Annotated in this window: 111 protein-coding genes and 2 tRNA genes (2 of these 113 only partly in view); 61 read left to right on the top strand and 52 right to left on the bottom strand. The window is 52.8% G+C overall.

All coding sequences use genetic code 11. The features are described 5' to 3' along the window. On the top strand, positions 1–428 hold the 3' end of the coding sequence (locus G5B47_RS10245; RefSeq protein ID WP_165097470.1) for a response regulator. 1,186 nt of this gene lie to the left of the window's left edge; 428 of the gene's 1,614 nt are visible here — the last part of the coding sequence; its start codon lies off the left edge, out of view; its stop codon occupies positions 426–428. 55 nt (positions 429–483) lie between these two features. Beyond that, on the top strand, positions 484–1,239 hold the full coding sequence (locus G5B47_RS10240; protein ID WP_165097468.1) for a class I SAM-dependent methyltransferase: 756 nt from the start codon (positions 484–486) through the stop codon (positions 1,237–1,239). 82 nt (positions 1,240–1,321) lie between these two features. Here G5B47_RS10240 and mgrA read toward each other — a convergent pair whose 3' ends face one another. From mgrA to G5B47_RS10205, 7 genes are all read right to left on the bottom strand, one after another. After that, positions 1,322–2,311, bottom strand: coding sequence for an L-glyceraldehyde 3-phosphate reductase (mgrA, locus tag G5B47_RS10235; RefSeq protein ID WP_206107310.1), 990 nt, complete (start codon positions 2,309–2,311; stop codon positions 1,322–1,324). 128 nt (positions 2,312–2,439) lie between these two features. After that, positions 2,440–3,276 (bottom strand): AraC family transcriptional regulator, encoded by an 837-nt coding sequence (locus G5B47_RS10230; RefSeq protein WP_165097466.1) that lies wholly within the window; start codon positions 3,274–3,276, stop codon positions 2,440–2,442. Positions 3,277–3,441: 165 nt separating this feature from the next. Further along, positions 3,442–3,753 carry a (2Fe-2S) ferredoxin domain-containing protein gene (locus tag G5B47_RS10225; RefSeq protein ID WP_165097464.1) on the bottom strand — a complete coding sequence of 104 codons (312 nt, stop codon included), beginning with the start codon at positions 3,751–3,753 and terminating at the stop codon, positions 3,442–3,444. 386 nt (positions 3,754–4,139) lie between these two features. Further along, complete coding sequence (glpX, locus tag G5B47_RS10220) at positions 4,140–5,132, bottom strand: class II fructose-bisphosphatase (RefSeq protein WP_025333539.1); 993 nt, start codon at positions 5,130–5,132, stop codon at positions 4,140–4,142. A 222-nt stretch (positions 5,133–5,354) separates the two neighbouring features. Next, complete coding sequence (locus G5B47_RS10215) at positions 5,355–6,155, bottom strand: pyruvate, water dikinase regulatory protein (protein WP_165097462.1); 801 nt, start codon at positions 6,153–6,155, stop codon at positions 5,355–5,357. Between the two features lie 19 nt (positions 6,156–6,174). Next, the gene (locus tag G5B47_RS10210; protein ID WP_165097460.1) at positions 6,175–6,831 is read right to left on the bottom strand and encodes a helix-turn-helix transcriptional regulator; all 657 of its coding nucleotides are present in this window, start codon (positions 6,829–6,831) and stop codon (positions 6,175–6,177) included. A gap of 190 nt (positions 6,832–7,021) precedes the next feature. Further along, complete coding sequence (locus G5B47_RS10205) at positions 7,022–8,008, bottom strand: DMT family transporter (RefSeq protein WP_165097458.1); 987 nt, start codon at positions 8,006–8,008, stop codon at positions 7,022–7,024. Between the two features lie 145 nt (positions 8,009–8,153). Between G5B47_RS10205 and G5B47_RS10200 the strand changes: the two genes are divergently transcribed. From G5B47_RS10200 to G5B47_RS10190, 3 genes are all read left to right on the top strand, one after another. After that, on the top strand, positions 8,154–9,581 hold the full coding sequence (locus tag G5B47_RS10200) for an aminotransferase-like domain-containing protein (protein ID WP_165097455.1): 1,428 nt from the start codon (positions 8,154–8,156) through the stop codon (positions 9,579–9,581). A 251-nt stretch (positions 9,582–9,832) separates the two neighbouring features. Then, positions 9,833–12,511: a pyruvate, phosphate dikinase gene (gene ppdK, locus G5B47_RS10195; RefSeq protein ID WP_165097452.1), complete on the top strand. Its 2,679-nt coding sequence runs from the start codon at positions 9,833–9,835 to the stop codon at positions 12,509–12,511. 59 nt (positions 12,512–12,570) lie between these two features. Further along, complete coding sequence (locus G5B47_RS10190; RefSeq protein ID WP_165097575.1) at positions 12,571–13,395, top strand: pyruvate, water dikinase regulatory protein; 825 nt, start codon at positions 12,571–12,573, stop codon at positions 13,393–13,395. Between the two features lie 87 nt (positions 13,396–13,482). On the opposite strand, the gene G5B47_RS10185 is transcribed toward G5B47_RS10190, so the two are convergent. The 14 genes from G5B47_RS10185 to G5B47_RS10120 all read right to left on the bottom strand — a co-directional run bounded on the left by G5B47_RS10185 (position 13,483) and on the right by G5B47_RS10120 (position 28,104). Further along, a complete protein-coding gene (locus tag G5B47_RS10185) occupies positions 13,483–14,889 on the bottom strand; it encodes a ferrous iron transporter B (RefSeq protein ID WP_165097449.1) in 1,407 nt (468 codons plus the stop codon). Beyond that, complete coding sequence (locus tag G5B47_RS10180) at positions 14,867–15,598, bottom strand: FeoB small GTPase domain-containing protein (protein WP_165097447.1); 732 nt, start codon at positions 15,596–15,598, stop codon at positions 14,867–14,869. Before G5B47_RS10180 ends, G5B47_RS10185 begins: the two co-directional genes overlap by 23 nt. Continuing rightward, entirely contained in the window at positions 15,595–15,849 is a 255-nt protein-coding gene (locus G5B47_RS10175) for a FeoA family protein (RefSeq protein WP_165097445.1), read from the bottom strand. Before G5B47_RS10175 ends, G5B47_RS10180 begins: the two co-directional genes overlap by 4 nt. 171 nt (positions 15,850–16,020) lie before the next feature. After that, the gene (locus G5B47_RS10170) at positions 16,021–17,967 is read right to left on the bottom strand and encodes an FtsX-like permease family protein (protein WP_165097444.1); all 1,947 of its coding nucleotides are present in this window, start codon (positions 17,965–17,967) and stop codon (positions 16,021–16,023) included. Further along, positions 17,942–18,712, bottom strand: a complete 771-nt coding sequence (locus G5B47_RS10165) for an ABC transporter ATP-binding protein (RefSeq protein WP_165097443.1) — start codon at positions 18,710–18,712, stop codon at positions 17,942–17,944. Before G5B47_RS10165 ends, G5B47_RS10170 begins: the two co-directional genes overlap by 26 nt. A gap of 118 nt (positions 18,713–18,830) precedes the next feature. Then, positions 18,831–19,850 carry a sensor histidine kinase gene (locus tag G5B47_RS10160; RefSeq protein WP_165097442.1) on the bottom strand — a complete coding sequence of 340 codons (1,020 nt, stop codon included), beginning with the start codon at positions 19,848–19,850 and terminating at the stop codon, positions 18,831–18,833. Beyond that, entirely contained in the window at positions 19,847–20,542 is a 696-nt protein-coding gene (locus G5B47_RS10155) for a response regulator transcription factor (RefSeq protein ID WP_165097441.1), read from the bottom strand. The genes G5B47_RS10160 and G5B47_RS10155 overlap by 4 nt, the downstream gene beginning before the upstream one ends. A 95-nt stretch (positions 20,543–20,637) precedes the next feature. After that, complete coding sequence (locus G5B47_RS10150; RefSeq protein WP_235949798.1) at positions 20,638–21,738, bottom strand: GerAB/ArcD/ProY family transporter; 1,101 nt, start codon at positions 21,736–21,738, stop codon at positions 20,638–20,640. 4 nt (positions 21,739–21,742) lie between these two features. Next, positions 21,743–21,976 carry a hypothetical protein gene (locus G5B47_RS10145; RefSeq protein WP_165097440.1) on the bottom strand — a complete coding sequence of 78 codons (234 nt, stop codon included), beginning with the start codon at positions 21,974–21,976 and terminating at the stop codon, positions 21,743–21,745. 10 nt (positions 21,977–21,986) lie between these two features. Next, on the bottom strand, positions 21,987–23,243 hold the full coding sequence (locus tag G5B47_RS10140; RefSeq protein ID WP_165097439.1) for a Ger(x)C family spore germination protein: 1,257 nt from the start codon (positions 23,241–23,243) through the stop codon (positions 21,987–21,989). Next, the gene (locus G5B47_RS10135) at positions 23,240–24,343 is read right to left on the bottom strand and encodes a GerAB/ArcD/ProY family transporter (RefSeq protein WP_165097438.1); all 1,104 of its coding nucleotides are present in this window, start codon (positions 24,341–24,343) and stop codon (positions 23,240–23,242) included. The genes G5B47_RS10140 and G5B47_RS10135 overlap by 4 nt, the downstream gene beginning before the upstream one ends. Beyond that, a complete protein-coding gene (locus G5B47_RS10130) occupies positions 24,340–25,941 on the bottom strand; it encodes a spore germination protein (protein WP_165097437.1) in 1,602 nt (533 codons plus the stop codon). Before G5B47_RS10130 ends, G5B47_RS10135 begins: the two co-directional genes overlap by 4 nt. Positions 25,942–26,085: 144 nt before the next feature. Continuing rightward, positions 26,086–26,826 (bottom strand): glycerophosphodiester phosphodiesterase, encoded by a 741-nt coding sequence (locus G5B47_RS10125; protein ID WP_165097435.1) that lies wholly within the window; start codon positions 26,824–26,826, stop codon positions 26,086–26,088. A gap of 87 nt (positions 26,827–26,913) precedes the next feature. After that, the gene (locus G5B47_RS10120; protein WP_165097433.1) at positions 26,914–28,104 is read right to left on the bottom strand and encodes an amidohydrolase; all 1,191 of its coding nucleotides are present in this window, start codon (positions 28,102–28,104) and stop codon (positions 26,914–26,916) included. A 381-nt stretch (positions 28,105–28,485) separates the two neighbouring features. Here G5B47_RS10120 and G5B47_RS10115 point away from each other — a divergent pair, with 381 nt between their 5' ends. Beyond that, complete coding sequence (locus tag G5B47_RS10115; protein WP_165097431.1) at positions 28,486–29,316, top strand: MetQ/NlpA family ABC transporter substrate-binding protein; 831 nt, start codon at positions 28,486–28,488, stop codon at positions 29,314–29,316. A gap of 144 nt (positions 29,317–29,460) precedes the next feature. Here the strand turns inward: G5B47_RS10115 and G5B47_RS10110 are convergent, their stop codons facing one another. Both G5B47_RS10110 and G5B47_RS10105 read right to left on the bottom strand, forming a co-directional pair. Next, on the bottom strand, positions 29,461–31,149 hold the full coding sequence (locus G5B47_RS10110; protein WP_165097429.1) for a glycoside hydrolase family 13 protein: 1,689 nt from the start codon (positions 31,147–31,149) through the stop codon (positions 29,461–29,463). Between the two features lie 24 nt (positions 31,150–31,173). After that, the gene (locus tag G5B47_RS10105) at positions 31,174–32,178 is read right to left on the bottom strand and encodes a LacI family DNA-binding transcriptional regulator (protein WP_165097427.1); all 1,005 of its coding nucleotides are present in this window, start codon (positions 32,176–32,178) and stop codon (positions 31,174–31,176) included. Positions 32,179–32,698: 520 nt separating this feature from the next. Between G5B47_RS10105 and G5B47_RS10100 the strand changes: the two genes are divergently transcribed. Next, a complete protein-coding gene (locus G5B47_RS10100) occupies positions 32,699–38,653 on the top strand; it encodes a glycoside hydrolase family 66 protein (protein WP_165097425.1) in 5,955 nt (1,984 codons plus the stop codon). 199 nt (positions 38,654–38,852) lie between these two features. Next, entirely contained in the window at positions 38,853–41,141 is a 2,289-nt protein-coding gene (locus G5B47_RS10095) for a glycoside hydrolase family 66 protein (protein WP_165097423.1), read from the top strand. 51 nt (positions 41,142–41,192) lie between these two features. On the opposite strand, the gene G5B47_RS10090 is transcribed toward G5B47_RS10095, so the two are convergent. Continuing rightward, positions 41,193–42,197: a LacI family DNA-binding transcriptional regulator gene (locus tag G5B47_RS10090; RefSeq protein WP_165097421.1), complete on the bottom strand. Its 1,005-nt coding sequence runs from the start codon at positions 42,195–42,197 to the stop codon at positions 41,193–41,195. Between the two features lie 477 nt (positions 42,198–42,674). On the opposite strand from G5B47_RS10090, the gene G5B47_RS10085 reads away from it, so the two are divergent. The 6 genes from G5B47_RS10085 (at position 42,675) to G5B47_RS26015 (ending at position 51,259) form a co-directional block, all read left to right on the top strand. Then, on the top strand, positions 42,675–43,643 hold the full coding sequence (locus tag G5B47_RS10085; RefSeq protein ID WP_025333566.1) for a LacI family DNA-binding transcriptional regulator: 969 nt from the start codon (positions 42,675–42,677) through the stop codon (positions 43,641–43,643). Positions 43,644–43,697: 54 nt separating this feature from the next. Beyond that, entirely contained in the window at positions 43,698–44,717 is a 1,020-nt protein-coding gene (locus G5B47_RS10080) for an ABC transporter permease (RefSeq protein WP_328804505.1), read from the top strand. 16 nt (positions 44,718–44,733) lie between these two features. Then, a complete protein-coding gene (locus G5B47_RS10075; RefSeq protein WP_165097419.1) occupies positions 44,734–45,624 on the top strand; it encodes a carbohydrate ABC transporter permease in 891 nt (296 codons plus the stop codon). Between the two features lie 117 nt (positions 45,625–45,741). Further along, positions 45,742–47,400: an extracellular solute-binding protein gene (locus G5B47_RS10070; protein ID WP_165097417.1), complete on the top strand. Its 1,659-nt coding sequence runs from the start codon at positions 45,742–45,744 to the stop codon at positions 47,398–47,400. A 99-nt stretch (positions 47,401–47,499) separates the two neighbouring features. Then, positions 47,500–49,746, top strand: coding sequence for a GH32 C-terminal domain-containing protein (locus tag G5B47_RS10065; RefSeq protein WP_165097415.1), 2,247 nt, complete (start codon positions 47,500–47,502; stop codon positions 49,744–49,746). Positions 49,747–49,780: 34 nt separating this feature from the next. After that, on the top strand, positions 49,781–51,259 hold the full coding sequence (locus G5B47_RS26015) for a glycoside hydrolase family 32 protein (RefSeq protein WP_328804504.1): 1,479 nt from the start codon (positions 49,781–49,783) through the stop codon (positions 51,257–51,259). An 81-nt stretch (positions 51,260–51,340) separates the two neighbouring features. On the opposite strand, the gene G5B47_RS10055 is transcribed toward G5B47_RS26015, so the two are convergent. From G5B47_RS10055 to G5B47_RS10035, 5 genes are all read right to left on the bottom strand, one after another. Continuing rightward, complete coding sequence (locus G5B47_RS10055) at positions 51,341–51,589, bottom strand: glutaredoxin family protein (protein ID WP_165097413.1); 249 nt, start codon at positions 51,587–51,589, stop codon at positions 51,341–51,343. Continuing rightward, the gene (gene ytxJ / locus G5B47_RS10050; protein ID WP_165097411.1) at positions 51,586–51,912 is read right to left on the bottom strand and encodes a bacillithiol system redox-active protein YtxJ; all 327 of its coding nucleotides are present in this window, start codon (positions 51,910–51,912) and stop codon (positions 51,586–51,588) included. Before ytxJ ends, G5B47_RS10055 begins: the two co-directional genes overlap by 4 nt. Positions 51,913–52,004: 92 nt before the next feature. After that, on the bottom strand, positions 52,005–52,517 hold the full coding sequence (locus G5B47_RS10045; protein ID WP_165097409.1) for a GNAT family N-acetyltransferase: 513 nt from the start codon (positions 52,515–52,517) through the stop codon (positions 52,005–52,007). 182 nt (positions 52,518–52,699) lie between these two features. Continuing rightward, the gene (locus G5B47_RS26010; protein ID WP_206107309.1) at positions 52,700–53,200 is read right to left on the bottom strand and encodes a hypothetical protein; all 501 of its coding nucleotides are present in this window, start codon (positions 53,198–53,200) and stop codon (positions 52,700–52,702) included. 64 nt (positions 53,201–53,264) lie between these two features. Then, positions 53,265–53,966, bottom strand: coding sequence for a GntR family transcriptional regulator (locus tag G5B47_RS10035; RefSeq protein WP_165097406.1), 702 nt, complete (start codon positions 53,964–53,966; stop codon positions 53,265–53,267). 160 nt (positions 53,967–54,126) lie between these two features. Between G5B47_RS10035 and dpaL the strand changes: the two genes are divergently transcribed. The 5 genes from dpaL (at position 54,127) to G5B47_RS10010 (ending at position 59,118) form a co-directional block, all read left to right on the top strand. After that, positions 54,127–55,338: a diaminopropionate ammonia-lyase gene (gene dpaL, locus G5B47_RS10030; RefSeq protein ID WP_206107308.1), complete on the top strand. Its 1,212-nt coding sequence runs from the start codon at positions 54,127–54,129 to the stop codon at positions 55,336–55,338. A 20-nt stretch (positions 55,339–55,358) separates the two neighbouring features. Further along, the gene (locus G5B47_RS10025; protein WP_165097403.1) at positions 55,359–56,603 is read left to right on the top strand and encodes a Zn-dependent hydrolase; all 1,245 of its coding nucleotides are present in this window, start codon (positions 55,359–55,361) and stop codon (positions 56,601–56,603) included. 178 nt (positions 56,604–56,781) lie between these two features. Then, entirely contained in the window at positions 56,782–57,480 is a 699-nt protein-coding gene (locus G5B47_RS10020) for a class I SAM-dependent methyltransferase (RefSeq protein WP_165097401.1), read from the top strand. 152 nt (positions 57,481–57,632) lie between these two features. After that, positions 57,633–58,535 carry a L,D-transpeptidase family protein gene (locus G5B47_RS10015; RefSeq protein ID WP_328804503.1) on the top strand — a complete coding sequence of 301 codons (903 nt, stop codon included), beginning with the start codon at positions 57,633–57,635 and terminating at the stop codon, positions 58,533–58,535. Between the two features lie 160 nt (positions 58,536–58,695). Then, a complete protein-coding gene (locus tag G5B47_RS10010) occupies positions 58,696–59,118 on the top strand; it encodes an RDD family protein (RefSeq protein WP_165097399.1) in 423 nt (140 codons plus the stop codon). Between the two features lie 4 nt (positions 59,119–59,122). Here G5B47_RS10010 and G5B47_RS10005 read toward each other — a convergent pair whose 3' ends face one another. Further along, positions 59,123–59,950: an ATP-grasp domain-containing protein gene (locus G5B47_RS10005; RefSeq protein ID WP_165097397.1), complete on the bottom strand. Its 828-nt coding sequence runs from the start codon at positions 59,948–59,950 to the stop codon at positions 59,123–59,125. A 197-nt stretch (positions 59,951–60,147) separates the two neighbouring features. Here G5B47_RS10005 and G5B47_RS10000 point away from each other — a divergent pair, with 197 nt between their 5' ends. Both G5B47_RS10000 and abc-f read left to right on the top strand, forming a co-directional pair. After that, positions 60,148–61,209: a Gfo/Idh/MocA family protein gene (locus G5B47_RS10000; RefSeq protein ID WP_206107307.1), complete on the top strand. Its 1,062-nt coding sequence runs from the start codon at positions 60,148–60,150 to the stop codon at positions 61,207–61,209. 429 nt (positions 61,210–61,638) lie between these two features. Next, positions 61,639–63,474, top strand: coding sequence for a ribosomal protection-like ABC-F family protein (gene abc-f, locus G5B47_RS09995; RefSeq protein WP_025333583.1), 1,836 nt, complete (start codon positions 61,639–61,641; stop codon positions 63,472–63,474). A gap of 70 nt (positions 63,475–63,544) precedes the next feature. On the opposite strand, the gene G5B47_RS09990 is transcribed toward abc-f, so the two are convergent. From G5B47_RS09990 to G5B47_RS09980, 3 genes are read right to left on the bottom strand one after another with little or no spacing between them, the layout of a single operon-like run. Then, complete coding sequence (locus G5B47_RS09990) at positions 63,545–63,940, bottom strand: FMN-binding protein (RefSeq protein WP_165097394.1); 396 nt, start codon at positions 63,938–63,940, stop codon at positions 63,545–63,547. Positions 63,941–63,967: 27 nt separating this feature from the next. Next, positions 63,968–64,552 (bottom strand): flavodoxin family protein, encoded by a 585-nt coding sequence (locus G5B47_RS09985; RefSeq protein ID WP_165097391.1) that lies wholly within the window; start codon positions 64,550–64,552, stop codon positions 63,968–63,970. Next, complete coding sequence (locus G5B47_RS09980) at positions 64,524–65,195, bottom strand: TetR/AcrR family transcriptional regulator (RefSeq protein WP_165097389.1); 672 nt, start codon at positions 65,193–65,195, stop codon at positions 64,524–64,526. The genes G5B47_RS09985 and G5B47_RS09980 overlap by 29 nt, the downstream gene beginning before the upstream one ends. Positions 65,196–65,809: 614 nt before the next feature. On the opposite strand from G5B47_RS09980, the gene G5B47_RS09975 reads away from it, so the two are divergent. Further along, positions 65,810–66,397: a histidine phosphatase family protein gene (locus G5B47_RS09975; RefSeq protein WP_165097387.1), complete on the top strand. Its 588-nt coding sequence runs from the start codon at positions 65,810–65,812 to the stop codon at positions 66,395–66,397. A gap of 28 nt (positions 66,398–66,425) precedes the next feature. On the opposite strand, the gene G5B47_RS09970 is transcribed toward G5B47_RS09975, so the two are convergent. After that, positions 66,426–66,854 carry a PH domain-containing protein gene (locus G5B47_RS09970; RefSeq protein ID WP_025333588.1) on the bottom strand — a complete coding sequence of 143 codons (429 nt, stop codon included), beginning with the start codon at positions 66,852–66,854 and terminating at the stop codon, positions 66,426–66,428. 104 nt (positions 66,855–66,958) lie between these two features. Here G5B47_RS09970 and G5B47_RS09965 point away from each other — a divergent pair, with 104 nt between their 5' ends. From G5B47_RS09965 to G5B47_RS09915, 11 genes are all read left to right on the top strand, one after another. After that, positions 66,959–67,162: a hypothetical protein gene (locus G5B47_RS09965; protein ID WP_165097385.1), complete on the top strand. Its 204-nt coding sequence runs from the start codon at positions 66,959–66,961 to the stop codon at positions 67,160–67,162. 146 nt (positions 67,163–67,308) lie between these two features. Further along, on the top strand, positions 67,309–68,016 hold the full coding sequence (locus tag G5B47_RS09960; protein WP_165097383.1) for a YjgB family protein: 708 nt from the start codon (positions 67,309–67,311) through the stop codon (positions 68,014–68,016). 273 nt (positions 68,017–68,289) lie between these two features. Next, positions 68,290–68,742: a MarR family winged helix-turn-helix transcriptional regulator gene (locus G5B47_RS09955; protein ID WP_025333590.1), complete on the top strand. Its 453-nt coding sequence runs from the start codon at positions 68,290–68,292 to the stop codon at positions 68,740–68,742. Positions 68,743–68,784: 42 nt separating this feature from the next. Then, positions 68,785–69,567 (top strand): pirin family protein, encoded by a 783-nt coding sequence (locus tag G5B47_RS09950; protein ID WP_025333591.1) that lies wholly within the window; start codon positions 68,785–68,787, stop codon positions 69,565–69,567. A gap of 71 nt (positions 69,568–69,638) precedes the next feature. Next, the gene (locus tag G5B47_RS09945) at positions 69,639–70,040 is read left to right on the top strand and encodes a DoxX family protein (RefSeq protein WP_025333592.1); all 402 of its coding nucleotides are present in this window, start codon (positions 69,639–69,641) and stop codon (positions 70,038–70,040) included. Positions 70,041–70,097: 57 nt separating this feature from the next. Next, positions 70,098–71,063, top strand: a complete 966-nt coding sequence (locus tag G5B47_RS09940; RefSeq protein ID WP_165097381.1) for an NADP-dependent oxidoreductase — start codon at positions 70,098–70,100, stop codon at positions 71,061–71,063. Positions 71,064–71,086: 23 nt separating this feature from the next. Next, on the top strand, positions 71,087–71,848 hold the full coding sequence (locus G5B47_RS09935; RefSeq protein WP_165097379.1) for an SDR family NAD(P)-dependent oxidoreductase: 762 nt from the start codon (positions 71,087–71,089) through the stop codon (positions 71,846–71,848). A 31-nt stretch (positions 71,849–71,879) separates the two neighbouring features. Further along, the gene (locus G5B47_RS09930) at positions 71,880–73,040 is read left to right on the top strand and encodes an SGNH/GDSL hydrolase family protein (protein ID WP_165097377.1); all 1,161 of its coding nucleotides are present in this window, start codon (positions 71,880–71,882) and stop codon (positions 73,038–73,040) included. A 48-nt stretch (positions 73,041–73,088) separates the two neighbouring features. Continuing rightward, positions 73,089–73,628, top strand: a complete 540-nt coding sequence (locus tag G5B47_RS09925) for an NADPH-dependent FMN reductase (RefSeq protein WP_025333596.1) — start codon at positions 73,089–73,091, stop codon at positions 73,626–73,628. 224 nt (positions 73,629–73,852) lie between these two features. Then, the gene (locus G5B47_RS25855) at positions 73,853–75,022 is read left to right on the top strand and encodes a winged helix-turn-helix domain-containing protein (RefSeq protein WP_165097375.1); all 1,170 of its coding nucleotides are present in this window, start codon (positions 73,853–73,855) and stop codon (positions 75,020–75,022) included. A 132-nt stretch (positions 75,023–75,154) separates the two neighbouring features. Further along, complete coding sequence (locus G5B47_RS09915; protein ID WP_165097561.1) at positions 75,155–76,465, top strand: MFS transporter; 1,311 nt, start codon at positions 75,155–75,157, stop codon at positions 76,463–76,465. A 292-nt stretch (positions 76,466–76,757) separates the two neighbouring features. Here G5B47_RS09915 and G5B47_RS09910 read toward each other — a convergent pair whose 3' ends face one another. Continuing rightward, positions 76,758–77,168 carry a MerR family transcriptional regulator gene (locus G5B47_RS09910; protein ID WP_165097373.1) on the bottom strand — a complete coding sequence of 137 codons (411 nt, stop codon included), beginning with the start codon at positions 77,166–77,168 and terminating at the stop codon, positions 76,758–76,760. A gap of 154 nt (positions 77,169–77,322) precedes the next feature. Between G5B47_RS09910 and G5B47_RS09905 the strand changes: the two genes are divergently transcribed. After that, complete coding sequence (locus G5B47_RS09905; protein ID WP_165097371.1) at positions 77,323–78,258, top strand: oxidoreductase; 936 nt, start codon at positions 77,323–77,325, stop codon at positions 78,256–78,258. Positions 78,259–78,463: 205 nt separating this feature from the next. Then, entirely contained in the window at positions 78,464–78,667 is a 204-nt protein-coding gene (locus tag G5B47_RS09900) for a hypothetical protein (protein WP_165096738.1), read from the top strand. 89 nt (positions 78,668–78,756) lie between these two features. Here the strand turns inward: G5B47_RS09900 and G5B47_RS09895 are convergent, their stop codons facing one another. After that, a complete protein-coding gene (locus tag G5B47_RS09895; RefSeq protein ID WP_165097369.1) occupies positions 78,757–79,353 on the bottom strand; it encodes a TetR/AcrR family transcriptional regulator in 597 nt (198 codons plus the stop codon). 208 nt (positions 79,354–79,561) lie between these two features. On the opposite strand from G5B47_RS09895, the gene G5B47_RS09890 reads away from it, so the two are divergent. The 3 genes from G5B47_RS09890 (at position 79,562) to G5B47_RS09880 (ending at position 82,142) form a co-directional block, all read left to right on the top strand. Next, on the top strand, positions 79,562–80,272 hold the full coding sequence (locus G5B47_RS09890) for an SDR family oxidoreductase (RefSeq protein ID WP_025333605.1): 711 nt from the start codon (positions 79,562–79,564) through the stop codon (positions 80,270–80,272). Between the two features lie 312 nt (positions 80,273–80,584). After that, entirely contained in the window at positions 80,585–80,803 is a 219-nt protein-coding gene (locus G5B47_RS09885; RefSeq protein WP_165097367.1) for a hypothetical protein, read from the top strand. A 118-nt stretch (positions 80,804–80,921) separates the two neighbouring features. Then, positions 80,922–82,142: a glycosyltransferase family 8 protein gene (locus tag G5B47_RS09880; RefSeq protein ID WP_165097365.1), complete on the top strand. Its 1,221-nt coding sequence runs from the start codon at positions 80,922–80,924 to the stop codon at positions 82,140–82,142. 136 nt (positions 82,143–82,278) lie between these two features. Here the strand turns inward: G5B47_RS09880 and G5B47_RS09875 are convergent, their stop codons facing one another. From G5B47_RS09875 to G5B47_RS09850, 6 genes are all read right to left on the bottom strand, one after another. Next, positions 82,279–82,575 carry a spore coat protein gene (locus tag G5B47_RS09875; RefSeq protein ID WP_165097559.1) on the bottom strand — a complete coding sequence of 99 codons (297 nt, stop codon included), beginning with the start codon at positions 82,573–82,575 and terminating at the stop codon, positions 82,279–82,281. Positions 82,576–82,579: 4 nt separating this feature from the next. Beyond that, on the bottom strand, positions 82,580–82,786 hold the full coding sequence (locus tag G5B47_RS09870) for a hypothetical protein (protein WP_025333609.1): 207 nt from the start codon (positions 82,784–82,786) through the stop codon (positions 82,580–82,582). A 32-nt stretch (positions 82,787–82,818) separates the two neighbouring features. Continuing rightward, the gene (locus G5B47_RS09865; RefSeq protein WP_165097363.1) at positions 82,819–83,955 is read right to left on the bottom strand and encodes a zinc-dependent alcohol dehydrogenase; all 1,137 of its coding nucleotides are present in this window, start codon (positions 83,953–83,955) and stop codon (positions 82,819–82,821) included. After that, positions 83,952–84,338, bottom strand: coding sequence for a spore coat protein (locus G5B47_RS09860; protein WP_165097361.1), 387 nt, complete (start codon positions 84,336–84,338; stop codon positions 83,952–83,954). Before G5B47_RS09860 ends, G5B47_RS09865 begins: the two co-directional genes overlap by 4 nt. 13 nt (positions 84,339–84,351) lie before the next feature. Continuing rightward, on the bottom strand, positions 84,352–84,597 hold the full coding sequence (locus G5B47_RS09855; RefSeq protein WP_124695360.1) for a spore gernimation protein GerQ: 246 nt from the start codon (positions 84,595–84,597) through the stop codon (positions 84,352–84,354). A gap of 527 nt (positions 84,598–85,124) precedes the next feature. After that, positions 85,125–85,865, bottom strand: coding sequence for an SDR family NAD(P)-dependent oxidoreductase (locus G5B47_RS09850; RefSeq protein ID WP_165097359.1), 741 nt, complete (start codon positions 85,863–85,865; stop codon positions 85,125–85,127). 131 nt (positions 85,866–85,996) lie between these two features. Between G5B47_RS09850 and G5B47_RS09845 the strand changes: the two genes are divergently transcribed. Beyond that, a complete protein-coding gene (locus G5B47_RS09845) occupies positions 85,997–86,884 on the top strand; it encodes a LysR family transcriptional regulator (protein WP_165097357.1) in 888 nt (295 codons plus the stop codon). Here the strand turns inward: G5B47_RS09845 and G5B47_RS09840 are convergent. Then, positions 86,877–87,791 carry a phosphatidate cytidylyltransferase gene (locus G5B47_RS09840; protein WP_165097355.1) on the bottom strand — a complete coding sequence of 305 codons (915 nt, stop codon included), beginning with the start codon at positions 87,789–87,791 and terminating at the stop codon, positions 86,877–86,879. The genes G5B47_RS09845 and G5B47_RS09840 overlap by 8 nt on opposite strands. A gap of 98 nt (positions 87,792–87,889) precedes the next feature. Here G5B47_RS09840 and G5B47_RS09835 point away from each other — a divergent pair, with 98 nt between their 5' ends. From G5B47_RS09835 to G5B47_RS09815, 5 genes are all read left to right on the top strand, one after another. Beyond that, a complete protein-coding gene (locus tag G5B47_RS09835) occupies positions 87,890–88,432 on the top strand; it encodes a hypothetical protein (RefSeq protein ID WP_165097353.1) in 543 nt (180 codons plus the stop codon). 47 nt (positions 88,433–88,479) lie between these two features. Next, complete coding sequence (locus G5B47_RS09830) at positions 88,480–88,959, top strand: DinB family protein (protein WP_165097351.1); 480 nt, start codon at positions 88,480–88,482, stop codon at positions 88,957–88,959. A gap of 53 nt (positions 88,960–89,012) precedes the next feature. Next, a complete protein-coding gene (locus G5B47_RS09825; RefSeq protein ID WP_165097349.1) occupies positions 89,013–90,290 on the top strand; it encodes a B12-binding domain-containing radical SAM protein in 1,278 nt (425 codons plus the stop codon). A 357-nt stretch (positions 90,291–90,647) separates the two neighbouring features. Further along, positions 90,648–91,232 (top strand): sigma-70 family RNA polymerase sigma factor, encoded by a 585-nt coding sequence (locus tag G5B47_RS09820; RefSeq protein WP_165097347.1) that lies wholly within the window; start codon positions 90,648–90,650, stop codon positions 91,230–91,232. Continuing rightward, positions 91,222–91,977 (top strand): DUF3600 domain-containing protein, encoded by a 756-nt coding sequence (locus G5B47_RS09815; protein ID WP_165097345.1) that lies wholly within the window; start codon positions 91,222–91,224, stop codon positions 91,975–91,977. Before G5B47_RS09820 ends, G5B47_RS09815 begins: the two co-directional genes overlap by 11 nt. Before the next feature lie 93 nt (positions 91,978–92,070). Here G5B47_RS09815 and G5B47_RS09810 read toward each other — a convergent pair whose 3' ends face one another. Then, on the bottom strand, positions 92,071–92,649 hold the full coding sequence (locus G5B47_RS09810) for a TetR/AcrR family transcriptional regulator (RefSeq protein ID WP_165097343.1): 579 nt from the start codon (positions 92,647–92,649) through the stop codon (positions 92,071–92,073). A gap of 153 nt (positions 92,650–92,802) precedes the next feature. On the opposite strand from G5B47_RS09810, the gene G5B47_RS09805 reads away from it, so the two are divergent. The 6 genes from G5B47_RS09805 to G5B47_RS09780 all read left to right on the top strand — a co-directional run bounded on the left by G5B47_RS09805 (position 92,803) and on the right by G5B47_RS09780 (position 100,132). Beyond that, entirely contained in the window at positions 92,803–94,038 is a 1,236-nt protein-coding gene (locus tag G5B47_RS09805; RefSeq protein WP_165097341.1) for an MFS transporter, read from the top strand. 189 nt (positions 94,039–94,227) lie between these two features. Continuing rightward, positions 94,228–95,319 carry an outer membrane lipoprotein-sorting protein gene (locus G5B47_RS09800; RefSeq protein WP_165097339.1) on the top strand — a complete coding sequence of 364 codons (1,092 nt, stop codon included), beginning with the start codon at positions 94,228–94,230 and terminating at the stop codon, positions 95,317–95,319. A gap of 192 nt (positions 95,320–95,511) precedes the next feature. After that, positions 95,512–96,714 (top strand): alanine racemase, encoded by a 1,203-nt coding sequence (gene alr, locus G5B47_RS09795; protein ID WP_165097337.1) that lies wholly within the window; start codon positions 95,512–95,514, stop codon positions 96,712–96,714. 191 nt (positions 96,715–96,905) lie between these two features. Continuing rightward, positions 96,906–97,187: a CopG family ribbon-helix-helix protein gene (locus tag G5B47_RS09790; protein WP_025333624.1), complete on the top strand. Its 282-nt coding sequence runs from the start codon at positions 96,906–96,908 to the stop codon at positions 97,185–97,187. A gap of 3 nt (positions 97,188–97,190) precedes the next feature. Beyond that, the gene (locus G5B47_RS09785) at positions 97,191–97,541 is read left to right on the top strand and encodes a type II toxin-antitoxin system PemK/MazF family toxin (protein WP_025333625.1); all 351 of its coding nucleotides are present in this window, start codon (positions 97,191–97,193) and stop codon (positions 97,539–97,541) included. 446 nt (positions 97,542–97,987) lie between these two features. Continuing rightward, the gene (locus G5B47_RS09780) at positions 97,988–100,132 is read left to right on the top strand and encodes a Tex family protein (protein WP_165097557.1); all 2,145 of its coding nucleotides are present in this window, start codon (positions 97,988–97,990) and stop codon (positions 100,130–100,132) included. Between the two features lie 175 nt (positions 100,133–100,307). Here the strand turns inward: G5B47_RS09780 and G5B47_RS09775 are convergent, their stop codons facing one another. Then, positions 100,308–101,288 carry an S-layer homology domain-containing protein gene (locus G5B47_RS09775; protein ID WP_165097335.1) on the bottom strand — a complete coding sequence of 327 codons (981 nt, stop codon included), beginning with the start codon at positions 101,286–101,288 and terminating at the stop codon, positions 100,308–100,310. 96 nt (positions 101,289–101,384) lie between these two features. Beyond that, positions 101,385–101,942, bottom strand: coding sequence for a hypothetical protein (locus G5B47_RS09770; protein ID WP_165097333.1), 558 nt, complete (start codon positions 101,940–101,942; stop codon positions 101,385–101,387). 219 nt (positions 101,943–102,161) lie between these two features. Between G5B47_RS09770 and G5B47_RS09765 the strand changes: the two genes are divergently transcribed. Continuing rightward, positions 102,162–102,632 carry an RpiB/LacA/LacB family sugar-phosphate isomerase gene (locus tag G5B47_RS09765; protein ID WP_165097331.1) on the top strand — a complete coding sequence of 157 codons (471 nt, stop codon included), beginning with the start codon at positions 102,162–102,164 and terminating at the stop codon, positions 102,630–102,632. 231 nt (positions 102,633–102,863) lie between these two features. Here the strand turns inward: G5B47_RS09765 and G5B47_RS09760 are convergent, their stop codons facing one another. After that, a complete protein-coding gene (locus G5B47_RS09760) occupies positions 102,864–103,166 on the bottom strand; it encodes a hypothetical protein (RefSeq protein ID WP_165097329.1) in 303 nt (100 codons plus the stop codon). Between the two features lie 165 nt (positions 103,167–103,331). Between G5B47_RS09760 and G5B47_RS09755 the strand changes: the two genes are divergently transcribed. Further along, a complete protein-coding gene (locus tag G5B47_RS09755; protein WP_165097327.1) occupies positions 103,332–104,003 on the top strand; it encodes a DUF2642 domain-containing protein in 672 nt (223 codons plus the stop codon). 113 nt (positions 104,004–104,116) lie between these two features. Here the strand turns inward: G5B47_RS09755 and G5B47_RS09750 are convergent, their stop codons facing one another. Continuing rightward, a complete protein-coding gene (locus G5B47_RS09750) occupies positions 104,117–105,472 on the bottom strand; it encodes an arsenic transporter (RefSeq protein ID WP_165097325.1) in 1,356 nt (451 codons plus the stop codon). A gap of 306 nt (positions 105,473–105,778) precedes the next feature. On the opposite strand from G5B47_RS09750, the gene G5B47_RS09745 reads away from it, so the two are divergent. The 3 genes from G5B47_RS09745 to G5B47_RS09735 all read left to right on the top strand — a co-directional run bounded on the left by G5B47_RS09745 (position 105,779) and on the right by G5B47_RS09735 (position 109,491). Then, the gene (locus tag G5B47_RS09745; protein WP_165097323.1) at positions 105,779–106,525 is read left to right on the top strand and encodes a DeoR/GlpR family DNA-binding transcription regulator; all 747 of its coding nucleotides are present in this window, start codon (positions 105,779–105,781) and stop codon (positions 106,523–106,525) included. 3 nt (positions 106,526–106,528) lie between these two features. Beyond that, the gene (pfkB, locus tag G5B47_RS09740) at positions 106,529–107,443 is read left to right on the top strand and encodes a 1-phosphofructokinase (protein ID WP_165097321.1); all 915 of its coding nucleotides are present in this window, start codon (positions 106,529–106,531) and stop codon (positions 107,441–107,443) included. 68 nt (positions 107,444–107,511) lie between these two features. Beyond that, positions 107,512–109,491 (top strand): PTS fructose transporter subunit IIABC, encoded by a 1,980-nt coding sequence (locus G5B47_RS09735; protein WP_165097318.1) that lies wholly within the window; start codon positions 107,512–107,514, stop codon positions 109,489–109,491. Between the two features lie 145 nt (positions 109,492–109,636). On the opposite strand, the gene G5B47_RS09730 is transcribed toward G5B47_RS09735, so the two are convergent. Continuing rightward, positions 109,637–110,191: a CGNR zinc finger domain-containing protein gene (locus tag G5B47_RS09730; protein WP_328804502.1), complete on the bottom strand. Its 555-nt coding sequence runs from the start codon at positions 110,189–110,191 to the stop codon at positions 109,637–109,639. Between the two features lie 144 nt (positions 110,192–110,335). Between G5B47_RS09730 and G5B47_RS09725 the strand changes: the two genes are divergently transcribed. Then, positions 110,336–110,830 (top strand): DinB family protein, encoded by a 495-nt coding sequence (locus tag G5B47_RS09725; RefSeq protein WP_165097316.1) that lies wholly within the window; start codon positions 110,336–110,338, stop codon positions 110,828–110,830. 229 nt (positions 110,831–111,059) lie between these two features. On the opposite strand, the gene cmpA is transcribed toward G5B47_RS09725, so the two are convergent. Together cmpA and G5B47_RS09715 are read right to left on the bottom strand one after the other, a co-directional pair. After that, entirely contained in the window at positions 111,060–111,176 is a 117-nt protein-coding gene (gene cmpA / locus G5B47_RS09720) for a cortex morphogenetic protein CmpA (RefSeq protein WP_090834029.1), read from the bottom strand. 143 nt (positions 111,177–111,319) lie between these two features. Next, positions 111,320–111,679 carry a hydrolase/acyltransferase gene (locus G5B47_RS09715; RefSeq protein ID WP_165097314.1) on the bottom strand — a complete coding sequence of 120 codons (360 nt, stop codon included), beginning with the start codon at positions 111,677–111,679 and terminating at the stop codon, positions 111,320–111,322. A gap of 129 nt (positions 111,680–111,808) precedes the next feature. On the opposite strand from G5B47_RS09715, the gene G5B47_RS09710 reads away from it, so the two are divergent. After that, a complete protein-coding gene (locus tag G5B47_RS09710; protein ID WP_165097553.1) occupies positions 111,809–112,297 on the top strand; it encodes a SprT family protein in 489 nt (162 codons plus the stop codon). A gap of 44 nt (positions 112,298–112,341) precedes the next feature. Here the strand turns inward: G5B47_RS09710 and G5B47_RS09705 are convergent, their stop codons facing one another. Then, positions 112,342–112,770, bottom strand: coding sequence for an Lrp/AsnC family transcriptional regulator (locus tag G5B47_RS09705; RefSeq protein WP_165097312.1), 429 nt, complete (start codon positions 112,768–112,770; stop codon positions 112,342–112,344). Positions 112,771–112,900: 130 nt separating this feature from the next. On the opposite strand from G5B47_RS09705, the gene G5B47_RS09700 reads away from it, so the two are divergent. From G5B47_RS09700 to G5B47_RS09685, 4 genes are all read left to right on the top strand, one after another. Next, positions 112,901–113,662 carry an MBL fold metallo-hydrolase gene (locus tag G5B47_RS09700; protein ID WP_165097310.1) on the top strand — a complete coding sequence of 254 codons (762 nt, stop codon included), beginning with the start codon at positions 112,901–112,903 and terminating at the stop codon, positions 113,660–113,662. A 235-nt stretch (positions 113,663–113,897) separates the two neighbouring features. Next, positions 113,898–113,973, top strand: a tRNA-Asn gene (locus tag G5B47_RS09695). A gap of 7 nt (positions 113,974–113,980) precedes the next feature. Next, positions 113,981–114,072, top strand: a tRNA-Ser gene (locus G5B47_RS09690). A 536-nt stretch (positions 114,073–114,608) separates the two neighbouring features. Further along, on the top strand, positions 114,609–115,343 hold the 5' portion of the coding sequence (locus G5B47_RS09685) for a branched-chain amino acid ABC transporter permease (protein ID WP_042209145.1). Its footprint extends 171 nt past the window's final position; only the first 735 of its 906 coding nucleotides appear in the window; the start codon lies at positions 114,609–114,611; its stop codon lies beyond the right edge, outside the window.

Raw genomic sequence — 115,343 nt, 5'->3', positions numbered from 1 at the left:
CAATTGAGGCTGGCGGAGATTTCTCTTTTGAACGCTGGAAAGATGGTCTGAAATCCTATATTATGGAAATGTTTGGCGAAAGCAAGCTTTCTCGTTCCTCGGACAGCCGGATTGTGCGGGAAATCAGGGATTACCTGGACCGGAATTATCAGCAGGAGATTACGCTTCAGCACATTGCGGACCGCTTCTTTCTCAGCCGGGAGAACGTCTCGCGCAAGTTCAAGCAGGTTACGGGTGAGAATCTGTCCGATTATTTGACGAATTTGCGGATCGACAAAGCCAAGGAGCTGCTGCAAAATTCCGATATGCGTCTGTCGAGGATTTCCGAACTGATCGGTTACGAAGACGAGAAGTATTTCAGCCGCGTGTTCAAGAAAGCGACAGGACTGACGCCGCGGGAATACCGGAAGCGGGAAGAGGAAACGTGAAGCTGATCATTTGAGCCGGATTATGGAGCAATACATGGATGAAGGGAGGATTTTGATGAAAATAATTGAGGAAAAATACAACCGCTATGGTGAGAAGGATTACGATACCAGCTATATCGGCTGGGGATTTGATGATCTCGAAACCCAAATCAGGATGGCAGAGAAAATGCAGAAGCTGTTTCCTTCCGGCGCCAGGGCCATACTGGATATCGCTTGCGGAATCTCAAGATATCATCAATTCTGGCTGAAATCGGGTTATGCGGTGACGGGGACCGATCTGTCTGAAACCTTCATAGAATACTCCCGAAACTATAACGAGGCTTTTGAGAAGGCCAATTATTTTGTATGCGATTGCAATCATTTGGATTTGGATCATCAGTATGATATTGCGGTTTGGACCGATCCGGTTGAATTAACCGGGTTGTCGGCGAACAGGATTTTCAAAGCGCTGAAGCCCGGCGGTATATTCATCTATGAAATGTGGAATGACAACTATTACAAATACCACTCCGATGATCGTCATAATGATTGTCAAACCTGGACATGTAAAGATGGGGTTTATCGCCTGGTCCGGCACAAATATAATAGAGCAACCTGTGTTTCCGAACATGAAGAAATCATATTTGATGTTCCCAATGACACGATGATTCATAAAACGGGCTTGGCGGCCAAAAATATCAACAGCCATTGCAGTATTCAAATCCTTGAGGCGGCCGGATTTAAAAATATCCGATTTGTCGACTATGAGGGAGAGCCTTTTTCTACAGAGAGTCAGCAAGTCCAGCGATTTTTCATGATTGGTGAAAAATAATCTTACGGCCATGCACCTGCCGCCGCCCGAAGGCTGCCGCAGGTGCATGGCCGTTCTGCTACTGCCCGCTGCTTGGAGCAAGCTATCCGCGCAGGATATCCTCGATCTTCGCCAGCTCTTCCGGGCTGAGCTCAGGCGCTTGCACAGCGGCGACGGCGTCCTCAATCTGGCTGAGCTTGCTTGCGCCGATCAGCGCGGACGTTACCCTGCCGCCGCGCAGCACCCAGGACAGGGCGAGCTGGGACATCTTCTGTCCGCGCGCCGAGGCTACTTCGTTCAGGCGGCGGACCTTGCCAAGCACCTCTTCCGTCAGATCATTCTCGGACAGGAATGCGCTCGGTCCGGCTGCGCGGGAATCCGCAGCGATGCCGCTTAGGTAACGGTCCGTCAGGATGCCCTTCTGAAGCGGCGAGAAAGCGATCGTTCCCACACCTTCTTCTTCGAGCACATCCTGAAGCCCATCCTCGATCCAGCGGGACAGCATGGAGTAGTTCGGCTGGTGAATCAGGCAAGGGGTGCCGAGCTGCCGCAGAATACGGATCGCTTCCCGGGCCTCCTCGGCGCGGTAATTGGAAATGCCGACATAGAGCGCCTTGCCCTGGCGGACGATCAGATCCAGCGCGCTCATCGTTTCTTCAAGCGGCGTACCGGGATCGGGGCGGTGGTGATAGAAAATATCGACATAATCCAGACCCATCCGCTTCAGGCTCTGATCGAGACTTGCGACGAGATATTTCTTCGAGCCCCATTCTCCGTAAGGTCCCGGCCACATGTAGAATCCGGCCTTGCTTGAGATGATCAGTTCATCCCGGTAAGGGAGAAAATCCTTTTTCAAAATCGTTCCGAAGTTCTCCTCTGCGGAGCCTGGGGGCGGGCCGTAATTATTGGCCAGATCGAAATGCGTAATGCCCAGATCGAACGCTCTGCGGATCATGGCCCTGCCGTTCTCCAGCACGTTGATTCCCCCGAAATTATGCCAAAGGCCAAGCGAAATCGCCGGCAGGCGCAGGCCGCTGCGTCCGCAGCGATTGTAGACCATGCTGTCGTATCTGTCCGTTTGTGCGGTGTACATAATAATCGATCCTCCTGCAATGAAATTGGCGTCCGTCCCTAACGGACGAGCGAGTTGGCTGCGATTTCATTGTAGCGGAAAGAAAGGGCCGAACGAATGTCAGCAAGGGAGGAATTTATGTCATAATGTCAGATTGGCACATGTCTTTCCCGGTACGTACGGGGAGAGCAGCCATGAACCTTCTTGAACATCCGGGAGAACAGGAGCGCATCCTCATAACCGATGGAGCGGGCGATTTCTCCGATGGTGCAGCCGGTTCGGGAGAGCAGCTCGCAGGCTTTGGCCATGCGGTACCCGAGCAGATACTGGCTGGGAGGCATGCCGACCACCTGTTTGAAGAGTGCGGATACATATTTCCGGTTAAGCTGCAGCATTTCGGACAGCATTTCCATCGTAATATTCTCGCAGTAATGAGACTCTATAAAATGCAGGCACTTCTCGACATGCTCATTCTTGCGTCCTTGCAGAGCGGAATCCGGAGCAGCCTCAGGAACGGTACGAAGAAGAGCGGCCATGAATTCGTACAGGATCGCCGTTAGCGGCAGGTCGAGTGCGCCGCTGGCCGAAGCGGCTTCGGTCAGCCTGTCATAGAGTCCGTTCATTGCCTCGCCGACCATGGGAAAGACGGGATATTCGGGAGATAGTGTGGTTCTGGACAAAAGCGGCTTTACCCTTTCTCCCGTAAAAGCGATCCAGGAATAGTTCCAGGGATCATTCTCATCCGCGGCGTAGGAGACAACAACCCGGGGATAAGTCAAAAAGGCCTGTCCCGGGTGCAGGATATGGGATTGTCCGCCCACGATCACCTTGCCGGTGCCTTTATGGACGAAATGGATTTTATAGTAGTCCCGGAAGCCGGGACCGAAGGTATGTCCGGGAGCGCATTGCTCCCGGCCCCAAAAGAGGAGATGCAGGTCCGGTGAGACCCCGAATGGCGGCTCCGCGTTGTAATGAAAAACGGCCAAGTTCTTCGGCCCCCTTTTCCAAAGGTTGAAGAAATAGCGCCAAGCGCTTTTTCATTATACTTCAAGAGAACCCGCAGGTCTGTACACGCAAAAATAAAACCGGCATTCCAAAAGGAGCCGGCGAACCATTGATGAAGCCTATTCTTGTATTCGGGTGCGGGAAGCTTAGGCTTCCATTTTCAGCATAACCAGCTCGTCCACAGGATTGCCTTCAACCAGATGCTCTTTGACGATACGCTGAACATCATCAGTGGTCACGTTGTAGTACCATACTCCGTCCGGATAGACAATGAGGAACGGGCCGTTGCCGCAAAGGCCGAGACAGCTGGTCTTGTTGATCTTGACCGACTTATTGATCCCTTGTTCGACAAGCTCTTCCTTGAAAGCCTGCATAACTTCTTCTACATCCTGGTTATTACAGTGCTCGCTGCAGCAAAACAGCAAATGCTTCTTCAGAACCTTGAGCCGCATGTTCATGTTTGTACTTCCTCCTTGGTTTGCGTTGCTTTAATTAACATCTTTAGCATGAAGTATAGTCCTTTTGCTCGGGTTTGTAAGGAGAATGAGAGGAGTGTTCCGAAAGATTTAATAAATCGAAAATTATGTAACTTAATCTGTTAGATATACCGACATAACTATGACTTTCAGCTGATTTTGTGACAAAATTTCGCTCCGTCTGCCCGAAGGCTACGGCGGTCGCCTTTTTCGGGCGGAGAGCGATGCGGAAATATTGATGATTCTTTATGACGGGGAGTAACCGGTGGGGCTGGATATCGGATTGAGGGGGGCTTACGCGCAAAAAAACCACCAAGACTCAGACCCCCATGCTGGCGGGCACGGTCTTGGTGGATGCGGAAAAGCGTTTATAATGAAGCAACTTTTCTTCCCGGCGAAACTTGCGGAATATCCTTGCCCGGAAGAAAATGGATGCTGCGGATATAGCGGATTGTCCGGCTTTGCGCCCGCATGATGACGGAATGCGTCTCGGCGCGTTCTTTCCCGATTAAGCGGACGCCGTTCAAAAATTCGCCGGAGGTTACGCCGGTGGCGGCAAAAATAACGTCGCCCGTGCCGACCATATCGTCCATGTACAGCACACGCGTCGGATTGGCAATGCCCATCCGCATGCAGCGCTGCAGCTCGAACGGGCCTTGCGGCAGCAGTTGGCCCTGCATTTCGCCGCCGAGGCATTTCAGCGCCGCTGCAGCCAGTACGCCCTCCGGAGCGCCTCCGGAGCCGAGGTACAGGTCCACCTCGCTGTCCGGCAGAGCGGCCGCGATCGCTCCGGCCACGTCACCGTGGCTGAGCAGCTTGATGCGCACTCCCGCCTGGCGGAGGGTTTGGATCAGGTCCTTGTGCCGGTCGCGGTCCAGTACCATAACGGTCAACTCGGACAGCGGTTTGCCAAGATGGTGGGAAGCTTTGGTCAGCGTGATTTCAACCGGGTCCTCCAGGCTGAGCTTGCCGGCAAGCTCGGGACCGCAGGCGAGCTTCTGCATGTAGATGTCCGGCGCGTGCAGCAGGCTGCCTTTCTCGGCGATCGCAATGACCGATTGGGCGTTCTGCAGCCCGGCGGCGACGACCTCTGTTCCTTCCAGCGGATCGACAGCCACATCGACGAGCGGGCCGCTTTTGTTGCCGACTTTCTCGCCGATATACAGCATGGGGGCGTCGTCCATTTCGCCTTCGCCAATTACGACGGTCCCGTCGATGGAGACAGAATCGAACATGGAACGAATGGCTGTGGTCGCCGCATCATCCGCAGCGTCCTTATCACCCCGGCCGATCCAGCTGGCCGAAGCCAATGCACCTAATTCCGTCACCCGTACAATCTCAAGAGCCAATTCGCGTTCCATAGTTAATTCCCTCCAGTCCTTTTTTTGAATATCTGTATATCGGAATTTACATCGAAGCTTCCGCTTCACTTTGTGGGGCGTATAAGTTCCGGGGCCCCCATAAAGTACTCGGAATTGACACCGAAGCCTAAGCTTCACTTTATGGGGTTATCATTCTTTGGGGTCCCCATAAAGTACCAGGAATTCTCTCCAGAGCTTGGACTTCACTTTGTGGGGTAACTTTTAGATGTAGCCCATAATAAGTCCGGCTGTCTCTTCAATCGCCTTGTCGGTAATGTCGATCACCGGGCAGCCCAGCCGCTTGAACAGCGCTTCGGCGTACCGGATCTCTTCATTGATCCGTTCGAGGCTCGCATACTGGGAATCGACGGGCAGTCCCAGCACTTTCAGGCGCTCCGAACGGATCTTCAGCATATGCTCCGGCTCCATCGTGAGTCCGATCATCCGCTGGGGCGGCAGCTTAAACAGCTGGCCCGGCGGGCTGATCTCCGGCACGATCGGATAATTGACCACCTTCTTGCCGCGGTGGGCAAGAAAGATGCTGAGAGGCGTCTTCGACGTGCGCGACATGCCCAGCAGCACGATGTCCGCCTTCAGCATGGCCCCGAGATCTCGTCCATCGTCGCAGGCGACGGTGAATTCGATCGCCTCGATCCGCCGGAAATAATTCTCGTCCAGCTGATGCAGCAGGCCGGGTCTTTGCCGGGGCGCATCGTCAAACGTATCGATGAACGCCTGCATCATCGGACCCATAATGTCCACGATCCGCAAATCCAGCCGGACGGCTTCCTCGCGGATGGTCTCCCTCAGCTCGGGCTGCACCAGTGTATAGGCGACAAAGCCGTTATTCTTCGCGGCTTCCTCCATCACTTTGCGCAGCTCGTCCTCATGCCTTACATTGCCGTACCGTTTGATCGTGACACGCTGATTCTCGAATTGGTGTAAGACGGCCTGAACGACTGCTTCCGCCGTATCCCCTAAAGAATCCGAGCATATCGTAATGAAATGTGAAGGCTCATCCATGCTCTCTCGATTCCTCCCCTTATCCATTGGCTTCGGTATCGAGGAGAAGTTTTACGATGGAAGTTTTGGTCAGCCGCCCTACAACGTCCAGCTTTCCGACGGCCCCTTCTCCTTCGCAGGGGACAACCACCGGCAAACTGTCTACCTCGTGAAAAATCATTTTATGCGCGGCGTCAAGCACCGGGTCGTCAGGCCCGATCGTAATCACCTTGGGCTGGCGCGTCATGACCATGCTGACTGGCATGGATGCGGCACCAGGATTGCCAAGGGTGACTTTCAAGAAGTCTTTGCGCGAGGCGACTCCGGTCAGTTTGCCTTCCTCATCGCAAATGATGAGTGTGCCTACATCCTGAAGGAACAGCGTCACGACCGCATCGTGGATCGTCGTTGTCTCCCGGATAATGATGGGCACGCTTTGAATTTCCTTAACTTTCGTTTCTTGAAGCAGATAGCCGCTTCCAAGGCTCCGGGAGGATTTCCCGCCGGGGAAATATCCAACCTTCGGCTTGGCGTCGATATAGTCGAGCATGACCAGAAGCGAGAGGTCCGCTCGGATGGTCGGGCGGCTGAGCCGCAGGGCTTCGGCAATCATTTCGCCAGTGATTGGAGCGTTCTTTTTTACAATGTCGATAATTTGTAGTTGCCGGGACGTAAGTTCGATTGCAAATCCCTCCACTTTCCTGATGCAAGAAAGCGATCCTCCGTTAGAAAAGGGCCGCCGAATTTGACTCCCCCTTCCTTTAATGCGTCATGCTTGGAGGAATAATCCCTTTCGTTGCTTATATAATACGCAATATTCATCATTAATGCAACAATTAGTACGTACTATTTATAATTTTTTTGAAAAATGATTGATATAGCGCTCATTAATCCTCATTATTAGCCTTTTGGTGCAGCCGGAAACCTTCTCTCCAGGCGGAAGTCCAGGCAAAATGTCTCTCCGCTGCCTTACCGGCCGCGAGCTTCGCTAATAGCTGCTTCAAGGCTCCCGCATTGACCAGCATCGTTCCGAAGATAATCGTTATTACACCCAGCAGCGTCAGCCATGAAACCATCTCTCCGTAAAAAAGGATGCCCGCGCCAACCGCGATTGGCGGCGAAATGTAGAGCCAGGTAGACGGGAAGATCGGGTCCGTCTTGGCGACCAGCCAGTAATACAGGCTGTGGCCGATCATGGAGCCGACGACGGTGAGATAAAGAAAGGAGCCTGCAACCGGCCAGGAGAGCATGAAGCCGGCGCTCGGACGCTCCGTAAAGACGGAGAGAAGGAGCATCAGCGCTCCGCCGTAAATCATTTGCGCCGCATTCAGCGCGATGGGATGAACGTCCGGAAGGCGGGCGATTACGGTCCGGGTATACAGCGTGCCGGAGGCGTAGGCGCATTCCCCGATCAGTACGACGGCGCAGCCGGCGAACCAGAGCGGGGAAACATCAAGCGACAGACTGGGCAGGACCAGCAGCAGCACGCCCGTAAAGCCGATGAGACAGCCGGCCAGAGACAGGGAAGAGGCCTTTTGCCGAAGAAGGAACGTCTGCAGCAGCAGGATCATCATCGGTCCAGTTGCGGAGAGGACGGCGGCAAGACCCGAGGAAACGTACTGCTCCGCCCAATACAGCGCGGCGAATGTACCGAAGGTCAGCCCAAGTCCGGTAAGCATAGTCTCCTTGCGCAGCAGCAGAGAGAAGGAAGCTTTGCGTTTCAGGCACATCCACAGCAGCAGCAGCGCTCCCGCGGCAAAAAACCGGAGTCCGGCGGTGAAAAAGGGAGGGGCTCCGGCGTCAACGCCGATTTTAATCGCTAGAAAGGTGGTGCCGAAGATCAGACAGACGAGGCTATAGGCCAAAATAATCATGTTCATTGCTCCTTTGTTCATGTGCGTTTTCTTTTTCAATCCATCATATCCGCATCGGAACAGAACAGATGAAAATGAACAGAACAGATGGACGTAAAATAAGGTACAATAGATGGCAACAACGTGCGTAAAAAGGGGCTTCGCAATGAACGAGTTATCCGGCAACGGGCGGCATCCGCTGTTCCGGCAGGTATATGAATATTTGGCCGTCCGGATCGACAGGGGCGAGTGGCGGGCGCATGACAAGCTGCCGTCGGTCCGGCTGCTGGCGGAGGAGCTGCGGATTCACCGGCTGACTGTGTTTAAAGCCTACTGCAGGCTGAAAGAGGACGGCCGGGTATACGTGAAGGACAAGTCAGGCTATTATGTGGCGCCCGGGGCTGCGTCCGAAGAGGCGCCATTACTGGAGGCGAGCTTGAAAGCAGAGCCTGCAAGCGGCTGTCCGAGTCCTGCACCGGCTCTCTCGGACATTCAGCGCATGCCGGTCAAATACCAGTTCTCCCAGGCGCTGATCGATCCCAATCTGCTGCCGAATCTGTATTTGTCCGATTATGTCAAAGAGGTGTTCGATCGGTACCCGAAGGTAATGGGCACCTATTCCAGTGTGGAGGGCGATAACGAGCTGCGTGAGTTCTTAAGCGGACATTTCCGCGTGAGCAGAATGCTTCAGGCCGAACCGGAGGAACTGTTGATAACTTCGGGCGCCCAGCAGGCGATCAATCTGATCGCCACCATCATGCTCATGCCGATGGACTGCGTAATGGTGGAGCGGCCGACCTACGGTGCGGCGCTGGATATTTTTCGCCAGCGGGGCGCGCGTCTGCTCTCCGTCGACATTACGCCAGGAGGCTATGATCTGGACGAAATCCGGCGGCTGATGGAGCAGTACCGGCCCCGGCTGTTCTATATCAATCCCACGCATCATAATCCGACCGGGTATACCGTTCCGGTATGGCAGCGCAAGCGGCTTGTAGAGCTGGCCGAGCGTTACCGCTGCCTGATCGTCGAGGACGATCCTTTTCGCGATATGTATTTTGCCGCCGAACCGCCGCCGCCGATTTTTTCCTATGATACGGAGGGCTGGGTCGTTTATCTCGGCAGCTTCAGCAAATATGTGGCGCCGGGCCTGCGCATTTGCGCCGTCATCTGCCGGTATCCGCTCATGGATAAGCTGATCGCGGCGAAGTTCATGGCGGATAACGGAACGCCGCTGCTGAATCAGAAGATCTTCCTGCACTACTTTACGTCGCCGCGCCTGCAGGGACATCTGGCCAAGCTCCGCATCGCGCTGCAGGTGCACAAGGAAATCGCGGAACGGGAGCTCGCGGGAACCGGATGCGTCTGGACCCCTCCGGAGGGAGGGCTGAACCTGTGGGTGAGGCTGCCGGAGCATATACCGCCCGAAACGCTGTTCCGCAAAAGCAAGGAGCAGTCAATCGCGTTCGTGCCCGGTGAAATCTGCGATCCGCACGGAGTTATGAAGTCTTGGATTCGCCTCAGCTACTCATTCGCCGCCGAAGACGTCCTGCGGGAAGGGATGGGCAAGCTTTCGGAATTGATGCGGAGTCTTTAAGCAATCATAGGTCATACATGCAAGTCCTCGTATACGGCAGGCATTCCGGAGATATTTATCTCGCGGGATGCCTGTTTTTGTTTATTCACGCAGAATAAATGCGACATATATAAATATAATCATTAAATAGTACGTCATATATATTGCCAAATAGCGGTATTCATGCTACAACCTTAAGTAAGCGCTACTCCTATTTCACAGTCTGGCGGGCAGTTTTGTATCCTACTTTCAATTACGGAGGGATTGATCAAATGCTGAAACGCGTGTACCGGTTTGAAGAAGGAAATGCGGAGATGAAGAATCTGCTGGGTGGAAAAGGAGCGAATCTCGCGGAAATGACGGCTCTCGGCCTTCCGATTCCCCCGGGATTTACGGTAACTACGGAAGCTTGCCAGGCCTATTACGCGGCTGGAGGAATGATGCCGGAAGGGCTGATGCAGGAGATTCATGACGCGCTGCGTGGTCTGGAAACGGCAAAATCTGCCGAATTCGGAGGTGTGAACCGGCCGCTGCTCGTATCCGTGCGTTCAGGGTCAGTAACATCCATGCCGGGCATGATGGACACGATTCTGAACCTCGGCCTCAATGACGAAACGGTCAAGGGACTTGCGGAGCAGACGGGCAACGAAAGATTCGCCTATGATTGCTACCGGAGATTTATCCAGATGTTCGGAGATGTGGTGCTTGGCATTCACTCGATTTATTTCGAACGGCTGATCGAACAAGCCAGAAAGGAAAATGGGCGATCCTGCGATCAGGAGATCAGCGCGGGTGAGTGGAAGGAGCTTATCGGGAAATACAAATGGATTGTGGAGGACCGGACCGGGCAGCCGTTTCCGCAGGATGTGCGCGTTCAACTGAAGCTGGCGGTGGAAGCCGTCTTCCGAAGCTGGAACAACATGAGAGCCAAGGTATACCGGAAAGCGTACGGTATCCCGGATGAGCAGGGAACGGCGGTCAATATCCAGGCGATGGTATTCGGCAATCTCGGAACCGGCAGCGGAACCGGCGTGTTGTTTACCCGCAATCCCTCTACGGGAGAACGGGAACTGTACGGTGAATATTTGGCGGATGCCCAAGGCGAAGATGTGGTAGCCGGAGTGCGCACGCCGAGGCCTGTCAGCGAGCTGCGCGAGGAACTGCCGCTCGTCTATGAACAGCTCTCGGCTGCCGCCGGGCTTCTGGAAATTCATTACCGGGATATGCAGGATATCGAGTTCACTGCCGAGAACGGCAATCTGTACCTGCTGCAGACCCGGAGCGGCAAACGGACGGCTCAGGCCTCGATCAAGATCGCCGTGGATTTGACGAAGGAGGGTATCCTCTCGAAAGAGGAAGCTGTCAGCCGGATTGAACCGGGACATCTGGATCAGCTCCTGCACCGTTCCATCGCTATCCCGCCGGAACTTGCGCCAATTGCCAAAGGTCTGCCGGCCTCCCCGGGAGCGGCCGTCGGCTTGATTGCGCTGGATGCGGATACCGCCGAGCGGTGGGCCAAGGACGGCCGCAAGGTTGTACTGGTCAGCACGGAGACCTCTCCGGACGATATTCATGGCATTTTGGCCGCCGAAGGCGTGCTGACGAGCCGGGGCGGCATGACCAGCCATGCCGCGGTCGTGGCGAGAGGCATGGGCAAGCCGTGCGTGTGCGGCTGCGAAGCGCTGAGCATCGACCATGCAGGCCGAAGCGTACGCATTGGAGAGCTTACCCTGGCGGAAGGCGAGGAAATATCGCTGGACGCTTCCGGCGGGCTGGTCTTCCGGGGAGGTCTGTCGCTCAGCGATCCGGAAATTACGCCTGAGCTGCTTGCGCTCTTGGACTACGCGGACGAGATCCGCAAGCTTCGCATCTATGCGAACGCAGATACACCGAATGACGCCCGGAAGGCGCGGGAATTCGGCGCGGAGGGGATCGGGCTGTGCCGGACGGAGCATATGTTTTTCTCGGGCAGCCGCCTTCCCATCGTCCAGTCGATGATTCTCGCAGGCGGCAGAGAGGAACGGATGCTCTATCTGGACCGGCTGCTGCCGATGCAGCAGGCCGATTTTGAAGATATGTTCGGGGCGATGGACGGCCTCCCGGTGACGATCCGGCTGCTGGACCCGCCGCTGCATGAGTTCCTGCCGAACCCGGATCAGCTTCGGGAAGAGTGCCGCAAGCTTGAGGAGGCCGGGGAGAACGGTGAAGAAGTCCGGAAGCTGAAAGCTATGATCTCCAAAGTGAATGAACTGCGGGAGGTCAATCCGATGCTCGGCCTGAGGGGCGTTAGACTGGGCATTTTGTTTCCGGAAATTTACGAAATGCAGATCGAGGCGATCTTTAAGGCCGCTCAATCGGCGCTCCGCCGGGGAGTGGATGTGCACCCGGAAATAATGATTCCGCTTGTCGGGCATCCGGATGAGCTGAAACGCATGAGAGCGCTGGTCGACGACATCGGGGGCCAGGTGCTCAGCGAGGAGTTCAGAGGGCTCAAATACCGGGTAGGGACGATGATTGAAGTGCCCAGAGCCGCGCTTCTGGCGGATACCATTGCGCAGCATGCCGATTTCTTCTCCTTCGGCACGAACGATTTGACCCAGATGACCTTCGGATACAGCCGCGACGATGCGGAAGGGAAATTCCTGAACTCCTATCTGGACGGGAATATCCTCAAGGCCAATCCGTTCCAGGTTCTGGACCAGGACGGCGTCGGCCAACTGATAGAGTGGGCCGTTACCCGGGGCAAGGCGGTGAAGTCGTTCCTGAAGACGGGAATATGCGGCGAGCATGGCGGCGACCGGGAATCGATTTCTTTCTGCCACCGCACGGGGCTCGAATACGTCAGCTGCTCCCCGTACCGCATTCCGTTCGCCCGCATAGCGGCGGCGCAGGCCGCTCTCCTTGACAGAGCGGAGAACCCGCAGAGTCCGGCCGAGAAGCAGGTCGTCTAAGCGGGGCGAAGAGGCGTTCGTAGAGGGGGAGCACAATGGACAATCGAAGCAGCCGAAGCATGGCAGATACCGAATGGGAAGAGGCGGAACACGGCCGCTGGATCATCATCTGCTCGGACGCCGTAGGGGAAACGGCCGAAGCTGTTGTGAGCGCTGCCTTGCGGCAGTTTGAGGCACGGCCTGCCCGGATCAAACGCTTCAGTCATATTGCCGGCGGGAGGGAAATCCGCGAGGCGGTGCGGGAAGCTGCCGAGCGGCGGACGTTTGTTGCCTATACCTTTGCGCAGCCGGAGCTGACCGAAATGATGATCGGCGAAGCCGCCGCTCACGGTGTGAGTGCCGTGGACATCATGGGTCCCGTCATTTCGGCGATCTCGGGTACCTTCCACAACCCGCCCCTTGCGCGGTCCGGGCTGGAAGGCCGATTGAATGAAGCGTATTTCCGCCGGGTCGAGGCCATGGAGTTTGCCGTCAAATATGACGACGGCCGGGATTCGCGGGGAATCGGCCTGGCCGAGATCGTGCTGATCGGCGTCTCCCGCACCTCGAAGACCCCGCTTAGCATTTACTTGGCCCATAAGGGCTACAAGGTGGCGAACTATCCCTTGACGCCCGAGGTTCAGGCTCCGCTGGAGCTGTTTCAGATTCCGAGCCGCCGCATTTTCGGGCTGACGATGGAGCTTGAGTCCATTCTCAAGATCCGTACCGAACGGCTGAGATCGCTTGGGCTGCACGCGGACGCGGACTACGCTGCCGCCCACCGCGTAGTGGAGGAGTTCACTTACGCCGAGGAACTGATGAGGCGGATCGGCTGCAAGGTGATCGACGTGTCCGATAAATCCATCGAGGAGACCGCGGGTTTGATTATCGACTTCATACGATAGAACGAAAGCAAGGGCCGTTTCCGGCTGCGCAGGATGCGCAGGGGAGACGGCCCTTGGCGTATGAAGTCTTTAAGCTTCCTTCAAGTCCTATACCCAGCCGAAGGCATATGCCGCCTGCGCTACCAGGAAGGTAACGGCGATGGCGATGCCGAGCGGGATAACGGCCGACAGGACGGCCCATTTTACGCTTTTCGTTTCCTTGTAGATGTTGACCAGCGTCGTGCCGCACGGATAATGCAGCAGCGAGAACAGCATCATGTTCAGCGCCGTCAGCCACGTCCAGCCGTGCTGGAGAAAGATATCCTTGACATTCGCGAGGCTGTCGACATCGACCATCGCTCCCGATGACAGGTAGCCCATCATCAGGATCGGCAGCACAATCTCGTTCGCGGGCAGGCCGAGGATGAACGCCATGATGATGTAGCCGTCAAGTCCGATGAGATGCGCGAAAGGATCGAAGAAAGACGCCATATGGTTCAAAACGCTGTCTCCGCCGACGATGATATTGCCCAGTACCCAGGTGGCAATCCCGGCCGGGGCGGCGATGACGATGGCCCGCGTCAGCACATTCAGGGACTTCTCCTTGGAAGAAACCAGGATGGTCTTCCAGATCTGTGGTCTCCGGTACGGCGGCAGCTCCAAAGTATAATGCGTCGGCACGCCGCGCAGCGCCGTCTTGGACATGACCCAGGAGACGGTCAGGGTGACGACGATCCCCAGCAGCACGAGGCCCATCAGGATGCCTGCGGTGGTCAGCGATTTCAGCACTCCTGTCGTCGCGGCTCCCGCCATGAACAGGGAGGCCAGCAGGATGAGCGTCGGCCACCGGCCGTTGCAGGGGACGAAGTTATTCGTCAGAATCGCCAGCATCCGCTCGCGCGGCGACTCGATGATTCGCGTAGAGAGAATGGCGGCGGCGTTGCACCCGAAGCCCATCGACATGGTCAGGGCCTGCTTGCCGTGCCCGCCCGACTTCTTGAACAGGCGGTCCATGTTGAAGGCGACGCGCGGGAGATAGCCGAAGTTCTCGAGCAGGGCGAAGACGGGGAAGAAGATGGCCATTGGCGGCAGCATGACGCTGATGACCCAGGACGTCCCCCGGTATAAGCCGAGAACGAGCACGCCATGCAGCCATTCGGGAGCGTTCAGCGCCTGAAAGCCGGCGGTCAGATAGCCCTCGATGTAGCCGAATAGGGAGGCCAGCCAGCCCGAAGGGTAGTTCGCTCCGGCGATCGTAATCCAGAAGACGGCGCCAAGGATGGATAGCATGATCGGGAAGCCCCAGATTTTGGAGGTTACGATCCGGTCTAGCTTATGCGTGCTCTTCAGCTTGCCGCGGTCGCGGTAGGCGACCGCCTCGCGGCAGATGCTTGCGGAGACGCCATAGATGCCGCCGACAATATCGTCGCGGATGCCGCCGCTGGTCAGCTTCTCGGCGGAGGCAATCAGCGAATCCAGCGCGCTGCTTGCTTTAATGGCAGGCTGTTGCTCCATGGCCGGACACCTCCTTTGATATCGTGCTCTTGATCCCCAGGCTCTCCCTGCGCAGGGAGGCGAGCAGGCTTTCATCGCCGTCCAGCAGCCGCAGCGCGATCCAGCGGGCCGGGTAATCGGCTCCAAGGGACTGCTCCACGAGCGGGAGGAGCTCGGCGATGCCGCGCTCGATTTCCTCGCTGTACGGAATCCGCAGGGGCTCTGCGGCGAAGGTTCCGTCCGCAACCCGTTCCACCTGATCCAGCAGCTCCTTGATTCCGGTTCTGTTTCTGGCCGAGATGGCGATGACCGGTACGCCAAGGCGCTTCGACATGGCCTTTAGGTCGATATCGATGCCCAGCCTCCGCGCTTCGTCCATCAGATTGATGCAGATTACGGTCCGTCCGGTAATTTCCAGCACCTGCAGAGCGAGGTTCAGGTTCCGTTCCAACGAGGTTGCGTCCAGTACGACTAACGTCACATCCGGCTTCTCAAAAATGATATAATCGCGCGCCGCCTCTTCATCGGCCGAGTTGGAGTACAGGGAATAGGTGCCCGGAAGATCGACGGCGCGGTATTCCTTGCCGTTATGCGTAAACGTTCCTTCGGCGGTTATGACCGTCTTGCCTGCCCAGTTGCCGGTGTGCTGCCGCATGCCGGTCAGCAGATTGAACAGCGTGCTTTTTCCCGTATTCGGATTGCCCGCAAAGGCCACGGTGTAAGACTTCATCTCTCATTCCCTCCAATCGGATTACCAAAAATAAGAGAGCTTTCTTCCCTGCGCAGCGCAATTGTCGTATTGCTTACACGAAATGCGGTCGGGTCCCCGAGAGGGCTGCTCCGGAGCACTTCAACCGTATTGCCGGGAACAAAACCCAGATCCAGCAGTCTTCTTCTCATAACGCCCTGCACACTCATGCCGCTGATTTCAAGGACACTGCCTTTGGCGGCTTCGGATAACGGAATACCGGTTATGGCCATAACGGTCACCCTTTCTTTTATGTCAAAACATCCGACTGTTGAGCTGTTCCATGATATTAGTATACGCGAACAAATTTGTCCCAGCAACAAAAAAGTTTCCCTGAGGAAACTTAAATTTTAACAAAATCCCCCGCGATGAAGAAAAGCTTCTTCAGCACGGGGGTTCGAGTTCTAAACCATTGTTCTCTTCAGACTGTGAACATAACGTGATCTTACAACGGCGAAATACAGCGTCTGCACCGCCAGGAAAGCGCCGATCGTCATAAGAACCGGGACTGTGATTTCGTAGACCTGAATCTGGTTCAGAACGGGCCGTATGACAACAAGGGTCTGAACCCAGGCGACCAGAATGGGGATGTAAAAGAGCAACGCGATCTGCCTGGTTGCCGAGCCGGACATCTCGCCGGGACTGAGTCCGATCTTCGACAACGCGCGGTACATTCTTTGGTCGGCGGCCAGCTCGGAGTGCAGGCGGAAGTAGAGAAAGCTCGCTGAAGAGACGGAGAAGATCAGGGCGATGAAGATGCCGATAAAGCCAAGCATCGACATTCCCTGCTTCGTCCCGATATAATTTCTGGATCTTGCATCCATCATGGAATCCCAGTTGCCAGACTGCTTATTCCGTTCATTGATCGAGTCGACCAGTTCGGATGACAAGGCGACATTCCGGCTGTCTGCGGCCGGGAGCTGGCCATCCCATGCGGGTATTTTGTACAAATATCTTGTAAAATGCGCCGATTGGTTTCGCTCTTCGGAAGTCTTGGATAGAAGATTAAAGGTATCGTCTCCGACAACCAGAAGAGGGGAGGCGTACTGTCCGAAGGGAGGAATTACAGGCGTATACGTTTTTCTTACGGTAAATGTCCGGTCCGGGATATCTGTAATAGTCAAACGGTTATCCTTTACGTATTTCTCGTTGTCAAGCTGGCCTGAAATGACCAGAACAGCTTCGCTGCCACGCAGCGCGGCTTCGATCTCGCTTCCCATCTGCGGCGTCAATTCGTTGTACCGGCTCAAAGGCAGGATTTCAAGCATTTGAGATTTGCCGCCATCCCGAACGGAACCGCGCAGCAGATCTACTTTATTCTCCGTAAACTTCAGTCCTTCCACCTGAAGACGGCCGCGGATCATTTGAATATCCTCTTTCTCATTTGTCGAATGGTAAGCGGTGTAGTTCAAGGCGAACGGACTGCTCATATACGCACCCTCGTTTGCGTTGCTCAGCGAGAGCAGAAAGCTCGAAGCCATACAGGCGAGCGACGTAACCACAGTCACAAGGAACAGCATGCGGGCATTGTCCTTCAGCTTGTAAGCCATCTCCGAAACCCAGAGCAGGTTGGTTCCGCGCCACAGCCGTCTGCGGCTGAGCTTAAGCAGGCGGATCGTAAGTACGGACAACTGGGTATAGAAAAAGTAAGTGCCGGCAATACCTGTTACCGCCGCGACAAGCAGCCATTTAGGGTCCAGCGGCTGGCGGATCGCCCAATATCCGGCGGCAAGCAGCGCAATGCACAGCACGGACAGCAGCAGGGAGGTCTTGGGTTCCTTTTTCGGCTTGCTCGTGCCCTTCAGCAGCTCCAGCACCCGGTTCTTCCGGATAAACAGCAGGGTGAACGCCGAGATGACGATGAACAGGGCGAGGAATGCGGCTGCCGTTACCAATATTGCTTTTACCGGCCAATAAAACGGGAGATCGCTGATGCCGATCATCTTGGTGCTGAGCAGCAGGAACATCTTGGACAGCAGCAGGCCTCCTGCCATACCCGTCACGATGGAGAACAGCCCGATGAGCATATTTTCCATGAAAATGAGCTTGTTGATCTGTCCCGGCCGCGCCCCCAGAATCGTCAGGATGCCGAACTCGAGATTGCGGGATTTCAGAAATGCGCTTATGGAGTACAGCACGAAGAAGAAGGCGAAGATGAACACGATGTAAGAGGCGATCTTCATGCCCGCTGCGGAGTTCCTCCCGAGCTCAATTGAGGTCACGTCGGGATGGAACATGAATACGGCGTAAGCGAAGAAGACCATGACCATAAAGGCGCTGCTTAGAAAAAAAGCGACATAGGACCGGGCGTTCCGGCGGATGTTGTTAAACGCGAACTGAGGAAAGCTCATGGCTGTTCCCTCCCCAGAACGACAGCGTGTCGATGATTTTTTGGAAAAAAGCCTGGCGGCTCTCGCCCCGGCGGATCTCGGCCGCGAGCTTGCCGTCCTTGATAAAAATAATCCGGCTGCAGTAGCTGGCGGCCAGCGGATCATGCGTGACCAGCATCAATGTGGCTCCCGCACTGCGGTTGATGTTCTCCAGCGACTCCATCACGAGCCGCGAGGCATTGGAATCCAGGGAACCCGTCGGCTCGTCGGCCAGGATCAGGGAAGGCGACGAGATAATGGCCCGCGCAATCGCCGTCCGCTGGCGCTGTCCGCCGGAAATTTCGTAGATTCGCTTGTCTAGAATATCCGTGATTCCAAGACGGTCCGCAGCCTGCCCAAGCAGCGTCTTCATCTCGGAGAGCCTGCGCTTGTCCAGTGTCAGCGGAAGCACGATATTCTCGCCGACGGTGAGCGTTTCGAGCAGATTGAAATCCTGAAAGACGAAGCCGAGCTGCCTGCGGCGGAACAGAGCCAACTCCTTTTTGTTCATGAGAAAAGGGTTGCTGCCGTTGATCTTTACTTCGCCTGAGCTGGGCCTGTCAATCGTGGAGACCATGTTGAGCAGTGTCGTTTTGCCGCTGCCCGACGGGCCCATTATGCCGACAAATTCTCCGCTCTCGATGCCGAGATGGATATCGGTAAGGGCGCGGGTGCTGATTTTGCCCGGATAGATTTTGCTGAGGGCGGTGACTTCCAATACATTCATGAGAGACCTTCCTTTCCAGGGTTGGGGCGATTCTGCTATGCCCCGCTAAGTATCCTGTTACACTCCCAATGTACCGTACATCGCCCGATGGCTGCTATGGATTTACCTTACGGTTTCCTTACAGTCCGGTTAAGGTTATGTTCGTATCCGCAGGAACCCCCGAGTCAAAAAATAGGCGGACCGCCGTGCCTTTGCCGGGCTGCGAGGAAAGCTCCACCCGGTGTCCAAGCCGCTTGCATATTTCGCGGACAAGATGCAGACCCATACCGGTCGATTCGCGGTACTCCCGTCCTCGTTCGCCCGTGAAATAAGGATTAAAGACCCGTTTAAGATCCTCAGGGGCGATTCCGATGCCTTCGTCGTGAATTTCCAGGATGACCTCACGGCCTCGCTGGAAAGCTGCGGCGGTGACGGTCTTCCCGGAGCCGCCCGAATAATTCACGGCGTTGGTCAGAATCTGGGCCAGCATAAACCTCAGCCATTTGGCGTCGGTATAGACCTGGAGCTCCTCGCCAATCCGGATATCCGCCTGCACGCCCCGCCGGATAAAGAGCCGACGGTTCTCGGCCACCGTCTCGCTGACCGCCTTCCGCAGAGAGACGGGCACGATGCTGAAATCATCCTCGAACCGGTCCAGCCGGGAAGTATACAGCACCATTTCCAGCCCTTTGCGCAGCCGGTCGACTTCCTCGCGGATGCTGTCCGCCGCCGCATCGTCCAATTCGTCGGCGGTAAGCTGAATAATGGATAGGGGGGTCTTCATTTGATGGACCCAGCGGTTCATGAACGTGATCTGGCTGTCCACGCGGTGGGCCTCTTCGCCAAGGCGATCCCGGTAATGGCGGCCATACGATTCCAGAAGATTCTCGAAAGCTTCGGGAAGGGGAGCGTTACCTAGCGGCTCGAAGGCGTTATCGATGTAAGCTTCTGGCTCGGAAAGCTTGGCATAGAGGCGGCGGTGGCTGATGTAGCGGAATGCGAGATAAACGGCGAGCACCGATCCGCTGATCGCTGCGCCGTACAGCATAATGGAGAAGGGGCGCCCTTCGCCTGTGAGCCAATAGAGAAGCGGCACGAGCAGCATTTGAACCGTATAGAACAACAGCAGCGGAAGCTGTACCTTCAGGAACAGCTTCATGACGCCCCGGCGACATTCAGCCGGTATCCCGCTCCCCTAACCGTTTCCACAGCATTGTCCGCATTCAGTTCCTTGAGCTTCTTACGCACTCTCGTTATGTAGACATTCAGTGTGTTGTCATCTATAAAATGCTGGTCCTCCCACATGAGGTCGAGCAGCCGCTCGCGGCTGACGACGCGGCCTTCCTTCAGCATCAGGGCTTCCAGCAGGACAGACTCTTTCTGGGTCAGTTCCGATGTCAGCTCTCCATGCTGAATGGCAAAGCGTTCGGGATAGAGAGTCAGCTGGCCCGAGCGTACCGTCCGTTCTTCCGGCTGCTGCGCGTAAGAACCGTAGACCCGGCGGAGCTGACTGCGGATCTTGGCCAGCACCACCTCATAATGAAAAGGCTTCGTTATGTAATCGTCGGCTCCGTTCTCCAGCGCCATCACCTGATCCATTCCGCTGTCTCTGGCGGAGATGAAGAGGATCGGGCAGAGCGACCGGCTGCGAATTTGGCGGCACCAGTAATATCCGTCGTATTTCGGGAGGTTGACATCCAGCAGCACGAGATCTGCTCCGCTGTCCAGAAAGGCCTCCAGCACACTGTCAAAATCCTTGGCGGCAACCGTGCGGAAGCCGTATTTCGAGAGATAGGCTTCGAGCAGCCCAGCCAGCTTGGCATCATCCTCTATGATCAAAATGGTTTCCATGACATTCTCCTTCATCTGATCTGCTTGCGGGAGGTTCACCGCTTCTATCATAGCTCATCGATAAGGCGGTTTGTAGTCCTCTCGCGGGCCGGCGTCTAATCCGGGGCACTTCGAGACTGCCTCTTAACCGCGGCTGCCAAACCAAGGATCAGCGGAATGAATATTTGAAAGACGGTGTCGATCCGGGTGCTGGGCCCAAGGCCGATGGCCACGTGCTGGGTAAAGCTTCTTTCGATGAAGGATGCCCCATAAATAAGCGCTCCTACCGGGAAAATCAACCATTTTCGGGGTATTTTAGTTATACCGGACGCGGTCTCCACTGCACAGTAGTACCAAATCAGCATTTTAATGAACAACCCGATATAAATCATGATGGTGACGAGGATATCGAGCCGTTCGATAAACCGCAAGTTGCACAGCGTACGGACAGATTGGAGAAAAGGGAGATAGGAACTGCCGGCCAGATCCGGACCCAGAATGGCGATGTTCAGCGCATTCATAAATATCAGGAACACACTGATTCCGATATACGCCCAGACCGTTTGTTTTACAGGAACGCCGGGCTTCTCCCAAAGCGGCCACAACAGCAGAAAGACGAGCATCTGGCCGAAAGGAAAAGAGAGAATTTCGGGCAGCGCCGCCTGCAGAATCGGCCAGAGCCCATTCTCGGCGACAGGTGTCAGCCGCGTGAGATTGACATGCCGCATCAGAATGAACAGGACGATCAGCAGGAAGTAACAAAACAGCAGGCCCGGAAGCAAAATCTCCGGGAGCCGAAAAATGATCTCTATTCCCTTCCAAATCGCATATATTGCAACCAGAACGAACACCAGCATCGTGATGGACATAGGTGTTGATTGGAGCAAAGTCAGTGAGGTCAACTCGCCGAAGTCGCGCAAATTACGCATGGATTGGTAGGAAAAATAGCAGGCATATACTGCGCCGAAGAAGGTGCCGGCGATACGGCCAAAGCCGAAATGGAGCATTCCTGCAAGATCCAATTCCGGCATGAGCCGCTGAATCCACAGGAAGAGGAAAAGAAGCGCGAACCCGGCGGCCGCCCCGACGCTCATCGCCAGCCAGGAATCCTGTCTGGCGTCGGCTCCCAGAAGAAACAGGGGGGTACTGCCGATTTCAAACAGGATTACCATCAACGAGATTTGAAGACCTGTGATCCGTTTTTTTATCCGTGACAATGCTCTAACCTCCTAACCATCCGATAATCGCTTTTCCGACTGGCTGAAAAAACACAATGTAGGCGGAAGATATGCTGAGATGGGGAACCGTGGCTATACCCGCAAGGCTCACGTAAGCGGCCCATCCGAGTAAACCGCCAAGTATCACCCGGTGCAGACCGCTTCCTTTTCCCCTCAGCTGCCGCCATCCCCACAAGAAGACAGCGGCGTAGAACGCAATGACCACAGCCATTTGCATAATATCAGCCTCATTTCGGTTCGAGTGATTTATAAGAGCTGCCGGTAAGACCGATCCGCTCAATTTTCATTTTCACATGCGGCCGGATTTCAATATTCTGAAATACGGTATCCCAGCTGTCTTCCTGTTTAATCCGCTTCCACCGCTTCGGATGATTGCGGTGAATGGAGACGGCAAAGCCGGTCACATCGGCATTCAGTTTTTTGACTGCATGCCAGGAAGTATTTATGATTTCAACAATATTGTTTTCGATGGAATGCTCCATTTGGCGCATGGAGGATACTTTTTCCAGATCCAGTTCGCTTCCGAGTTCGTTCAATATACCGCCTGCTTTAATGTCGATATCCATGACGTAATGATCGTTCTCCCAGATCGGACGGACGGAGGTTGATGAATGCAGAAGCGTAACGGAAGCATCGTCCCGATCGCTTTTTCCGGGGATGGAGGGAAAAGAAATGTTCGCTCTCTTAACCTTGTCAGTCATGAACGACAATCCGAACGCCTCCCGCTGGGACAACCATCCGACGAAACGGTCTTCTTTCAGCACGCCCAATCTCCCGAAGGCGATCCGGGAAGGAAGATCGGTTTGGGCTGTGTCGTCCGTCCGGTCCATCACGCGATTGCCGGTCAGCTTGATTTCCGGCACCGTCGTGCTTTCCGAGTCGGAGGTCAACTGCATTGCCAGTTCGTACATCCGTGTACCGGGAAAATAGGAGGTCAATCTGGCCTCCTGTTCAATCATAAGCTGGATGCCCGCGCCCTGATTCTTGGTAAGCTGCATCAGCTGGTTCAGTATCCGGCCCGCTTCTCCTTCGGTCAGGAATACGTAGACCGTCTCACGGGCGTCGGGTTTTCGCAGAAACAGATCGATGAGCTGGCTGATTCCTCGTTTCGCCACCGATTCGCCGATCACTGTAATCCGGGAGTGGGAGAAGAACATCTCGCGCGTGCTGGTGAGATTGGTACGCTCGACAGCTTGCGCAATGGTAGCCCCCTTTACCGTATAGGTCAAAAAAGGAGGGGAGCTTGTGCTGCCTCCGCCGCTGCCCCCCATGCTGCTGGTACCGGACGAAGGATTGATTACCTGATAGGTCGCTTTCCACTCATCATCTTCCCAGTCATAGGCAGAACCCGAAACGATGCCCAGCTCATTCAGCTCCCTGTCATCCCAGCAGCCGCCGGTGAGGAGCGACAGGAGGGAAAGAACCAACAGGAGACTCCGCCCTTTATGGCGCATTTTACGATGTATTCGTTTCTTCTTGCTCATGTCTTGTACTCCTTTCTTTTGATGACCGGTTCTTTAATCCGGGTCCATAGCAGAATTCCCAAGGGCAGCAGAATATTGAAGAGTAAAAAAACGATAATTCTGCCTTCTTCGTTAAAAAGATTCAACTTCTCCGGTTCCCGCCAGGTATACAGGCATTCCGTGATGATTACTACCGAAAGCGCCACGAGATAAGGTCTGTCATTCCGGATGCGGAAGGTCTGCTTAAAGCACTGAACGGTAGCAAACAGAAAAATAGCGAGCTTCATATAGACGGACATCGTCCAGTAAGAAATGAACAAAACATCCAGATTCTCGATAAACCGGCCGACCTGAATGATACTGATCGTCGAAAATATCGGGTAAGCGATGTCCTTCATGTACTGGGGCCCAAAAACAACCAAAGTCATCAAAATCTCCACAAACATTACCAGGGTCACGAGGCATATGCCGATCACGCCGATAAATGTGCCTTTTCGCGGAAACTTTAAATAAGGTCCGAAAAAAAGCAGCACGGAGACTTCCGACATCCACCCAATCGGCGTAAGGGAGGCAAGCGCAAAGGAAGCCGCCGAATGATCGAATATAGGCAGCAGCCGGTGCAGGTTGATATGTTTTGTCAATCCCCAGATATATAGCGGAAAGATCATGAGAAGCATAAGGTTTACAATGCTGTTTATCCGGGAAATGGCTTCAATGCCCCGGCTGATCATGTACAGAGTGACAAGCATAATAATAACGGCCGTAATAACCGTGGGCGTGTTTAGCAGCACGTTATCCTTGATGAAGTTTACATACACGCGCAAAACGTTCGTCGTCAGGTCCAGATAATACTGAAGCAGAAGAATGCCGATCACGACAGCGAAGACGGGTGAGATTTTACGGCCTGCCCATTCCAAAAAAGGCGCGCCGCCCGTGGCCTTGATTATGGTTCCGATAAGCCAGGCTATGCCGAGACCGATCAACCCCGAAAATATTACCGCAAGCGGGGAATCCTGCTCGAGGTATTTCCCAATAATGACGGGAAGCACCACGATAGCCGTGGGGAAAATGGCGCTGACGACGAGAAAGATGGCTTGTACGTTACCGATTTTTCCTCTCAAGAGTGCTCACTTCCCTGCTGTTCGGGTGGGTTGCCGGGAGCCTGCGGCTGCTCCGCAGGCAGGTTCTGTCTTGGCGCTTCCTGGCTTCCATATGTGCTCGGGCGCAGCTTCATTTTCCACATCGGCATGCGAAGAAAAATATCTTTCAGATAAGGCGGCTTCATCGGAGCTACGGGAGATAAATACGGAATGCCGAACGACTGGAGCCCGGCCATGTGGATAAGGAGCACCATCAAAAAGGACATGATGCCGAACAGGCCCATGGAACCGGCGATCAGCATCATCAGAAATCGGATAAGCCGGATGGAGTTGGCGATGGCGAGCGACGGGATGACAAAATTTGAAATCGCCGTGAAGGACACCACGATGACCATGGCGGCGGACACAAGGCCCGCCTGAACGGCGGACTGCCCCAGCACAAGCGCTCCCACGATAGAGATGGCCGGTCCGATCGCCCGCGGCATCCGCACCCCGGCTTCGCGCAGAACGTCGAAGGTCAATTCCATAATCAGCGCTTCGATCAGCGCTGGAAAGGGAACGCCTTCACGCTGCGCCGCCAAGCTGATCAGCAGCGTTGTCGGCAGCATCTCCTGATGGAAGGTTGTGATGGCGATATAGAGCGCGGGAAGCAGCAGAGACACGAAAAAGGCGGTAAAACGGATTAACCGCAGGAAAGAGGAAATGTCATACCGCTGGTAATAATCCTCGCTGGATTGGAAAAAGCTGAAAAGAGTCGCCGGAGCGAGCAGGGCGAAAGGCGTTCCGTCAATAAGGATACCGACCTGTCCCTCCAGAATGCCTCCGGCCATTGCATCGGGACGCTCCGTATTCTGAATGGTCGGAAAAGGCGTCATTCCGCCGTCCTCAATCAGTTCCTCGATGTAATTGCTCTCGAGAATACTGTCCGTATCAATGGCGTCCAGCCTTTTACGAATTTCGGCAAGAACCTGCTCATTAGCGATGCCATGCAGGTAGACCAGGGCGATACCGGTCTGGGTCCGCCGGCCGATTTTATATTCTTCGATCCGCAGATCGGCGTTCTTGAGTCTCCGGCGCATCATGGAGGTGCCGGTCCGCAGGCTTTCGGTAAAGCCTTCCTTGGGACCGCGGATAACGCCCTGCGAGGTCGGTTCATTGATGCTCCGTGTCTCCCAGCCGGAGGTACCGGCGGCCAGCGCCGTCTTGGCGCCGTCAAGCAGGATAATCGTATTTCCTTCGAACAGCATGCCGAGCAGGTTTTCCACCGTTTTGCATTCTTTGATTCCGCCGACAGTCAGGATTTGCTCCTTGATTAACAGAAAGGCTTTCTCGTTCGTGAGGCCCGGTTCCAGTAAATCCCGGCAGTCCGTCAGGGGCTGGATAACGGCCTGGGTGACCAGATCGGCATTGACCAGTCCGTCGATATAGATGAAAGTCAGGGAAGGGAAAGCGGAGGCCGGATTGGACAACGACCGGAATACCACGTCAGAGCTGCTTCCGATCCGCCGCTTGATTTCCGCCACATTGGCGTCCAGAGAGGATTCCAGCGGCTTGGATGAAGCCGTAACGGTTTCCGGCCGGGCTGCGGCTTTATGGTTTGACAGGAATCTCAGCTTCATGGCAACTCTTCCCTCCTTGGGCGCAGCTTTTGACTATTCTGCTGTAGTATGCCCGGAAGGAGATTCCTTATTCTGGCTTTGGAGGAGGCTGTAAATATGCAAAAAGTCCGGCTGCCCATTACGGGAACCGGACTTTCATTCCAATTATTTGCCTTTACGCTCAAGCAGCCCGGCAAGGACATCGGGGACGTCTGTGATGATGCCGGCTACTCCAGCATCGATCAGAAACTCCATCCGCTTCGGATCATTCACCGTGAACGGATGATAGACGACGCCGTTTCGCTCCGCGTCCCGCACGAATTCCGGCAGCACCGCCAGATGATACGCGTGCAGCGCCTCCGCCCGCACGGTAGCGGCGTAATCCCAGGGGCGGTACAGGCCTTCCATATACAGAATGCCCGTCTTGATGTCCGGAGCCAGCGTCTTGAAGTAAGCGAGCGAATAATGATTGAAGCTGGAGATGATGACCCGGCTGCTCATCTCGTAAGCCCGGACGGCGGCAATCACTTTTTCCTCCATCCCCGGGTACGGAAAGATACCGTTCTTAAGCTCAATGTTAAGGACCGTGTCCCTGCCTTGCAGCAGCTCCAGCAGTTCCTCCAGCCGCGGAATTTTCTCTCCCGCGAAGCTGCCGTTCCCGAACCAGGCGCCCGCATCCAGCGACCGCAGCTCTTCGAGCGTCTTGTCCTTTACATAACCGCTGCCGCTAGTTGTCCGGTCCAGCGATTCATCATGGATTAGCACAAGCTGCCCGTCCCGGGTCATCTGCACATCGGTTTCGATGCCCGTCGCGCCAAGCTCAAGGCTTCGGCGGAAGGCCGCCATCGTATTTTCCGGGCATACCGCCGAAGCGCCCCGGTGCGCGAAATTCAATATTTTTGCCACCGCTCATTCCTCCGTCTCCTAATTTCTGCCTTTTATTATAGATCAACTTTGATTCGGGAGAATAAGCGGAAAGTAAAAAATTTCATTTCATGCTCTTGGCCGCAACGGCGTTATGCCGGGGAAATGGACCAATTCCTTCAGCGCGGCCTCGGCGAGTCCGGCGAAATACTGCGCGGCTGGAAGCAGGGCGGATTCGTCGGTATCGAACTTCGGGTGATGGTGGCTGTACGTTCCTCCCGTGCCGATGTTTACGAAGGCGCCGGAAATCTCCCGCAAGTAGTAGGCGAAATCTTCTCCAATCATTTGCGGAGCAAGATCGTGAACGCTATAGCCGAACTCCGCCGCCTGCTGTTTGGCGAAATCCGCCCAGCGCCCGCTATTGACTGTCGCCGGTGGTCCCGGTATCCACTTCAGCTCTGCAGAGGTGCCCGAAGCTGCCGCGATGCCATTGATAATTTGCCGGATTTGCCCGGGTATCCGGCTGCGGATTTGTTCGTTGTGCGTTCTTACCGTACCTTCCAGCTCTACGAGTTCAGGGAGGACGTTCCAGGTCGTTCCGCCGTTAATCCGCGTTACGCTGACAACGACCGATTCTCCGGCGGGCGTCAGCCGGCTGGCTATCGATTGCAAAGCGGTGACGATATGGGCTGCGGCGAGAATCGAGTCTTCTCCGCGTTCGGGCTGGGCGGCGTGCGCCCCGGTCCCGCGGATGGCAATGACGAAGCGGTCGACTCCCGCCGTAAGCGCGCCGGTTCGCGTGCCGAATGAGCCTGACGGCAAATCGGGATTGCTATGAAGCCCGAAGATGGCGGACACGCCGGACAGGCCGCCGGATGCCAGAACGGCCGGAGCGCCTGCGCCGGTCTCCTCCGCCGGCTGGAACAGGATGCGGACGGTGCCTTGCAGTTCCCGCTCGCGGGATTTAAGCAAGTAAGCCGCCCCGAGAATGACCGCCGTATGGAAATCATGGCCGCAGGCGTGCATTTTACCGGGGATGGCGGAGGAGAAGGGCAGTCCAGTCTCCTCTGCGATCGGCAGAGCGTCGATATCCGCGCGAAGCGCCACCTTCGGCTCGCCGGAGCCGATCTCGGCAATCAGCCCGGTCTTAAGCGGAAGATCCAGAATGGAGATCCCGGCCCCGGCCAGCCATTGTCTGAGCTTTCCGGTTGTTTCATATTCTTCCTCTGCCAGCTCGGGATGACGATGAAGCTCCCTTCTGGCCTGTACCAGCTTCTCGGTGAGTTCCTTATTCGATCCTATAGCAAATGGTTCGGTCATTGTTATCTCTCCCTTGGGCTAGAATCTTTTAATAATAAATCATAGTTTTCCGATTTGAAATAACAAATGGATGTTAAGGCAAATGGGGAGGCGATGTCAATAGCTATAATCTATGTTTGAAATTTATTGTTTTTTTTCATTGACCAATCAAATTTGCCCATGCTATCATACAACTCGAATCAATAATGCATTAATCCGATGAGTTAACTTTAATTTAGCTCGTTAATGATTATTGATGGATGCAGCAGAGAGAGAAGGGGGAGAAACCGATTATCCGAGCGAAGGCATCAGCTGGGATACATATGCCGAGGGCTATTCCGGCCGCTGCAGGCATTGCGTAATTCAATTTATTTTACACAGAGAAAAGGGGATTATTGGAACATGAAACTTAAAAAAATCGCGGCTGTGGTATTAATCGGGATGTCTTTGACACTGGGAGCTTGCGGAAACAAAACGGCGTCCGATGCGGACAAAAAGGATATTGTCGTAGGTTTCGGCGTGGGCACCTATGAAGATCAGTTCCGCAATGGCGTTCTGCCGATTCTGGAAAAGAAGGGCTATAAGGTGGACATCAAGACATTCTCCCAGAACATGCAGGTCAACCCGGCGATGAAGGAAGGCTCTATTGATGCCAGCGTGTTCCAAAGCACGGCTTACATGGAAGGAATCAACAAGGAGCTGAGCACGGAAATGACCGCCCTTACCTTCTCGCCGAGCGCTCCGCAAGGGCTGTATTCGGTGAAGCATACTTCGCTGGACGAAGTGAAAGACGGTTCCGTTATCGCCGTGCCCAATGATCCGGTCAATCAGGAGCGCGCCGTCCGTATTCTTGAAGGTCTGGGATGGGTAAAAGTTAAACCGAATGCCGGGACGACCGATTTTAACCTCGAAAGTGTGGAACCGGGCAAATTCACGCTCCAGTTGGAGGCGCTGGATTCGGCGCAGATTCTCGTATCCTTGAAGGATGTGGACTTCGGTGTGGTCAACGGCAATTATATCGCCAATGCTAAACGCAAAATTACCGAAGCGCTCAAAATCGAGGATACGCCGGAACAGCACCGCATTATCGTATCGATTAATAAAGCGGACGAGAATGCGCAGTGGGCGAAGGATCTGAAAGCGGCCTATGAATCGAAGGAGTTCGAGGATTACATCAAATCCCAGGACAAGTATGACGGCTTTATCGAGCCGGTAGCCTGGAGCAGCAACTAAGCAGCCGGCAGGGGATTTTTCTTTCGAAAGACCGCAGCGTTGAATGATTTCGAAACGGCTGAATGAACGATGGATTGAAAAAAAGGGGGCTGTCCCGAGTCATGTTTGTTGACTTCGGACACCCCCCCTTCCGCTTGCAGCGGCTTAAACCGTAAATTTATAAACTCTGGCTTCATATGGACGAAGCTCCAGACTGCGGACATCTTCTGCCCGGTCAACATCATAGTTGCCGATGAGCAGCTCGGGTTCGCTGATGCCGATCTCCGCCGGAAGCTCGAAGCTTGCGGACTCGCCGAAGAAATTCAGGATCACGAGCAGTCTTTCGCTGCCGAGTGCGCGCTGGTAGGCATATACCCGCTCATTCTCTTCCGCCACAATCTTGTATTCTCCGTACACGATAATGTCATGCTCTTTGCGCAGCTCAATGAGCCGCTTGTAATAATGGAAGATGGAGTCCGGATCGGCCAGAGCGTTCTCTACATTAATTTCCGTATAGTTCGGATTGACCGCCAGCCAAGGCGTGCCGGTGGTGAACCCGGCCTGCGTCTCGCTGCTCCACTGCATCGGCGTGCGGCCGTTGTCGCGGCCCTTGATGTATATCGAGTTCATGATGTCCTCTTCCTTATGGCCCGCTTCCAGGTATTCCTTATGCATATTGATGATTTCAATATCTTTATAGTGGCTGATCGAATCGAACTTCACGTTGGTCATGCCGATTTCTTCACCCTGATAAATGTATGGCGTGCCTTGAAGCGTATGGAGCAGGGTGGCGAGCATTTTGCCCGATTCTTTATGATAGTCCGTATCGTTGCCGAATCTGGATAGCATCCGCGGCTGATCGTGATTATTCAAATAAAGGCTGTTCCAGCCCTTGCCGCTCAGCAAGGTCTGCCATTTGGTGATGATGTCTTTAATGTCTTTCAGCACCCATGGCTTGCAGTCCCATTTGCCGCCCGGGCCGGAATCGACGCCCATCAGCTCGAAATGGAATACCATGCTCAGCTCGTCCCGGTCTTCGCCGACATATAGAGCCGCGTCCTCCGGCGTAACGTCGACCGCTTCTCCGACGGTCATAATGTCGTACTTGGACAAAACCTCACGGTTCATCTCCTGCAAATATTCGTGCACGCGCGGACCGTTGACGAAATAGTCGCCGCCGAAGTGATACGGCCGGTTCTCGCCGTCTTCAACCGGCACGCTTGGAAGCCCGGGAACTTTGGAAATCAGATTGATGACATCCATCCGGAAGCCGTCAATGCCTTTGTCCAGCCACCAGGTCATCATATTGTAGACTTCCCGGCGCACCTGCTCGTTCTCCCAGTTCAGGTCGGGCTGCTTCTTGGAGAACAGGTGGAGGAAGTATTCGTCTGTCGCTTCATCATACTGCCAGGCCGAACCGCTGAAGAAAGAGCCCCAGTTGTTCGGCTCCCGGCCATCTTTGCCCGGACGCCAAATATAATAATCGCGATACGGATTGTCCTTCGATTTGCGGGATTCCGCGAACCAGGCGTGCTCATCGGAGGAATGGTTCACGACAAGGTCCATAATCAGCTTCATCCCCCGGTCGTGCAGGCCTTGAAGCAGCATTTCCCAATCGGCGATCGTTCCGAATTCGTCCATAATATCCTGATAGTTGCTGATATCGTATCCGTTGTCGTCATTGGGCGACTTGTACACGGGACACAGCCAGACGACGTTCACGCCGAGCGTCTTCAGATAATCCAGCTTGGAGATAATCCCCTGCAGATCGCCGATTCCGTCGCCGTTGCTGTCTTTGAAGCTTCGGGGATAGATTTGATAAACTACGCTTTCCTTCCACCATTTTCTCTCCATTGCCATTCTCCTTTGCCAGATTAATTAGGGAAGTGTCCGCACCGTCTGTCTTTCGATAATCGAATGGGTGACGATTCGGCTGTTGACGTTTTCTTGCGTGTCGATCATGTAAATGAGCTTTTCGCAGGCGATTTTGCCAATCTCACAGAGAGGCTGGCTGATCGTAGTCAAGGGTGGAACCACCATTTGGGCAAGCCTCAGATCATCGTATCCCATAACGGACAGGTCGTCCGGAATCTTGAGTCCGTGCTTAGCAGCGGCCGTCATGGCGCCAATCGCCATTTCGTCGCTGGCCGCGAACAATGCCGTACAATCCGGTGCCGTCTTTAACAATGTCTCCATCGCATGGCAGCCGCTGAGAAATCCGAAATCGCCGTAGGCCAGATAGCCTGGCTTAAACGGAAGGCCGTGCTCCTCAAGCGCTTTTTTATATCCTTCCACTCTGGGAATTCCGGCGATGGTATCATTTTTGGTTCCGCCGATCATGGCGATCTTCCGGTGGCCCTTGCGAATCAGGTATTCGACGGCGTCGAATGCGGCCTGATAATCATCGACCTTTACATACGGAACCTTGACAAAGCGCGACTCGGAGGAAATTAGCACAACCGGAATGTTCATTCGCTCCAGCACGGCGTAGTATTCCTTTTTTAACACCTCACTGGAAAAAATAAGCCCGTCAATCTGCTTCTCCCGCAGCACCTGCAAATACTTCATCGTCCGTTTGCCGTCCGAATCGGTATTGCATACGACGACGCTGTAATTATGATCATGGGCGGACGCTTCAATTCCCTGGAGAACATCCGAAGAAAACGCGCTGGATACGCTGGGAAACATCACGCCGATCGTGTGGGTCCGCTTGTTGATGAGCCCCCGGGCGATGGCATTGGGCTGATAGCCGATCTCTTCGATGGCCTGAAACACCTTTTGCTTTGTTTTGTCCGAGTATCCCGGCAGATTGTTCAGCACTCTCGAGACAGTGGCGATGGAAACATTCGCCTTCCGGGCCACATCTTTAATCGTTGGATTCATAGTGAAATCAAGTCCCGACCGATTTAGATTAAACGTTTACGTTAATAAGCAAGAAGAAACGGCTGCGCCGTCCTGTTAGGAGCGCAAGCTTCCGAAGTGGCGATACAAGTATCGCCTTCAGGTATCGTTTCTCGTAGAAATATAAGGCAAATGATAAGCGCGAAGCTTATACTTTCTTATATTTTAAAAAAATCTCCACCTTACGAAAACGCTTACTCCGATAATAAGGGGAAAGGTTGTATTTGTCAACGCGAAATAAACAGGGGTCAAAATCGAATGGAAACCATGCGTTGACAAAAGAAATATCTGGAGATATATTCGTGGTAAGCGTTTACGCCAGGTGCATGCTGCATGAACAACCGGGGAACAGAGATGCTTGCGTAATTTTACGTAAACGTTTACATTCCGGCTCTGGAAATGAAGGAGGTTAGGAAGGAGAGAACCAGACGAATAATAAACGCATTTAGGTAAACGTTTACGTTGTTAGCCCGACTATTATCACCGACAAGGAGGAAAGCTCATGAAACGCCAAAAGGCGATTGTGTATTTCTGTCTGCTGCTTCTGCTGGTTCAGACCTGCACGCTCGGTTATGCCCGCAATTCAGCTGCAGCTGCCGCGGGGGAGGACCAGCAGGCTGAACATCGAATCCTGCAGATGGTTCCATCCAAGGCCCGTTTTACTCCGGGGGAACCCGCCGAACTCATTCTTACGCTGAATCAATCCGCAGACTGGAGCGGGAAGCTTTATGTGCAAATTTATAAGCTCAACACGCTTATTGCGGAAGGCGTCAAAGACCTGACCGTACTGAAAGACGGAAGCGCCGAACTAAAGGTGGATTGGACACCGCCCGCGGGCGATTTCACTGGTTATCTCGCCAAGGCCTGGACCGAGGGCGCGGTTTCTGGCGATTATGTGACTGCGGCCATTGACGTTTCCAGTGACTGGACGCATTTTCCGAGATACGGCTATGTAGCCGATTTTCCGAAGGAAACGGCGGCGGAGAGCGACGCCAAGCTGAAGCAGCTCTCCCGGGAGTATTATCTGAACGGCTACCAGTTCTATGACTGGATGTGGCGCCATGACGTATCTGTCTACTCGAAGACGGACGCGAACGGAAAGCCGCTAAAGGACAAGGACGGCAACTTCATTACGGAGCCGGTTAACGCGGATTCGAGCTATACGGATCTGCTCGGACGGCTGCTGTTTCCGCTGACCGTCAAGCAGTCCGTCTCGGCGGCCCAGAAATACGGATCGGCGGCGATGGCCTACGAAATGAACTATGCGGCGCGCGAGCATTATGAGGATTTCGGCGTCAAGCCGGAGTGGGGGCTGTATAACAAGACATCCGTCGCACCCAGAACGCCGGAGAAGGATCAGGTCGGTTTCTATTTCGACGGCGTGAAGCCGAATCCGACGGCGCTGTATCTGCAAGACCCCGGCAATCCGGAATGGCGGTCCTACATCACCAAGGAGTATGTGCGGGCGGTCAACGATTTCGGCTTCGACGGCATCCATCTGGACCAGTGGGGAGCCAATGACAAGGATTATTTGCTGGGCTACGACGGCACTCCGCGCTACTTCGCGCTCGATTTTGACAAAATCATCAATTCCACCAAGGACGCTCTCCTTGCAAACAATAAGGATAAAAGTCATGTGGCCTTCAATATGGTCGGCGGCAATCAGGGGTACAGCGCCGTGCCGAATCCGGATACGAAGACCGACTTTGATTACAGCGAAATTTGGCAGGATAAGGACAAGTACAAGGATCTTCAGGAGGTCGTGAATCAGACCCGTGAAGCCGACGGCGGCAAAGGGATGGTCATCGCCGGCTATATGAACTACAAGCAGGCGACGGGCGTTCATTATGACGGCTCCGAGGCGAAGGATGTTCCGAGTACGGTCGTGTTCCAATCCCGGATCGGCAAGGCGGCGAGCTGGGTCGGGGACTTCGGCCGAAAGGACGAGGATCAGATCGTATTTACAGTCGATGCTCCCGAAGACGGCGATTATCAATTGACTCTCCGTTACGGGCACGGCAACGACGGCGGCAGTCCGGAAGGTTATCTGACCGTCAACGGCGAGCCTGCGGCCGATTCTATCGTATTCGATCAGAAGACGGGCTGGGGTCATCCGACGGCCGAGGCCAAGGTGACCGGCATCAAGCTGCATAAAGGCCGGAACGAGGTCAAGCTTCAGCTCTCCTCCGACAATCTGTGGCTGAATGTGGGCAGCCTGATTGTCGAGAACGGCAGCGGCTACTCGAAACAGTACGACGCCGTATTTGCGGAATTAATCAGCTGCAAGGTCGATCAGTACGGCAATGTGTATTACTTTGAAACGGACGGCGATTATGTGACCTTCCATGTGAATGTCCCTGCCGATGGAGATTATCCGCTGGAAATCAGCTACAGTGTGGACAGCGCGGCTGTAAACCGGGAGCTGTACGTTAACGGAGCCAAGTCGCCTGATGTGAACTTTTCGCCTACGGGCGGCTGGGACAGCTTCAAGGAAATTCCCGCCGGCGCCGTTCATCTGAAGGCGGGCGACAATACGATCACCCTGAAATCGGCTTCGAACGATCCGGGGATGAAGCTGCAGTATCTGAATCTGGACGGACAGCGGGTAATGGCCGAGAACGCCGATATCGGCTGGCAGCCGACATCGGCGACCGAAATCGAGAAGGTTGCAAGCGAACTTACGGAGCCTGTCGAAATATTGGTGGGCGACAGCGAGAGAGTGGCTTTTACCGGTGAAGTGAAAGTCTCCAGTCCCTCGGATAGTGAAAAAGCAAGAACGGACTCTCACAACGCCGGGTCCACCGTTACGTTTAAAGCGGATAGTGACAAGAATAAGAAGGCAGCTTTGAGAGTCTACTATCACTCCGGAAACAATGTCGAGCTGAAGACTACCGTATCGAACGCGGTCTATGACGTTTTGGGAACTTACAGCACCACTTTGCCGGAGAACGGCTGGTATGACGAAAACAACAACAATCAATGGGGCTTTGCGGATCAGGAGATTCAGCTGGACGCTGGCGTGAATTTTATCAAGTTGGAACTGACAGATCCCTTGGATTATCTGAATCTCCACGGCATTCGGTTAAGCGAAGCAAGCGAGAGTGCTGGGGCAGGTTATATCCGAAGCTTCAAGCAGCAGGGCGATTATGTCGCATTTAAACTTCCGTCTGTTCCTGCATCCGGAAGCTATCCGGTGTCCATTACGTACAAGAACGGCGGGGCGGATACCGTCGAACGCATTTTGTATGTGGACGGGAAGAAGGTTGGACTGTTCCAGTTCGCTCCGACCGGAGAAAATTGGGGAACGGCAACGGAGGATGTGTTCCTGAGCTCCGGCGCGGCCAATGAGGCCGAAGTCAAGAAGGACAGCGCAGCTCTAGAAGAAACCGGAATCGAGATGGACAATATCCGTGTAAACGGAACAACCCTTGAAGCCGAAGACGCGGAAACCGGCTGGGCTCCGGTCGTTCCCCGTACGGGAAGTTTGGATACTTCGTTTGGCAAGACGGACGACTTTGGGCAAAAGGGTCAATCTGTAACCTTTACGGTTAACCCCGATCAGGCCGTTTCCGACTTCTCTATTCTCTATCGCAGCGGCAATGACAGCGTGGTTTCGGTGAGTGTTGACGGCAATGTGGTCGACGGCAGCTGTGCCCTGCCTGTTACGCAAGCCGATTGGGGCGGCCCATTGAAAGCCAAAACAGTGAAAGCCCCGCTATCCGCAGGCTCTCACGAGATCAAGGTGGAAATGCAGTCGAGCGGCCAGTACACGAACCTGAGCAGCCTGCTGGTCGATGAAGTAAACTATGCGGTTGCGAATGCCGTAACGGCTGGGGGAGTGAAAGCATCCGCCGGTTATGTGAGCGGTTTTGCCGAAGACGGAGATTTTGTAGCCTTTAATGTGAAAGCTCCTGCTGAGGGAAGCTACAATCTGGATTGGAACTATAAAAATACCGACTCGGCTGTGGAGAGAGCAGTCAGCGTAAACGGAGCCGAGGCCGAGGAAGTATCGTTCCCGAAAACAGAGGGCGAAACTTGGACGGCTGCCCGCCAGAACGGAGTCCATTTGAATCAGGGACTCAATTCCATCAAGATTGCCGTAAGCCAGCTCGACGACCGGGGGATTGTGCTCGACAGCCTGAAGGTTGCTTCGGACAACAGTGAATTCACCCGCACTTTGGAAGCGGAAAATGCGGACTTCCTGGCACCAATGGTGTTGTATAAGGATACCGTCTTGAACTTCGGCCACCCAAGTGACGCCGTATCATTCGATATCAACGTTCCACAGTCTGGCGAAACCTCGTTGATCTACACGTACTCCAACGCAGGAACGGGAACGAGCCGCGCCGTGTACATTGACGGTGTGCGGGCAAGTGATCTCGGGGGGAATCCCGGACGAATCTATTTTGACCCGACCAGTGACATCAATACCTACAGTCAGGACGGCTATTTCATCGTTCCGCATCTGGATGCAGGCAAGCATACGGTGACGCTCAAAGTGGATGAGGAAAGCGGAACAGGTTCTGTCAACATTAAGGGCTTGACGTTAGGCTATTTCAACGAGCCTTCGCTGCGCCTGATGGACGCCGGTCTGGCCGCTTTGGGAGCAACGCATATTGAAATCGGCGCGGCCGAGAATTTTGCGGACGGTCCAAGCATGCTTGCCCACGAGTACTATCCGAACAAGAGCAAGAAGATGCTGGACTCCACCAAGGAAGCCATGAAGGAGTATTACAAATTCAATGCAGCCTATGAAAATCTGCTGTTCGACAGCAAGGTCGATCCGGCAGCATCGTTAACCGTGGAAGCAGGCGGAAGCAGCCTGCCAACAAGCGGCAGCGGAGCCCGGGATACCATCTGGACGACCGTTCGGAAGAACGCCTCGAACGAGGGCTTTGAACGGTATGATGTGCTTCACCTGATCAATCTGCTGAACAATGACGACAACTGGAGAAACGCTGCCAATGAGCCGTCGCAGCTGAGCAATCTGAAAGTGACCTACGACATTGGAATGTCACAGGAAGAGGCTCCGAACCTGAAAGTGTACGCTGCCACCCCGGACGCCGGTCACGGCGTATCGCAGGAGCTGAAGTACACCCGGGATGGAGATAAGCTGATCATCGAGCTTCCTTCGCTGAAGTATTGGACGATGATTTATGTCGACAAAGCGCCGGAATCCGTGGCCGTTCAGCCGCTCTTCGGCACGGAGCCGGGCCAGGTACCAAGTGCTGAGCCTAGCCCAAGCGTGGCGCCAAGCCAGTCACCGTCGCCGAGTCCGTCCCCTTCGGCAACGCCTGCACCGGTCGGCGCACCCGCTTCTTCGCCGTCGCCGTCGCCAAGCGCTTCTCCGGCTGCAATGGAGCTGAAGAAGGAGGATTTGGAACAGGCGGCAAACGGTAAGGTCACGATCGCCCTGGATGAAGGCAAGTACAGCCGGGTCGCCATTCCTGCTGCAATCGCGGACGGGTTGAAGGACAAGAGTCTGGTTGTACAGGGCAAGGGCTTTGCCTTGGAGGTGGGGTATGCTACCCTTGCGCAGCTTCTGGAGGAGAATAAAGGAGACTTGGCCGCGGGCGCGCAGATTGTCCTCTCTTTCCATAAAATCGAGGCCAAGGATGCGGCTCTGCCGGGCGCGAAGCCTTGGGCGGCGGCAGGCTCCGTATACGATTTGCAGCTGGGTCTTGCGAAGGCAAACGGAGAGGTTGCGAAGCTTTCATCGTTTAAGAGTCCAATGCAGCTCTCCCTGAACGTTGACGGGCAGGGATACCCTGCCGAGCTTCTCGGAATCTACTACTATAATGAAGTCTTGAAGCAGTGGGAATACATCGGCGGCAAGGCGGACGGCGCAGGCCGTACGGTAAGCGCGGATTTAAGCCATTTCAGCCGATACACCGTGTTCGCGTACGACAAGTCTTATACGGACGTGAAGGAAAGCCACTGGGCTTACGGCGCGATCCGGTCCCTGACAGCCAAGCATGTCATTAACGGATTGACGGACAGCACCTTTGCGCCGTCGGTCAAGGTCACGCGCGCTCAGTATGCCGCGATGCTGGCTAAAGCGCTCCATCTGCGGAGCGGCGATCCGGCTCCATTCCGTGACGTGGCGGCGGGAGCCTGGTACGCTCCTGACATTGCCGCCGCCTACGAGGCCGGTATCATTGCCGGCCGCAGCGCAGAGGAGTTTGCGCCAAGCGCAGAGATTACCCGGCAGGAAATGGCGGTAATGCTGGCTAAAGCGTTCAAGCATGCGGGCGAAAGTCTGAGCGCGAACGGGCAGAGCCTGACGTTCCGGGATCGCGGACAGATTGCGGCCTGGGCGCTCTCCTCGGTTCAGGCCGCAGACAGCGCCGGGCTTATGGCCGGACAGGCGGATGGACGCTTCGCGCCGAAAGCGGCGGCTACACGGGCGGAGGCGGCCCAGACGATCGCGAATTTATTGAACAAGACGGATAACTGAATCGATACCGACAGCCAAGTTCCAACAGAACCGATTCCCGCTAAGGGAATCGGTTTCTTTTGCGGTCATACGCATATGGAATAAGAAAGAAGATTCCGCAGCCTGGAGTTACTTTTTTTGGGGAAGGGGTGATGCCTATGATTGATAACGCTTTCTTATGAGTGCCAAGGATCAATTAAACTAAAAAATGAGGTGTTTTATGAAAGGTAAAGTGTCTGCGATGAAGTTCTTAGGAAAGCGAATGATGGCAGTCACGGTGATGATGGCGCTGATACTGTCTGCCGCCTCTGCTGCAATCAGTCAGGTCAAGGTTTTCGCTTTCTTGGCGGGCAGTGTGATTACGGAATTGAGTACGGATCTGCCCCGGTACAATCCCGGCCAGACGGTGACGATAACGGCTAAGCTAACCAATGATACGGGAGGATCGCTGAGCAATGCGACCGTTACTTTGTATTACAAGCATCTGGAGCAGGAAGTCGGCACGGAAGCCCAGACCTTCTCGCTTGGTAGCGGCGCAACGGGTACTCTGACCTTTTCTTGGCAGCCGCCTAGTACGGATTATCAGGGTTATCTGATCGAAGCGTGGGTCAGGGACTCGTCCGGTAATATACTAGACAACCTGAATACGGCGGCTGATGTGTCTTCCTCCTGGACCAAGTTCCCTCGTTACGGTTATCTGTCCGTCTTTAATTCCCAAAGCTCCGCCGCTTCTTCGGATACGATTCAAAAGCTGGCCAAATATCATATTAACGCGCTGCAATTTTACGATTGGCACTGGGAGCATCATATTCCGCTTTCGGGGACGGTTTCAAATCCGAGTCCGACCTGGAACGATGTGGCTAACCGGACGATCTACAAGCAAACGCTGACCGATTACATTAGCTTCGCACACAGCAGCAATATGTCGGCTATGGCTTACAATCTGCTGTACGGCGCATTTGACGGTTACGACACAGACGGATCCGGGGTGCAGCCATCATGGGGGATCTACACCGATACGAATCATACCACGCAATGGGGCTTCCCGCTGCCGGGCGGTTGGGCCACTTCTAAAATCCATTTCATGAACCCCGCTAATACGAGCTGGCAAAATTACATCATCAGCAGACAAAAAGATGTCTTTAATGCCTTCGCCTTCGACGGCTGGCATGTGGATCAGGTCGGGGAATTTCCGGATACAAGCAAGTACGACTATAATGGGAATCCGATCAATCAGTCCTCCGGTTTTGCCTCTCTGCTTAACAACGCCAAGTCGCAGATGCCGAACAAGACGATTATTTTCAACAACGTGAATACCTACGGTTACGCTGATACGGCGAATGCCAATGTTGATCTGATGTATACGGAACTGTGGGACGACAGGGATCTGTCCAATATCAAGGATGTTCTGGATACGCAGACCTCGCTCAGCGGAAAAGCCTCCGTATTTCCGTTATATATGAACTATAATTACCAGGAACAATTTCAGGATTTGAATCCCGGTCATTTCAATACGCCCGCAGTGCTGCTGGCCGATGCCGGAATATTCGCCATGGGCGCTCAGCATCTTGAGCTTGGTGACAACCTTAATATGCTCGATCACGAATATTTCCCGAACAAGCACCTGATCATGTACGATGAATTGAAGAAAAAACTGCTGGCGCTATACGATTTTGCCGTCGCTTACGAGAACCTGCTGCGTGATGGCCTGGCGAATACCAATAACCGGGTGGAGCTGCCCGGCATTGCTTCCAGTACCCGCTCCGATGCCAACAAGGTATGGACCTTCACCAAGGCGGGCAAGGGATACGAAGTCATCCAGATGATCAATCAGCTTGGAATTACCGATACCGCTGTCCGGGACAAAGATGCGACCAAACCCGCACCGTCTCCCCAAACCAACGTTACGGTTAAATATTATTATACGAACGGTCCGGTAGGACAGGTGAATTATGCTTCGCCGGACTATGACAACGGGAAAACCTACCAGCTTCCATTCACCGCCGGTTCCGACGGATACGGCAATTATGTGCAGTTTACTGTGCCGACCCTGCAATATTGGGACATGATTTATATTACGCCAAAGCCGAATCTGCTGCTTAATGGAGGCTTTGAGAGCGGAGATCTGACCGGGTGGACCGAGTGGCATCCAAGCGGTCAAGCGGCAGCGTACGGAATTGACGGCAGTGATGTTCATGAAGGAGGCAAGAAGCTCTACTTCTGGTATGTAAACGCTTACCAACAGAGCGTTCATCAGATTAAAACCGGACTAAGCAATGGAAGCTATACGGTTACGGCCTGGGTAAAAGCGACAGCGAACGGCTCTCAGCCTTCCGCCGCCCGGCTCGAAGTTAACGGCGCCTACACCAACTTTACGGTGGACGGAATCTGGCGCCAGTATACAGCTGACGTGACGGTGAGCGGAGGGCAGGTCGATGCGGGCTTCTATGTGAACTCTCCGGGATCGACGTCCATACAAATCGATGACGTGAAACTGGTTAAAAATTAACCAAAGCAGCACAAAACCCTCCCTTTATTTTTGGTAACGGGAGGGTTTTCTTTACGCAAGCGTCCTTACCGTCTGTCTTTCTACAATGGAATGGGCGACTATTTGTCCTGTGGCCGTTTGGCCGGTTTCAATCATTTGAATCAGAATTTCCGAAGCCATTTGGCCCATTTCAACCAGCGGCTGCCGGACCGTTGTTAAAGGGGGGACCACCATGCTGGACAGCTGCAGCCCGTCAAATCCGATGACGGAAATATCGTCCGGAACCTTGAGCCCATGCTTGTAAGCGGCGGACAGCACCCCAATCGCCATTTCGTCGCTGGCCGCAAAGACAGCGGTGAGATCGGGAACGGTACGAAGCAATTTCTCAAATTCCCTGCACCCGCTCTCAAACCGGAAGTCGCCATATACGAGATACCGTTCGTCGAAAGGAATCCCATGCTTCTGAAGCGCTCTCAAGTATCCTTGCACTCGCGGGGCGCCGGTCAAGACATCTTCCTTGCCGCCGCTGATCATGGCGATTTTGCGATGGCCCTTGGCCACGAGGTAATCCACCGCGTCGTATGCGGCCTGAGAATCATCGATTCGGACGTAGGGAATGGCGGGATCATTGCTCTGCGAAGAGATAAGCACAACCGGTATTTTCATATTACCGATAACTTCGAGGTATTCGTCCCTTAACTCGCTGCTGGAAAAAATAATGCCGTCCACCTGCTTCTCCCTTAGCAGCTGCAAATACTTCATCGTCCGCTTCCCGTCATCATCCGTGTTGCATACCACGATACTGTAGTTGCGGCCATGGGCGAAATCTTCAGCCCCCTGCAAAATTTCGGAGGAGAAGGAGCTGGAAACATTCGGGAACAGAACGCCGATCGTCTGCGTCCGCTTATTGATAAGACCGCGTGCGATCGCATTCGGCTGATAACCGATTTCCTTGATGACCTCGTTAACCCGTTGTCTGGTCTTGTCGGTGTATCCTCCCAAATTGTTCAGCACCCGGGAGACTGTGGCGATGGAGACATTAGCCATTTTTGCGACATCTTTAATCGTGGGATTCATTCAGGTTCCTCCAAAAATGCGGCTGAAAGCAGCCTGTTAAGCGATTTTCTCACTATGCTGTTACGGTCTGGGTCAGCTCTATTAGGCTGCGATATTCGCAACGAAAATTAACGTAAACGCTTTACAAAAATATAAACCGGGCTATTGACCCTGTCAACGGATGGAGTGAAATTTGAGGCTGGACGTCTCCAGTTTGTCGTGAGTTCGTGAATTTCGGGCAAATATACTTGTTTCCCACCAAAAAGAATAAAATCTCCGTTAACCACTAATGTCAATTTTTCATTTGATTTTAACTGTACATTTATGCGGGTTGGGCTTCTTATTTTAGGAGTATTGTGCCCGCTATTCACTCTCATTAGTTCATCCTTTCCTCCACCCGAAAAAAATAAAGTGGAAACGATTCAAAATTCCTATTGAAACGTTTCCAAACTCATGTTATGATAGCGCTATCAAAGAAGTTAAGGCGGAGGAAGTCATATGGCCAGTATCAAAGATGTAGCCAATTTAGCAGGAGTCGCGGTGGGCACGGTTTCCAGAGTCATCAATAATGCCGGAGCGGTTAAACCGGCAACGCGTGCCAAGGTCAAGGCGGCGATCGAGCAATTGAACTACGTGCCGGATGAGGTGGCCCGCAACTTCAAAATGCAGAAATCGAAGATGATTGCACTTCTCTTGCCGAGTATCTGGCATCCGTTCTTTTCCGAGCTTGCCTATTATATTGAAGATGAGCTCGACCGGGAGGGCTACAAGCTGATGCTCTGCAACAGCGGGGGCAAGCCCGAGAAGGAATTGTATTACTTCGATATGCTGAAGCAGAACAAGGTTGCGGGGGTTGTCGGAATCACCTACAACGATATTGAGAACAGCGTAAGCACCGACATTCCGATGATCAGCATCGACCGGCATTTCAACAAGAAGATCACCTGCGTGACCTCGGACAACTTCGAGGGAGGGCGGATTGCGCTTAGAGAACTGGTCAAGGCCGGCGTGAAGAAACCCGCTTTCCTTGGCAATGTGCCTTTTGTATACAGCGAGACCATGCTTCGGAAGGAAGGCTTCGTACACGAAGCCAAAATCCTGGGCGTTCCTTATGAAGTGTACGAGGAACCCGATCCGCTCCGGGATGAGGATAAGTACTACAGCACGTTTCTGAACCGTTACCAGGACATCGACGGCGTATTCGCCATCACGGATATGGCTGCAGCCAAATATATCGAGAAAGCCAAGCAAGCCGGCATTCGTGTTCCGGAAGATGTGAAGGTCATCGGTTATGACGGCATTCAGGACCATCCTTATTTCCATCCGCTGCTCTCCACGATTCGCCAGCCGGTGGAGGAAATGGCCAGAACGGCCGTAAGGCTGCTGCTGAAGAAAGCGGAAGGAGAAACGCTGGACCGTGAAGTCTACCAGATCCCTGTAACGTATCGGGCGGGAGAGACAACCTGATTTTTTTTAGAACTAATTGGAAACGTTTCAAAAGAATAAGGGGGGAACGGATCAATGGAACCTAAATCGAAAATATCAATGGAGGCCTCAAACGGAAGTCCGATGTCCGCGCCGATGCGGGCGCTTCCGAATCTGCCGGGACGGCGTGCCGCCAAGAGATGGGAGTCGCACATGAGAAAGCTGAAATCTGCCCGGAAAAATTGGGAGCTGTATCTGCTGCTTGTTCTGCCTGTCGCGTACTTTATTATTTTCAGGTACATCCCGATGTACGGCGTACAGATCGCTTTCAAGGATTTTTCGCCGCGTGACGGAATCTGGGGCAGCCCCTGGGTAGGGTTTCAGTATTTCAAGGAATTTTTTGAATCCTATAACTTCTGGACGATTATCAAGAATACGGTTCTGCTTAGCCTCCTGAACCTGCTGATCTCCTTCCCCATTCCCGTAATCATCGCGATTCTGCTCAACCAACTGGCAAGGGAGAAGCTGAAGAAGTTCGTCCAAACTGTGATTTACGCGCCTTATTTCATTTCTACTGTCGTGCTTGCCGGTATGATTCTCGTGTTCCTTTCGCCCAACAGCGGTCTGATTAATCATATCATCGGAGCATTCGGCGGGGAGCCGGTGCTGTTCATGTCCGAAGCCGGCTGGTTCCGCCCGATTTACATCATGAGTACGGTTTGGCAGGAGACGGGATTCGCTACCATTATCTATCTGGCCGCGCTGGCCGGCATCGATCCGCATCTGCATGAAGCCGCCGTCGTGGACGGAGCAAACAAATGGCAAAGAATCCGCCATATCGACTTGACCGGGATTCTTCCCACCATTACCGTACTGTTTATTCTGGCGGTCGGCAACCTGATGAACGTTGGTTTTGAAAAGGCTTTCTTGCTGCAAACGGACCTTAATATTGACGCGTCGGAGATCATTTCGACCTATGTGTACAAAATCGGCATCCAGCGCGCACAGTACAGCTTCTCTGCAGCAATCGGTCTGTTTAACGCGGCCATCAACCTGGTGCTTCTGCTCATCGTCAACCGGACGGCCAAAAAAATAAGCGGAAACGGATTATTCTAGAAAGGGGGAATGGAACATGTTTCGAACGAAAAGCAAGCTCAAAAGCGACATTGCCTTCGATGTGTTCAACTTTATCGTGCTTGGCGGGTTTACGCTGATGATTTTATATCCGCTTTACTTTATCATAATCGCTTCCATCAGTGATCCGAACCAAATCTACGCGGGCAATGTATGGCTGTGGCCCAAGGCGATTACATTCGACGGCTATCAGCGGATTTTTAGCGACAGTACGATTTGGACCGGTTACCGAAACTCCTTGTTTTACGCCGCTCTCACGGCAGTCATTAGTTCCGTGCTTACTGTTATGGCGGCCTATCCGCTGTCGCGCAAAGACCTTTACGGCCGGAGCGCCTTCATGATGATTTTTGCGGTCACGCTCTTTTTTAACGGAGGAATTATCCCGACCTATCTGCTGGTCAAAGATCTTCACATGATCAACACGATTTGGGCGATTGTGCTCCCCGGAGCGGTGGACGCGTTCGCTATCATTATCGCACGGACGTTCTTCCAGAGCTTGCCCGATGAGCTCCGGGAGGCGGCGGCCATCGACGGGTGCACCAATCTGCGGTATATCTGGAGCGTTGTCGTGCCGCTGTCGAAACCGATCATCGCCGTGCTAGTGCTGCTCGCCGTGGTCCGGCAGTGGAACGGATTCTTCGACGCTCTGATCTATGTGAACGATTCCCATCTGTATCCGCTGCAGCTGATCCTGAGAAACATCCTGATCCAGAACCAGCCATCCGGGGATATGCTGACGGATATTACGACACTGGTAGCCCAGCAAAAGGTGACCGAGCTGATAAAATTCGGCGTGATTATTGTGGCGGCTCTCCCTTTGCTTATGCTCTATCCTTTGCTCCAACGCTATTTCGTCAAGGGGGTCATGATCGGTTCGGTCAAGGGATGAGCTTATGGCTTCGAAACTGTTCCATCACGAGCTATAAGGGAGGTGAGGCCCGGAGAATGTTCCGGTGGCAAGCGTCATTATAGGGCCAGTCATCATAAAAGGGAGGTTTGATTGTTAATGAATAGAAAAATGTCCATAGTTCTCAGTACGCTCCTGTGCGCTTCCGTCGTAATGACGGCCTGCAGCGGCAATAACGCTTCAAACAATGCTCCGGCGGCATCGCAGGCTCCGTCGGCTTCGAGTCCGGCGGGTGACGCAAGCGGCGACGCCGCAGGCTTCCCGCTTAAGGACAAACTGACGCTGAAAGCGGTGGCGAAGCGTCCGGCGCTCGCGCCAAGCGATTTCAACGATTTTGAACTGGCGAAGCGGCTGGAGTCGGATACCAATGTTCATGTGGACTGGACGACGATCGTTGATACGGACTACGACCAGAAGAAAAACCTGCTGCTGGCAAGCGGAGATTTGCCGGATATGTTCTTCGGAGCCGGCTTTACGGACACCGAGCTGCTGCATTACGGCCAGGACGGAACCATCATTCCGCTTAACGATCTGATCGACAAGCATATGCCCAATCTGAAGGCCCTGTTTGACAAACGCCCGGACATTAAAGCGCTCGTTACGGCCCCGGACGGCAACATTTATTCCCTGCCTGTAGGCGAGGAGCTCGGAAGCGGGCAGGAGGACATCGGCGCGAATCCGGACTTCCTCTATGTCAACGAGGACTGGCTGAAGAATCTCGGACTTCAGATGCCAAAGACTTTGGAAGAGTATCACAACATTTTGAAAGCGTTTAAAGATAAAGACCCGAACAAGAACGGCAAGAAAGACGAAATTCCGCTTTCCTTCATCAACGCTTATTGGACCGGGGATATCGGCTATCTGTTCGGCGCGTTCGGCGAACCCGACAAAACGTATCAGCCGGGCAACAACACCTTCTCCGAGCATCTGAACGTCAAAGACGGCAAGGTATATTACGCCGCTATGCAGCCGGGGTACAAGGAGGCGCTCAACTACTTCCACACCTGGTTTGAAGAAGGTCTGGTCGATATCGAAGCCTTTACTCATAACGACGCACAGTACTTGGCCAAAGGCAAGACGGAAGATGAAACACTGGGCTCATTCCTCTGGTGGGACCGTACCGACGTAGTGGGCGGGGAACGGGATGACCATTACCCGATCGTGCCGCCGTTTAAAGACATGGTAGTGAAATGGAATAACGGTTCGGCGATTGGCAGAGGCGGCACAGTCATTACGGAAGCGAACAAGAATCCGGAAATTACCGCCGAGTGGCTCGACAGACTGTACGATCCGGTTACGGCCGCGGAAGTTCACTGGGGACCGATCGGCACATGGTTTGAGAAAGACGCTAACGGACTGCTTGTTCAGAAGAAAGACATTGAGAACCCGGGCGAATTCCGGCGGACGGTCGCTTTGGGAGGAGCGGGCGTCATTACAGGAGAAGACTTCGAGAAGGTAGTCGCTCCGGAACCGCGCGCGAAGCAGCGGATGGACGACATCAAGAATATTTTCGTTCCGCAGATGGAAAAAGAGAAATTCCCGCTTATTTTCTTCACGGATCAGGAGCTGCAGACCATCGACCGCCTGAAACCGGAAATCCAGACCTACACGAACAAAATGCGTGCCCAATTCCTGATGGACGGCGGCGTCGATGAAGGCTGGGATAAATACGTCTCCGATCTGAAGAAAATGGGTATCGAGGATCTGATGAAGGTGTATCAGGACGGCTACGACCGTTACTTGCAAGCTCAGAAATAACTGCTGCTTGAGAAATCCGCATCTTATGGGGCAAGCCGGAACGTCAGAACGCTCTGGCTTGCCCCTTCTTAAAAAGGCGGAAAGAATGGAGAGAACAAGGTGAAGAAGCCGATCGCATACTGGACTTTTGACGAAGGCCAGGGAAATCAAGCCGCGGAATCGGTATCCGGCCAAGCCGATACTGTACAATTCGCACTCGGCAAAGGGCGTTTCCAGGCTCCGAGGGACCCGGTCTGGGCTGAGGGAATTAAGGGAAAAGCATTGTCTTTTGACGGATATTCCACGTTCATCCGCCGTTTGGCCGGGCAGACCGCGCAGCCGGTGGAGAATCTCACGGTAACGGCTTGGATTGCCCCGAGAACGTATGATTACGGAGCGGAGAACCGGCTTTCGGCCATTGTGAACCAGCATAACCGGGAAAAGAAGGAAGGCTATATTCTGGGCCTGTTCAGGTACGGGGCCTTGTCGCTCCAGGCGGGAGTGGACGGCGAGTGGCTGGAGACTTGGTCTTCCGAGCCGGTCCCTTTGCACAGGTGGTCTTTTGTAAGTGCCGTCTTCGCGGGGAGCGAAGGGCGGATATCGCTTTATCTCAACGGACGCAAAACAGCGGAGACCCTTCTCGATCAACCTTTGAAAATCACGCCCAGCAGCGCCGACCTGCTCATCGGGCGCAATAATAACGGCGTCATTCTGGCGGAGTCCTTCATTATGAACCACTACGACGGCTGGATGGACGAGTTGGCCATTTATGATTCGGCGCTGACGGATGACGATATCCGCCGGCAGTATGAGCAGGATCTTCAGCCGTATGACGGCGTGATCCCGTCCATCGAACGGGAGGCTATGGAAATCCCGCGTTCGTATTTCGCCGCTGACCGGCACCGGCCGCAGTTTCATATGAACCCGCCGGGACACTGGATGAATGAGCCCCACGCGCCGCTTTATTTCGGCGGCCAATATCATCTGTTCTACCAGCAGAACCCCAATGGCCCGTTCTATCACCATATTCACTGGGGGCACGCGGTCAGCCCGGACCTTGTTCACTGGCGGGATTTACCGACCGCGCTCAGTCCGGAAGCCGGACTTGACCCGGACGGCATCTGGTCGGGCAGCGCCGCCTACGACCCGGATGGCATGCCGGTTCTGTTCTACACCATTGGAAACAATGGAGAGACCCCGAATCAGTCGATCGGTCTTGCGCAAAGCGCCTATCCTGCCGATGGGGATAACGATTTGAAAACCTGGCTCAAGCATCCTTCCCCGATTGTCAGACAAGAGCCGGGAGCCGGATTGTTCGGGGAGTTCCGCGATCCCTTTGTCTGGAGGGAAGAAGGCATCTATTATATGCTTGTCGGAACGGGTGCGGGCGGAGAAGAAGAAGGCGGCACAGCACTCGTCTATGTCTCCTCCGACATGCTGAACTGGGAGTGCCGCGGGCCTTTATATATCAGCGATTACACCAAATACCCGTATCTCGGCAAGGCCTGGGAGCTTCCCGTTCTGCTTCCGCTTCCGCTGGAAGGGAAAGAAGCAGCAAGCTCGGGCAAACATGTCCTGCTCATCAGTCCCTGGGGAGAAGGCGCCAAGGTTGAGGTGAACTACTGGATCGGAGTCTGGGACCGCGAGACGTGCAGATTTACACCGGATGATGAAGAGCCGGGATTGATCGATGTCGGTGATTTTCATTTCACGGGACCGAGCGGGATGGTTGATCCGCGGACCGGACGCTCGCTCGTCTTTACGATTGCCCAAGGCGAGCGGACGCCGGAAATCGATTATGATTGCGGCTGGGCGCACGGAGCGGGCATGCCGGTATCGCTGTTTCTGCGGGCAGACGGTCGGCTTGGCGTCGAGCCGGTGGAAGAAACCGAGCGGCTCAGGGGCAGACGGCTCTTATCCGCGGCCGGAAGCAGTCTGGAAGAAATCAACCGGCAATTGGCCGATGTCAGCGGAGACCTGCTGGAAATCATACTGAGCTTTCATTCCTGCCGGGCGGAGCAGGTCGGCATTTCCCTTCGCCGATCGCCGGACGGTGCGGAGGAGACAGTAATCCGGTTCAATCGTGCGGAGCAGCGGCTTGAGGTTGACCGGACCAAGACGACGCTCGATGAGAGAGAACGGACACGGGGAATACAGGGAGGACTGCTTCCGATAGGAGAGGAAGCCTTACGGCTGCATATTTTTGTGGACCGGTCGCTGATCGAATGCTATGCAGGCGGGCTGAAGAGTCTGACCACCCGGGCTTATCCGTCGAGGCTGGATGCGCTTGGCCTGCTGCTCTGGGCAGACGGACCGGCGGAGCACGTCGATATGGAAGTCTGGGAAATGACTCCGGCATATTCGTGAGTATTCCTGATTAAAGAGAAAAGGAGATGAAGTTGTGATAACAAAATCATACTGTGAAACGTTTCGCCCGCAATTTCATTATTCGCCTGCAGCGAACTGGCTGAACGATCCCAACGGCATGGTTTGGTACGAGGGAGAATATCACCTGTTCTATCAATACCATCCTCACAGCTCGGTGTGGGGTCCAATGCACTGGGGGCATGCGGTAAGCAAGGACCTTGTCTTCTGGGAAGAGCTTCCCATCGCGCTGAAGCCGGACCATAACGGCGCGATCTTCTCGGGCAGCGCGGTAGTGGACCGGAACGATACGACGGGCTTTTTTGGCGGGGGCTCGGGCCTGGTAGCCATATTCACTCATCACGATACGAACCCGGTAAGCGGCGGGCCGCGCCAGAGACAGAGCCTTGCGTACAGTACCGACAAGGGACGGACGTGGACGATGTATGAGGGCAACCCTGTTCTCGAGGACGAGCGGCACATCGATTACCGCGATCCCAAGGTGTTCTGGGACAGTGAACGGCTGCGGTGGGTAATGGTGCTCGCCGCAGGTCAGCGCGTGTTATTCTATCACTCTCCGAACCTCATTCATTGGTCTTTCGGCAGCGAATTTGGCGCTTCGGAAGGCTCGCACGACGGCGTGTGGGAATGCCCCGATCTGTTCCAGCTTCCGGTCATCGGGCGCGGCGGCGAGTCCAAATGGGTGCTCATCGTGAGCATCGGCCCGAATGACGCGCTGGCGGAAGGCTCGCGGACTCAGTATTTTGTCGGAGAGTTCGACGGTGTGAACTTCGTGAGCGACAATCCGCCGGGTACGGTGCTGTGGCTCGATCACGGGAGAGACAACTATGCCGGGGTGAGCTGGTCGGACGTTCCCGCTGAGGATGGGCGGAGGCTGTTCATCGGCTGGATGAATAACTGGAAATACGCCAATCTGCTGCCGACCGAAGGATGGAGAGGCGCGATGACGCTGCCGAGGGAGCTTGGGCTCGTGGTCTGCGAAGACGGCATCCGGCTGCGCCAGCAGCCGGTCAGTGAGCTGGATACGCTCCGGACCCTGAAGTTTCAGCTCGAGGATTTGGCGATTCAAGCCGGGGACGGCAATCTTTTGCAGAGTATTCAAGGTAATACGCTGGAAATTGAGGCGGAAATCAAGCTGGCGGACTCCTCGTCGTTCGGGTTTCGGATTCATGGTTCCCAGGGCCAGGGAACGGTAATCGGTTATGACGCCGGCCGCAGCTATCTGTTCATCGACCGCAGAAATGCCGGCATCACGGACTTCCATCCCGATTTCTCCTGCGAGCACGGGGCGGATCTGAAGCCCTCCGGCGGCATTGTCAAGCTCCATATTTTCGCTGACCGTTCCTCTGTCGAAGTGTTCGCAAATGACGGGCTTGCCGTCCTGACGGATCAGGTATTTCCGGACCCGGCCCATCAGGAGCTGGAGCTGTTCGTTCAGGAAGGAAGCATTGAAATCATCTCTTTGCGCATATACGGTTTGAAATCCATCTGGTAAAAACGGCAAACCAAAAGGAGCCTCATTCCACTGTAAACAATGGAATAAGGCTCCTTTCCAATTGAATAAGGGATCTCACCCTTATTTGTCCAGCCCCGCCGCAGCAAGCAGCTCTTTCAGCTCGCCACGATTAAATCCCTTGACCGCCCGGCCGCCCGCTACGGTGACCGGGATGCCCATGAAGCCGAGGCTCTCCACTTCCTGTTGGTAAGTCTCGCTGGTCATGATATCTCTGACCTCGAACGGGACGCCCTCACTCTGAAGCATTTGTTTCACCCGGCTGCAGTCGCCGCAGCCCTCGGTGGAGTAGACGATGACCTGAGCACTCATTGGCTTACAGCTTCTTTGATGCTCGACTGCGTGATTTTCCAGTGGGACGTATTCCAGCGCACTTCGCCGTCCTCAAGCAGGAAGATTTGCGGAGACTCATGCTTGATGCCGAAATCTTCGGCGATTTTGTTGGAAACCGGACGGTCCTCGATCACGAGCACGACAGCGGCGTCGGTATCATTGTCTTTCAGATAGGTTTGAAATTCCTCATACGCTTTTGCGCTGATCGGGCAGGTGGTGCTGTGCTTGAACAACAGCTTCTTTCCGGGCTTGGCAACGTACTGCTCCAGGTCCTCGGCGGAGTGCAGATGCTGAATGGACATAAGATCACCTTCCTTAATATAGTTGCTAATGAACTGTAATTGTAACTTTGATTGTAACAATGATTCAAAATTAAAGCAATCCGTATAACAGCCTAGCGGAGCGTCTTATAATAAAATACCGTCTCATGCAGCTCCCCGTTCGCCGAACGCGCATAATTCGGAATTCGGCCGGCTTCCGTGAAGCCGAGCGATTGGTACAGCAGGTTGGAAGGGTCGCCTCCCCGGGTATCCAGCACCAGCAGGGTTCTCCCGTCTGACGCCGCACTGGCTTCAGCCGTTTCCATTAGCTTGCGGGCGATGCCCTGGCGGCGGTGCTTCGGATCAACCATGAGCTTAGCGATTTCCGCGCGGTGAAGCCCGTTTGGCTTCATGGCCAGATGGAGCTGAACGCTTCCGGCAATCTCCCCATGGGCCTTGGCGACCCACAGCAGAACGCCCTCGCCGGGAACCCCGCCCCAATAGTCCGTCGCTTCCTCTACGGAGAGCGGCGGCAAAAAACCGACGGATGCTCCGTCATCCACGACCCGAACGAGCAGATCGCCCAGCTGTCCTTCCAGCTCCTTGTCAATTCCGTTGAGTTGTTCAATGTGAACTCCAGTTGTCATACGTGCTTGTCTCCTCTCCGCCAGTCCCAGCTATTAAAAATATCAGCATTCGCTATCCATTATACCGGAGAGAGGGACGGCTTACCTCATCCAAACCCAAAATAGGGACTGTCTTGGCCCTTGCAGCCAAAAGGACAGTCCCTGCTTTACGTTAACCGGACCTTATTCAGGCCGGCACGGTTTTATTGTTGGAAGCTGCGGCCAGGCATCGACGAGAACTGAGCCGGAGTGTGCAGGGAGCCGGTGCCAATCGAAGCAGATCCGCTAAACGAAGATCCGATCGGCTGAGATCCGATGGAAGAGGATCCGATCGAAGATCCGATAGGGGAAGTTCCCAGCTGTGAACCAAAGGATTGGCCGGAAGGAATGGCCGGGTTATGGAACAACGGTTGGCTGTAGGAAGAGCCGAATGTGCTTGGTTGGTACGATTGCTGCTCTACCTGACGGAAAATTTGCGAGATTTGCTGCAGCTGCTGTACAGCTGTCTGGTGGCCTTGCAGAACGGTCTGAATCGTTTGAACCGCTCTACGCTCACGGTTTGCCAGTTCTTCGAGCTGTCTTGCGTTTTGTTCTTCTTGCTGCAGAAGCTGCTGATACACTTGGCTGGATTGTTGTGTTTCGTTGATCAGTTGCTGAATAAGCCGCTCACCTTGGTTGATTTGGCCCGAAATGTTAGTGTTCAAAGTTGTTTCCTCCTAGTGGAATGAATTGAAAATCGAAGTTTATTATGCTTGAGCTTCAGTTGAATTATTCATGCTCAGGCGGATTTGATTTTCGAATTCCATCCGTTTCGGATGCGGCGAAGCGGCGCCGGAAGCTGTTTTTCCAATTGGCTTCAACGTTTTCGGCGGCAGCGGCAAAGTTCTCTTCTTTCAGTGCAGCGATGATTGCTTTATGTTCTTCCACCGATTGCTCCGCTCCCGAAAAGCCGTTGAAATAAGCGACCTCATAACGCCGGAGTTTGTTTTTCAATCCGTAAAGCACGCCGATAAGCTCTTCGTTGGCCGACAAATCGATGATGACCTGATGAAACCGGGCGTCGCATTGCTGGGCGTCCAGCGCATTTTCCTGCTCAAGAGCCCGCTCCAGTTCTTCATTGATTGTCTCGAGCTGCCGGATATGCTCTGGCTTAATATTGGTCTGGGCAAAAGAAACGGCAAGCTTCTCAAGTGTCCAAATCACCGGATACAGACGATGCGCCTGATGAACATCAACGGGAGCCACTTGTGTCCAGCTGTTGGCCTTGGTCTGCACCATTCCTTCTTCTTCCAATCGCAGCAAAGCTTCGCGGATAGGGGTGCGGCTTGTTCCCATCGCCTCCGCCAATTGCTGATCCTTCAGCTTGTCGCCCGGCTTTAATTCTCCGCTGATAATCCATTCCTGTATCTGAAAATACACCTGCTCACGTATCGATGTGCGTTTGACTTTGGTTGTAGATTTTGGCAGCAAAAAGGGCGCCTCCTTCATACTTTTGTATGTAATATATCATGTGCAATTTATATCGATCAAATCAAGCTTCCGCTCAGCAGGAGAAATCCAATTGACACCAAAATAAACGAAATGTAATATGTGATATATTACTTGGGTTTTATGGAAGAAAGGAGCCTTCATGATGAATACCGCTGATTTTCGGTATACAACCAACGATCGGGCCCGTGAGGAAAATGCCGGTAAAACGCCGGTGCGGTTCATTGATCGTGAGCGGGCAGCCAAAGTGAGAAACTTTCACCGAAGTTTTGCCGAATACGAGCCGACGCCCCTGCACAGCCTGAACGATTTATCACGCAAGCTAAACGTCGGCGGCATCTGGATCAAGGACGAATCGCACCGGTTCGGCCTGAATGCTTTTAAAGTGCTGGGCGGCTCCTATGCTGTCGGCAAGTATTTGGCGGAGCGGCTGAAGCTGGATATTTCGGAGCTTGATTTCGGCAAGCTGCAATCCGGGGAGATCAAAGAGCGATTGGGAGAGCTTACGTTTGTTACGGCAACAGACGGAAACCACGGTAGAGGGATCGTCTGGGCAGCCAACCGGCTTAGGCAGAAATCGGTCGTGTTCATGCCCAAGGGCTCTTCGGCGGCAAGGCTGCACAACATAAGAAAGGAAGGGGCGGAAGCCTCCATTACGGAGCTGAATTATGATGACACGGTAAAAATGGCCGCACGGTACGCCGCCGATCATCACGGAGTTCTGGTCCAGGACACCGCGTGGGAGGGCTATGAGGAGATTCCAATCTGGATTATGCAGGGCTACTGCACGCTCATTCATGAGGCAATAGAGCAGTTGAGAGGAGAAGGCCAGAGCTGTCCGACTCACGTATTTCTTCAAGCGGGCGTCGGCTCCTTCGCGGCAAGCGTTCTGGGCTATCTCGTGGCGGAATTCGGGGAGGAACGTCCGGTAACGATCATCGTGGAGCCGAATGAAGCGGCGTGCATCTATAAATCCGCGGTGAAAAATGACGGGAATCCCCATGCCGTGACCGGAGACCTTCGAACGATTATGGCGGGACTCGCCTGCGGGGAGCCCAGCACAGTTGCCTGGGAGATTTTGCGGGATTACGCGGATATGTATATTTCCTGTCCGGATGCGGTGTCGGCCAAAGCTATGCGAATGCTCGGCAATCCTTTGCCCGGCGACCCCCGGGTCGTATCCGGCGAATCCGGCGCCGTGGGATTGGGCGTCCTGAGCCTGATTCGGGAGGAGCAATCTTTGCAGGAAGTAGCTCAGCGGCTGAAATTAAATGAGGAATCGAGAGTGCTTATCATAAGCACGGAAGGCGATACGGACCCTGAGGGGTACAGGGATATCGTATGGGGCGGCTAAGCGAAAGGAGGAAATGAACGATGACACTCAGCAGTTTGAACTTATCTATTCATGGAGGCCGGTTGCTTAGACATATTCAGCAGCTTGGGCAAATCGGCCGTGACGCGGGCGGCCAGTTGACGAGGCTGGCGGCTTCGGACAACGACAAGCACGGCCGTGACGTGCTGATCGCATGGATCAAGGAGGCCGGTCTAGAGGCGGCGGTTGACCGGATTGGCAACATTTTCGGCATATGGCGAGTTCCAGGCCAAGAGCATCAAGCGCCGGTCCTGATTGGCTCTCATATAGATACCGTCATCAATGCAGGCGTGTACGACGGCTGTTATGGTGTTCTTGCCGGCCTTGAGGTCATTCGGACGCTGAAGGAGGCCGGATTCACCCCTTCCCGTCCTATCGCAGTCGCGGCATTCACGAACGAGGAAGGCGTGCGCTATGCCCCCGATATGATGGGTTCGCTTGTGTATGCGGGCGGGCTGCAGATTGAGGAGGCCTTGGCCTCCGTGGGAACAGACGGAAGCGTGCTTGGTGAGGAATTGGCTCGTATCGGCTATGCGGGTACTGAGGAGCCGGGCTTCATGATGCCTCATGCTTATGTGGAGCTTCACATTGAACAAGGACCTGTGCTGGAAAGTATGGACATTCCAATCGGTGCGGTCGAGAATCTTCAGGGGATTTCGTGGCAGCGGATCACCATTGAGGGTGTCGCCAACCATGCGGGTACGACTCCGATGCCGATGCGCAAAGATGCGGGACATGCGGCAGCCCGTGTCATTACATTTTTACGTGACCGTGCGATCCATTCGCAGACATCTGCCGTGGCGACAGTCGGCTGCATCCGTTTTGAGCCTGATGCGATCAATGTCATCCCTTCAAAGGCCACTTTTACTGTTGACCTGCGCAATCCGGACGAGCAGAGTTTACAGGCTGAAGAGGCGGCGCTTGCCGAATATCTCATTGAACTTGCCATTGCCGAAGGGGTGACCATTACCACAGAGCGCATGGCCCGATTTGAGCCGGTCATTTTCGACGCTGCTATTGTCGGGCTGGTGGAAGCCGCCGCCAGGCAGCGCGGTCTGACCTCCAAGCGGATGACGTCTGGTGCAGGTCATGACGCCCAGATGATGGCCCGCATATGTCCGGCAGCGATGATCTTTGTCCCGAGCATCGGCGGCATCAGTCATAACCCGAACGAGCATACCCCGGAACCTGATCTGGTTGCAGGAGCCAACGTGCTGCTTGATGTTATAGCTGATCTTGCCCGGTAAGGCACGAAATTCCGGACAGGCTTATGATTTTAATGACAACATTTTGAAAATCGGGGCTGAATATTTCGCAGAATTAATAAGAATCCGGCTGCCCTTGTAACCTTTATATGGTAAAGTGGAAGAAGCGGCCACGGCCGCTATAGACGAGACGAGTCAAGATGAGAAAGGAAGAGACGAGATGAGCTTAGAAGAGAATCGATTGGATTTAAGCCGCATTATTTTTATCGGAAGAACCTATGAGGAGTATATGGCGATGTTCGGCCTGACCGAAGGAGAGCTTCAAGGACGTACCATTCTGGATTGTCCGGGCGGCGCATGCGCGTTTACGGCCCGGGCGAATGCGCTTGGAGCGCAAGCAGTGTCGGCTGACATTGCCTATGGATATCCGGCCGGAAGCCTTGAAGAGAAAGGGCGAGAGGACATCGGGCACGCGATGGACCAAATGGAGAAGGCGCGGGCAGGCTTCAAATGGGATTACTTCTCCTCCGTGAAGGAGCTACGGGAGCACCGGGAACGCGCGCTGCAGGAATGCATCGCTGACATGAAGCATCACTCTGACCGCTATGTTGAGGCGGTGCTGCCGGTGCTGCCATTTGAGAATGAGAGGTTCGATCTGACGCTGTCCGCGCATTTCCTGTTCATGTATGGCGACCGGCTTGATTACGATTTTCACCTGAAATCGCTGCGTGAGCTGCTGCGTGTGACCCGGAAGGAGCTGCGCATTTATCCGCTGGTGGATCTCTCGGGCAACCGGTATGGACAGATAGATGAATTGCTGGCAGAGATCGCCGGTGACGGCTGCACAGCCGAGGAAGTACAGGTCCCCTACGAATTTCAAAAGGGTACAGGCCGCATGCTGAGAATTGTAAAGGGCTGAAGCGCATAGACAACAGGCAATCCGGTCTCCGTTAAGGAGGCCGGATTTTTTTGCGGAAAGCAGATGATTTTCTGCAACTATTTTCCTGCAAGAGCCGTTTAAATCATAAAGGAGTTACAGAAATTTGCAGTTAACGCTGGAGGGGAGCATTGATGTATTTTAAAAGGGGAGAGATTTTTAGAGGAACCGTCGTGCGCAGAGCATTCGGCCTGATGCTGGTGTTTGTTCTGCTGCTGACCGGACTGTTCGCTGGAGAGGCGGGGGCGGCGGGTTCCCAAATGATTGTCGTGAACAAAAAAATCAACAAGCTGGCTTTTTTTGACGGCGGTAAACTGGTTAGGGAATTCCCGGTCGCGACCGGCAGAGAGAAGAGCCTGACGCCCGAAGGCAGCTTCAAACTTGTCAGCAAAATCAAAAACCGGCCTTATTACAAAGAGCATATTCCTGGCGGCGACCCCGCCAATCCGCTCGGCGACCGCTGGCTCGGGCTGGATGTGAACGGTACGAGAGGAACGACCTACGCGATTCACGGCAACAACAGAGAGTCTTCCATTGGCAAGTATGTAAGCGCCGGATGCATCCGGATGCATAATGCCGATATCCACTGGCTGTTCCCCCTGGTACAGAGAAACACGACGGTGGTCATCACGTCCACAACGCTCGATATGGAAAGCATCGCGAAGAAATACGGGTATGCGCTGGGGCGGAACACGATAGACGGCACGATTATCCTTAACAACGGAACGGCGGTTAAGCTGAGCAATCCTCTTCTGGTGAAAGACTCCCGCGTGTACGTGCCGCTCAGGGAGACCGCAACCGTGCTCGGCGCTAAGCTGGGGCTGGACGCCGAAGGAGCGCTGACGATCACGAATGGCACCCGCACGGCGTCGCATAAGCCGCTGACCGACTACGCCACCATCAACGGGACGAAGGCAGCCATGCTTGCGTCGCGCAATGAGAACGGGACACTAATGATCCCGCTGAGCAGCGTACCGCTGCTGTTCGGCGTTCAGATCCAGTGGACCGGATCGAGCGGCACCGTTACGATTTTATAGGTACGTGAAGAAGCTAATCCCTTAATGGGGGTTAGCTTTTTTTTTGAAAATATAAGAAAGTATAAGCTTCGCGCTTATCATTTGCCGCAGCTATTGAAGCTTGTCCTGTGCTACGCTATTTCCGTATATTGTAAATACAAGTGTGCTAAAGGAGCGTTATATGAACGAAAAGAAGGCAGGCTTTTGGATTAGGCTGGGCGCCCAATTGTTGGACGGTCTCTGCTTCGGCCTCCCGGCGGCGATTATTTACTATTTTCTCACGGGCGGAAGCACAGGGGACACAGAAGGAAGACTCGTAAGAGATATTCTAAGCACCCTCTATTTGGTGCTGGTTCCGGTATTCTGGAACGGCCATACCATCGGCAAAAGAATATGCGGAATCCGTATCCGAAAGCTGGATGGGAGTTCCCCCGGCATCGGATCGATGCTGCTGCGTAACGGGCTGTGCTGGCTGCTGTACAGCTTTACTTACGGAATAGCTGTTTTAATCAGCATTGTGATGGTGATTGTGCGGAAGGACCGGAGGGCGATTCACGATTTCGCTTCCGGAACGGAAGTCGTCCACGACGATACTTGGGCCTGATGAATCAGGCCTGAATCGTCTTTTGCAGCGAATGCTTCAAGCGTTCCACGAACCGCTCCCGGATGTCCGGCGTAAGCTCCAGCAGGGAGAGATAGGGATTCAAATCTTCCAGTTCGACCAGCAGAAGCTCTCCTTGTTTCGTCCGGCATGCGTCCACCCGCTGAATTCCAAAGTCCAGACGATTCCACTCGATAAACCGATTCGCAAACTGCAAATCCTCCCGGCTTGGAACATACTCTGACAAGATCCATCGCCTGGTTTTGTCCGGCGCATAAAGCGCGTATTGAAACTCCTGATCAATAAAATAAAACGAAACCTCATATTCGAAATCGATGAACGGTTGAACCAGCATGCTCCGCTCTTCCCAGGCATTTAGCCTCGTGGGCAGATCGTCCGAGGAGACCATTTCAAGACCGATCGAATCGGCCCCATCCTTCGGCTTGCAAATATAGCTTGGGACCTTTGGCAAGGCGTCTATCCGCTCCATGTGATCTACGGTCGGTATGACGGGGTAGCCTGCCTTGGTTAGCTCCAACAGATATTCCTTTCCGTTCATATCCGCCTTGCCGTTAAACGAATTGTACGTCCGGTAGCCATTAGTGGCCGCTCTTTGGCGAAATGACCAATACTCCTTCTTAAAATTGGCGACAGGTCCCGCGTTTCGGAGGACGATGAGATCATATTTTTTCTCAAAAGCTTGAATGTCCTGCGGATGGCAAATCGTTAGCGTGAACGATTCCCGGAGCCGGGATGTGAGAAACAAATCCTCCGCATAGTACGTGCGCCCTTTGGCTTCGTAATACAAATCCGTGACAAATAACAAGGTGTTCATCTCTAGTTCAGTCCTTCCAAGGGATAGTCTGGTCTTCCGCCATTTTCACCCAAGTATAATGGTTGTTCCAAGCAGAGGCAGCTATTTTTTGTGGGATGGTACAATTCCGGTACGGATGGGAACGGTGTAAAATGTAATGGAGCAATCAATCCACATGCGAAAGTTACAGTACCACACGCGGAAAGGAAAGGATACAGATGGAGCAGAAAACGTATAGTCTTGTCATCGTAGGGTTCGGGGGAATGGGCAGCTACCATGTGCAGTTAATTGAGCCGTGCGAGCATCTTTCGGTAACCGGCGTTTATGATTTGGTCGATTACCGGATGGAGCTGGCTGCGGCCAAGGGCTTTAAGACTTATGACAGTCTGGAAGCGGTCTTATCTGATGAAACCGTTGATGTCGTGCTGATTGCGACCCCTAACGATGTTCATAAGTCTATCGCCATTCAGGCGCTGAAATCAGGAAAACATGTAATCTGTGAAAAACCGGTGACTATAACCAGCGCCGATCTGCTTGATATACTCGCTGTGGCCGAGGAAGAGAAGCGCATCTTCATGGTGCACCAGAACCGCCGTTGGGATGAAGATTTTCTCATTATTCAGGATATCATTCAGAAGAAAAAGATCGGCGAGACGTTCCATCTCGAATCCCGCGTTCAGGGGGCCAACGGCATTCCCGGCGACTGGCGCCAGCTCCAGGCTTACGGCGGCGGCATGCTGCTGGATTGGGGCGTCCATCTGCTGGACCAGCTCCTGCTGCTCACCGGCAGCAAAATCGACAGCGTGAGCGCGGAATTAAGCACCATTCTCTGCACCGAGGTGGATGACGGATTCACAAGCAATATCCGGTTTAAAGACGGCCTGACCGCCGTGATCGAGGTTGGAACGACCAACTTCATCAAGCTGCCGCGCTGGTATGTCAAGGGCACGGAAGGAACCGCCATTATCCGCGACTGGGATCTCAGCGGGGAGATCGTGGTCAATAATCCGGACGTGATTAAGGTCGAGCCGAAGCCGATTCAGGCCGGTCAAGGGCTCACGAAGACAATGGCGCCGCCTTCGGAGGAATCGACTTTGCGCCTGCCGATCGGGAAGCCCGAGAGCACGAAGCAGAGCTTCTACGATAACTTTGTCTCGGTGATCGAAGGCAAGAGCGAGCCGCTGGTCAAGAACGACGAGGTCCACCGAGTGCTGCGGTTGATCGAGACGATTTTTGAAGCGGCGGAGAAGCAGGTTATCCTTAAAGGGCTGGAGCTGTAAGTTAGAGTGTCTAAGCTCGTCGCCCTTGCCAGCCGGGAGCGAGCCGGTTTATAATAGGAATCATTCAAATTCGGACAATTAACGGAGGATCTCCCCTGAGATGAAGAACTAATACGTTTCCCAAGCAGACCAGCCAACTTGTGAATAGCTCTATGCACAAGCCGCGGTGCGCCCAATAAGGGCGGATGGTCAGGGATACGTATGTCTTCGGGGAGATTTAAGGATCGCTAATCGTTTCGTTCATAGAGGCCAAGGAACCGGTGGGGCTTATCTGAGGGGCAATGCCCCTGTTCCCGGCTGCTTACGTTAGCAGCATGGAGGCTTGCCGTCCCTGCAACAAAACGAGCTATCCGTCTCATCCTTTCATACGATATTTCTGACCGCAGCGGCAGCTGCGGTTTTTTATTTGGAATTCGGAGGGATGATTTGATGCCGGTACTCAGTGTGAAAGAGGTAAGCAAAGAATGGAACGGAAACGTCCTGTTTCAGAATCTATCGTTTGAACTGGCGGAAGGAGAGCGCATGGCGCTCTTCGGACGCAACGGCGCGGGCAAGACCACGCTGCTGAAGGGACTGATGGGCGGGGTACCGTTCGATTCGGGCACGGTGTACCGCGGCCTGCCCGTTCAGGAATGGGGGCTGCTGGATCAGCAGCTGGAGCCCCGGGAAGGAATGACCGCCCGACGGGTCGTTCTGGAAGGGAACGCCGAAGCGGCGCGCCTGAGAGCCCGGCTGGAGCTGCTGGTGGGCAGGCTCCATAGCGGCGGAGGAACGGAAGAGGCCGAGCTGGCCGAATACGGCGAAGCCTATGAGGATTATTTGCGGGTGGACGGCTATGGCTGGGAAGCAAAGGCGGAAAAAGCGCTGCGGCAGCTGAGTCTGCCGCAGGAGGTCTGGGACCTGCCCTACCGGTCTTTGAGCGGCGGGCAGAAGACGCGGGTGCAGCTCGCCTCGCTGCTGGCCCGCCAGCCGCGGCTGCTGCTTCTGGATGAGCCGACGAACCATCTTGACGCGGAAACGATGGAATGGCTGGAAGAGTGGGTATCCGGCTATTCGGGAACCGTGCTGTACGTCTCGCATGACCGCCGCTTTATCGACCGCACGGCAACATCCTTGCTGGAGCTGAGGCAAGGTGGCGGCAGGCGTTATGCGGGAGGGTATACGCAGTACCGCGAGCAGAAGGCCGTGGAGGCCAGAGAACAGGAAGCCCGGTACAAGAAACAGGAGCTGGAAAAGAAAAAGCTCGAGGAAGCCATCCGGCGGTATGCGCAGTGGTTTCAGCAGGCGCACAACTCCGCCGGGCAGAACGATTTCCTGCGGGCGAAGTCGAAGAAGAACGTGTCCCGGCTGCATGCGAAGGAAGCGGCGCTGGAGCGGCTGAACCGGGACCGCACGGCGGAGCCGCGGGACAGCGCCAAGCTGAACCTGCGGCTCACGGGCGGGGAGTTCGCCGCCGGCACGCTGCTCAGGGCGGAGCACGCGGAATTCGCATATCCCGGCGGGAGTCCGCTGCTGAAGGACTTCAGCTTCACGGTCCGCCGGGGCGACAGGATCGGCGTGATCGGGCCGAACGGGGCCGGCAAATCAACTCTGTTGAAGCTGCTGGCGGGTATCTATGCGCCGACCGGCGGGACGGTCGGTCTGCATCCGCAGACAAGGATCGGTTATTTTGCCCAGGAGCTGGAGCAGCTTGACCCCTCCTCTACCCTTCTGGACAGTCTGCTTCAGCTTCCTGAAATGACGGTGACGGAGGCAAGGACGATTCTCGGCTGCTTCCTGTTCTCACGGGAAGACGCCTTCAAACATATAGGCAGCTTAAGTCTGGGGGAGAAATGCCGCGTGGCCTTCCTGCGGCTCTACTTCGGGCGGGCAAATCTCCTGGTGCTGGACGAACCGACCAACTACCTCGATATTGAGACGAGAGAGGTCATTGAGGAGGTTTTGCAGGCATACCCCGGTGCGCTGCTGCTCGTCACGCATGACCGGTATTTGCTCTCAAATGTCGCCAATCGGCTGGTGGCACTCGAACGCGGGCACTTTCCGAAACAGTTTCCCGGAACCTATGAAGAGTACCTGTCCAAAGACCGGGAGCGTTTGGTGACGGAACGGGAACGGGCCGAGGAGGATGAGCTTGGCGTGCTGCAGCTTAGGCTTGCTCAACTCATACAGGCCGAAGTACCCGAGAGCGACGAGGAGAATACGGCGCTGCTTCTGGAGATTAAGCGGCTGCGCCAGCGGATCGGGGAGCTGAGGAAAGAGGGATAGACGGTTCTGCTGTTAACGACAGAGGCTGCCCCGGCATGAATCCATGCCGGAAGGCAGCCTCTTGTCGTTTCTATTTCATGCCTAGAACCAGTGCGTTCTCGACCGCCTTTTTCAAGACCTTGCTGGAATTGCTCGCACCGCTGACGCCATCCACCTCCAGCGACTGCTTGGCGACGATTTCTTTAAGAATGACTTCGGCCGGAGCGCCATGCCCGTTCTTGTGCTTCAGCAGGTCGATTCGGGTCACTTTGCCGTTCTTCACGCTAACCTGAACTTTGGCGTCGATAAACCGGACATCGTATTCACCCACGTAAGTTCCGTCCGCCAAACGGGAAAAAGGAATGTCGGAGACAGTGAGATTCGCAACCTTGTTCTGGTAGCTCTTAACTTGATACAGGTAAGTAAGGCCCCAGCCTGCTCCCGCGAGCACTATAAGGGCGGCCAATATCAGCAGTTTCTTCTTCACAGCTTAACCTCCTAAAGCGAATGGGATTTATCGTACTAGAAAAAAGCTTTCGATTCTCGAAGCCAGCCTGGCCGGAACCTCCGTCAGCTTCTTCGCGCCGGCGCAGACGACCTGGCCTTTGCGCGTCATGCCCGAGATGCGGAAAAACTCGTTCATGGCCGCAAGACAGGCCGAGCTTTGGCGCAGCATCCGGTTCAGCGGGAACGGTGTGTTGCATGCCGTCATCAGCAGGTACTGCTGACGGCTGGACAGCGTTGGCTTCGGGGCAAGCCCGGCGCCGCTGCGGTCCATCGCCTTGCCCGCCAGCCTGTCGAACAGGAGCTTGACCTGTCCCGGCACATTGGCGTAATAGGTGGGCGCGGACAGAATAACGAGGTCGCTAGAGGCCAGCCGTTCCCACAGCTCGGCCAGTTCGCCGCCGGGAGGGCATACTCCGGTTGCCCGGCACTCCGGGCAGCCTTTGCAGGCGGTAATGTCCACCTCGTACAAGTCGCAGAAGTCCGTCTCCCAGCCCGCCGCCTTCGCCGCCTGAACGGCTATTTGCAGCATCTTCGCCGTGATTCCGTCCGGTCTGGGGCCGCCCTTAATGGCCAGCAGGCGTTTCGTCGCCATGCTCCCCCTCCTTCACGAGCATTCGCAGCAGCAGATTGCAGCCGTATTCCAGCAGCTCGGCGGGCGTTCTGCCCATCGTCTCGGAGATGTAGCTGCTCTTGCGGTTAGCCAGAATAATCAGCGCCGACAAGCTGCTCCAATAGATCAGAATGCTTTCCTTGATTCGCGTACTCGGCATCACCGTACCTTCCGCGATTCCCAGCCAGACCATCTCCCCCAGCGCGGCGTTAATCTCCTCTCCGACATTGAAAATATCCCGCTTCACCTGCGGCAAATCCAGGCTGTCCAGCGGCTGGGTCTGAAAATCGACAATCCGGCTGAACAGAAAGGGGGATGCCTCATAGAACGCCATCAGGCTGGAGCAAAGGGCGCGATATTTCAGGAAAAAGCCCTCATTGCCCCTAAGACTCTGCACAATGTGCTCCTTGAGCTCCAAGAATCCTTTCAGCACGATCCGGTCGTGAATCTCCTCCTTGCTCGGGAACTGAAGGTACACCGTGCGCTTGCTGTACTGGGCGCTTCGGGCAATGTCGTCCATCGTTGTGGCGTCAATACCTTTTTCCGTGAACAATTGCTCCGCCGCACTCAGAATATTCTCCTGATGAAGAGCCGAGATTGTCTCTTTACGTGTGGCCCGATCCATTTTGAATACCTCCGGTTGCAAAAGTAAACTATTAGTTTACCTGAAGAGTAGCATCTTTTTTGCGGGGTGTAAATCCGTTTTTTCACATTTAATCTCTACTTTACATTTCACATCCGTTTCATTTTACATTCCACATTCGTTTTGGAAGGAGCGGAGAAGGGGAGATGTCCTTACGGTGGGGCTCTCAAGATCGAGCTCTCAAGGTAGAGTTATCCAGACTGGAACTTAAGATCGGACTACCAAGATCGGGCACCCTAGACCGGGTTAACTTGCGACGAACGGGAATTGTTCCACCTTATTTCTTGTTTTACAGCTGTTTTCGGAGATTAGCTGGAATTTCTCCGTCTTATTTGCTCAACTTTCACTTCTGTGGGCCAAAACGGCAAAATAAGCTGGAGAAACTCCATTTTACCGGGCTGAAAGATGCTGAAACGGGAGGATGAGCGGGAGATTTTCCGGTTCATAGGGTGAGCGTGCGTGCTGAACAGTGAATAGGACGATCCGAAAGCGAAGGAAGAAGCAGGCGATCCGCAGGAAATCCGATCGAACCGCCGAATGTAGTAAACGGAATAACCTTGGAAGAAATATCCGGATTACAAAAGGAGTTGTCAGGAATGCCTACCTGGATCTATATGATCAGACATGCCGTTTCACCGTATCAGCCCGGGCAGGAGCGACAACGCAGCCTTTCGCTGCAAGGTACATTAGATGCGTTAAGAGTGAAGGAGATTTTGAAGAGCGAGAATATTGCACATTTTGTATCCAGTCCCTATGCGAGATCAGTCGCAACCCTGCAGCCTTTGGCGGAAGAGGCGGGGAAGGAGATTGTTTTATACGAAGAGCTGAGAGAAAGAGAGTTCGGAACGATAAGCAGGGAATGTGGGGATGAGGAGCTGCTTGCTGTGATCCGGCGTTCTTTTGAAGACAGGGATTATAAGCTTGAAGAGGGCGAAAGCAACAAGGAAGCCGAAGAACGCGCCATGCCGATTATGGAGCGTCTGCTGCGGGAACATGAGGGGAGCAAGATTGCAATCGGTACCCACGGCAACATTATGGCGATCATTATGAACTATTACGATAAGTCTTGCGGATTCGATTTCCTGATGTCGACGACCAAGCCGGATATATATAAGCTGGGGTTTGCGGGGGAGAGGCTCGTTATGGTGGAGCGGTTATGGGGGGAGCAGCCCGGCATCGATTAAAAAACCGCCCCGGCGGGGTGGCTAAAAACTAACTGTTCAAACGCTTGTGGTTCTGATGCGCCAGCGTGATTAAAGCGACGTAGATCGGCTGGACGTTGAATTTTTTGCCGAACTCGAATTTGTACGAACCGATTTGCGGATTGTTGGTCTTGAAATATGGCGATTGGATATAATGGATTGTGATTTCGCTGTCGTCAAACCCGGTACCGCCGGTCTCCATCGTTACTTCATAAATCGATTCAAGGGAGATGGAGGCGACCCGTGTCTTTTTGCCGGTCACGCCTTGGTGGTCGATAAAAATCAGCCGTTCGTCCGTAATGATAAATGTATCCCGCACCAGCCGGAACCCCATCTGGATCTTCTCGTCCGGCATCAGATAAGCGCCGTATTGTCCGGTCAGCTCCGAAACGGAAACCTCGGAATAATTGCCCAGCAGCCCGCTAAACAGATTGGCCATTTCAATTCCTCCTGAAGTGTAATTCTATATCATTCTATACTCAGGACGATTTTTCCTGTATGCCGTAAGGCAAATTCTAATTTTGAGATGGAGGTAATACGAGTATGAACCAAAAGGAATTTATCATTTTTACGGCGCTGACGAGTTATTTGAAAGAGCTTGACCTTAATCCGGCGGAGTATCTGAGCAAGCAGGAACTGCTGAAATATACCGAAATAGGCAAGGATTATCTAGGCATGGATACGGCTGAGTTTCGGGAGGTCTTAAAAGAAATTATTCTGGAGATGGCCGCGAGGCATTTAAAATAAGTGCCGGTGCTGGTAAGCTGATATATGCAAATTAGGTCTCCCGAGGTTTGGCAGGGTTCCCTTGCTGCAACCTTTCCGTATGTGTGGCCGTCTGTTAAGGATAGAAACAGATCCAAGACTGTCCAATCAGCAGGGAGATGACACATATGAACACGCACATAAAAATGATGACGATAGGCATCATGCTTACGGGAATGCTGAGCCTTGCCGCATGCAGCTCCGGAGGTGGCGGAGAAGCTTCTCCGTCGCCATCCGCCTCTCCGTCGCCATCCGCCGCCGCGCCGTCACCCGCCGCATCGTCAGCCCCGGCGACTTCTGCCGCCTCTCCGGCGGCCAGTGACGCTGCCCCATCGGGCAGTCCGGGCGTTTCCGCCGCGCCATCAGCCGATGCATCGCCCGTCCCTGGCGGCGGTACGGGTCAAACGGCCGCGCAGCTCAAAGAACTGCTTGAGCTTGCCAAGCAAGGCAAAGCGCCGGGCATTCCGTTCGCCGCGCATACGGATCTCATCGACGATGTGAAGAAAGCCTGGGGCGAACCGGACAAGGAAGAAAGCGCGGGCAAGGGCATCTACGCCACTTACAATTCCAAGCATGCGGTGATCGGATTTAACAAGGGCAGTCTGATCTTTGATGTTCGGTCCAGCGCCGCCGATTTGCAGCAGCTGACGCTGAAGCAGATTGAAGATACGCTCGGCAAGCCGAATGACGTGAAGACCAGCGGGAACGACAGCATCTACATTTACAATGCGGGCGCGCAGTATCAGTTGAAATTCGTGATTCCGAAGTCTACCGGTAAAGTCGATCACATTTCGGTCTTCTCCGGGCAGGATTCCATTAATAATATGGCAGGGTAGCAAGCAGGACGGCATGGCCGCAGGTTCAGGCGCTTAAGAGCAGTCAGGAGGGACTTCCCGCCTGGCTGTTTTTTTTGCGAGTGCATGGACAAGTATTTGGAGTAAGTTTCGAAGCTAAGTTAGCCGGGTTGAAGCGCAGACACGCGTTATGATTTTTTTGTTGTTGACAGTAACGGATTTACGCTGTATATTTATCTTAAATCAAAGACATTTGGATTAAAGAAATTATAAACGAAGATGTTTGGGTCAAAGATATATGCAGGAGGTGATTCAATGCCCAATCAATTGGACGACGCTCAAGCGACTTCCCTTAAGCTGTTTGTTGTTCTATCCAAGGCTTACAGAGCGATTTCGGATCAAGCTATAAAGGATGTCAGGCAGTACGGATTGTCACCTTCCGAATTTGCGATTCTCGAAGTGCTGTATGCCAAGGGGAAAATTCCCATGCAGCAGATTGGAGAAAAGATTTTAATCACAAGCGGAAGTATTACCTACAATATCGACAAGCTGGAGAAGAAAAATCTGTTAAGACGCGTGCCATCCCATGAAGACCGGAGAGTGATCTATGCTGAAATCACGGACGCCGGAAATGATTTGTTTAATCGGATCTTTCCCGAACATGCCGATAAAATCCATTCACTAATGGAGGGGATTTCCCAGGATGAACAGCAGGAAGCGATTGTACTGCTTAAGAAATTGGGGAAACAGGCGAAAGGTTTAGGCTAACCGCTTCTATAGTTTGAAAATCCAATTAGGAGGCTGTGCATTATGCAAACGATGGTGTATACCCCTGCTTTGCAGGGAAAGGGCGAATTTGACGGCGGGAAAATCAAAGAACAAAAGCCGATTGGCTTTTCGGGCGAAGGATCGGTGATCAATCGGGTGGGCCCCTTATTTTATTGGGCATGGGCCACTTCAAGCACCGAAGCCAAGATCGGTCTGCACCCCCATCAAGGTTTTGAGATTTTGACATATGTAGTGGAGGGCAATGCCTTTCACGGGGATACCTTAGGTACGGACAGCACAGTGGGCGCAGGCGGGGCCCAGGTCATGCAAACAGGCTCGGGCGTAAGTCATCAAGAAAGGCTTAGTGCAGATTCGGAGCTTTTTCAAATATGGTTCGAGCCGGATTTGACGGAAGCGTTTCGGAGAACGCCAACTTACCGGCAGTATGCGCATGAAGATTTTCCGCAGGAAACGAGCGAAGCCGGATTTACCGTAAAGACGGTTATTGGTCCCGGCGCTCCCGTTCAATTGGTCACAGACAGCGAAATGTGGGATGTTGAAATAGGCGGTGGTGCCCGGTATGTACAAAAAGTACCTGCTGGCTATACTTTAACGGCTTTAGCCATTCGCGGGCAAGGAACATGGGGAGAGTCAGGAGCATCGAAGGAGCCTGTGCCTTTTCGGCATAAAGATTTCATCATTAAAGCCGTGGAAGCCGATACGGAGGTAGAAATAATGAACTCGTCTGATCAAGACGCGCTGCGTCTGATTTTCATCAAGGTTCCTTCCAAGGTGAGTTATCCTCTTTACCCTAAAAGAAAGTGATTTCTATCGATTTTTGTCAAATATCTTTAAATAAAGATTTTTTAAACCAAAACAATTAGGAGATGATTTAAATGGTAGCATTGGGATTACTGTTGGTTCGTTTGGTAGTGGGACTGTTGTTCATCGGGCATGGCGCTCAAAAGCTGTTTGGCTGGTTCGGTGGTTATGGCCCGAAAGGAACGGGGGGCTGGATGGATTCAATCGGGATTAAACCGGGCGTATTCATGGCAGTGCTGGCGGGACTGCTCGAGCTGCTCGGAGGTGTTCTTTTTGCTCTCGGACTATTCACTCCGCTTGCCGCCTTGTTTATTACGCTGACCATGCTCGGCGCCATCGTTAAGGTGCATGGCAAGAACGGATTGTGGGTAACCGCCAATGGCTATGAATATAACGCTGTCTTGATCGCGGTAGCCATCGGAATTGCTTTGATCGGTGCAGGGGCATATTCGCTGGATGCGGTATTGAATATTTAATTGAGAATGATCTCGAATCGGTGAGTACAAATCCACTATAAGAAAGAGGTTGTTATTATGACGACAAATCCATTCATGAAAGCAGCGAGATTTCACCAATATGGAGGAGCGGATGTTATCCGGTATGAGGATGCACCCGTTCCGGAAGTAACCGAGGATGAAGTGCTGATTAAAGTTGCCGCCACCTCATTTAATCCGTTCGATGCAAAATTGCGTTCGGGGGCATTTCAGGCGTTTCTACCGATCGAGCTACCTTTTACGCCCTCTGTAAATGTCTCAGGCACTGTTGTGAAAGTAGGCGACTCCGTTACAACGTTTCGGGAAGGAGACAATGTTTTCGCTTATCTTGATGTGACAAGGAATGGTGCCGCCGCAGAGTACGTCGTCAGCAAAGCTGTTCATATCGCTCATGCACCCAAGACATTTGACTTGCACGAATCGGCCGCAGTACCAAGCGTAGCGTTAACTGCCTGGCAAGCCTTATTCGACTACGGGAATCTGCAGTCCGGTCAGCGGGTGCTTATTACGGCCGCCGCAGGGGGTGTGGGAACGTTAGCCGTGCAATTGGCGAAGTGGAAAGGTGCTTACGTCATTGGTACGGCGTCTGAAAAAGGCTTTTCCTTACTTGAACAACTGGGCATCGATGAAATCATTGATTATAAAAAACAGTCCGTTGCTGAAGCATTGAAAAGCAAGGTAGACGTGATCTTCAATCTCTCGCCTGCCGGTAAAGAGGAATTAAACAGCCTTCTGCAGCTGCTAAATGAAGGTGGAACGTTCATATCCGCCGTTTCTCCAGCTGATGAGAACATGGCGAAAGAACTGGGAGTAAAAGCCGTTCGATTAAACTCTCACCCTGATGCGGAGAAATTAACCCAAATCGCTGAATTACTCGATGCAGGGGTACTGAAGCCGATTATTACGGAAAGAACAGGTCTTAGCGAAATAGCGGAAGTCCATCAGAAATTTGATGACGGAAAAGTTAGCGGAAGAGTATTAATTATCGTTGACGGAGTCAATTAATTTTTTCCAAGGAGGATTCAGGCATGACAACTTTACGGGACTTTGAGAACAAAGTGGTGCTCATTACCGGAGCCGCAACCGGAATCGGACGCGCCGCGGCGCTTGCATTCGCGAAACGCGGGGCGGCGATAGCCATCGGTGATGTAGATGAAAGAAGCAATGAAACGGTCAAGCTGATTAAAGAAGCAGGGGGAGAGGCTGTTTTTTACAAAACAGATGTATCGAATAAGGAGCAAGCCGCGGCTTTGGTTGAACAAACGGTCAATCGGTTCGGCCGCCTGGATCACGCATTTAATAACGCCGGAGTCCTGCCGCCGTCCAAACCTTTTATTGAGATGGATGAGAGTGATTTTGACAGAACGATTGCAGTCGATCTTAAGGGTGTATTCCTGATGATGAAATATGAGATTGAAATGATGTTGAAATCAGGCGGCGGTACGATTGTAAATACGGCGTCTATCGCGGGACTCATCGCAGATCCGTTCATGGCTCCTTACGTGGCTGCGAAACATGGTGTGGTAGGACTGACCAAAGCGGCGGGTATCGAGTATGCTTCGCAAGGGATTCGCGTAAATGGGGTAGCGCCCGGACTCACTGAAACCCCTATGATTAAGAACTGGCTGGATGATCCGGAAACCCGGAAAGTTGTATTGGCAAATGTCCCTGCGGCGCGAATGGCCCAACCTGAAGAGATTGCGGAAATGGTCGTTTTCTTGTCCTCTCCCGCAGCAAGCTTTGCAGCAGGGCAAACCTTCACGCTGGATGGCGGTCAGACCGCCCGCTGATTGATATGTTACTGCAGAGGAGGTGAAACATATGAGCAAACACGCAGGCGAGGATTGGATTGCAAGCTGGTATGCAAGTCCGGAGCCCATCTGGGGCGACGAATTTCCATTCTTAACGAATCTTCCTGAAAAGCTGAACAACCAGACGATTCGTCAGGTTGCGCGTATCAGTCTTGGTGGCCAGCGGGTAAGGGTTGAACTGTCCAACGAATATGGCAAGCGGCCGCTGGTCATCGGCGAGGCAGCTATCGCTCTGACAGGAACGGGTTCGAAAATTGTCCAAGGATCGAACCGAAAGCTCGCCTTCAGCGGAAAAAGATCCATTGCGATTCCTATTGGAGCAACGATTTTAAGCGATCCGGTCGAACTGGATATCGATCCGCTCAGCAGTGTGAGTATCAGTGTATTTTTGTCCGAAGAAACAGAGCCAACAACCTTCCATTGGGATGCCCGCCAGACGACTTATATAGCAAATGGGAACCATATATCAGACATAGACATTGATGCAGATACCACTACTGTCGCAAGTATGTACTTAAAAAGAATATTCGTTGATGCGCCGATGAATGCGGGCACCGTTGTGGCGATAGGGGACTCTCTTACCGATGGGGCTTCAGCCACCGTCGATGCCAATACGCGTTGGCCGAACTTCTTGGCCAATCGCCTTGTACCACAAAACGTATCTGTCCTCAATGCGGGAATATCGGGGGGGCGCTTGCTCAGCAACGTAAAGGGAATCAATGTGTTGGCCCGTTTCGACCGCGATGTACTGAATCAGCCGAATGTGAAGACCGTGATTGTGATTATAGGGAGCAACGATATCGGCATGCCAGGCATGGCCTTCGCCCCGACTGAATCTTTACCTGCGGCTGATGCGCTTATTGCGGGCTACCGTCAACTCATTGCACGCGCTCATGCCCGCAATGTCCGAATCATTGGCGGAACGCTGCCGCCGTTCCAAATGTATTATACGGAGGTCAAGGAAAAGCTGCGCCAGCAGGTAAACGAATGGATTCGGAGCGGAGAGTTCGATGCCGTATTCGATCTCGATGCCTTATCGAGAGATCCGGATCACCCTTCACGTTTTTTGCCGGTGTTTGATTCAGGTGATCACCTTCATCCGGGTGACGCCGGGAATAAGAGGATCGCTGAAGCGATGGACCTCGATATGCTCTTGGCTGACAGAAAATAAATTGATTATGTTTTAAAAAATACATTCATTTCTTGAGGAGGAATTCATATGTCTAAATTAAACATTGGAATTATTCTGGGAAGTACGCGTCAAGGCCGTTTGAGTCCGCAAGTAGGCGAATGGGTAAAGCGTATCGCCGACCAGCGCGGCGACGCCAATTATGAAATTGTGGATATCGCCGATTACAAGCTTCCATTGCTTGGAGAAGCCGATGCTGCAGCGCAGGCGGCTGCCTGGAATGAAAAGCTGGATTCCTTGGACGGCTTCGTCTTTATCGTTCAGGAGTACAATCACAGCATTACGGGTGCGCTCAAAAATGCCCTCGATTATGCACGCGAAGCATGGAACAATAAAGCGGCGGGAATAGTAAGCTATGGCGCTGTAGGCGGCGCCCGTGCAGCTGAGCATCTGCGCGGCATTCTGGGTGAACTGTCCGTAGCGGACGTTCGTATTCATCCGGCTTTATCCCTCTTCACTGATTTCGAGAACGGGCAGACATTCAAGCCGGCCGATCTTCACCTCACGAACGTAAATGGCATGCTGGATCAAGTGCTCGCCTGGAGCGGCGCGTTGAAGACGCTGCGCTAATATGAATCCCTCTCACTGCCAGATTTGAACTGTGCTCCAATGTGGACAGCCGAAATAAATAACGTCATGCAGTCAAAAGATGGCTCCTGAACTTCATCGGGAGTCATCTTTTTACTTGCCCCTCTTTAGGGAATGCCGTCAGGTGTTTCTTCTTAGCTGGAGTCCCCTGGTAAGGGCCTGTTATAATAGCGGGAAGAGTTCCGGCAGGGAGTGGGAGGATCGGCATGGTTCTGGAATTTAATGAAAATGGGCATACAGTATCCGCCGAGGATATAACGGTTGAATTATTCGCCAAGGAGTTCGCTCTATTGCGGTTCCTGTACCGCAACCGGGGGCGGGTGTTCAGCCGGGAACAGCTTCTGGACAATGTATGGCCGCTCGAATATCCGGTGGAACGCACGGTGGACGATCATATCTACCGGCTGCGCAAGAAGCTCGGTCCGTTTGAAGGCTTGACAATCCGTACGGTTCGGGGATTCGGATACTGCCTGACCGTGCGGGAGCAGGCGCCGGGCATTGACGCCAGCCCGTCCGTCCAGGACGTGGAGCTGCGGGAGAAGATGCGGGAGGTATTCGTCAAATACCACCAATACGGACAGGGGAAATCGATGCTGGCGCTTGCCCGGCAGCAGGATATTTTGGGCTACGAGTTGGACCCGTTCTACTCTGCTTACGTGCGTTTTGTGCAGGGCGATTTGGAGTGGCTGCTCACCGGGGGAGATATACCCGATTTCGAGCGCGCATACTGGTTGCTGCTGTTCTTTATAATCACGGGAGAGCCTAAGGATAGCCTGAACTATTGCGAGCAGGTGCTTGCGGCAGGACTCCTGCCTCCGTCCCAGCACCGTGAATTGGAAATCCTCAATATTCTGGACCTGTACGCGCTGACGGGAGCGCCGGAGAAGGCGCTGGAGCGGCTGAAACTAACCAGGAGGGTTATTGCGGAGCCGGGCTACGAAAATTTCGAAACGCCCGTATCTACGGCCGAGATGTTCGTTCACCTGATGAAAGGAACACCGGATGGGGAAATGCAACGAATGGCAGAAGCGATTGAAGGCCTGCTTAAGACGAAGCCTTTTTTGCGGGAAATCGGATGCTATACCATCATAAAAGGGCTCTGGATGCTGAGGAAGAATGAAAGACGTATGGGCGAATCGCTGCTGGATGAGGGGCTGAGAGTGCTCGATCTATCCGGATTCGTGCCTATACGGTTGTTTGGACTTTACCATATTGCTCATTTTTGCCGGCAGTTTGCGTTTAAGGGCGAGGAAGCGGTGCTGCGTAAATACGAGGCATTATTTGCGGAAGAGCAGGAACGCTGCGGACTGCCCGGGCTCATGGGCCGGATCGAAGAGGCGCTGAACGACTGTCTGAGGACGGAGCGCCAAGGCTGAAAGTGCGGGCTGCAATGCTGTGCAATCATGCAGGTGGAGCGGCCCGCTCTCTGATATTTCTCTGACAATCCGGCGATATACTCGGCGTAATGAAAGTCTGATAGAGCCGGATGGAGGAATACAAGAGTGAGAATGGAAGCCCCTTTGACTGAACAGAAGGCGCACTTACGTCGCGGCCTGCTGAGTAACAAAATCTACATGCGTGTATATACCGCTTATGCTGCGGCAGAATTTGGCAACTGGTTCGACAGCCTGGCAATCCAGGTACTGGTCGGCTACCGCTGGCAGGCCGGACCGCTGATGCTGGCGCTGATTCCCGTCAGTCTGGCGCTGCCGGGCATTGTGCTAGGCTCCGTTGCGGGATTGGCCGCCGACCGTCTGAACAAGCTGAAGCTGATGCGCCTGTGCGACCTGCTTACCGCCGTACTGACCGCAGCGGTGCTGCTCGCTCCCGGCATGCTGTGGCTGCTGCCGCTGCTTGCGCTGCGGTCGGCAGTTTCCGCGCTGAATGTGCCGGCCCAGCAGTCGCTCACCCGGAGCATTGTCCGGGAGGACCAACTGCTGCAAGCCGCTTCTCTTAACGGCTTCGTTACGCAGGGCTCCAAAATCGCCGGTCCCCTGCTGGGCGGACTGGCTCTGGCAGCCCTTTCGCCCGCCTGGTGCATAGCGCTGAATGCCTGCATGCGGCTGTTTTCGTATGTGCTGCTGTCCATAAAGAACGCTGATGCAAATAGGAGCATAGGTGCGGATACGGATGTACGGAAAAAAGCAGGGGACCAAGCTTCCATAAATACAGAGCCGCTTTCGGCGCGGACAATGTGGAAGGAAGGCTGGAGCTTTATTTTCCGCAGCAGGCTGCTGCGGAATACGATGCTGTTCGGCCTGCTGGGCGCCTTATCGATCCAGATGGTCGATTTCCAGTTTGCCAGTCTGTTCCGTGCTCTAGCTCCGGATAGGGAATATTTGCTCGGCTGGCTGGTGTCAGCGGCGGGGGCGGGAGCGGTGCTGACGATCGCCGTCATGAACAAGGCGGGGCGCAGCGCAGGCTATGGCTCCAGACTGGGCGGAGGCTATGCGCTGATCGGCGCGGCCATCGGAGGGCTGGGTCTGCTGCCGCCAGGTGTTTCCCCCCTTCCAGTGCTGCTGCTGGGTCTGCTGCTGGGCGCCGGAAACGGGATGTTCATGATCGCCTTCAATTACTGCCTGCAAAAAGAAACGCCGCCCCATATGACAGGCCGGGTGTTCGGCATCCAGAGCATGGTGCTGAGCGCCGTGATGATTGCCGCTCCGCTGCTGGGCGGCGCAATGGTTGATCTGGCGGGTCCGCGGCGGATCTTCGCCGGCTTCGGCCTCGTGATTACGCTGATTGGTGCGGCGGGAATGCTTCTAAGGCACTTGCTGTGGCCGGAGGGGAAGGAAGGCCGGAAAGCTGCGGAAGCTTGAAATTCCGGCTGCCGGCCCTGAGCAAGCGGTGTAATGCATCTGCTGGCAATGCTGCAAGAAAAGAAAATACTAGAATAGCGAGTGGCTTTGAAATAGGGAGCAGGATAGTTTAATGGTGATACGGTGAATCGTATCATAAGTAGGGGCAAGTTTTTTGAAGAAAAACTCGCAGGAGCCTGTACTTGCAACATGGGGATGGTGGAGCAGGTAGGTCACACTCCGGTCGGGCAGGCAAACACTTAGACACAACTCTAAGCGTTTGCCTGCTTCTTTCCTTTTTTTGTTGAGCAAATCATGATTTTTTATTTTCCAACATGAATTTCATCGGATCATAGCCGGCATGTGGAGCAGCGATATAAGAATCATAAAAGGCTATTTTTAAATCAACAATATTCAAATTCTTTTTGTAATCATCGATCTGCTTCAGGATTGCCTTACGGTGGTCAATTAACAACTCTCTCCTTGCAGGAGCAGTTTCTTCCCCTTGCATGCATAAATCAATATATTGCTTAATTTCCTTGACTTGCATCCCCGAGTTTTTAAGGCAGCAGATCAGCTTTATCACTTCCAGATCGGCTTCACTAAACTGCCGGTTTCTGGTGCTGTTTCGAGTGATAAAGGGCAGAAGTCCTTCTTTATCATAAAAACGGATGGTATGCGCGGAAATATTGCAGGCTGTGGCAACTTCATTAATGGTATACATGGCCAAAATCTCCTTAAAATATGGTGGGCAAACACATTTGACTTAGATTGAACTCTAAGTGCTACCATGAGTTTAAAGCACAATCCAAGAACGTTCAAGGTGCTTAATGCAATTTATAAGCTTTACACAAATGAAATGATAAGGAGAGTTACTGATGGCAGAAAATATGAAGCGTGATTGGACTGCAGTTGATATTCCCTTACAAAAAGGCGTCGCGGTTGTTATTACAGGAACCGGTGGAATTGGCTATGAAACAGCATTGGAGATGACTCGCGCAGGAGCCGAGGTTATTATGGCAGGTCGAAACAAGGATAAGGGTGAAGAGGCTTTAAAAAAGATCAACAAACGAATTCCTGCTGGAATTATACGTTTCGAAAAACTTGACCTGGCGGATCTTGAATCTGTTAAAGCATTTGGCGAACGAATGAGGGCGCAACGCAAAAGTTTGGATATCTTGATTAACAATGCAGCGGTAATGAATCCGCCTCAGCGCAGGACTACAAAAGATGGATTTGAACTGCAGATGGGTACAAATTATCTTGGACATTTTGCATTAACAGCACAATTGCTCCCCCTTCTGCTAAGAGCAAACAAGCCTCGGGTGGTCACTTTGAGCAGTATAGCTCATCGTTCAGGAGTAATCCATTTCGATGATTTACAATCGGAACACCAATACAAACCAATGGTTGCCTATGCCCAGTCAAAGCTCGCGTGCCTGATGTTCTCGCTTGAACTGCAACGGCGAAGTGATGCAGCCGGCTGGGGGATAAGCAGTATGGCTGCACATCCGGGAATCTCAAGGACAGAATTAATCCCCAATGGATCGGGAAAAAATAGCCCGGCGGGTTTAGTTCGGCGTTTGTTTGGACCTGTTTTTTTCCAGCCGGCAGCCCATGGAGCATGGCCGTCACTTTATGCCGCGACAGCTAAAGAAGCAACAGAAGGCACATATTACGGGCCCTCCAGAATGAATGAGATGAGAGGGTATCCAACGGTAGCTAAAATTGCGCCGCAGGCAATGGATGTTGGGGTTGCTTCTAAGCTTTGGGAAGAATCTGAAACGTTGACAAAAGTCAAATTTATTGAATAGTTGCAGTCGTTTGGAGATACCATTTTTTGTTGCAGAGCAACGACCCAATCAAGTGTGCCGAATTCGTCGCATAGCGAATAGAATAAGCCACCGAAGGAGACCGAGCTGGCAATTAACTTTGGTTCCGGCCGACTCACAAGATCAAAAGGTGGAGCTTTTGTTCGAGCGCATTGACGTAAGCCGGATTGAAGAGGAATAGCGTTTATTGGAACAGCAAAAAATGTTGCCAAAAGAAGGGAAAGGCCATCCAGCGGATGGCCTTTCTTCAAAACTTGCCGCTACTGACAGCGCGGTGAATCGTATCATAAGTAACGGCAAGTTTTATGGAGAAAAATTCGCAGCAGTCTATACTTCCTTCATGTCGACCATGGATTGGGGTGGGCATGCTTCATACGGAAGGTGTAACTAGGCTACTCCTGCGAGTTTTTTCGCATATATGATGTGGATTTATGACGAACTGCGGAAAAGTTTATTACGCTGTTTGGCTGAAGGGGCAGTTCAACTCCCCCTCTGAAATTGAGATATAGGCTGAATATCATTACGTTCGAACAGCTTCCAGACCTGTTCTGCCATAATTTGTGGCGGATGCGGCATGCGGTTGGCTATCCACCATTCCACTAACCCTACGAAGGCGGAGGCAGTGAAATGAGTAATCATTTCTTTATCCATATCCTGGTTAATGCCCTGCATATCGACCTTTTCTTGGATCAGTTCAGTAATCACCCGCAGCATTCGCTCCCGGAACATCACAGTTCTCTGATTAACAAGCATGGCAGAGAAGAAAATAATATGCTCTTCCAAATAAGCAAATATGGCACTGAGTGCGCCTACTAGTTCTTCTTTTTCCCGCTTTAACGGGGCCAGTATGCATGAACTGCTCATCTGGTTCAACTGATCATCTATGCATTTATCGAGCAGGTCGTATTTATCAAGAAAATGAAGATACACTGTTCCCCGGTTGATGTTGGCTCGTTCCGAAATATCATTAATCGTGATTCGTTCGAATTCTTTCTCAAGGAACAGGTTCAGAAAAGCTGTTTTAATCGCTTCTTTGGTCCGAAGGATTCGTCTATCGGTCTTGACTGCAGTCTCCATTCTTCACTTACCTCCATTCCGTTAATGAACAGTTCCATATCATATGTTGAATATCATACAAAGACACCTGTATTATCGATTGAACTAGATTTTCATCGCTCTATAATTATAGTCAACGGCAGTGATTTAATCAACTCTAGTTAAATAATTAACTAATGTTGATCTGTCTGTTGGGTATACTAAATTCCTTGTTAAGGAGCGAAGAAAAGTGGAAAACTTAAAGTCTAAGGTGATCATTGTTACAGGCGCATCCAGCGGAATTGGAGAGTCAACGGTAAGACTATTAGCCCAAAAGGGGGCTAAGGTAGTATTGGCGGCAAGAAGAACGAATCTTATGCAGGAGATCGTAAACGATATTAAGCAAGAGGGCGGTGAAGCGGCCTTTATTGAGGCAGAGGTAAGCTCGCCGGAAGACATGAAAAGGCTGGCACAGTTTGCTATCGAGCAGTATGGCCGGATTGATGTTCTTGTGAATAATGCCGGATACCAGCAGCTATCCTTATTAAATGAGCTCAAGATTGAAGAGTGGAATAAGGCGATTGATGTAAATATCAAAGGCGTTTTGTATGCCATTGCCGCAGTCCTGCCGACAATGCGTGAACAGAAATCGGGACATATTATAAACATTTCTTCGGTTATGGGCCATAAGGTGATTCCAACCACCACAGTATACAGTGCCACTAAGTCGGCAGTTCGCGCGATTTCGGAAGGGTTGCGGCAGGAGGAATCACCGGAATCAAATATCCGATCAACCATTATCTCTCCAGGAATGACAGCGACGGGTGTTCTTGCTGATTATGCAGAGTATCCAAGCCTTTCACCAGCTGCTGTGGCTAGAGCGATTGCCTATGCAATTAATGAACCTGAGGATACAGGAGTTAATGAGATTTTGCTTAGACCGACATTACAATCCTTATAATCCCCTGACGAGTAGGGGAGTCAATGGAAAAATAATTATAAATAAAACTTGCCGTTATAGACAGCGCGGAGAACCGTACCACAAGTGATGGTAAACAGGGCTAGGCAAGAATTAATATTGGATAATCTCTTCATAAGCAGATTAATGCAAAGGTAGATTTTTGTTAACGGTATAACTTTAAATACAGTGAGACTAAAGATGTTATTTACCTAGGTATCACGATAAGAAACAGGAACGGTAACACGAAAATCGACAGCTATCTTATTCGATTCATGATCAGCTCTCCTTTTAGTCAGCGGTTCTATACTGAGCATGGTCCAGAGCGCCGTAATGATCGGGGCTCCGGTGCTCGGCGGCGTCATGATCGATTGGGCCGGTCCCCGGCAGATATTCGCTAGTCTCGGGCTCGTCATTACGCTTGTCGGCGGATTGGGTATGCTCCTTGGACGTCTGCTCTGGCCCGGGGAGAAGGAGGAAGAACGCCGAGCGGCCGCAAGCTTCAGTGCCGGTTCACAGAATGATTATAAATAAATCGGGCAGCTATTGGGGAATAGTCCAAACCAGTTTCTGGGTTTAACATACACTTAAAGGGTCAAATGCATCATGTGACTATGCAAAAGCATACTTTAAGGGCAGGTGAATCCGGAAAATGATTGAGCTGGTTTTGACTATCAACGATAGGGACGGAAGATACGCAGAGCATGCGGGTGTTGTTCTTGCATCCATTTTTTCTAATACCCAGCAGACGATCAATGTCCACATTGTTCATGATGATTCACTAAGCGATGAGAACAAGTTAAGGCTCACTCAGCTCGTCGATGCGTTTCATCACAACATCTTTTTTTATCATGTCACAATTCCCGGAGATTTTCTTGAAGTTGCGGCCGGCGTGAATAAAATCGACTATTGGACAATAGCCAGTATGTACCGTCTGCTGCTGCCGCAGATTATTCAGGCCGACAGGGTTATTTATCTGGACTGCGATATTCTGGTCAATATGGATATTAACGAATTGTGGAGTGTTGATCTGGGAGGGCAGTACTTAGGCGCAGTTCGGGATCAAGGCGTAAATTTGATGGAGTACTTTGTTTCGCTTGGGCTTAACGCGGAGCTGTATTTTAACTCGGGAGTCATTCTGTTTCATTTGAACAATATCCGCAGCAGAGAGACCTGGTATCAAGAAATGCTCGGTTTCATGCGCACTTTTCCGTCGATAACGATGCCTGACCAGGATATTCTGAATGCCCTGTACAGCTTAAACTATGTGCAGCTAGATCTGCGGTTTAATACGTTCGCTCACCCCGAGCTCGATTTGGAGAATAAAATAGTACATTTCGCCGGGGACGGAAAATGGTGGAATGAAGATTCGCCCGCTGCGCCGCTGTACCAAAAATATCTTGCCATGACCCCCTGGGCTCCTGGATTTATACCAGCTCCTGTTTCCGAGCCGGAGCCGGTCATCATCCCGCCAGACCCGCCGCCCCCGCCGCAGGAAGAATTGGCGATTGCGCCGCCCGAGCCGCCCGCTCCGGAAATTCCGGTTCCTGATCCGCCGGTTCTTGAAATTCCCGTACCGCAAGTGGAAGAACCGGTGATTGCTCCCGTAAAGCCGCACGGACGGAAACGCCGCAGATTGATTCGGTTGCGGAGAAAGTTGAGACTGAGAAGGAAATTGCGCCTGCGGCGAAGATTAAGACTGAGAAAGCTCAGATTAATCCGCGCGAAATATCGTTCACGTAAGCGGGTAAAACTGCTCAAGCGCCAGCGGGCGGCGAAGAACAAAGCCCTGAAACCGGCCAAAAAGAAGCTGCGGCGAGTCAGAACCATTCACACATCCCGTTCGAAGCGTCCGTTAAAGCGTACCTCATAATCGTTTGTTGCACACTTGTCCCCAGCTTTAGACCTGACGTCATGATAAAGAGATATGTAAATTTGGATGGATTGGATTTTTGCGGATAAGCCGGCTGCTCCCATCAGTTCAAAGTAAGCAGCCGGTGCATTCGCATTCAGGACGGAATATTCAGAGCGGTCTGAATGTTTTGCAGATCCAGTTGAACTTGTTCATTGAGATTATGCGGGTGATATAAGCCCCGCCGAACCATGTAGTCGGCAATCATTTCATACAGGTCTATTGCTTCCTCAAGCTGTTTGACCAGAACGGATTTAACTTCAGGCGTGGCGCATTCGGTGACGGCCATGGCGTAGTTTCTGACTCCGCTTTTGGCGGTGATCAGAAAATCCATGGTAATGACTTCATCGGTCAGGGTGCTCAGCCCTGTAATACGTTCCAGGATCGGGTTCATCATTTCATCTCCCCTGCTGCGATTTGGATAAAAGTGTGCTTAGATCCTGAAGGTGCTGCGTGGATACTTGAACGTCATGCTTCAGGATTTGCTGCAGTTCCGGGTCGGACACCAGAACCTGCATCGTTTTGGATTTCGTCAGGCAGACGGTCTTGAACGCCGCTATTTCATGGACCTCGAGCGTTTCGTGTAAAGCGTATGATGGATTCATTTTTGATTACTCACCCCTTGTCGGATCAGTCATTACGGTTTTAGAATCACTTTAATGCAATCGTCCGTCTTCGTGTCGAAGACCTCATAGCCGCGCTTCGCATCGCTAAGCGGAATGACGTGCGTAATAATGTCTCCCGGGTCCACTTTACCGGAGGTTACCAGCTCGTACATATAGGGCATATAATGAATAACAGGAGCCTGTCCGGAGCGGATGTTGATGTTGCGCTGCATGATATCGCCAAGCGGAAACCCGTTATAGCGCCCGCCATATACTCCTGTTATTTGGATCGTTCCGCCTTTGCGTACCGCTTGAGACGCGATGACCAGAGGACTCAATGTTCCGCCTTGCAGCTTGAGGCCGCTTGCGAGGAATTCCAGATCGCTCATTTTTCCGTCCATTCCGACGGCGTCAATCACGACATCGGCTCCGCCTTTGGTAAGCTCCTTGAGGTGGTTGCCGATATTTTGCTGCTCCTCGAAATTGACAATTTCTACTTTATTCGTAAGCTTTGCATGCCGCAGGCGGTAATCGACGTAGTCGACGGCTATGACCCTTTTTGCGCCTTTCAGCCAGGCAAACTTCTGGGCAAGAAGTCCCACCGGGCCGCAGCCCAGTACGATCACGGTATCTCCATCCTTCACACCGGCGTTGTCGATGCTCCAGAACGCGGTCGTCATCGCATCGGCTATCAGGCAGAGCTTTTCATCCGATTCTTCACAGCTTTCGGGGATTTTGAAGTGGGTAAAGTTCGCGAAAGGAACGCGTAAATACTCGGCTTGTCCGCCAGGATACCCGCCAGTTGTTCCGGAGTAGCCGAAATACGCGCCGATTTCCCCGTTTTCGTTGGAATGGTCGCATTGGCTTTCCAGATGGTTTTTACAGTAAAAGCACTCTCCGCAGGCGATGTTGAACGGAATAATCACCCGGTCGCCTTTCTTCAGCTTGGTTACTCCGGAGCCAACCTCTTCCACAATTCCCATAGGCTCATGCCCGATGACATAATCCTCCTGAAGATTGGGAATCATCCCGTGGATCAGGTGGAGGTCGGAGCCGCAGATGGCCGTGCTGGTCAATCTGACAATCATGTCCTCAGGCTTCTCTATTTTAGGGTCCGGGACCTCTTTTACGGCGATATTTTTAATGCCTTGATACGTTACGGCCTTCATGCCTGATTTCCTCGAATGTGTTCATCTGGCGTCCGGTCGAACAAGCCTTTGCGCCCCGTATCCTCCGGGAACAAATTCATTTGCCCGATCATGACCGTGTTGTTTGCCGAAAGCTGGTCCAGCTGGTATTGCTCATTGAGCTCATAAGGATGGAACCATTTCTTGCGCATCATGAGGTCGGAAATCTCCTGGTGCATTGCGATTCCTTGTCTCAGCTGATTGCGCAGCAGCGCTCTGGCATCCGGAGAAGCCGTTTCAGTGAGGGCAATCGCCGTATTTCTTACTCCTTCTTTGGCACGAATAAGGAAGTCCGTGGCAAAGGTCGTATCCGCCATTTCCGGCATATTTAACGCGTTTATCGGGTCTAAATAATCCGGGTTCATTGGGTTTCCTCCTCTAGTTTAGAATGGGCGTGGGACGATTGGTGGGGACGGGTGCCTGGAAAGGAGCTCTGGCATAGACGGCCTGCAGCTCCGCAATTGCCTGGATGGACTGCTCGACATCTTTTTGCATCAAGTCTTTGAGCTCCTGATCAAACACGATTCCCTGCATAAGCTTGGATTTGGCCAAGCAGAGCGTTTTAAAATTAAGCGCTTCGTGAAGTTCCATCGATTCATGCGGCGCCAGAATTTGTGCAGTCATATGTGAAATAATCCCCTCCTTATTGGTTTTCTGGGATAGCATTTCCCGGACCTACGGAATTATGCTTAAAAATAAGAAACCGGCGTGGGGGGCTCCGGTCGTAGCCCCGTAGATTCTAATCATCCACTCCTTGTGTGAACCGATGATCGTTGTAATCACATTTTTTCATTCTGAATGAACCTTTTTGGCAAAATGAGCCAATATCCATTGTAAGACCCGAATGGAGGCCGGCCCTATGAAGGAGTTAGACTTGAACCCGTGGCGATCTATCTGACTTGGCAAATTGCAGGCGGTGACACCAATGTTTAGATGTTTCAAGCTTCTACGCTAGGTACGGCATACGAGGAGATCAATATAGGAGGCCGAACAGTTGTCTATCATGTACAGACCGATTCCCCGAATATGACCAAAGAACAATTGATTGAAGCGGCACAGAGTTTGTTATAAGCTAATCATTCAAAAAAAGAACGGTTGATTCCATTGAACAATGGCGTCAGCCGTTCTCTTTTGGTTTTTCAGATTCCAAATTACAACGTTTGTCCGCTGTCCACGGTAATGATCTGCCCAGTCATCGCTTCCTGTTCCAGGACTGCGCAGATCATGGAGGCGATATCCTCGGGGGCTGCAATCCGCTGCAATAAAAGATGGGGAGCGAGCCTGCGCATTTGTTCTTCCCTGCCGGCCCACCATCTTGTCGCGACGGCGCCCGGCACGACACAGTTGACCCGAATATCGGGAGCGAGCGCCCGGGCCAACGATTTCGTCAGACCGTGAACGGCTGCTTTCGATACGGCATAGGGAAGCGAGGAGCCGAGCCCGGTTTGTCCGGCGATGCTGCCGAGATTGACGATCGTTCCCTGTTTATTTTTCTTCATATGGGGGGCAACAGCCCGCGCGCAGTAAAACATGCCCTTCACATTCACATCGAACAATTCATCCCAAGTTTCCCCGGTTGCCGCTTCCAGATCGTCCATGGGAATATGCTTGGTAATGCTGGCGTTGTTGACGAGCACATCCACGGTACCAAATTGCTGAACGATGGTTTCGGTCATGGTCCGGACTTCGTTGTCCCGGGATACGTCGGCTTGTACAGCTATCGCCCATCCGCCCAGATCGTTAATCCGGCGGACGGTTTCCTCCGCCTCCGGTCTGGAGCGTGAATAATTGACGACAACGGCTGCTCCCCGCTCGGCCAGTATAAGGCTTGCCGCTCTGCCAATCCCCGTGCCGCCGCCCGTAACAAGGGCCACTTTCTGTTTTAAATCCATAATCCATTCACTCCTGTGGCGAGTTTGATTTATCCTTGAATATATTGTAAATCGCCTCATTCGATTTGTATAATTGAACTAATTGAAGCTTATGTTCAAAAGTTTTGAACTAGCAGAGAGGAGGGAGCAGGGTGGATCTTAAAACCCTTAAAACTTTTCAATTGATCGTGAAATACGGGAGCTTCGTCCGTGCGGCTGAGGAAATGAACTATGTGCAATCGACCGTGACGATGCAAATTCAGAAGCTTGAAGCCGAGCTGGGCGTTCAACTGATCGAACGGGGAAACGGAAAAGAACTTCGGCTGACCGAAGCCGGAAGATTATTTCACGGCCAAAGCCTGCAAATCGTAAAAAACATGGAGCAAATCCAAACGGATCTGGCCAATTTGCAGCTCGGTGAATCAGGGCATCTTCGGATAGGAGTGACGGAGCCGACAGCGAGTTACCGTTTGCCCGGCATTCTGAAGGGGTTTATGTCCAAGTATCCGAATATCCGCATTTCCGTGGAGTTCGGGAACACTCTGCTGCTGAGCGAGCGAACCCTCAAAGGAGAGCTTGATTTTTCGCTCTGCTCGGCGCCGGATCTTGGGACCGACCTTTATTTTGAGCCCTTGTTCAAGGAAGAGTTCGTAGCGTTAATGCCTGAAGATCATCCGCTGGCGCTGAAAGAGGTTCTCTCGCCCGAAGATCTTCGGGATTATCGCCTGCTGATCACCTCGGCCACCTGTCCGTACCGCAGAAAGCTGGAGATGGTGATGCAGGAAACGGGGAACCTGACGCTTGATACGATGGAGATCGGAAGCATGACGGCGTTGAAATTTTTCGCCCAGAGCGGCCTCGGCATCGCCCTTGTCCCGAAGATTATAGCGGAGCCCGTTTCAGCGGGAACCACCACCCGCAGCATCCAAGGAAGCCTGATCCATATGACTTTCGGGCTCCTGTCCAAAGCTTCGGCATATCCGCCGCAGTTGGCCGGGCACAAGCTTTATCAGTATCTGAAGCAGCATTTAGCTACATAAAATCGAAAAAATAACGGATCACGTGGAAAAAGACCGGCGAGGTGTAGGTCAGGCTGTCGACCCGGCTTAAGTAGCTTTTTTTCAACGCATCGAACTTATCGTCATCGCCGATTAACAAATCCCGCTTCAGTACGGAAACCGTCAGGCTGCCGAAGAAACCGCTCAGGCTGATCAGCATACCGGAGAAGATACCGAAAGTCGGGTCAAGCGGCGTCAGGTAAGGGTAGATCAGATACGAGGCCCCTGTCGTTACGAGAAAAGCGCATGCGAAGCCTTCCCACGTCAAATTCGGATTGGCGGTCGGGACGACCTTCCGCTTGCCGAAATAGATGGATGCGAGATAGTTTACAGCATCGCCAAGCTGCGTCAGCACCACCAGAAAAAGCACAAGTCCCGCTCCGTACTGCGGCGTGGCAATCTGGAAATAGGCCATGTGGCTAAGTCCGAAAACCATCAGCATGAGTCCCCACTGGGCCCGGCTGACGCTGCGCAGAAATCCGACCGTGCCTTTGTTGATCAATCTCGGGAGCGGCAGGAACAAGAATACATAGATGGGGATAAAGACAATAAACATCCCGTACCAACCGATATAGATCCAATAGAACTGCACGGGAATCGACAAATACGCCCATAGATACAGCCTGCGGTCGGCTTTTTTTGACTTAATCATGGAGAAATATTCCTTCAGCGCGAAGAAGGCGAGCACCATGAGGGATAGGAGCGAAACGACCGGGTTGAAAAGGGTGGCCAAGCAAAAAATGAGCAGCATGCCCCACCACGTCTTAATGCGAAATCCAAGGCCCGTATAGTCTTTGCCCGGCTGAATTCTGCCCATCACATAATACAGCAGATGAATGACCGATAGGACTGCAAAAATAAGAACGAGCGTTAATAGCGAACGGTTCACTGACAATCACCAACTTGCCTGCAGAGTAGGAATCCATTAAAGGAATCTTATGATATTATGAAGGAAACGTTCACACTTGATAAGGGGAAAATTTGTAAATGGCAGCTGATCAATCGGTTTATATTCTGCTTACGAATACCGGAACACTTTTTACGAAAATCATTCAAGGCTACACGAAAGCGCCTTACAATCACGCTTCGATTTCCTTCAACCGGGAGCTTTCGGAGCTGTACAGCTTCGGGAGAAAGCACCCGAGTAATCCCCTGAATGGCGGATTCGTAAAGGAGGATCTCAAGACAGGCACATTCAGCAAGTATCCGAATACGACATGCGTCATCTATGAGCTTCGGGTAACAAGACGGGAAGTTGCGAAAATGAGGCGGGTTCTGCAAATCTTTATCCGCAGCCGCCAAAAGTATCTCTATAACATTCTGGGCGTGATCGGCGTCGCGCTAAAAGAACCAGTCGAATTCAGCAACTCCTACTTTTGCTCGCAATTCGTCGCGGAAATTCTGGAGAGGTCCGGTATCAAGCTGTGGAATAAGCTGCCTGCGCTCGTTACGCCAGATGATTTTCGGCAAAATGACCGGCTGCATTTGATCTACGAAGGGAAATTAAGCGAGTACGAGCCGGAGTGCTGAAATAGCGGGTGCGGCGAAATTCTCAACATGTTGAAAGGGGGAAGAAAATGGTTCATGCAAAGGATGTCCTTAGCAATCAATTATTATCCAATGCGAATGATCCAAGCTGGCATATCCCGTTCATGCAGGTGGTCCGAGACATCACGGAGGATGAAGCCTTTTGGAAGCCTGGTCAAGACAGCAGCAGTATCGCTGAGCTTACACAGCATTTGCTGTATTGGAATGAAACGTGGCAGACCAGATACCGGCAGCGCCGGATGGATGCTGTGCCCCCTGTAGGAGATAACAACAACAGCTTTGTCATACCGGAGAACACCACATTTCGTGAGTTAAGTGCAGAGCTTCTGAAGGTGCTTTTAGGGTGGCAGGAGCTGCTGTCCGAAGAAAGCCTGGAAGCCGAGGTGGCAGGATTTCCAGAGCCGGCTAAATGGTGGGAGATCATCAGCAACGCGGCAACCCACAATGCCTATCATATCGGCCAAATAGTTTATATCCGCAAGCTTTGGATGAGGAATATGAGGGAATAAGTTGGCGAGCCAGTGATACCAAACACTGATTGGATTTATAGGGAAGGTGAACCATGAGGAAAAAGATTCTGCTCATTCAGCCCGAGAACGAGAAGATCAATCGGTTCAGAAGGAAGCAGTTCAATAACTTCGTCCAGATTACGATGCCGTATTTGGCGGGGTTCATCGATGAGAGCAAGTATGAGATCACGCTGGTGGATGAGTACCGGCAGCGAATCCCTTTTCGCCGTACGTTTGATTTGGTAGCCATCACCGTGAATACGCCGAACGCCTACCACTGCTACCAAATTGCGGAGAAGTTCCGGGCACATGGGGCCAAGGTGGTCATGGGCGGGCCGCATGTTACGCTGCTGCCGGAGGAGGCTTCGCGGCACTGCGATAGTATCCTGATCGGTGAAGCGGAGGTGACCTGGCCGGCGTTTCTGGAGGATTTTTATACAGGACAAGAACGGGCCGTCTACCGGTCGGAGGGCATACCCGATCTGAAGAATCTTCCTCAACCGAGATGGGATCTCTTAAAAAGAAACCGGCTGATGAAAGGCGCGGTGTTCGCGACACGGGGCTGCCCTTACCGCTGCGCGTACTGTAACCTGAAGCAGATTTACCACGACCGCTTTCGCGTCCGGCCGATTCCTGAGGTTATCCGCGAAATCTCTTTAATGAAATCGAAGTTTTTCGTATTCTGGGACGATAATTTTTTTGCGGATAAAGCCCACGCTACCCAACTGATGGAGAGACTGAAGTCTTTGGGCAAAAAATGGGCCGCGCAGGTGACCCTCGCCGATTGCAATGACGACGAGCTGCTGGAGCGGGCAAGGGAAGCGGGCTGTCTGTATCTGTTCGTCGGGCTGGAGTCCTTCTCGCCATCCGCATTGCGGGGCGTCAACAAAGGGATCAACCGGGTCCATACATACCGTGATATCATCCGAAAGCTGCACAAGCACAAAATCATGATCCAGGCCGGCATTGTGTTCGGCTTTGACGAGGATACACCAGCAACCTTCCGGCATACGCTGGAGGCCTGCGAGGAGCTGGGGATTGACGGAGTGACCGTCAGCCTGCTTACCCCGCTGCCCCGGACACCCGTCTATGCCGGAATGAAGCAGGAACAGCGGCTGCTGAATGAAGACTGGAGTCTGTACAACGGTAAGACGGATGTCGTGTTCCGTCCCCGGAATATGACCTCGGAGGAGCTGCTTGAGGGCTACCTCGATTTTCGCCGCAGGTTCTATTCGCTGCCCTCATTTATCAGGCGGATGAGGGTTTCAAGGACGCATCTCTTTTACAACTTCATTATCAATCTGGGATACCGATTGGCCCTCAAGCGTTAAGCGGGAAGTCCGCAGGCTGGGGGCTTTTTTTGCGTTGATTTTAATGTATCGTTACGGCTGTAAGGAGCAGTGCTTGCATTATGGGTTAACTGGAGAGCTGAACGGGAAAAAGCGGAGCTTATTGGACCCAAATCCGAGTATCCACTGAATAAAAGGGATTTTCCCCCTCTTAATAGGGGGATTTCCCCGGAAAAGGCCCTTTTCTCAGAAATAAGCTGGAGCTTTTCCCGTTTGTTTCACTAAATACGTCCCCGAGGGGAGTATAAACGGGAGCTTTTCCAGTCTAATTTCAAAAAAAGCGAACGAAATATCCGGTACTCTCCAATATAGAGTGTAAGACCGAAGGGGGAATGGCGGATGAACAATCCAAGCGAAGAATCGCAGCTCGCAGCGCTTGTGCTTGCCGGCAGCCGTGAAGCGTACAGCCAGCTGTATGAAAAAACGATAACCGAGGTGTATCGAACCGTCCGTTTCCTCGTTGGCGAATCATCCGATACGGATGATGTTGTTCAGGAGATTTACATTCAGGCGTACAGGTCTCTTGGGCAGTATGACGCGGCCAGGCCTTTTCGTCCGTGGCTGATGGGGGTGGTCATGCGGCAAATCCGGGCATACCGGAGAAAGAGGTGGAATCATATCCGCCTGATTAAAAAAGCGCAGCAGAGCGGAAGCGTCGCCGATCATGATTTTTCCGGGGAGGTGGCGGATAGATTATCATACCGCCCGCTGATTGCAAGCGTGGAACGCCTTCCGTACAAGCTGAAGCAGGTCGTGATTCTGCACTATTTGAACGAGTACTCTCAGGACGAAATTGCGGATGCGCTGGGCATCCCTCTCGGAACGGTAAAATCCCGTATCCACGCCGCTTTGAGGAAGCTGCGCAGCAAGCGGAGCAGCGAGATTTTGCTTAGGGGAAAGGTGGAGGATTTGCATGAAGCTTGAGCAAGAGCTGCAGGAGGCATTGCGGGAAGAAAGCAGCGGCTGGATGGCTCCCGCGGAACTGAAGGACAGAATATTGAATCACCAATCATTGAGACCGGAGGGAAGAAGAATGAAAAAATGGATTGCGGCAGGCATTCTGGCCGCCGTGCTGCTCGTTCCTACCGGAGCCTATGCCGGGTATCACTACCTGGCGGACTCCGTATATGGTTCGCAGGAGCGGCTGGAGCAATTCGGCGGAACCCAGCAGCAGTATGACCATCTTGAAGCGAAGCTGCAAGCGGCAGAGCAGAGCTTTGAACCGCAGGAGTTCGCGAAGCTTTCGGTCCTGCTTAAAAAATTGGGCGATTATAACCTCAAGATAGCCGATGACAAGGGAGCGCTGCATCCCGAGCGGCTGAGCCCTGAAGATCAGGAAGCCTATAATAAATTGAACGCGGAGCTGGAGCCTTATTTTGAAAAATTGAACGCAGAGGGGACCGGGAATGGGAGCGTGAAGGAAACCGGGCAGCAGGTGGACAGCGCTGCGTTCTGGAAAAAGGCGCTGGTCCACGGGGAGCAAAACCTCAGCAGCCAGGATTTTGCCAAAGTGAAGAGAATCATCGGCGAAATTCAAAAGATAGAGGTGAAGCCGGACGGCAGCGCCCGGGCGTTTACGGCTGAAGAGAGCGAACAGCTGAAATCACTGATCCGGCAGCTGGAGCCCTACCAGAAGCAATTGGGGATTATGCTGAAGCCGGCTTCCTGACTCCTGACCCCGCCACGGTTAGTGCGGTCTTGTCCATGAACGAAAGCCCATGCGCTCTGCAATCAGCAGGCACATGGGCTTTTAATTTTCAGTTTAGCGAGATTTAATCCCCTCAAACCCATAGGTTATTAAATTTTTTATAACCGTTTCTTCCAGATTTTCGCCGGTAATTAACAGTCTATAAAAGATGGGGCCGTACAAGAGATCAATACATAATGAGATATCCAGGCCCTCTCTAAGTTCACCCCGCTGGGCTCCCCGCTCCAGAAGCTGCCGCGCCTCAAGCCGCCGGGGATGGAAAAATTCCGCCCGGTAGGCTTCAGCCAGCCCCGGATCAAATTGTCCCTCACCGATCAGCTCGGTAATAACTTTCCCTTCCCGGCTTGACAGAAATCTGGCCAAATTCGAGGCATGAATGATGATATCGTCAAACACCGACCCGGTATCGGGTATAGGCAGTCTTTCGGAAGCCGCGCACAGGTAGCCGGCCATGACGACAGCAGCCTTATTGGGCCACCATTTATAAATGGTCGCTTTGCTGACCTTGGCCCGTTCCGCAATTTTTTCAACCGTTACGGCACCGAAGCCGGTTTCGAGCAGCAGGTCATAGGAGGCGTTTAGAATAGCCTTTTCGGCTTCGACATTGCGTGGACGTCCTCTTTTGGTATTCATAGTGAATTCTCCTCCTTAAAAGTTCCATCAAGCTTTGCCTGACATATACTGTACGTATATTATACAAAATATTTATGGGTTGGAAAAACTATTTACAAAACTGAACGTTCAGTATATTATATAGATGTGGATTAAAACTAAGGAGGAATCAGAATGAATCATTCGCAGTCTGAAGTTAAACGTGTGCCGAACTGGATCATGCTGCTGCTGGCCATATCGTGTGGCCTTATCGTTGCCAATCTTTATTATGCTCAACCTTTGGTGGGACCCATCAGCGAGGCTACGGGTTTGTCGCCCGGCGCGGCGGGATTAATCGTAACGCTGACGCAAATCGGTTATGTACTCGGATTGCTGTTCATCGTTCCGCTTAGTGATCTTATCGAAAATCGGCGTTTGGCAGTTTCCGCATTGATCGTCGTCGTGTGTGCTCTGATTGCAGCGGCGCTGGCGACGAATGCAGCGATTTTTCTGGCGGCGTCTCTATTTATCGGACTTGGATCTGTAACAGCGCAAATTCTTGTTCCTTATGCCGCTTATCTGGCATCGGAAGAGCAGCGCGGCCGTGTCGTAGGCAATGTAATGAGCGGACTGCTGCTGGGGATTATGTTCGCCCGTCCGGTGGCAAGCTTTCTGGCCGACCTCTTTGGATGGAAAGTTATATTTTGGCTGTCGGCTGGAATCATTGCCTTGCTGACCCTTCTTCTGTCTCGCGCACTTCCTGAGCGCAAGCCCGCGCCAACCCTGAAATATGCCCAATTGATAGGCTCGTTGGGAGCTCTTTGGAGAGGAACGCCTGTTTTGCGCCGCAGAGCCTTTTATCAAGCTTTTCTATTTGGCTCCTTCAGTCTTTTTTGGACCGTTGTCCCGCTGCGGTTATCCGGATATTTTCATTTGTCGCAGCAAGGAATCGCCTTATTTGCCTTGGCCGGTGTGGCTGGTGCGGTAGCTGCTCCAATCGCAGGGAGACTGGCTGACCGGGGCTGGACCCGGATGCTGACCGGTCTGGCTATTACGATCGCAGCTGCATCCTTGTTACTCGCGTATCTGGTCCGTGGAAATTCTGCTGTATCTCTGGCATTGCTCCTTCTTGCCGCAATCGTGCTGGACATGGGAGTTTCCGGTAATCTCGTACTGGGGCAGCGTGCGATCTATTCCTTGGGGAGCGAGTCCAGAGGGCGTCTGAATGGCCTGTTTATGGCTATATTCTTTGTCGGCGGGGCATTAGGCTCTTTCCTGGGTGGCTGGTCTTATGCTTACGGCGGCTGGTCCTCGGCAGCCCTGTTAGGCTTCCTGATGCCGGTTTTGGCCCTGCTGTACTTTTTTACGGAACACAAACAGCCGGCGGCTGCGCTGGTTAACCATGGCGGCGAAACCGTCGCCAATAAATAAACATCTATTCCCGGCCGCAGCGCCGGTTGTAACGGCAAGAACCTGAGACCTGTGCAGGTTCTTGCCGTTTATTTTTGCCCGGGTGTATCCGAGGTCCCACGCTTGTCACGCCTGTCTGCATATTGCGTTGTTGTCCCTCATAGACATGTACTAATCAATGCATTCAAAACAGGTTAAGGGGATGATGTCATGCGCCGGATAGCATGGGTACTCGCGGTCATTATGAGCGTGGCCCTTCTGATGACGGGGTGCGGAAAGAAGGATGCCGCGTCCGTGGTCAAGGATTTGAACGACGTGGCCGACAAGCTGGAGAGCAAGACGGGAGCTTATCAGGGGGCGGGCACGATGACCCTGTATACCGGAGAGCAGCCGCAGGAGTATAAGGTTGAGGTATGGTACAAAAATCCGTCGTATTACCGGATCAGCCTGGCCAACGTGCAGAAGAACCTGACGCAGATCGTGCTGCGCAACGATGAAGGCGTGTTTGTGCTGACTCCGAGTCTCGGCAAGAGCTTCCGGTTCCAGAGTGACTGGCCGGACAATCAGGGGCAGGTCTACCTGTACCAGACGCTGGTGAAAGGCATCGTCGCTGACAACAACCGCCAGTTCGTGGCCGACAAGGACAGCTACATATTCGACGTTGCGGCCAATTACCAGAGCAGCGCCCTGGTGCGGCAGAAGATTTGGCTGGACAAAAAGACTTACGGGCCCAAAGAGGTGCAGGTATCGGACGCGGAAGCCAAGGTCGTGGTCGATGTGAAGTTCGATAAATTCACCTTTACCCCCGAGTTTACCGCCGATTCGTTTGACATGCAGAAGAATATGGCTTCGCAAGGCGCTTCGGAAAATACGGTGGCCGAGGTCGATGAGAACGGCAACCCTCTGCCTGCCGCGGATACTCAGGATGGAACGCAGGCCCAGGCGAGCGCGCAGCTTGGCGATTTCGGTATCATTGAACCGGGGTACACTCCCGAAGGCGTGAAGTTCAAGGATTCCAACAAAGTCGAGAGCAGCGACGACCATGCCGTGCTTCTGCGGTACGAGGGAATTTACCAGTACACGATCATGGAATCGCGTCCGCTCGATCAGGCCGTGTCGCTTGCGCCGGGAGAAGGCGTTGACCTTGGCTTCACCCTCGGTCTTCTGACCGGGGCCCAGGATGAGCAGCAGACTTTGACCTGGATGAGCGACGGACTTCAGTTCCGGATTACCAGCGCGAACCTCCCCCCAAGTGAAATGATGGAAATTGCCGTGTCTATGCAGGATCAAGCGGGTAAATAATAGGTTGTAGGCGGATACTGCTTATTGTGGGATGATTTCCTTCTACAATGTAGTATCCGCTTTGCTTTCCTCCGTAACGTCAAATCCCTGCTTACATTGACAGTCCCTTCCGTTAGCATTACCATTACGAATAAGAAAGAGATCAATGCAATCCATGGCAGATGCTTATTTCACACGAGAAGGTGACTGGAAGTGCAAGAAAGCTATCGACCGACCGTAGCCGAGATTGATTTGGATGCTTTGCGCGCAAATTACGAGAGCTTCCGCCGGCATTTGTCGGCGGGTATGAAGTTTATGGTTTGCGTCAAAGGAAATGCCTACGGTCATGGGGCAGTGGAAGTGACACGGGAACTGGAACGTCTGGGCGCGGATTATGTCAGTGTGGCTTTTCTGGACGAGGCGATCGAGCTGCGTCAGGCGGGAATCGGCCTGCCGATTCTGGTGCTCGGCTATACGCCCCCGGAAGCCATTGAGGCCGCCTGGGAGAACGACGTAACCGTGACGCTTTTTACTCCTGAAGTGCTGGAGGCGGCATCGAAGCTTCCTGTGAATGACAGCCGGAAGCTGAAGGCGCACATCAAGATCGACAGCGGCATGGGCCGACTCGGACTTCTTCCGGCCGATGCGCCGCCGTTCATTGAAGAGGCGCAGCGCGTTCGGCAGTTGGAATTGGAGGGGATGTTCACCCATTTTGCCAAAGCGGATGAAGCAGACAAAAGCTATACACTGGAGCAGTACCGACGGTTCATGAGCGTGACGGAAGCGCTTCGGGAAAGACAGATCCACATCCCGATCATACATACGGGCAATAGCGCTACGGCCATTGATACCCCGCATTTATCTCCGAACATGGTTCGCGTGGGCGTCAGCATATACGGATTCTATCCTTCGACCGAGGTGAACCGGCAGCAGGTGAAGCTGCAACCGGTCATGACGCTGAAGACAAAGGCTGTATATGTCAAAAGCCTGCCGGAGAGCTGGGGCATCAGCTACGGCACCCGCTACCGCGCAGGTAGCGGTGAATATATCGCGACGCTGCCCATAGGGTACGCAGACGGATATTCCCGCATGCTGAGCGGCAAGGCAGAGGTGTTAATACGCGGCCGCCGCGTTCCTGTCGTCGGAACCATCTGCATGGACCAGTGTATGGTATCGCTCAAATCTTTCGCCGAAGAGGCGGAACAAATCAAAGCCGGCGAAGAGGTTGTACTCATCGGCCGCCAGGCTGGCGGCTCCATTACGGCAGACGAGGTGGCTCTCCATCTTGGAACGATACACTACGAGGTGACCTGCATGCTGGCCCACCGGGTGCCGCGCGTCTATATCCGCGAAGGCTCGGCTCCCCGCCTGGTGAATGCCTTACTGCAATCCGGAAGCCCCAATCCTGTAGGATAAGCGGGAATCATCAAGGAATATGAATTCGTGGACAATGATGTGACTTATGGTCTATACGAACCGCCGTTTCTAGTTTATAATTGAATGCAGCATACTTGATATACTGACGGCATATATTCCTTGTATAAAATTCCTTGCATAATGCTACACTGGAATACAAGGGCAGTAGGTTTGTGGGGGTGGAAGAGAAGTTGGCCAATTTGCAAAACACCAAAAGAATCATGATCAGCTTGCCCGATCATCTCTTGCAGGAGGTGGACGGAATTGTCCAGATGGAAAATTCCAACCGCAGTGAATTGATCCGGCAGGCCATGAAGCTGTATCTCAGCGAACGGAGGAAGCGTTCCATCAGGGAGTCCATGCAGCGTGGATACATGGAAATGGCCAAGATCAACTTGACCATGGCATGTGAAGCGTTCCTAGCCGAGGAAGATGCAGACAGCACTCTTGGCCGCTTAGTAAGCGGGGTGTAGATATTGATCGTAAAACGCGGCGACGTTTTTTTTGCCGACCTTTCGCCAGTAGTGGGCTCGGAGCAAGGCGGGGTAAGGCCCGTGCTGGTTATTCAGAACGATATTGGCAATCGCTTCAGTCCTACGGTAATTGTTGCGGCAATTACCGCACAAATTCAGAAGGCCAAGCTGCCCACCCATGTAGAGATTGAAGCGGCGTCCCACGGGTTTGACCGGGATTCCGTCATTCTGCTGGAGCAGGTCCGGACGATCGACAAGCAGCGCTTGACGGATAAGATCACCCACCTGGATGACGAAACGATGAAAAAGGTGGATGATTCGCTGCAAATCAGCTTGGGGCTGATTGATTTTTAAGCAGGAACGCGATTTCATAGAAAATTTTACGAAAGGCTCGCCGCGGCTGCGCGGTGAGCCTTTTTGTCGTCTTTCTGGCCGTCCCCAGCGGTTGTACGTGTTAAAGCTCCAGTTTGCTGATTTTGAAAGCCATGAGGCTAAAGATACAGGGTGACGGCAGAGAGCCATAAGCCGCAATTCCCTCGTAGTACTCGCGGGAACAACGAATGGTTTTGTATGGAAGAGCATTGCTGTTACTCTATCCGCTGAAGTTTCGAAGAAGCGCGTGTCTGAGCCTTTCCGCGAGCTTTTTTACCCCGGAGATTGTCCAGGGCGGCTGGAACGTCTTTGGCCAAGTATGATACTATTTGACATAGCGGACTTAAGAGGTTGGAGGAGGAAGCTCATTGATCGAACAGGATAAGAATACCGTTTCGGAGGAAGCGGCGCGCCGGGAGCGGCAGACGATGATCAGCCAGATCGCCAGGGAGCTTGGCCTGTCGGAGAAGCAGGTAGGGACGACCGCGGGGCTGCTGGACGAGGGCAATACGATCCCGTTTATCGCCCGGTACCGTAAGGAGATGACCGGAGAGCTGGACGAGAACGCGCTGCGGGATATTGAGGAGCGGCTCAGCTATTTGCGCTCGCTCGGCGAACGCAAACGCGAAGTCATCCGGATCATCGAGGAGCAGGGCAAGCTGACCGGCGAGCTGCGGGAGCAAATAACGAAAGCGGTCAAGCTCCAGGAAGTGGAAGACCTATACCGGCCGTACCGTCAGAAGCGAAAGACCCGGGCGAGCGTCGCCAAGGAGAAGGGGCTGGAACCGCTGGCCGACTGGATCCTGGAGCAGCGGCGGGGCGCAGACGAGGTAGCCGAGGCCGCAAAATATATCGATGCCGAAAAAGGCGTGGAGTCAGCCGAGCAGGCTCTTCAGGGCGCGCAGGATATTATCGCTGAAGCAATCGCCGATGACGCGGCGGTCCGGGCCTGGGTGCGCCAGTTCACGGCGTCGCAGGGCGTTCTCGTCTCCGAAGCGAAGGACAAGGAGCAGGAATCCGTATACGAGAACTACTACAACTACCGCGAGCCGGTTCACAAAATGCCGCCGCACCGCATCCTTGCCATCAACCGCGGGGAGCGGGAGAACGTGCTGAAGGTGGGCATCGAGGTGGATACGGCGCGCGTTCATGCTTATATCACCCGCAAGCTGGTTAAAGGGCCGTCCCCGGTCAAGGACCTGCTGGAGGCCGTGGCCGAGGATGCCTACAAGCGGCTGATTGCTCCTTCGGTGGAGCGCGAGGTGCGCGGGGAAATGACCGAGAAGGGCGAGAAGCAGGCCATCTCGATCTTCTCCGGCAACCTGCGCAGCCTGCTGCTCCAGCCGCCGGTCAAGGGACGCCGCGTCCTCGGCGTCGACCCCGCGTACCGCACCGGCTGCAAGCTGGCGGTCGTCGACGAGACCGGCAAGCTGCTGGAGGTGGCGGTAACCTATCCGACGCCGCCGAACAACAAGAAGCGTGAGGCGGCGGAGAAGTTCAAGGAGCTGATCGCGAAGTACGGCATTCAGCTCATCGTGATCGGCAACGGCACCGGCTCGCGGGAGACGGAGCAGTTCACCGCCGAGACAATCGCCGACATCGGCGACCCGGAGCTGGCCTACCTCATCGTCAATGAGGCCGGGGCCAGCGTGTACTCCGCCTCCAAGCTCGCGCAGGAGGAGTTCCCGGATCTGGATGTGGCGGAGCGCAGCGCCGCATCCATTGCCCGCCGCGTGCAGGACCCGCTGGCGGAGCTGGTCAAGATCGAGCCGAAGGCGATCGGCGTCGGGCAGTACCAGCATGATGTATCGCAGAAGTATCTGGACGAGAGCCTGAAGGCGGTGGTGGAATCGGCGGTTAACCATGTCGGTGTGGACGTGAACACCGCATCGCCGTCGCTGCTCTCCTACGTGGCCGGCATCAATTCGACCATCGCCAAGAATATCGTGAAGTACCGCGAAGAGAACGGAAGCTTCAAAAATCGCAAGCAGCTGCAGAAGGTGCCGCGCCTCGGCGCCAAATCGTTCGAGCAGTGCATCGGGTTCCTCCGCATTCCGGAGGGCGAGAACACGCTCGACCGCACCCCGATTCACCCCGAATCGTATGACGTCGTCAGCCGATTGTTCAAGGAGCTTGGGCTTGAGCTGGCGCGGATCGGCAGCAAAGAGCTGGCGCCTGTGCTTGCCGTACAGAACCCAGAGGAGCTGGCCGCGAAGCTTGACGTCGGCGTGCCGACGCTGCGCGACATTCTGGAGAGCCTTCAGCGTCCCGGCCGCGATCCGCGTGAGGAGCTGCCGCCGCCGATCTTCCGCACCGATGTGCTGAAGATCGAGGATTTGGCGCCCGGCATGGAGCTGCAGGGCACGGTGCGCAACGTCATCGACTTCGGCGCCTTCGTCGATATCGGCATCAAGAACGACGGGCTGGTGCATATTTCCCAGCTCAGCTCAAGCTTCGTCAAGCATCCGATGGACGTTGTGTCCGTAGGCGACAATGTAACCGTATGGGTGCTCGGCGTCGACCTGAAAAAAGGCCGGGTCAGCCTGACGATGCGCCCGCCGCGCGCTGAATAAAAAGGCCAACCAGAGGACTCTGGTTGACCAGTAATACGAAACCTCCAAGCCACCCCGGTCCAACCTGTTAGACAGGTTCGGCCGGAGTTGGTCTGGAGGTTTTTATTTGAGGTATCCGGCCCGATAAAAGAAGGTGCCGCCGCTGCATCCCGCAACGCAAGCTTTACGCGGCGTCTTAGAGTTGCGGGTTATCGGGCTCCGGCGGCGTATACGAACCGGGAAGCGGCTTTGCGCTTGCCGTGTAGCCTTCCGGCAGGTAAGCAACGGCTGTCGCCTTGGAGATGACCTGCGGATATATGCCCGATCCCGGATTGGTGATTTCATAATAAATAACGGCCTTTTGTCCGTCGCCAAACTCGATTCTCGCAATCGTCAGGCCGTAGCCCGGATTGGGCAGATTGCCGACCGTCACCGAGACTTTGTTCACGCCGTCCGCTATCTTTTCCACTTTGAGCTCTGCGGCCGGGTTTGTGCCGGTGGAATCCTCTCCGCCGCCAATCGACCCCGTCATGCGCTCCACGAAGGCTCTTGCATCATGCACCCAGGCGGCCGCCTCCGAGCGGGTAACGGCGTCATCCGGACGGAACTTGCCACCCGGCTCCAGCGAAATAATGCGCATATTAAGCAGCGTCTGGAGACTGGCGTCCGCCTCCGCGCTCAGTTTGCCGCCATCGGCGATATTGAAATACATCTTCGTCACCGGAAAATCGCCCTTGGCTCTCAAGGCCGCATCCAGCAGCTGCGCAAAATGGGCGCGGGAAACCGCCGCATTCGGAAGGAGCGTCTTGTCAAGCGGCAGGCCGTTCTGTACGGCGATCAGGAGAGAAGGGGCATACCAGGACTTGTCGTCGACCTTGGCAAAATAATCGCTGGCCTTGGACGGACTGCCCGGCACCGGATTTTGCTTTAGGGCAAGTCCGCTAACGATCAACTGGACAGCTTGGCCGTATGTCATTTTGGACTTGGGAGCAAAAAGCTGGCTGGTCACTCCGTTAATCACCCCGGCTTCATGCAGTGCATTGATTTTAGCCTCCGCCGGATCACCTTTCAGGTCGGAGAAAGCGAACGCCGACGCTCCGAAGGATACCGAGGCGGCCAAAATGCCGCATGCTATGGTCATTTTTTTGGCGCTGTGCCTGAATGTCTGTATATTCATGATTATCACCTCTTATCCTTCTAGATGCCCCATTACGCCAAAAAGTTGCAGGCAGATTCAGGTTTGTCCAAAAAACAGCCCCGGCCGTCCCATTTTCTATTTGATTTTTATTTTCTTATCACCGGCCAATGTGTGGAAAATGATCTCCTTCTCACTAAGCCACTCAGGATCATCCATTCCCAGAACTTGCTCGGCCGTTTGGTAATCTTCAAAATTCAGAATTTGGTCTTGATATTCTTGACCCTTCATTTTTTTCATTAGTAAACCGAACAATGACTTTTTATAAAATTCATAAGTATATGAATATTCTCCCATAGAAGCCATGCTGTACTTGACAATAAGAGTTTGTGTTTCTTTAGGAGATTGAAAATAATCATATTTATATTCGGAAAGTGAATAATAAATAAGGGCGAACAACAGGAATATAGCTAGAAAGAATCCTGATATGATTAAGGTATATATTCTTTTAAGCAATATCAAAATGATAACGAAGAAAACAACATTGTATAGCAACAAGAAGAACTCCGGTGGCTTAAACAGCGGCCTTAGATAATAGTTATTTAGGTGCAACAGAAACAATGCGATATCCGTTAATAGGAGAAGGCTTAGACACATTAATGCCCTGTTTTTATTGGTGGCCGGCTTTTCTTCCATCCCTGTAGCACCCTCCTTATTTTATCTTCCCCATGTAGCATAGACGATTTCTCGATTGAAATGATCACAATAATTTAACTGAACTAGAAAGTTTTACTTTTTTATATATAGAACAATAATCTTGAAGCCCGCTGCTGGAAATCTCTGCAACGAAGCGATAAGATAGAGAAGTTCACAAGTAGTATCGTTGAGAATAAATGAAATGGGGGCGTTTCACAAATGAAGATTGCGGTAGCCAATGATCATGCGGGGTATTCCTTGAAAGAGGAAGTAAAGGCTTATCTGATCAGTCAAGGGCACGAGGTTCTGGATTTCGGGACGGACAATGAGGAAGCTTGCGATTTGCCCGATTATGTATATCCTGCGGCTTTGGCCGTAGCGGATGGAAAGGCGGACCGCGGCATATTCGTCGACGGTGTGGGCTATGGAAGCGCGATGATCGCCAATAAAATTCACGGGCTATACGCGGCGGTGTGCCAGGACCCGTTCTGCGCGGAGCTGGCGCGTTCTCACTCCGACACCAATGTGCTGTGTATCGGCGCCAAAATTATCGGCTCGGCGATCGCTCTGGAAACCGTCCGCGTGTGGATGACGACCGATCATTTGGGAGATGTTGAGAAGTACAAGCGGCGCGTGGACAAGGTCGTTGAAATCTCGGAGAAGCATTTGAAGAAATTGTCCGAAATCTAAGAACTCGGGCTTCGGCCGCTTTCGGAGACCTTAAGCCCATTGCTTCCCGAAAGTGGCCGGCATTCTTCACCTGAGCCAGATCCTGTTTTTCCCCTCTAAAATCCCCTGATTGTTTCTGCTTATAGATTATTCCTGATACAAAAAATATCGTATTTCTCCTAAATTATTCAGGTGAGTACGATATTTTTTATACAATTTAGTATTTTCGCGGAATCTCTCACTGACTATGCATTATACAAGATTGATATTCGAAAAATTCGGAATGATAATTAACCGGCCTCTTGCCGGCTGAGTCCCCGGAACGAAGATCCCTACCGTTTGAATATTACCTACTTCCACTGCAAATTCCGTATGCGGACCAACATCAAACGTGAGGGTAGAAGCATTATATCGAGTAATAACAAGCTGAACGGCCGCGTCTTTGCTTTCGTTCTTCAACTCCACCAATGCATCAATTCCAGGGGGGATTTCTTCTATAAAATAACCCTGCCCAACGCCAGCGCCCTGATCGAAATGCAAATCTAGATGTTTCATTCTTTTGACTCCCTTCCAATGTGATAATGTATAGTATTCCTTTCTATGAAGTTCTGACTAGTTTATTTGACTATTATTTAAATAAGTGGTTAAAACAACCAAAACCTTTACCTATTAAGTACATATATTTACATTAACTCATCTATAATTAAGGAGAGATGCTGCATGAACTTGCTGAAGGATCTGTTAGGCAAACAAGTTATTGCAATGGTTTCGGGATTGCTCCAGCCTTTGGAAGGGACCTTGATAGATTATGGACCGGATGTTGTAATCATTAACAATGGAGTCAAATACCTGTACATTCCGGCTGCCCACATTAGATTTTTAATGCAAAATACACAAGCTGCCTCCGGTCCGGATCATGTTGACCAATCCCTCCCTTCAAGTCAAGATACGATCTCCCTTCGGCCGCTTGTGGAGAATAGCAAGGGTATTTTCACAGAAATATATATTACCGGAGTTCATGTGCTTCATGGGTACATTCAGAATATACTGGACGATTATCTTCTCTTCTATTCCCCTGTTTTTGATACCATACTCGTTCGTATGAAGCATCTTAAATATATGATCCCTTATCCTGCCAAAGTTGTCCCGTATGCTCTGAAGAAAGATGAGCTCTTGTCCAATCTTTCTGCTGTATCCGTAGAGCCTGACTTCAACCGGCAGCTTGAAAATATGGTGGGGAATTTCATCGCGATGGATATGGTTAACGATCCTCAGAAGGTCGGATTACTAAAAAAAGTTCAGGCCCCCATGTTTGAGCTTGTCACTCCGAACGGTGAAAGTATATTTGGACTGATAGACCATATTCAGACCGTAAACTTTCCAAGAAAATAAAGAGCTTCCGTTACTCATTTGAGTTCCGGGCAACCTGTGCCAAGAAACAAGCTTCAACCGTTGATATTGCTGGATTTAACGGTTGAAGCCCCACATCTTTTTCGTATTGGCATTCAGCTAAAAATCAGTTGAACCCAATAGTACAGCAGAAACAAGGTGACTATGGTTGTAAGCGGAATAACAATCAGCGTGACGTGTAAATAATCTTTCCATTTAATTTTAATCTTCTTTTGTCTAAGGATATGCATCCAGATAAGAGAGGCGAGTGTTCCAATAGGAAACAGCAAGGAACCCACATCGCTGCCTATAATATTTGCAAGATAGATCGTTTTTAGCGTTACCGGATCAAGATTCATTTTTGTTAGAGTAATAGTTCCGATCATCAAGGCAGGATGATTATTAAAGACGTTTGATAGAACGGAAACCAATCCGCCCATAATCAAGCTTGCGTGCAGTAATCCTTGAGAAACAATGGGAGTACATACTTTTATCAGGAGTGTTATCAGTCCGGCATTCATAAGCCCGTAAATAATAACGTACATCGAGAAGGCGAAGACCAGAATATGCCACGGAATTTTCTTCAGTATATCGACGGGATTCGTACCCAGTTGGTACCATCTCCATACAAGTAAGCAGATCGAACCCGATACCGCCACCCATTCAACGGGTATGGAGAAGAAGGAGGCAACAAAAAGGAGGCAGCGAAGTGCAAAGACAAACAGTAATATTTTCAACATGAACAGGCTTCGTTTTCTCTTGGTTTCTACTGAAGTTTTTCCCTTTAGCGGATGGAAGTTTGTAGTGAAGAATTGCTCCTCCAAATCATAAGCTGAGGTTGGCAATGTCTTTGGCAATCTCTTTTTTAATACAAGAAACATTAGTAACGACATGAACAATAATCCGATTATGGCTGGTATAAACATCATGGCTGTATACATAAACAGGCTCATATTAACAATTTTCAATGCAATTAAATTAACAATATTACTTACCCCGATAGGAGCGCTGGAAGCTGTTGCGATCAAAGCTCCACTTAATAGATAAGGAATCATTTGATGCGGTTTTAGCCGCAGATTTTTTAACAGTAATATTAATATAGGGGTCGTAATCAGGATGCTTCCGTCATTGTTAAATAATAGGGTCATCAAAAAACATAGCATCTGAATGTACCAATATAAGCGATAACCGGAGCCTTGACTCATAGTGGCAAGTCTTACAGCGGCCCAGTTGAAAAATCCGAAGCTTTCCAATATGACCGCCATGATAATCGTTGCCATAATGGTAATGGACGCCCCGCCGATTTTATGGATAATGTCTGCAACATCACTGCCAGATACGATTCCTGTAAGTAATATTAGTCCAGCCCCAATGGATGCCGGCCATGCTTCATTTATACCTCCAGGCCTCCAGAAAATAGCGAACATAGTCATAATGAAAACAAAACCTGTAAATCCGATGTCGAATGTCATAACTGCCCTCCTTCATGCCTTGTAAAAATAAGGCAACGCTGCATTTCTTCTAATTAATATATTTATATTCAATCCATTTTGGTAGGAACTGGTTGTTGAACCAAACATTAAAATATATACTTTCAAATTGCGATTTCGAGAGAATCCGCATTTCCGAAGTTTGTTAGATTTACCTTTAAAAAAAGTAAGCGTTCACAATATTGCAATATTTACCTAAAAATATTGGAGGTTTTTGAGGGAATATGAATAATAATGATTGTTTTTTGCTGGGGATATGATACTATATGGTCAGGTGGAGGAATGAAAATGCTTACAGAGGAACGCTGCAGGTTAATAATACAGCGCTTACAAGAAAAGGGCGTCGTTAAAATCCAGGAGCTTACGGAAATGCTCGAAGCTTCGGAATCGACGGTGCGGAGGGATTTAATCGATCTGGAGAGCCGCAATTTGCTGAAGAGGGTGCATGGCGGAGCATCTTTGGTAGCCAACCGAAGCCAAGAACCCGGCATGGAGGAAAAAACCTTCAAAAACATTCAGCCCAAAAACGTTATTGCCCGTTTGGCCGCGAGCCAAGTGCTTGATGGTGAATGTATTTATCTGGATGCGGGAACAACTACGTTAGCCATGATTCCCCACATTAACGCGAAGGGCATAACCGTCGTTACCAACGGCTTGTCCCATGTCGAAACGCTTGTAAACAAGCGTATTACGAGTTATCTTCTCGGAGGCATGATGAAAAGCCACACCAAAGCCGTTATCGGAAGCATCGCATTTCAAAACATGGACAATTTTCGTTTCGATAAATGCTTTTTGGGTACAAATGGCGTAGATGCGGAGTGGGGGTTTACGACACCTGATCCCGAGGAAGCGCTGATCAAGAGACGGGCCCATCAGTTATCCGCCGCAACCTACGTGCTAGCAGACTCCAGCAAATTCGGCGAGGTTGCTTTTGCCAAATTGTTCGATCTGCATGAAGCTACCGTGATAACGGAGGCCGTACCAGAGAGGCTTCGCCAATCCATTGCAAGTAAAACCAAAATAATTGAGGGATGATTGATGATTTATACTGTGACGCTTAACCCTTCCATCGATTACATCGTGGAGGTTGAAGATCTGAAGCTTGGCGACTTGAACCGGATGAAGCGGGATTTGAAGCTTCCCGGCGGCAAAGGGATCAACGTATCCCGCGTTCTGGACCAGCTTGGGGTGGAGAATACGGCTCTGGGCTTCCTTGGGGGATTTACCGGCCGGTATATCGCCGACAAATTGCGTGAAGACTCTATCCAAAGCGATTTCGTATTCGTGGCGGATGACACCCGGATCAACATCAAGCTCAAACATGGGGACGAAACGGAGATTAACGGACTTGGGCCGGTCATTCGTGACGAGGAGGCACAGCAGCTTCTGGATAAACTGTCCCATCTGCAGGAGAATGATATCGTCATTTTGTCGGGCAGCGCGCCTCCATCGCTCGGAGGGGATTTCTATCAGAAGCTTATCGAGGCCTGCGGACAGTCCGGTGCGGAGTTCGTCATTGATACTACCGGTAAGGCTCTGATGAACGCTCTGGTTCATAAACCGCTGGTGGTAAAGCCGAATCATCACGAGCTGGCAGAACTGTACGGGGTTACAATTAACTCTATCGAAGAGATTGTCACTTACGGCCGCAAGCTTCTGGAAGAGGGCGCCAAGCATGTGCTGATTTCCATGGCGGGCGAGGGAGCTTTGCTTATTACTCAAAATAACGTATACCGCGCTACTGTACCGTCCGGGACGGTGAAGAATTCCGTAGGCGCGGGGGATTCGATGATAGCCGGATTTGTCGGCACGCTGTTTCTTACCGGAGACCCGATTGAGGCTTTCCGCGCGGGAGTCGCTTCGGGAAGCGCCACTGCATTTTCCGATGACCTGGCAACAAAGGAGGAGATCGAGCGGCTGCGTCCGCAAGTTGAGATCGTCCCCCTTTCATAAGCCGGATCGTCATAGGACAGGGCGTGCGACAAGCACATTTTAAAGAATTTACAGGGAGTTGAACTGATATGAAAATTACAGATCTGATGATTAAGCAGACTATGATCATGGACCTGAAAGCTACAACCAAGGAAGCTGCAATCGATGAATTGATTGCCAGCCTTTCCGCAAACGGCCGGATTAACGATCCGGTCCTGTTTAAGCAAATGATTCTGAAGCGTGAAGAAGAATCCAGCACGGGCATCGGCGGCGGGATTGCCATGCCTCACGCCAAGACAAAAGCCGTCAATGAAGCGACGGTTGTATTTGCAAAAAGCGCCGGCGGCGTGGAGTTTGAATCTTTGGACGAAGAACCGGCGTACCTGTTCTTCATGATCGCCGCTCCGGAAGGCGCTGCCAATACGCACCTGCGTACACTTGCCGCCCTTTCCCGGCTGCTAATCGATGCTGAATTCATCGACAAACTGAAGAATACCAAGACGCCCGATGAAGTAACGGCGCTCTTCGACGCCAAACAGGAGGAGCAAGAAGCGGCCAAAAAGGCGGAAGAGGAAAAAGCCAAACGGGAAGAAGAAGCAAAAGCAAAAGCCGAGCAGCCGGCTGGTATGATCGTCGGCAATCCGAGCAACTTGGAAGCGTTTGTAGTCGCAGTTACCGCGTGTCCCACAGGTATTGCGCATACATTCATGGCCGAAGACGCTCTTAAGAAGAAGGCAAAAGAACTGGGTATCAATATCCGGGTAGAAACCAACGGTTCCGAAGGCGCGAAGAATGTACTCACGTCCGACGAAATCCGGCGGGCAAGCGGTGTAATCGTAGCGGCTGACAAACAGGTTGAAATGGCCCGGTTTGACGGCAAGCCGCTGCTGCAAAGACCGGTAAGCGACGGCATCCGCAAGCCGGAAGAGCTGATCCGCAAAGCGGCTGCAGGCGACGCCCCGATCTACCGCAATGAAGGCAAGGCCGCTTCGGATGCGGCGCCCGCAGGCAAGACCAGCGTCGGCAGCAAAATTTATAAAGATTTGATGAACGGTATCTCCCACATGCTGCCGTTTGTTGTCGGCGGCGGTATTCTGCTCGCCATCTCCTTCTTGTTTGAGCAAGTGGCAAGCGTGGATAATCCGATCGTTAAGCTTCTGCAGACCATCGGCGGCGGCGACGGAGCGTTCCACTTCCTGATTCCGATCCTGGCCGGCTTCATCGCAATGAGCATCGGGGACCGTCCGGCGCTGATGCCAGGTATGGTCGGCGGATTTATGGCTGCTAGCTCCAATGCCGGTTTCCTTGGCGGTCTTGCCGCCGGTTTCCTGGCCGGTTATATTGTGATCGGACTGCGCAAAGTGTTCGCGGGCCTGCCCAAGACGCTTGACGGCCTCAAGCCGATTCTGCTCTACCCGGTATTCGGTCTTCTCGTGACCGGCGCCATAATGTTCTATCTGTTCGATCCTGTATTTAGCTGGATCAATGAAGGCCTCATCAGCGGTCTGAACAACCTTGGAACCGGCAACGCCGTTCTGCTTGGATTGATCCTCGGCGGAATGATGGCGATTGACATGGGCGGTCCTTTCAATAAAGCAGCTTATACATTTGCCATTGGCGTCTTCACATCCAGCGGCAACACGAACGGTTTGATGATGGCGGCTGTTATGGCCGGCGGTATGGTTCCTCCGCTTGCCATCGCGCTGGCAACCACGCTGTTTAAGAATAAATTCACGGAAGACGAGCGTAAATCCGGCTTAACGAACTATGTGCTCGGCCTGTCCTTCATTACCGAAGGCGCGATCCCGTTTGCGGCAGCTGATCCGATGCGCGTTCTGACTTCCTGTATCCTGGGTTCGGCTATTGCCGGAGGATTGACTCAGTTCTGGCAGATCAATATCCCGGCTCCGCACGGCGGTATCTTTGTAGCTGCGCTCGCGAACCACGCGCTGCTGTTCCTGTTGTCGGTTGCCGTCGGCGCGGTTGTCTCCGCACTCGTGTTCGGGTTGTGGAAGAAGCCGATTGAAGCGAAGCAAGTGGAAGTAAGAGCGGAGCGCTCTATCGTATAATAGAACATCAATATGAGGGCAGTCGCCTCAAATTGAAGCAACGGCCTGGGAGATCCAGGCCGTTGTTTTTTGGCGTTTATTTTCGGATTACCTAAATTACCGGTACCGACAGATCCATTCGCGGGATTTAGAGTATATCCTTTCTTTACTGCTCTGCTTTCTTCTTCCGGGCCCGGAATCTTCGGACCTTCATCAGATTGCCGCAGGCTTTATCGTCGCAGTAGCGCTTGGAACGGTTGCGCGTATCGTCATAGTAAACCCAGAGACAGTCGGGATTGTCGCAAATGCGGAATCTCGCCTCTTCTTTTTCCGCCAGCGCCGAGGCAAAAGAGGCGGCAATTTCCGCCATCACTTGCTCCCAGTCAGCCCGCATCGGCAGGAGCGTCACCGTCATTCGGCCCTCTTCGTCCAGTGCCGCCTGCCGCGTTACGGGACCGGCCGCCATGTAGGGGTTCAAGCGCTCCGGCAGACCGTCAGGCGTACCGCCGTCCACAATTTCCCGGACCGTATCAAAAAGACAGCCTCGAAGCTTCTTGAGCTCCTGCAATTGTGCGGAGTCCGCAGGGATGGCAGGGAGTCCATGAGCGGTTAGCCAGGACTTAAGCCACTCCGGATCTTCCAGCCGGTCCCGTTCCTTGGATTTGTCCCCGGTTCTCCAATCCCGCCAGTAGCTGTTAATAAAGTCATCCCACAGCATCATTGATCCTTCCTTTCCTACAGAAATATTGTAACAGTTAAAACTTAGTTTTGCTAGTTACTTGAACTTGGATCAGGTATATGCTACATTCTTGATGTAACTATTGTTCTTGTTATTGCTGGTTACCATACTTGGAGGAGGCTCATCATGCAAAATAAAATTAGCGAGGTTCTGCTTCAAAACTGGGATTATGCGATGGATCAGGAGGATTGGTCGCCGCCGCTGAAGGATGCGCTGGGCGGCGTAAGCAGCGAACAAGCGCTTTGGAAGCCGGAGGGAGAAGCCGCCAACTCGATTTGGGAGACGGTCAACCATCTGACTTACTATAAGGAACGGCTGCTGCACAAGCTGAAGGGTCTGCCCAAGCTGCCGAATGCGGAAAGCAACGACGATACGTTCACGGTAACGGAGAGCGGCGAAGATGCCTGGGAACAGGCGGTTTCCCGCCTTAAGAAAGTCCACGCCGATCTGCGTGAAGTTATTGAGGCGCTCGAAGAAGGGGCGTACGACTGGGGAGGCTCTGGGCATGCTCCCGGAGAAGAGGTCATGAGTCTTATCCTGCATGATGCCTATCATACAGGCCAAATTGTGCTTGTCCGCAAGCTGCAGGGCTCCTGGCCGTCCAAACGAAGCTTCGGATAGTCTGCCTTGTACGGATGCTTTTCAAGCCCGCCAGCTCTCGTCTTCCGGGTCTCAACGGGATTATGGGGGGAACGGCGGTTTGTTTCATATTTGAGCAGGTTTCTTCAGAAACAAAATCCATCCCTTCGAAAGAAGAGATGGATTTTAATGAGGATATTCATAAGGCTTGCCGGAATGGCTTACGGGCCGCGTTTCTTGGTCGCAAGAGGCCAACCGGACGGACTTAAGCCTAGCGCTTGACAGCGGAATCCCGGTAGAAGAACCAGCATTCGTTCAGCAGCTTGATCTGCCGCCGGTCTTTTTTGTAATAAGCTTTCATTAGCTGATGGCTGAGCCACTGCGGCAAGAGAACCCCTCCTCTGCATGCTTAGGTATGTTAACATATGTGCGGAGGTGGGTAATGGTGCGCCTTTAAGGTGAAGATGAATGCTGCCGCAATCGGCTCCCGGGAAGTCTTTTTCCCAATAAAAAAATGATGAGTGACGCTGACTACTGAGCCCGCTCCTCCTCTTCTTCATACCACTGCTCAAGCTGCGCCTGCAGCGCGCGGATTTCCGTCAGCAGGGAGATAAGCGGATAGTTCTGCTCCTGGATAGCGGCGAAAGCGTGCTCCAGCCGGTTGATATAATCGAGCCCGGATTCGAGGGAATACTCTTCGCGAAGCAGCTCCAGGGAATCGCATTCGGCTACCGCAAGCGGCAGATCCGGCACGTTCTCGGCCGTCAGCTTGTCGATCTCTTTATTCAGCCTAAGATTGAGCGCGCTTAGCTGGTACGCGTAGTCCTCCGGCATTTCCACGAATTGAAGCTCCTGATTTTGCTGCAAAATTACATACCGCATTTTCGGCATTGTCATTCTCCCTCCGTCCTTGTCTTCCTTCTTGAAGTGTAGCGTATGCGCAAGTTACAATTCAAGTACAGATTACAGCAAGCGCCTGAAGAGCGTGTTAAAGAAACGGAGCCGCCAAAAATCATGAGCATGACGAACGAAGAACTGCAGCGATGGATTGAGCGGGTGTCGCGGGAAAGCTTCGGATTGCCTTTTCGCCACAAAGCGTCGTTTAACAGCCGGCTGTCCTCTACGGGAGGACGCTACTTTATGAAGAGCCATAACATCGAGATCAATCCCCGCCAGCTTGCGGCGTACGGGCCTGAAGAGACGGAGAAGATCATCAAGCATGAGCTTTGCCACTACCACCTCCATCTGGCCAAAAGAGGATACCGCCACCGGGACGCTGACTTCAAGGCGCTGCTCGCCAAGGTGGGAGGAAGCCGGTACTGCCAGCACCTTCCCGGAGCCAAGACGAGAAAGCCGCTGCCTTACCGTTACAAGCTTATATGCCAGCAGTGCAGCACGGAGTATCTCCGCAAGCGCAAGGTAAATCCGCAGCGCTACCGCTGCGGGAAATGCGCCGGTCCGCTGAAGCTGGCAGTTATTGATGAAGCCGGGGGCCAAAGAGAGGCATAGCTGGAGAGCGGGAACTGCCAACCGGCTGGCGAGCTAAACGTCGCTTACTTGATCCGGCCGATGTCCAGGCTCACCTTATAGTTTCCATACTTAAGCAGCCGGTCGAGCAGCTCGTTAAGCCGCTGCGGACTTTGCGTGCGCGCCCGCATCCAATAACAGCCCTCGCCGCTGACACGGTATGCCTCTTCAATCTCTTCCTCGGCTTCAACGAACTGCAGGAACGTCCGGTGGGCGCCGCCTGAATTCAGGAACACGGTAATCAAGGCGTGTACGTGAAGCCCCAGCTTTTCCGGATTCCAGCCTACCGAATATCCCGTAATGACGCCGAGCTCCTTCATCCTGCGGATTCGCGCCCCCACAGCCTGCCCGGTCATATGAACCGTCCTTCCGATTTCCTTATGGCTAAGTGTGGAGTCCTGAATCAGCTGCCGCAGAATGAGCAGATCGGTCTCGTCTATAAGCGCTTGGCTCATCTTTAGGTGATTCCTTTCCAAATGAAAATAAATACGCAGTAATCCTTTCACGGCATCATGTACTCCAGCCAGCGAAAAATTATACTCTTAATTGTAGCAGAACTCATGTAAAAGAAGGAGTGCATCCCTTATGAAGCTGCAATTGATAAGACATGCAACGCTTTGGCTGGAATATGGCGGGTTGACCTTCCTGATCGATCCGATGCTTGGTAAACAGGGCGCCTATCCGCCGATCATAAACAGCGGAAATGAACGGAGAAACCCGCTCGTCGGCCTCCCTGGTTCAGTGGATGAATGGCTGCGTCCGGACGCCGTCGTCGTGACCCATCTTCACAATGACCACTGGGACCCCGCTGCGGCGTCTCTGCTGCCTAAAGACGTTCCGCTGTTCTGCCAGAAACAGGATAGGAAAACGCTCGAATCACAGGGCTTTACCGCGGCCGTTCCCGTTGAACAGGAGGCGGAGTTTCAAGGAGTTCGCATCATACGGACCGGGGGAAGGCACGGCACCGGAATTATCGGACGGAAGATGGGGCCGGTATCCGGCTTTGTGTTCCGGGCGCCTGGCGAGCCTGTGCTCTACATCGCAGGAGATACGATCTGGTGCGATGAGGTGCGGGAGGTGCGGGAGGTGCTTGACTGGCACCGGCCGGTGGTTGCGGTCGTCAATGCGGGCGAAGCGAGGTTCGCGGCCGGATGCCACATCACCATGGGCGGACAAGATATCGCGGCCCTGCGCGGCCATGCTCCCGGAATGCAAGTGGTAGCCGTCCACATGGATGCGATCAACCACTGTCTGCTGACCAGGGATAAACTGCGGGAAGGGCTTGAGAAGGAAGGTGAGCCCGGCAGCGTCCTCATTCCGGCGGACGGGGAGCAGCTTTATTTTTAAGCTTGAGAGGAAAAGAAGAGGCGACGCAGGGGTGAGGTTGAGGAAGCGGTATTCGGGCGCGTGTTCCTTCAGGTCTTTCGGGGAACATTAATTTTATCGGATCAAGGATGACTCCTCCTGAGCCATGAAAGCCGGCGCTGCCCTTCGCCCTTCGTAAGCGATTTCCCAGGTTTTGGCCCGCTCTTGACTGTAAGGTGAAATCATGATAAATTAGGTTTTGTTCACATTAAAACGTTCCCTGATAGCTCAGTTGGTAGAGCACTCGACTGTTAATCGAGTTGTCACAGGTTCGAGTCCTGTTCGGGGAGCCATTTTCTTGGAGAGATACCCAAGTGGCTATAAGGGGACCCTCTGCTAAGGGGTTAGACTGCGTAAGCGGTGCGAGGGTTCGAATCCCTCTCTCTCCGCCACATTTCTTCAGAAATGTGCGGCTGGTTTTTAATATGTTGTACACGATACATATATAATAGAAGAAAGAGCTCCCGAGAGGGGGCTTTTTTTTATATCTAAGCGGGTGTTCGTCTTAGGGAAGCGGACCGAAAAAGCACAGCTGATTCATGGCTATGGAAGGAACAAGTAATTATGCAACCAATTAACTCTTTAATATTTTGAAGGAATAGTGCTTTAAAGAGAGAAATGTTATATTAATTGCTACAAAATAAAGCTTAATATTCGTTTAGATAAGAAAACCCCACTTAAACAGATCTTGATCATTCTCCATTTTCCTCGCTTATTCTCTGGATTTTTAACAACTCGTCACACTACATAACCCAATACTTACAATTGTTGTTAGAGAATATGACACTAAATTTCGAAATTTCTTGGAATCCATGAAAATCTTAGTGACGAAAAAAAGGACATATGTTAATATAGGTAACATCATTAAAAAGAAAGAAATGAAAGAGAGAAGAGGGAAAGACAATGAAAAAGGGAAAAGGGGATGGCGATGGAGTATTTTATTCAGCAGTTAATTAACGGGATTTCCGTAGGCAGTATTTATGCGCTGATCGCCCTGGGCTATACCATGGTTTACGGAATTATCAAGCTGATCAACTTTGCACATGGGGATGTGTTTATGGTTGGCTCGTTTATTGGTCTGTTCAGTGCCAAATATCTGGCATCAGCAGGGCTTCCACCGGTTTTGGTCCTGATCATATCTCTGATTTTTTCCATGACGGTCAGTGCGCTGCTTGGCATCACAATTGAACGTCTTGCCTACAAGCCGCTGCGCAAATCCACACGGATTGCGGCGCTGATTACGGCAATCGGCGTATCCTTTTTGCTGGAATATACCGGGGTGCTCGTGCTTGGGCCGCAAGCTCAAGGTTTCCCTGACATTATGGCGAAGAAGCAGTACCAATTGTTCGGGACTTCCATCCAGGTGGAATCGAACCAGGTTATGATTTTGATTACAACGATTATTCTGATGATTATTTTGCAATACATCGTACGTTATACCAAGACCGGTAAAGCGATGCGGGCGGTATCGTTCGATATGGAAGCGGCGCGTCTGATGGGGATCAACGTAGACCGTACCATTTCGGCAACCTTCGCTATCGGCTCGGCGCTTGCGGCAGCAGCCGGAGTAATTTTCGGTATGACTTACAACTCTGTTGATCCGCTGATGGGCGTTATGCCGGGACTGAAAGCTTTCGTCGCTGCGGTGCTTGGAGGCATCGGC

The organism is Paenibacillus apii, assembly GCF_011043685.1.
GTDB classification, from domain to species: domain Bacteria; phylum Bacillota; class Bacilli; order Paenibacillales; family Paenibacillaceae; genus Paenibacillus_AQ; species Paenibacillus_AQ sabinae.
The sequence above is the reverse complement of the archived record's forward strand: the minus strand, read 5'-3'. Positions and strand labels throughout refer to the sequence as shown.

Bases quoted from the DNA above. Each gene is read 5' to 3' on its own strand.
- G5B47_RS10240 (WP_165097468.1), top strand. From the start codon at position 484: ATGAAAATAATTGAGGAAAAATACAACCGCTATGGTGAGAAGGATTAC.
- mgrA (WP_206107310.1), bottom strand. From the start codon at position 2,311: ATGTACACCGCACAAACGGACAGATACGACAGCATGGTCTACAATCGC.
- G5B47_RS10225 (WP_165097464.1), bottom strand. From the start codon at position 3,753: ATGAACATGCGGCTCAAGGTTCTGAAGAAGCATTTGCTGTTTTGCTGC.
- glpX (WP_025333539.1), bottom strand. From the start codon at position 5,132: ATGGAACGCGAATTGGCTCTTGAGATTGTACGGGTGACGGAATTAGGT.
- G5B47_RS10215 (WP_165097462.1), bottom strand. From the start codon at position 6,155: ATGGATGAGCCTTCACATTTCATTACGATATGCTCGGATTCTTTAGGG.
- G5B47_RS10205 (WP_165097458.1), bottom strand. From the start codon at position 8,008: ATGATTATTTTGGCCTATAGCCTCGTCTGTCTGATCTTCGGCACCACC.
- G5B47_RS10200 (WP_165097455.1), top strand. From the start codon at position 8,154: ATGAACGAGTTATCCGGCAACGGGCGGCATCCGCTGTTCCGGCAGGTA.
- ppdK (WP_165097452.1), top strand. From the start codon at position 9,833: ATGCTGAAACGCGTGTACCGGTTTGAAGAAGGAAATGCGGAGATGAAG.
- G5B47_RS10190 (WP_165097575.1), top strand. From the start codon at position 12,571: ATGGCAGATACCGAATGGGAAGAGGCGGAACACGGCCGCTGGATCATC.
- G5B47_RS10185 (WP_165097449.1), bottom strand. From the start codon at position 14,889: ATGGAGCAACAGCCTGCCATTAAAGCAAGCAGCGCGCTGGATTCGCTG.
- G5B47_RS10180 (WP_165097447.1), bottom strand. From the start codon at position 15,598: ATGAAGTCTTACACCGTGGCCTTTGCGGGCAATCCGAATACGGGAAAA.
- G5B47_RS10175 (WP_165097445.1), bottom strand. From the start codon at position 15,849: ATGGCCATAACCGGTATTCCGTTATCCGAAGCCGCCAAAGGCAGTGTC.
- G5B47_RS10170 (WP_165097444.1), bottom strand. From the start codon at position 17,967: ATGAGCTTTCCTCAGTTCGCGTTTAACAACATCCGCCGGAACGCCCGG.
- G5B47_RS10165 (WP_165097443.1), bottom strand. From the start codon at position 18,712: ATGAATGTATTGGAAGTCACCGCCCTCAGCAAAATCTATCCGGGCAAA.
- G5B47_RS10160 (WP_165097442.1), bottom strand. From the start codon at position 19,850: ATGAAGCTGTTCCTGAAGGTACAGCTTCCGCTGCTGTTGTTCTATACG.
- G5B47_RS10155 (WP_165097441.1), bottom strand. From the start codon at position 20,542: ATGGAAACCATTTTGATCATAGAGGATGATGCCAAGCTGGCTGGGCTG.
- G5B47_RS10145 (WP_165097440.1), bottom strand. From the start codon at position 21,976: ATGCAAATGGCTGTGGTCATTGCGTTCTACGCCGCTGTCTTCTTGTGG.
- G5B47_RS10140 (WP_165097439.1), bottom strand. From the start codon at position 23,243: ATGAGCAAGAAGAAACGAATACATCGTAAAATGCGCCATAAAGGGCGG.
- G5B47_RS10130 (WP_165097437.1), bottom strand. From the start codon at position 25,941: ATGAAGCTGAGATTCCTGTCAAACCATAAAGCCGCAGCCCGGCCGGAA.
- G5B47_RS10120 (WP_165097433.1), bottom strand. From the start codon at position 28,104: ATGACCGAACCATTTGCTATAGGATCGAATAAGGAACTCACCGAGAAG.
- G5B47_RS10115 (WP_165097431.1), top strand. From the start codon at position 28,486: ATGAAACTTAAAAAAATCGCGGCTGTGGTATTAATCGGGATGTCTTTG.
- G5B47_RS10110 (WP_165097429.1), bottom strand. From the start codon at position 31,149: ATGGAGAGAAAATGGTGGAAGGAAAGCGTAGTTTATCAAATCTATCCC.
- G5B47_RS10105 (WP_165097427.1), bottom strand. From the start codon at position 32,178: ATGAATCCAACGATTAAAGATGTGGCCCGGAAGGCGAATGTTTCCATC.
- G5B47_RS10100 (WP_165097425.1), top strand. From the start codon at position 32,699: ATGAAACGCCAAAAGGCGATTGTGTATTTCTGTCTGCTGCTTCTGCTG.
- G5B47_RS10095 (WP_165097423.1), top strand. From the start codon at position 38,853: ATGAAAGGTAAAGTGTCTGCGATGAAGTTCTTAGGAAAGCGAATGATG.
- G5B47_RS10090 (WP_165097421.1), bottom strand. From the start codon at position 42,197: ATGAATCCCACGATTAAAGATGTCGCAAAAATGGCTAATGTCTCCATC.
- G5B47_RS10085 (WP_025333566.1), top strand. From the start codon at position 42,675: ATGGCCAGTATCAAAGATGTAGCCAATTTAGCAGGAGTCGCGGTGGGC.
- G5B47_RS10080 (WP_328804505.1), top strand. From the start codon at position 43,698: ATGGAACCTAAATCGAAAATATCAATGGAGGCCTCAAACGGAAGTCCG.
- G5B47_RS10075 (WP_165097419.1), top strand. From the start codon at position 44,734: ATGTTTCGAACGAAAAGCAAGCTCAAAAGCGACATTGCCTTCGATGTG.
- G5B47_RS10070 (WP_165097417.1), top strand. From the start codon at position 45,742: ATGAATAGAAAAATGTCCATAGTTCTCAGTACGCTCCTGTGCGCTTCC.
- G5B47_RS10055 (WP_165097413.1), bottom strand. From the start codon at position 51,589: ATGAGTGCTCAGGTCATCGTCTACTCCACCGAGGGCTGCGGCGACTGC.
- ytxJ (WP_165097411.1), bottom strand. From the start codon at position 51,912: ATGTCCATTCAGCATCTGCACTCCGCCGAGGACCTGGAGCAGTACGTT.
- G5B47_RS10045 (WP_165097409.1), bottom strand. From the start codon at position 52,517: ATGACAACTGGAGTTCACATTGAACAACTCAACGGAATTGACAAGGAG.
- dpaL (WP_206107308.1), top strand. From the start codon at position 54,127: ATGATGAATACCGCTGATTTTCGGTATACAACCAACGATCGGGCCCGT.
- G5B47_RS10025 (WP_165097403.1), top strand. From the start codon at position 55,359: ATGACACTCAGCAGTTTGAACTTATCTATTCATGGAGGCCGGTTGCTT.
- G5B47_RS10020 (WP_165097401.1), top strand. From the start codon at position 56,782: ATGAGCTTAGAAGAGAATCGATTGGATTTAAGCCGCATTATTTTTATC.
- G5B47_RS10015 (WP_328804503.1), top strand. From the start codon at position 57,633: ATGTATTTTAAAAGGGGAGAGATTTTTAGAGGAACCGTCGTGCGCAGA.
- G5B47_RS10010 (WP_165097399.1), top strand. From the start codon at position 58,696: ATGAACGAAAAGAAGGCAGGCTTTTGGATTAGGCTGGGCGCCCAATTG.
- G5B47_RS10005 (WP_165097397.1), bottom strand. From the start codon at position 59,950: ATGAACACCTTGTTATTTGTCACGGATTTGTATTACGAAGCCAAAGGG.
- G5B47_RS10000 (WP_206107307.1), top strand. From the start codon at position 60,148: ATGGAGCAGAAAACGTATAGTCTTGTCATCGTAGGGTTCGGGGGAATG.
- abc-f (WP_025333583.1), top strand. From the start codon at position 61,639: ATGCCGGTACTCAGTGTGAAAGAGGTAAGCAAAGAATGGAACGGAAAC.
- G5B47_RS09985 (WP_165097391.1), bottom strand. From the start codon at position 64,552: ATGGCGACGAAACGCCTGCTGGCCATTAAGGGCGGCCCCAGACCGGAC.
- G5B47_RS09980 (WP_165097389.1), bottom strand. From the start codon at position 65,195: ATGGATCGGGCCACACGTAAAGAGACAATCTCGGCTCTTCATCAGGAG.
- G5B47_RS09975 (WP_165097387.1), top strand. From the start codon at position 65,810: ATGCCTACCTGGATCTATATGATCAGACATGCCGTTTCACCGTATCAG.
- G5B47_RS09970 (WP_025333588.1), bottom strand. From the start codon at position 66,854: ATGGCCAATCTGTTTAGCGGGCTGCTGGGCAATTATTCCGAGGTTTCC.
- G5B47_RS09965 (WP_165097385.1), top strand. From the start codon at position 66,959: ATGAACCAAAAGGAATTTATCATTTTTACGGCGCTGACGAGTTATTTG.
- G5B47_RS09960 (WP_165097383.1), top strand. From the start codon at position 67,309: ATGAACACGCACATAAAAATGATGACGATAGGCATCATGCTTACGGGA.
- G5B47_RS09955 (WP_025333590.1), top strand. From the start codon at position 68,290: ATGCCCAATCAATTGGACGACGCTCAAGCGACTTCCCTTAAGCTGTTT.
- G5B47_RS09950 (WP_025333591.1), top strand. From the start codon at position 68,785: ATGCAAACGATGGTGTATACCCCTGCTTTGCAGGGAAAGGGCGAATTT.
- G5B47_RS09945 (WP_025333592.1), top strand. From the start codon at position 69,639: ATGGTAGCATTGGGATTACTGTTGGTTCGTTTGGTAGTGGGACTGTTG.
- G5B47_RS09940 (WP_165097381.1), top strand. From the start codon at position 70,098: ATGACGACAAATCCATTCATGAAAGCAGCGAGATTTCACCAATATGGA.
- G5B47_RS09935 (WP_165097379.1), top strand. From the start codon at position 71,087: ATGACAACTTTACGGGACTTTGAGAACAAAGTGGTGCTCATTACCGGA.
- G5B47_RS09930 (WP_165097377.1), top strand. From the start codon at position 71,880: ATGAGCAAACACGCAGGCGAGGATTGGATTGCAAGCTGGTATGCAAGT.
- G5B47_RS09925 (WP_025333596.1), top strand. From the start codon at position 73,089: ATGTCTAAATTAAACATTGGAATTATTCTGGGAAGTACGCGTCAAGGC.
- G5B47_RS25855 (WP_165097375.1), top strand. From the start codon at position 73,853: ATGGTTCTGGAATTTAATGAAAATGGGCATACAGTATCCGCCGAGGAT.
- G5B47_RS09915 (WP_165097561.1), top strand. From the start codon at position 75,155: ATGGAAGCCCCTTTGACTGAACAGAAGGCGCACTTACGTCGCGGCCTG.
- G5B47_RS09910 (WP_165097373.1), bottom strand. From the start codon at position 77,168: ATGTATACCATTAATGAAGTTGCCACAGCCTGCAATATTTCCGCGCAT.
- G5B47_RS09905 (WP_165097371.1), top strand. From the start codon at position 77,323: ATGGCAGAAAATATGAAGCGTGATTGGACTGCAGTTGATATTCCCTTA.
- G5B47_RS09895 (WP_165097369.1), bottom strand. From the start codon at position 79,353: ATGGAGACTGCAGTCAAGACCGATAGACGAATCCTTCGGACCAAAGAA.
- G5B47_RS09885 (WP_165097367.1), top strand. From the start codon at position 80,585: ATGGTCCAGAGCGCCGTAATGATCGGGGCTCCGGTGCTCGGCGGCGTC.
- G5B47_RS09880 (WP_165097365.1), top strand. From the start codon at position 80,922: ATGATTGAGCTGGTTTTGACTATCAACGATAGGGACGGAAGATACGCA.
- G5B47_RS09875 (WP_165097559.1), bottom strand. From the start codon at position 82,575: ATGAACCCGATCCTGGAACGTATTACAGGGCTGAGCACCCTGACCGAT.
- G5B47_RS09870 (WP_025333609.1), bottom strand. From the start codon at position 82,786: ATGAATCCATCATACGCTTTACACGAAACGCTCGAGGTCCATGAAATA.
- G5B47_RS09865 (WP_165097363.1), bottom strand. From the start codon at position 83,955: ATGAAGGCCGTAACGTATCAAGGCATTAAAAATATCGCCGTAAAAGAG.
- G5B47_RS09860 (WP_165097361.1), bottom strand. From the start codon at position 84,338: ATGAACCCGGATTATTTAGACCCGATAAACGCGTTAAATATGCCGGAA.
- G5B47_RS09855 (WP_124695360.1), bottom strand. From the start codon at position 84,597: ATGACTGCACAAATTCTGGCGCCGCATGAATCGATGGAACTTCACGAA.
- G5B47_RS09850 (WP_165097359.1), bottom strand. From the start codon at position 85,865: ATGGATTTAAAACAGAAAGTGGCCCTTGTTACGGGCGGCGGCACGGGG.
- G5B47_RS09835 (WP_165097353.1), top strand. From the start codon at position 87,890: ATGGCAGCTGATCAATCGGTTTATATTCTGCTTACGAATACCGGAACA.
- G5B47_RS09830 (WP_165097351.1), top strand. From the start codon at position 88,480: ATGGTTCATGCAAAGGATGTCCTTAGCAATCAATTATTATCCAATGCG.
- G5B47_RS09825 (WP_165097349.1), top strand. From the start codon at position 89,013: ATGAGGAAAAAGATTCTGCTCATTCAGCCCGAGAACGAGAAGATCAAT.
- G5B47_RS09820 (WP_165097347.1), top strand. From the start codon at position 90,648: ATGAACAATCCAAGCGAAGAATCGCAGCTCGCAGCGCTTGTGCTTGCC.
- G5B47_RS09815 (WP_165097345.1), top strand. From the start codon at position 91,222: ATGAAGCTTGAGCAAGAGCTGCAGGAGGCATTGCGGGAAGAAAGCAGC.
- G5B47_RS09810 (WP_165097343.1), bottom strand. From the start codon at position 92,649: ATGAATACCAAAAGAGGACGTCCACGCAATGTCGAAGCCGAAAAGGCT.
- G5B47_RS09805 (WP_165097341.1), top strand. From the start codon at position 92,803: ATGAATCATTCGCAGTCTGAAGTTAAACGTGTGCCGAACTGGATCATG.
- G5B47_RS09800 (WP_165097339.1), top strand. From the start codon at position 94,228: ATGCGCCGGATAGCATGGGTACTCGCGGTCATTATGAGCGTGGCCCTT.
- G5B47_RS09780 (WP_165097557.1), top strand. From the start codon at position 97,988: ATGATCAGCCAGATCGCCAGGGAGCTTGGCCTGTCGGAGAAGCAGGTA.
- G5B47_RS09775 (WP_165097335.1), bottom strand. From the start codon at position 101,288: ATGAATATACAGACATTCAGGCACAGCGCCAAAAAAATGACCATAGCA.
- G5B47_RS09770 (WP_165097333.1), bottom strand. From the start codon at position 101,942: ATGGAAGAAAAGCCGGCCACCAATAAAAACAGGGCATTAATGTGTCTA.
- G5B47_RS09765 (WP_165097331.1), top strand. From the start codon at position 102,162: ATGAAGATTGCGGTAGCCAATGATCATGCGGGGTATTCCTTGAAAGAG.
- G5B47_RS09760 (WP_165097329.1), bottom strand. From the start codon at position 103,166: ATGAAACATCTAGATTTGCATTTCGATCAGGGCGCTGGCGTTGGGCAG.
- G5B47_RS09755 (WP_165097327.1), top strand. From the start codon at position 103,332: ATGAACTTGCTGAAGGATCTGTTAGGCAAACAAGTTATTGCAATGGTT.
- G5B47_RS09750 (WP_165097325.1), bottom strand. From the start codon at position 105,472: ATGACATTCGACATCGGATTTACAGGTTTTGTTTTCATTATGACTATG.
- G5B47_RS09745 (WP_165097323.1), top strand. From the start codon at position 105,779: ATGCTTACAGAGGAACGCTGCAGGTTAATAATACAGCGCTTACAAGAA.
- pfkB (WP_165097321.1), top strand. From the start codon at position 106,529: ATGATTTATACTGTGACGCTTAACCCTTCCATCGATTACATCGTGGAG.
- G5B47_RS09735 (WP_165097318.1), top strand. From the start codon at position 107,512: ATGAAAATTACAGATCTGATGATTAAGCAGACTATGATCATGGACCTG.
- G5B47_RS09730 (WP_328804502.1), bottom strand. From the start codon at position 110,191: ATGATGCTGTGGGATGACTTTATTAACAGCTACTGGCGGGATTGGAGA.
- G5B47_RS09725 (WP_165097316.1), top strand. From the start codon at position 110,336: ATGCAAAATAAAATTAGCGAGGTTCTGCTTCAAAACTGGGATTATGCG.
- G5B47_RS09715 (WP_165097314.1), bottom strand. From the start codon at position 111,679: ATGCCGAAAATGCGGTATGTAATTTTGCAGCAAAATCAGGAGCTTCAA.
- G5B47_RS09710 (WP_165097553.1), top strand. From the start codon at position 111,809: ATGACGAACGAAGAACTGCAGCGATGGATTGAGCGGGTGTCGCGGGAA.
- G5B47_RS09705 (WP_165097312.1), bottom strand. From the start codon at position 112,770: ATGAGCCAAGCGCTTATAGACGAGACCGATCTGCTCATTCTGCGGCAG.
- G5B47_RS09700 (WP_165097310.1), top strand. From the start codon at position 112,901: ATGAAGCTGCAATTGATAAGACATGCAACGCTTTGGCTGGAATATGGC.